Here is a 112895-nt window from a genome sequence, read left to right as displayed (position 1 = left end):
GGCGGCGTTCAGGTGCAGGGATGGTGCTGATGCACGGAGCCGAGCACGGCGACTTCGGCGGGGGTGTGCTGCAGCGCGTCGTCCGGCACCTGGGCGGCATCGGCGAGGAAGTCGTCGACGATCGACGACACCGCCACGTCGCGCAGGCATAGCGACACGCGCTGCGTTTCGTTGGCGGGGAGGGTTGCTCGTTGCGAGAGGAACAGCACGCCGTATTGATAACCGTGGATGATGCCGCGGATCGCGCCGACGCATTGCCCTTGCGCGACGTTGTCGTGGCGCTGTTTGCAGCTCTGGACGAGCGAGTAGGCGGAGAAGCTCGGGTCGACCGGTGGTGCCGCTTGCGACAAGGTTTGCGCCATTGGCTGCGCGGGTGTTTGCGCATTGGCGAGCGATGCGAGGCCCAGGGCGGCAGCGGTCAGCACGGCGGCTGCCGTGCGGGTCGCGGCGGGGGGGACGCTTCTATGCATGTTGTGGGCCCTCATATCGAACGATGAATTTGATATGAGGCGGTCGTCTCGGATTGGTTCCATAACACTCGCACGCAATGGAGGTTGTGTTCCCGCCGCTCGCGGTGCGGTTCGCGCGATGGCGCGAGGCGTAGCTCGCGCACTCTCCGAGCCATTCCGTCAGCGCGCGCCGAAAGCGGGCGGGCCGCTCCGACCGGCCTCCGGCGGTGACGCCCGACCGGGGGATCGGGACATCACCGCCGTTGCCAGCGGATAGCGGACAGTATGCCGGGACATGTCGCCGGCGGGTAGGGCGCGGGGGCTCCCTACCCGGGGCAACGGGCGACGCCTAGTGCCCGTTCCCGCCACCGTTGCCACTGCCGCCGCTGCCGCCACCCTTGCCTCCGTGACCGCCGCCGAAGCCTCCGCCAAAGCCTCCGCCGAACCCGCCACCGAAGCCACCACCATTCGCACCGCCGAAACCACCGCTAGGGCCACCGCTGGAGCCGCCACCTGGGCCACCGCTGGAAGCCTCCGCAACCGCAGCCGCCGCTCCCGCTGCCGCCGCTGCTTCCGCCTCCGCCGCTGCCTCCTCCGCCGCTGCCTCCACCGCCGCTGCCTCCACCGCCGCCACCGCCGCCACCGCCGCCACCGCCTCCACCGCCTCCACCGCCTCCACCGCCTCCACCGCCTCCACCGCCGCCACCGCCGCCACCGCCGCCGCCTCCGCCGCCTCCGCCTCCGCCTCCGCCTCCGCCTCCGCCTCCGCCTCCGCCTCCGCCTCCGCCTCCGCTTCCACCGCCACCACCACTACCGCTATTTCCCTTACCGCCCGTGCCCGCACCGCCACTCCCACTTCCGCTCCCTGAACCCGCCGCCCCGGCGCCGCTGTTGCCGCTTGCGCCAGCACCGCTATTGCTCGAACCCGCCGCGCCGCCATTACCGCTGCCGTTGCCACTGCCGCCGCCGAGCCGGCCGCAGCCCGGACCGCCGAGCCCGCCGCAGCCGGTCGGCGCGAACACCGAGGCGGCATCGTCGTCGGCCGTGGCCGTGCCAGCCTCGGCGCCGGTTGCCGCGCCGTCGTTCTGCGCGAGCAGCAGCGGCGTTGAATCGCCGGGTTGCACCCGCAACGCGTCGGCCAGCACAATCCAGCGAGGGATCACGTCCGTCGACGCCCCGTACGCGGTCCCGCCCGCCAACACCGCGACCCTCGCGAGGACCACCGCGCCGCGCATCATTGCACAGTAGTACTGATCTGATTTTCCGTTCTTCGTCGCGCGTCTCCAGAGCGAAGGACGGTACCTCGCTGCCGCCTTCGCGAGCTGCCCCAGCGCCGGCCAACCTGTCTGCACGCGGGTCTTGTCGAACCCCCGGTCCGTTGTGTCGAAGTTGTCCGTGCGTCGCTGCCGTGCTGATCGCGCGAGGTCGCGCCATCGCGTGGTGACGCTCGTCGTGCGGATATGCGCGGCGTTGCGCGCCCGGTTTGGCTTCGAATCTCTGGCCGCTAATTTAGCGATATCCATGCCACGCGTCGCAAAGCCTTGAAGCGACACGGGCGATATCGGGATGTGCGATGCGCACGCTGGAAAAACGCCTCAAAACGTTGCGACGATGAAACGCGCGGACGCAAAAGCGTGTTCCGACGCGGGATTCGTTAAGAGGGGCGGTGTGCGTCGATGAGGTTCGAGTCGACGCTAGCTGGCGTTTTCCGACGCATCGTCGGAGGTGCCGCCATTCGTTGGGTCGCTCGCGTTGTCGTCGCGCGGCTCGCTTTGTAGCTCGCGAAGTGTGGCGATCGGAATATGGCAGCGAATCCGGTGCGCGCAAGACGAATCGGCGGCGTCGTCCGCTTCGAGAAACGGCGGGTCCTGCTGCTCGCAGATCGCGCCGAGCTTGCGCGGACAGCGCGTGTGAAACACGCAGCCCGACGGCATCGCGCCGGGCCCGGGCAACTCGCCGGTGAGACGGATACGCGTACGTTGATGCACCTCGCCGCACGCGCCGTCGCCCGGCAGCGTCGGCACGGCGGACAGCAGCGCCTCGGTATAGGGATGCTGCGGTCCATCGAACACGGCCGCCGCCGGGCCGATTTCGAGCAGCCGGCCGAGGTAGAGCACCGCGATGCGATCCGACACATAGCGGACCACGTGCAGATCGTGCGAGATGAATACGTAGCTGACGCCGCGCTCGCGCTGCAGATCGGCGAGCAGGTTCAGAATCGCGGCCTGCACCGACACGTCGAGCGATGAAGTCGGCTCATCGCACACGACGACGCGCGGTTCGCCGGCGAACGCGCGCGCAATCGCGACGCGCTGCTTGAGTCCGCCCGAAAGCTGGCGTGAACGTGCGTCCAGATAGCGCTCGGGCAGCCGCACGGCGTCCGTCAGCGTGGCGAGCCGTGCGTCGATCTCGGGCCCGCGCAGCGCGGTGAAGCGCGCGAGCGCACGGCCGATCAGCCGCTTGACGGAATGCGCGCGATTGAGCGCCGAGTCCGGATTCTGGAACACGATCTGCAGCGATTTCAGCTGCTCGTCGCTGCGTCGCGTGACGCGCGCGGCGAGCGGGGCGCCGTCGAGTTCGAGCACGCTGCCGGCATCGGGTGCGAGCAGGCCGAGCAGCAGCCGCGCGAGCGTTGTCTTGCCGCTGCCCGATTCGCCGACGAGGCCGAGCGTCTCGCCGCTCGCGAGTTCGAGCGACACGTCGTCGACCGCGCGCAGCGGGACGCCCGATACGTGGAATGTTTTCGACAGGTTCCGGGCGCGCAAGACCGGCCCAGAGGGCGCGCGCGGCGCCGCGTTGGATGATGCGGCCGCCACCGGCGCCGCGCTCGATGTCGCACGCGGCAGTTCGATCGCACGCTCGTGATAGTGGCAGCGCGCCATCTGATCGCCATGCCGGGCGCCGAGGCGATAGGGCGGCGGCGCGTCGCGGCGGCAGCGCTCGTCGGCGAGACGGCAGCGCTCCGCATAGATGCAGCCCTGCGTGACCGAGCCCGGCAGAGGCAGGCCGCCCGCGATCGTATCGAGCCGCTCGCTGTCCTTGCTGCGTCCGGCCGTCGGCAGGCAGCGCAGCAACCCGACCGTGTACGGATGACGCGGCCGCGCGAACACGTCCTGGGTCGCGCCTTCCTCGACCAGCTTGCCCGCGTACAGCACGCCGACGCGTTCGCACATGCGGCCGATCACCGCGAGGTTGTGGCTGATGAACAGCACCGCGGTGCCGAGTTCCTCGCGCAACCGTGCGACGAGGTCGAGCACTTCCGCTTCGACGGTCGCATCGAGGCCGGTAGTCGGTTCGTCGAGAATCAGCAGCGCGGGGTTCGACGCGAGCGCCATCGCGATCACGACGCGCTGCTGCATGCCGCCCGACAATTGATGCGGATAGCTGTTCATCACGCGTTCGGGCGCCGCGATGCGGACGCGTTTGAGTATCTCGAGCGTGCGTTGCAGCGCCTCGTCGCGCGCGACGCCGGCCGCCTCGAATGCTTCGGAAACCTGACGGGCGATCGTCAGCGATGGATTCAGTGCGCGCCCCGGGTCCTGGTAGACCATCGAGACGGTCGTCGCACGCATGCTGCGCAGCGCGTCGGCACCCAGCTTCTGCACGTCCTCACCGGCGATTACGATCTTGCCGGCCTTCACCTTGCCATTGCGTGGCAGATAGCGCAGCGTCGCCATTGCCACGGTCGACTTGCCGCAACCGGATTCGCCGACGAGCCCGTACGCCTCGCCGCGTCGCACGCGAAACGATACGTCCTGCAGCACTTCGCGATCGCGTCCGCGGATCCGGTAGGTGACCGTCAGGCCGACCACGGTCAGCGCATCGGTGCGATCGCTTTTCGACACGTCGAACGCCGCGAACGAGGAGGGCGGTGGGCCGTTCATTGGTCGAGCACTCCCTGCACGCCGTCGGCGATCAGATTGACGCCGACCACCAGTGACGCGATCGCGCCCGCCGCAAACACGACGGTCCACCACGCGCCGCCCGCCATCAACGTGTACGACTCGGACAGCGCAAGCCCCCAGTCGGCCGACGGCGGCTGGATGCCGAAGCCGAGGAACGACAGCGTCGCGACCGCGAAGATCGCATAGCCGAGCCGCACCGTTGCTTCGACGACGATCGGCGGCAGCACGTTCGGCAGGATCTCCGCGAACATGATGTACGGCGCGCGTTCGCCGCGCAGCTGCGCGGCGGCCACATAGTCGAGATGCCGCTCTGCGAACACGGCGGCGCGCACGGTGCGGGCTGTTATCGGCGTGAAGGTGGTGCCGATCACGAGAATCACCGTGAAGTTCGACGCACCGACCGCGGCGAGCGCGAGCAGCGCGACGATCACGAGCGGCAGCGCGAGCACCGCGTCGATCATGCGGCCGATGACATCGTCGACCCAGCCGTCGAAGTAGCCGACCACCAGGCCGAGCGCGGTGCCCGCCGCGGTGCCGAGCAGTGTCGCGAGCGGCGCGATCGTCAGGATGTCGCGCGCGCCGACGATCACGCGCGAGAATACGTCGCGGCCGAGCTGATCGGTGCCGAACCAGTGCGTGCGATCGGGCGGCGTCAGCGAATTGAGCGGATCGGACGCGTACGGATCGAGATGCACGAACCACGGCCCGGCGATCGCGCAGACGATCCACCACGCGACGATCAGCGCGCCCACGATGAAGGTCGGCGAACCGAGCAGCAGGAGGAGGCGCGGGAAACGCGGCTCGGAGCCCGGTGCGCCTGGCGCGGGCGAGCCTGGTGGCGTCGATGAAGCCGGCGGCACGGTCGTATTCATTCGGCGGTCCTCACCCGCAGTCGCGGATTGAGCAGCACGTGCAGCGCATCGGCGACCAGATTCGCGAGCGTATAGACGACGCCGATCGTCAGTACGCCCGCTTCGAGCATTGGAAAATCCTTCGCCTTGGCGGCGTTGTAGATCAGCGAGCCGATGCCCTGGTAGCGGAACAGCGTCTCGACCACCACGAGTCCGCCGATCATGTAGCCGAGTTGGGTGGCGGCGACGGTGATCGTCGGCAGCAGTGCATTGCGCAGCACGTGCCGCCAGATCACGACGTGGCGCGGCAGGCCCTTGAGGATCGCGGTGCGCGTGTAGTCGGCGTCGAGCGCTTCGACGGTGCCCGCGCGTGCCATTCGCGCGATGTAGCCGAAGAACACGAGGACGAGCGGCAGCACCGGCAGCACCAGATGGCGCAGCTGTTCGAGCACGCTCGCGTCGGGCGGAGATGAGGCCTCGATGGGCAGCCAGCGCAGCCACACGCCGAACACGAGAATCAGCACGATCGACGACACGAACTCCGGCACCACGGTCGCCGACAAACCGGCGATGCTGATCGTGCGATCGAGCCAGCGCCCCGCATGCATCGCCGACCACACGCCGCCCGCGATGCCGAGCGGCACGACGACGATGAACGCGAGCAGGCCGAGCTTCGCCGAATGCCCGAGCGCATCGGCGATGAACGGCCTGACCGGTTCGCGATACGCGTACGACAGCCCCATGTTGCCGCGCACGAAATGCGTGATCCAGTCGATGTATTGCGTGAGCAGCGGCCGGTCGGCGCCGAGCTGATGATCGAGCGCGGCGACCGCGCGCGCATCGGCGAGCGGCCCGAGCACCGCGCGGCCGATATCGCCGGGCAGCAGCTGGCCGCCCGCGAACACGATCACCGACAGCAGCCACAGCGTGATCAGCGAAAGACCCGCGCGCGTCGCGAGAAAACGCGCGACGCGGCCCGCGTTGCCGTTCGTCGCGCGCGGCGGACGCGATGTATTCGAGGCGGGAGAGGGCGCCGGAGCCGACATCGTGAGTTCTCCTGCGAAAAGCGAGGCGGACAGCGCGCTGCTTACGCGCTGAGCGTCGCGCGATCGAAATACAGTTGCGCGAGCGCAGTGAAGCGCACGCCGTTCACGCCCTTGCGCATCGCGATCAGCTGATCGTAGAAGAACGGGATGATCAGCGGCGTTTCGTCGAGCAATAGCGTCTGGATCTGCCCGGAGATTTTCCTTTGCGTGGCGAGATCGATCGCCGCGACGAACTGCGCGACCAGTTGATCGTATTGCGGATTCTTGAAGTGCGCGGCGTTCCATGTGCCGTTGCTCGTCAGCGTCGCGGTGAGGAACACGTTCGGCACGCCGCGATGGCCGTAATCGGTGATGCCGAGCGGCGAGTCGAGCCAGTCGGATTTGCCCGGCGTGCCCGCGCCGTAGTAGAGCGATTGGCTCTCGACCTTCAGATTGATGCGCACGCCGATCGCCTTCGCGGCGTTCTGCACGACGACCGCGAGGTCGGGGATCTCCATGTATTTTTCGGTGGTCAGCGTGACGTCGAAACCGTTCGGCACGCCAGCCTGCGCGAGCAGCTGCTTCGCCTTCGCGACGTCGATCTTGCGTTGCGGCACGCCCGCATCCGACGATGGAAACACCGGCGCGAACGGGCTGTCGTTGCCGAGTTGTGCGCGACCCTTGAAGAGACCGCGCACGATCACGTCGCGATCGAGCGACAACGCGAGTGCCTGACGCACGCGCTTGTCCTTGAAGAGCGGGCTGTCGTTGCGCATGTGAATCTGGCGGTGCGCGCTCGACTTGACGCCGACCGCCTTGTAGTCCGGATTGTTCAGGATGGCCGCGCCGCCCTGCACGGTGAACGTGCCCATCACGTCGGCCTGATGGCCTTGCAACGCGAGCAGTTGAGCCTGCTCGTCGGCGTAGAACGAAAACTGTACGCGTTGCGGTAACGCTTTTTCGCCCCAGTAGTCGGGATTGCGCACGAACGACGCGCCAACCTTCGGCTGATACTTTTCGAATTTGAACGGACCCGTGCCGATGAAACTCTTTTCGTAGTTGCCCGCGAAGTTCGCGGGCAGGATCACCGCGTTGTAATTATCCGAGGAAACGTAGTACGGGAAATTGCCGGTCGGCGCGTCGAGATGAAACTCCACCGTGTGTTCGTCGACGACCTTCGCGCCACCTTTCGACAGCACGCCCTTTAGTACCGATAGCGCGGCCGAGCCGCTCGCGGGATCGGCGAGACGGTCGAAGGTCGCGACTACATCTTTCGCGCCGAAGCTCTGGCCGTCGTGGAATTTCACGTTGGGGCGCAACTTGAAGGTCCACACGTCGCCCTTGTCGTTCGGCTTCCACGACAGCGCGAGCGCGGGCTTCAGCATCAGCTTCTCGCCGTCGTCGTCGATCAGGAATTCGCCGGTCTGGTTCAGCAGCGCGAGACTCGCGGCGTCAGTCACCGTCAGCGGATCGACGGCGCCCGCCGGCGTCAGATGCGCGACGCGGATCGTCTGGTTCGACGTGGGCGGTGCACCTTGCGCCCGCGCTCGCGGCGCGCCGAGCAGGCCGCCACCCGCGAGCGAGAGACCGATCACGCTCGCATGTCGTAGCAGCTCGCGGCGCGTGATGCGGCCGGCGACAAACTCGTCGAGGGCGTGGTTGCCGTAGGCGTCGGCTGTGAGGCGGGCTGCGTCCAATGCGTCAGGTGCGAGAAATCGGTCCGCTGGCGTTTTCATCGATGGCGTGTCCAACCCGTTCTGTTGCTGGTTCGGAGGCGTCGCGCGAGCCGCGCGACGGCGCGAGGGGCAGCGCGCCTTCCGATGGGCGATGGGATGTGGTGGGGCCGCTATCGCGAAAGGGCAACGCTGTGCAGAGCGGTCTCAGTGTAAGCGATTGCTCGCGGCTCTGGCGCACCGGGGGCGCGCCGCGCTAGTCGATCGGCCGATAAATGACGCGCGGTGTGTCGTCGTCACAACGGTTACCGGACGCGTGCTCGCGAGGGGCGGCCGCGATTGTGGACGGATTGGCGGAGCAACACGGTGCGAAATGCGGTTTCGAACTCCACAAGGTGGAACTCTCAAAGAAACCTACGGTGTAGATCGGTTTCTCGGTAGGCCAGGCCACTTATCGTGCCGCCGTATCCGGCCGTCTCCAGCGATGAAACAGCACCGAGCCGATCCAGCACGCCATGAAGGCCGCGACGATCGCATAGCCGAGCGCGCCGAAATGATCGTTGATTCCGACGATCGCATCCGACACCCCGCCGCTCCAGCCGAAGCGATCCGACAGCAGCCCCAGCGCCTCGACGCCGCCAATCACGATCGCGACCATCGCCGACACGAACGTGATGCTCGCGTTGTAGTAAAGCTTGCGCTTCGGGTCGTCCATCGCCCAGCCGTACGCGTGCACCATCAGCACGTTGTCGGTCGAATCGACAAGCGTCATGCCGGCCGTGAAGAGCGCCGGGAACACGAGGATCGAATAGAGCGGCAGGCCAGTGCTGGCCTGCGACGCAGCGATCGCGAGCAGGCCGACCTCGGTCGCGGTGTCGAAGCCGAGCCCGAACAGCACGCCGACCGGATACATGTGCCAGCTTTTCGTGACCAGCCGAAACAGCGGCCGCAATGCGCGCGACAGCAGCCCGGCTGGGGCGAGCGCATCGGCTGACGCTGTGCTCGCAACGTCGCCGCGTTGCGTGTGCCGGTAGCGGCGCCACACGTCGCGCAGGACCACGAGATTGACCGCCGCGAGCACCAGCAGGAACGACGCGGAAACCAGTGTCCCGAGCGTGCCGCCTACTTCCTTGAAGCTCTCGAAGCGCCCATTCAGCGAATGCGTGGTCCAGGCGATGCCGATCGTCGCCGCGATCACGATCGTCGAATGGCCGAGCGAAAACGCGAGCCCGATCCCGACCGGTCGCATGCCGGTTTGCATCAGCTTGCGCGTAACGGCGTCGATCGCCGCGATGTGGTCGGCGTCGACCGCATGACGCAGACCGAAGCCATACGCGAGCAGCGCGGTGCCGAGCAGCAGCGGGTAGTGGCGAAACGCGATTAGCGCCCACAGCCATGCGCCGAGGTTGGCGGCGAGCAGCACCGCGTAGAGCGCGACGAGGCGAGGGCGCAGCGAGGCGTTAGGCGTCATGTGGCACGAGCGGATGAATGGATAGGTTGATGAGCGGCTAAGTGATCGTGCGGATGCTTGTGGATCGGATCGACCCAGTAGACGGTTTCCGGCTGCTCGACCGCGTCGATGTTCAAATTGACGACGACCGCTTCATTGTCGCTGCGCACGAGCACGCATTCGAGCGGCTCGTCGGTGCTCGCGTTGATCTCCTGATGCGGCACATAGGGCGGCACGAAGATGAAGTCGCCGGGACCGGCCTCGGCGGTGAATTCCAGATGCTCGCCCCAGCGCATGCGCGCCTGGCCGCGCACAACATAGATCACGCTTTCGAGCGCGCCATGATGATGCGCGCCGGTCTTCGCATTCGGATGGATCGTCACGGTGCCGGCCCAGATTTTCTGCGCGCCGACGCGCGCCGCGTTGATCGCGGCCGCGCGGTTCATGCCCGGCGTTTGCGCGGTGTTGGTGTCGAGCTGATCGCCGCGGATGACCTTCACGCCGTGTTCGCGCCAGTCGATCTGCTGGCTGGCTTCGGCGGCGTCGTGCTCGGCCCGGTAATGCGGATGTTCGTGATCGTGGCTCATCGTGTCTCCTCCTCGGCTGGCGTGCCGCGTTCGAGTCGTTCGCTTCGGTCTTACGATTCAGGGGCGTGCCGCATGGCTGATCAACATTCTGGCACGTTCAAAAAACGGGTGCGTGGCTCGACGATGCAAACGGCGCCGTAAAAAAAAGCCCGCTCACAGGGAGCGGGCTTCGGCTTGTCGCGCTCAACGCCGCCGCGTCAGCGTCATTGCTTCTTCGCGTTGATCACGGCCTCGGCGACATTGCTCGGCGTCTCGGCGTAATGCTTGAACTCCATCGTGTAGGTCGCGCGGCCCTGGGTGGCCGAGCGCAGCGACGTCGAATAGCCGAACATCTCGGCGAGCGGCACCTCCGCGCGCACCAGCTTGCCGCCGCCGCCCGCGATGTCTTCCATGCCCTGCACCATGCCGCGTCGGCTCGACAGGTCGCCCATCACGTTGCCCATGAAGTCCTCGGGCGTTTCCACCTCGACGGCCATCATCGGTTCGAGCAGGATGGGCTTCGCCTTGCGCATCGCTTCCTTGAACGCTATCGAGCCGGCCATGCGGAACGCGTTTTCGTTCGAGTCGACGTCGTGGTACGAACCGAACGTCAGCGTGACCTTCACGTCGACGACCGGATAGCCCGCGAGCACGCCGGCTTTCAGCGTTTCCACGATGCCCTTGTCGACTGCGGGGATGAATTCGCGCGGAATCACGCCGCCCTTGATCGCGTCTACGAATTCGTAGCCCTTGCCCTGCTCGGACGGCTCCAGCGTAATCACCGCGTGGCCATACTGACCGCGGCCGCCCGACTGCTTGACGAACTTGCCTTCGACGTCCTCGACCTTGTTGCGCACGGTTTCGCGATACGCGACCTGCGGCTTGCCGACGGTCGCTTCCACGCCGAACTCGCGCTTCATCCGGTCGACCAGAATTTCGAGGTGCAGCTCGCCCATGCCGGAGATGATCGTCTGTCCGGATTCCTCATCGGTCTGCACGCGGAACGACGGGTCTTCCTGCGCGAGACGGTTCAGCGCGATGCCCATCTTTTCCTGGTCGGCCTTGGTCTTCGGTTCGACGGCCTGCGAGATCACCGGGTCCGGGAAGATCATCTTTTCGAGGATGATTACATGGTTAGGATCGCAGAGCGTGTCGCCGGTGGTCGCTTCCTTCAGGCCGACGGCCGCGGCGATGTCGCCCGCGTAGACCTCCTTGATTTCCTTGCGCTCGTTCGCGTGCATCTGCAGGATCCGGCCGAGGCGTTCCTTCTTTTCCTTGACCGCGTTGTAGACCGTGTCGCCCGAGTTGACGACGCCCGAGTACACGCGGAAGAAGATCAGCTGACCGACGAACGGGTCGGTCATGATCTTGAAGGCGAGCGCCGAGAACGGATCGTCGTCGTTGGGATGACGCTCGATTTCCTTGTCGTGCTCGTCGTGACCGGTGATCGCGGGCACGTCGACCGGCGACGGCAGATAGTCGATCACCGCGTCGAGCATCGCCTGCACGCCCTTGTTCTTGAACGCGCTGCCGCACAACATCGGCACGATCTGGTTGGCGATCGTGCGCGCGCGGATGCCGTGCTTGATTTCGGCTTCGCTCAGCGGTTCGCCGCCGAGGTACTTCTCGAGCAGTTCCTCGTTCGCCTCGGCCGCGGCCTCGACCATCTTGTCGTGCCATTCCTTCGCGGTGGCCGCGAGTTCAGCCGGGATGTCGCGGTACTCGAACTTGATGCCCTGGCTGTCGTCGTCCCAGTAGATCGCCCTCATCTTCACGAGGTCGACCACGCCCTGGAAGTGCTCTTCCGCGCCGATCGGAATCTGGATCGGCACGGCGACCCCCTTCAGACGATCGCCGATCTGCCGCTGCACGCGGAAGAAGTCCGCGCCGACGCGGTCCATCTTGTTGACGAATGCGATGCGCGGCACCTTGTACTTGTTCGCCTGGCGCCACACGGTTTCCGATTGCGGCTGCACGCCGCCGACCGAGTCGTACACCATGCAGGCGCCGTCGAGCACGCGCATCGAGCGCTCGACTTCGATCGTGAAGTCGACGTGCCCGGGGGTGTCGATGATGTTGATCCGATGCTCGGGATAGTTGCCGGCCATGCCCTTCCAGAACGCGGTCGTGGCCGCCGACGTGATCGTGATGCCGCGCTCCTGCTCCTGTTCCATCCAGTCCATCGTCGCCGCACCGTCGTGAACCTCGCCGATCTTGTGGGTCACGCCGGTGTAGAACAGGATCCGTTCGGTGGTGGTGGTTTTGCCGGCATCGATGTGAGCGCTGATGCCGATATTCCGGTAGCGCTCGATGGGAGTCTTGCGGGGCACGTGAATCTCCTTGTAATGGCGCGCCTGAAACGCATGCCGGGCGACCGCGTGGGCCGCCCGGGGAGTCTGAGTGGTGCTTTATCTGGCGTTACCTTATCGAGATTACAAGGATAGCGCGTCGATTGGTCTTTTGCATGAATCCTGCCAGCCGGCGCGAAGGCTGGTGGCGCGGGGCTGAGCGGGCGAAAAAAAGCCGGCGCCTCGGGTCGAGACGCCGGCTTTTCGCGGGATAGCGTGGCGGGACGGTGCCCCCGCTCAGAGGCCGCTCCGGGGCCATTTACGGGGCTGCACGGACACGCGGACCGGCGGTGAGAGGGTCTTACTGCGTGATACCCGGCACCGGCGGTAAGCCCTGGATCTGCATGCCCGGCTTGATGCCCTTCGCCGAGAACCAGCCCTTGGGCATTTCCAGCGCGAACACGCCGTTGTGCGTCGGGCAGTGGTTGTTGGTGGTCTCGGCCTGCATCTCGTCGATGTCGGTGATCGTGCCGTCGGCGCGCATGAATGCGATCGACAGCGGGATCAGCGTGTTCTTCATCCAGAAGCAGTGGCCCGCGTTCTCGTTGAACACGAACAGCATCCCTTCGTTCGGCGCGAGCTTCGTGCGATACATCAAGCCCTGTTCGCGGTCCGCGTCGTTGGCGGCGACGGCCGCGTCGATCACGAACATGCCAGCGGTCAGCTTGACGCGCGGAAACTCGCTCGGCTGCTTGGCGCCCGGCGGCATCTGCTGCGCCTGGGCGGGAGCCGTGGTGACGACGAACGACAGCGCCGCGAGCGGCAGTGCTACGGCAATGGCGAAACGCGCCATCGACGAGCGCATGGAAAATCGCACGGCAAGACTCCTTGCTGAAATTGACTCGCGCATGTTACGCGAGCGCGTCAAAAACAAAAAGGCAGATCGCCTTGCGGTGATCTGCCTTACAACGCCGTAAGAACGGCAATGAAGCTGGTTCTTTACTGCGTTTTTACAAGCAACTTACTCCGAAGCTGCCGAAGCTGCAGCTGCTGCCTTCTTGTGCGACTTCTTGTGAGCGTGCTTGGTGGTCTTCTTTGCCGACGAAGCTGCTGCTGCCGGAGCTGCGGGAGCTGCTTCCGGTGCCGAAGCTTGTGCGAATGCTGCCGTTGCGAAGAGGCCAGCGACCAGAGCGGCGATCAGTTTGTTCATTTTGTGAATCCTCAGCTTGAGTTAATTAACCAAATGACCCGGCATATGTAGAGTCATGTCGGTAAACGTGCCATCCACCTTTCGGTTGACAGCCGCATCGAACAAATTTTTCGACGCGTCTGCTAGCGTTCGGACTTTCGTACTCGCCGCGAAAACGGCGTATGCAAATGTCTTTAAGGCTGAATGCCGGATAGCTTCGGCGGCATCTGCGTCGGATAACGCGTGGAGTTGTACGGCGGTTGACGCGAATTGCGCGGAAATTTTGATCGTGATGACACCGCTCAAACCGCGTGGCGCAGGCTCGCGGCGAGCCCACTTGTTTCACGCATTTCGGGCCTGCGTTTCACGCATTATTTTGCGTGCTGCTACAACGAGTTAGCTTGATTGTCACAGCCGTGAAACGGGTTTGGAGTGAGCACGTCCAGGCTGATTCGCGCGTGCGTGAGTTCGGCACGCGGTGTTGCGGCGATAAACGAACAATCGTCAAATAATGTTCAGGCGACGCCATCCCATGGCGCGTTCGCTCGCAACTCCGTGCTCTGTCCAGGTTGCAGTCCGAGTGAAAAAATGTCAAGCGCACCGATGCCGACCCGCACGAGACGCAGCGTCGGAAAACCCACCGCCGCCGTCATGCGACGCACCTGACGGTTCTTGCCTTCGGTGATCGACAGCTCGATCCATGTGGTCGGGATCGCGGCGCGATAGCGGATCGGCGGCGTGCGCGCCCACAGCGAGCTGGACGGTTCAACATAGGTCGCCTGACATGGGCGTGTCACGTAGTCGCCGAGATCGACGCCGCGCGCGAGCTTTTTCAACGCGGCGTCGTCGAGCGCGCCTTCGACTTGCGCCCAATAGCGTTTGACGAGCTTGTGACGCGGCTCGGCGATGCGCGCCTGCAGCGCGCCGTCATCGGTGAGCAGCAGCAGGCCTTCGCTATCGGAGTCGAGCCGGCCAGCCGGATAGACGCCGGGTAGCCTGACCCAGTCGGCAAGCGACGTCCGCGTCTCGTGTGGCGAAAATTGACAGATGGTGCCGAACGGCTTGTTGAGGGCGAGAAGGCGCATAGGAGAGCGATACGGCAGAGCGATACGGCGCGATGATAATGCATAAACCGGGACGCAGATTCTTCTATCTTATAGAGGAGCGTGGCGCGTTCGAGAGGCCGTCTATGTTGGAAAACCCGGAGCTAGGGGCGGCCGCGTCGCGCGTGGGACGTGGGCTAGAATAGCGGCCAGGCCGCTCGCGGCGGTTCGGCATTGCGCGGCGAGGGCGTCTCTTTCGCAGTCTCCCATCAGCTTTTGCACAGCTTTCACTGGAGTCCGATCATGCCGTATCAGCACATCAAGATTCCGACAGGTGGCGATAAGATCACCGTCAACGCCGACTTCTCGCTCAACGTTTCCGACGAGCCGATCATCCCGTACATCGAAGGCGACGGCACTGGTCTGGACATCACACCGGTCATGCTCAAGGTCGTGGATGCGGCGGTCGAAAAGGCGTACGGCGGCAAGAAGAAAATCCACTGGATGGAAATCTACGCGGGCGAGAAGGCGACCCGGGTGTACGGCCCGGACGTATGGCTGCCGGACGAAACGATGCAGGCGGTCAAGGAATACATCGTGTCGATCAAGGGGCCGCTCACCACGCCAGTCGGGGGCGGCATCCGCTCGCTGAACGTCGCGTTGCGCCAGGAACTGGACCTCTATGTGTGCCTGCGCCCGGTGCGATATTTGAAGGGCGTGCCGTCGCCGGTGCGCGAGCCCGAGAAGACCAACATGGTGATCTTCCGCGAGAACTCGGAAGACATCTACGCGGGCATCGAATGGCCAGCTGAATCCGAGCAGGCGAAGAAGATCATCAAGTTCTTGCGCGAAGAAATGGGCGTGAAGAAGATCCGCTTTCCGGATTCGTCGGGTATCGGCATCAAGCCGGTGTCGCGCGAAGGTACCGAGCGTCTGGTGCGCAAGGCGATCCAGTACGCGATCGACAATGAACGCCGCTCGGTCACGCTGGTGCACAAGGGCAACATCATGAAGTACACCGAAGGCGCGTTTCGCGACTACGGCTACGCGCTCGCGCAGAAGGAGTTCAACGCGGAACTGATCGACGGCGGTCCCTGGATGAAAGTCAGGAATCCGAAGACCGGCGGCGATGTCGTCGTGAAGGACGTGATTGCCGACGCGTTCCTGCAGCAGATCCTGCTGCGCCCGGCCGAATACGACGTGATCGCCACGCTGAACCTGAACGGCGACTACATCTCGGACGCGCTCGCCGCGCAGGTCGGCGGAATCGGAATCGCGCCGGGCGCGAACCTGTCGGATTCGGTTGCGATGTTCGAAGCGACGCACGGCACGGCGCCGAAATACGCGGGCAAGGATTACGTGAATCCCGGCTCGGAAATCCTGTCAGCGGAAATGATGCTGCGCCACCTGGGCTGGTTCGAGGCGGCGGATCTGATAATCAGCTCGATGGAAAAATCGATCCTGCAAAAGCGCGTGACTTACGATTTCGCCCGCCTGATGGAAGGCGCGACCCAGGTGTCGTGCTCGGCATTTGGGCAAGTGATGATCGAAAATATGTAATTGACGCGCCGGGATTATCCGGTTCGCATAAAATCCCCGGCGCCAGCAAACGGCCGGGGTATTTTTTTACCAGGAATTTTCGCGCGGCTTTCCGGCCGGAAAATCCGTTGCAATAGAAAGCTGCCACAAAAAAGAAACCCGGCGCGGAGCCGGGTTTCAAAAAGGACGGGTATCGAAACGTTTCAGGCTGGCGCCTGAATGTTCGATGCCTGCTTGCCTTTCGGGCCTTGCACGACTTCGAAGGTGACCTTCTGGCCTTCCTTCAGCGTCTTGAAGCCATTCATCTGGATGGCCGAGAAGTGTGCAAACAGATCCTCGCCGCCCTCGTCAGGCGTGATGAATCCGAAACCCTTTGCGTCGTTAAACCATTTGACCGTACCAGTTGCCATTCCAACTTCCCCTGTAACTCATGTCACTACCACGAGCCCTCGAAAAGCCACGACCACGCGAGGCAGTCGTTCCCTCCTCACAAGCTCACCATCGGCATTTTTTCGAGATTATGGCTTGGTGAAAAAAGTGCCAGCTTGATTGTTGGGGCTCTTTATTCGAGTGTCAAGAAAATTTTGAGACGTCGTTGTCGCGTTGCAAACAGGCCGCTTTCCAGGGTTTTTACCGCTTCCGTATGTGCGGTGGCGCAAGCGGCGTGGCTTGAAAAGTCGCATAATCCACTCACATGCTGACTGTGCCCGCGGCGCCGACGCCCAGCGCGGCGAGCGCTCGCAGCCAGTACCGGCAGGTTGTGCGATACTCGATCCGACCGCGGTGCAGCACGCGCCGCGCATGACAGGATTGGGGCCGACACCGCAATCGGCCCGTCGAAAACGCGCAGGCCTGGCCGAACATGACAGCGTCGTGACCGCCGGGTGGCAGCGAACGGGCTCATCGGCCGGGCGGCCGGGTTCTGACAGGATTGCGGGCCTGTCCTAGTTGTTTAGAATGGGTGTATGGCGATTATCCCGGACAAGCAGGACGGCACCGTACTGGAGCGGCAGGAGCAGAAACTCAAGCCGCCATCCATGTACAAGGTGGTGCTGCTGAATGACGACTTCACGCCGATGGAATTTGTCGTGATGATCGTGCAGGAATATTTCAATAAGGATCGTGAAACCGCAACGCAGGTCATGTTGAAGGTGCATCGCGAGGGCAGGGGAGTTTGTGGGGTCTATACGCGGGACATCGCGTCGACCAAAGTCGAGCAAGTCGTTACCCACGCACGGCAGGCCGGGCATCCGCTGCAGTGTGTGATGGAGGAAGCATGATTGCCCAGGAACTGGAAGTCAGCCTGCATATGGCGTTCATGGAAGCGCGCCAGGCAAGGCACGAGTTCATAACGGTCGAGCATCTTTTGCTCGCGCTGTTGGATAACCCGACGGCGGCAGAGGTACTGCGCGCTTGCGCGGCCAATATCGAGGATCTGCGCCAGAACCTGCGCAACTTCATTCATGACAACACGCCGACCGTGCCGGGCACGGACGACGTCGACACGCAGCCCACGCTCGGTTTCCAGCGTGTGATCCAGCGCGCGATCATGCATGTGCAGTCCACCTCGAACGGCAAGAAGGAAGTGACCGGCGCGAACGTGCTGGTCGCGATCTTCGGCGAGAAGGACTCGCATGCGGTGTACTACCTGCAGCAGCAGGGCGTCACGCGTCTGGACGTAGTCAATTTCATCTCGCACGGCATCGCCAAGACGAGCAGTTCGGACGCCGCGAAGGCGAGCGATGCGAATGCCGAGTCCGACGAAGCCGCCGCGCAGAAGGAAACGCCGCTCGCCCAGTTCACGCAGAACCTGAACCAGATGGCGAAGGACGGCCGCATCGATCCACTGATCGGACGTGAGTCGGAAGTCGAGCGTGTGGTGCAGGTGCTGTGTCGCCGCCGCAAGAACAATCCGCTGCTGGTCGGCGAGGCCGGTGTCGGCAAGACCGCGATCGCCGAAGGGCTCGCATGGCGCATCACGCGCGGCGAAGTGCCGGACATCCTGGCCGATGCCCAGGTGTATTCGCTCGACATGGGCGCGCTGCTCGCGGGCACCAAGTATCGCGGCGATTTCGAGCAGCGTCTGAAGACGGTGCTGAAGGAACTGAAGGAGCGTCCGCACGCCATTCTCTTCATCGACGAAATCCATACGCTGATCGGCGCGGGTGCCGCGTCGGGCGGCACGCTGGACGCGTCGAACCTGCTGAAACCGGCGCTCTCGTCGGGCACGCTGAAGTGCATCGGCGCAACCACCTTCACCGAATATCGCGGCATCTTCGAAAAGGACGCGGCGCTGTCGCGTCGTTTCCAGAAGATCGACGTGACCGAGCCGACCGTCGAGCAGACGGTCGCGATCCTGCGCGGGCTGAAGTCGCGCTTCGAAGAGCACCACGGCGTCAAGTATTCGTCGGGTGCACTGTCGGCGGCGGCTGAGTTGTCGGCGCGCTTCATCACCGATCGTCATTTGCCGGACAAGGCGATCGATGTGATCGACGAAGCGGGCGCGGCGCAGCGCATTCTGCCGAAATCGAAGCAGAAGAAGACGATCGGCAAGAACGAGATCGAGGAAATCATCTCGAAGATCGCGCGCGTGCCGGCGCAAAGCGTGTCGCAGGACGATCGCAGCAAGCTGCAGACGCTCGACCGCGATCTGAAGAGCGTCGTGTTCGGTCAAGATCCGGCTATCGATGCGCTGTCGGCCGCGATCAAGATGGCGCGCGCGGGCCTCGGCAAGCTCGACAAGCCGATCGGCGCATTCCTGTTCTCGGGTCCGACCGGCGTCGGCAAGACCGAGGTCGCGAAGCAGCTCGCGTTCACGCTCGGCATCGAGCTGATCCGCTTCGACATGTCGGAGTACATGGAGCGTCACGCGGTGAGCCGGCTGATTGGCGCGCCGCCGGGCTACGTCGGTTTCGACCAGGGTGGCCTGCTGACCGAGGCGATCACGAAGAAGCCGCACTGCGTGCTGCTGCTCGACGAAATCGAAAAGGCGCATCCGGATATCTTCAACGTGCTGCTGCAGGTGATGGACCACGGCACGCTGACGGACAACAACGGGCGTAAGGCGGACTTCCGCAACGTCATCATCATCATGACGACGAACGCGGGCGCCGAGGCAATGGGCAAGTCGGTGATCGGCTTCACGAACCGCCGCGAGGCGGGCGACGAGATGGTCGACATCAAGCGCATGTTCACGCCGGAGTTCCGCAACCGTCTGGACGCGACGATCAGCTTCCGTTCGCTCGATGAGGAAATCATCATGCGCGTGGTCGACAAATTCCTGATGCAGCTGGAAGATCAGCTTCACGAGAAGAAGGTCGATGCGCTCTTCACCGATGCGCTGCGCAAGCATCTGGCGAAGCACGGTTTCGATCCGCTGATGGGCGCGCGGCCAATGCAGCGCCTGATCCAGGACACGATCCGTCGCGCGCTCGCCGACGAGCTGCTGTTCGGCAAGCTGATGAACGGCGGCCGCGTGACGGTCGACGTCGATGCCGACGACAAGGTGCAGTTGACCTTCGACGAGCATCCGGCGCCGCGCAATCCGAATCCGGAGGCGGTGGAAGTCGAGTGATGTCAGTCAGGCCGACGTTGGGTTGAGCTGGCCGGACACCAAAGGCAGAACGGCGCGGGTTTTATCCCGCGCCGTTTTTTTATGCCCGACGTTGGGTTGAGCTGGCCGGACACCAAAGGCAGAACGGCGCGGGTTTTATCCCGCGCCGTTTTTTTATGCTCTGGTTTTTTCTCACGGCGCTCGCTGAAGGCGCCAGCCGCCGCGTCGCAGCAATCGATCAATGCTTGCCGGTGCTACCAAACCCGCCCGCGCCGCGCACGCTTTCCTCGAAGTCATCGACGATATTGAACCCGGCCTGCACGACGGGCACGATCACCAGTTGAGCGAGGCGTTCCATCGGATTCAGCACGAATGTCGTCTCGCCGCGATTCCACGTCGAGATCATCAGTTGGCCCTGGTAATCGGAATCGATCAGGCCGACCAGATTGCCGAGCACGATCCCATGCTTATGGCCGAGACCCGAGCGCGGCAGAATCAACGCCGCATAACCGGGGTCGCCGACGTGGATCGCGAGTCCGGTCGGCACCAGCGCGGTTTCGCCGGGTTTCAGCGTCAGCGGTTCGTCGAGGCAGGCGCGCAGATCGAGGCCGGCGCTACCGGTCGTCGCGTAAGCGGGGAGCTGTTCGCGCATGCGCTGATCGAGAATCTTCAGGTCGAGTTTCATTCAGGTTCGATAGTTGGGGGTGAGATTGGTGAAGGGGCACGCGGCTGACTGGCAACGCCTTTGCGATCAAGCCGCCTGGTTCGAGCCGAGCTGAAATGCGTCGGCGAGCAGTTCGTAGGAGCGCAAGCGCGCACGATAGCTGCCGGCGACGGTCAGCACCATCAGCTCGTCGGCCTGGAACTGCTGCTGTAAATCCGTGAGCCGTTCGGTCACGCGCTCAGGCGTGCCGATGATGCTGCGCGGCTTTTCGCGGTCGATCACGAGCTGTTCGCGCTCGCCATATTCCTGCGCGATGCCTTGGTCGATCGAGGGTATCGGTTCGTTCAGACCATACGCCATCTGCACGCGACGCAGATCGACGGCTTTTTCGAGGTCCGCGGCTTCCTGCTCGGTATCCGCGCAGATCACGAAGACCGCGGCCGCCAGATACGGCCGCGACGCGTCTTTGCCAGGCTGGAAGCGCTCGCGATACGCCAGCGCGACCTGTTTGCCGAAATGCGCGTTGATGAAATGCGCGAACGAAAAGCGGATGCCGAGCTGCGCCGCGAGCAAACCGCCGAAGTCGCTCGAGCCGAGCATCCACAGCTGCGGGCGCGTATCGATCTGCGGCTGCAGCAGCACGCCCTGCGCGAGATGATCGTCGGGCAGCGCGCCGTGCATGAGGCCGAGCAGCTCGGCGACCTGCTGCGGAAAATGCTCGCCGCGATTGTAAGCGCCGGCGGCGACCGCCTGCGCGGTGCGCATGTCGCCGCCCGGCGCACGTCCGACGCCGAGATCGACGCGATTCGGAAACAGCGCCTCGAGCATCATGAACTGCTCGGCGACCTTGAACGGGCTGTAGTACGGCAGCATGATGCCGCCCGAGCCGATGCGAATGCGTTTGGTCACGCTGCCAAGGCGCGCCAGCATCACTTCAGGGCAGGGATTCGACACGCCGCGCAGGCCGTGGTGCTCGGCGCACCAGTAGCGCGTGTAGCCGAGGTCGTCGGCGAGTTGCGCGAGTTCGACGGTCGCGGCGATCGCGTCCGCCACCGAATGGCCGGCGATCACCGGTGTTTGATCGAGCACGGAGAGTAGCGTCATGGCAGTAGTGCTCCAGGTGATTCCGGTCGGCTAACCGGGCAAAGATGGCAGGGCCACACGGGCCCACTGCCGCTCGCTCGTTCAGCCAACCGGACTGATGCCGGGCGGCAGACGCTTCGCGATTTCCGCGATCAGCGCGCGCGCCAGCGTCTGCTTGTCGGCGCGTGGCAGCTTCGTCGCGCGGCCTGCTTCGAACAGAATCACTTCGTTGTCGTCGAGCCCGAACGTTTGCGGCCCCCAGATTGCCGATCAGCAGCGGCACGTTCTTGCGGGCGCGCTTTTCCTCGCCGTGGACTTCGAGGTTGTCGCTTTCGGCGGCGAAGCCGACCGCGAACGGCGGCTTCGGCCGCCCGGCGACCGCGGCGAGGATGTCTGGATTCTCGACGAATGAAAAGCTCGGCAGCGCGTGCTCGGCGGTCTTCTTGATCTTCTGATCGCTGACGTGGTCGACGCGCCAGTCGGCCACCGCCGCGACGCCGATGAAAATGTCCGCCTCCGCGACCGCGCGCATCACCGCGTCGTGCATCTGCTGCGCGGTCCGCACGTCCTCGCGCAAGACGCCCCACGGCGTGTCCAGCGCGACCGGACCGGCCACCAGATGCACGTCGGCGCCGGCCTGCTGCGCGGCGCGCGCGAGCGCGAAGCCCATCTTGCCGCTCGAACGATTGGTGATGCCGCGCACCGGGTCGAGCGGTTCGAAGGTCGGCCCGGCGGTCAGCAGCACGCGCCGGCCGGACAGGATTTTCGGCGCGAAGAACGACGCGACCGCCTCGTAGGTCGCGGCCGCTTCGAGCATGCGCCCATCGCCGATTTCGCCGCAGGCCTGCGGGCCCGAATCCGGGCCGAGCACCTCGACGCCGTCCGCGCGCAGTTGCGCGACGTTGCGTTGCGTGGCCGGGTTCTGCCACATCTGCCGGTTCATCGCCGGCACGACGAGCAGCGGGCAGTCGCGTGCGATGCACAGTGTCGAAAGCAGATCGTCGGCCATGCCGTGCGCGAGCTTGGCGAGGAAGTCGGTCGACGCCGGCGCGATCACGATCACATCGGCTTCGCGCGATAGATCGATGTGCGCCATGTTGTTCGGCACGCGACCGTCCCACTGGCTCGTGAAGACCGGCCGCCCCGACAGCGCCTGCATCGTGACGGGGGTGATGAACTGGGTGGCCGCTTCGGTCATGACGACCTGCACGGTCGCGCCTGCCTTGGTCAGCAGACGCGTGAGTTCGGCGATCTTGTAGCAGGCGATGCCGCCCGTCATGCCGAGGACGAGGTGTTTGCCTGCGAGTTCTGCGGTTGCCAACGAAAGCCTCCGACAAAGCGTGATCGCGCGGCGGCGCGAGGGCGTTGCCCGTCGTCGCCGCGCGCTTCAAACCGGACCTGAGGCACGGCTCGCGCAGCCGCGACCGTGCCTCACGTCGGCGACGTTAGCGTGTGCCGCGTACCCGCCGCAGCTCGTCGATCACGAGCAGGATCGCGCCGATCGTGATCGCGCTGTCGGCGAGATTGAACGCCGGCCAGTGCCAGCCGCCCACGTGGAAATCGAGGAAGTCGATCACGTGGCCGTACGCGAGCCGGTCGATCACATTGCCGAGCGCGCCGCCGAGAATCAGCGCGAGCGCCGTGCAGAACATTTTCTGCCCGCTATGGCGCTTGAGCAGATAGCAGATCACGAGCGCCGCGACCACGCCGAGCGCGGTGAACGCCCAGCGCTGCCAGCCGCCCGCCATCGCGAGGAAGCTGAACGCGGCGCCGCGGTTGAACACGAGAATCAGGTTGAAGAACGGCGTGACCTCGTGCGGCACACCGTAGGCGAACACCTTGCGCACGGCGATTTTCGTCAGCTGGTCGAACAGGATGACGATCAGCGCGATGCCGAGCCAGGGTGCGAGCGAACTGCTTCCGGTGCGCGTTTTCGACATGGTTCTCGCCATTATGCCGCGCTCCTCGATTCGCCACTGCCGAACAGGTTGCTGAAGCAGCGGCCGCACAGCGACGGATGCCCGGCGTTCGCGCCGACGTCCGCGCGATAGTGCCAGCAGCGCTCGCACTTCAGGTACTTCGACGCGATCACTTCGACGCCTTCGTCGGCTTCGCTGTCGACCTTGACGACGTTCGCCGCCGACGTGATCAGCACGAACTTCAGGTCGTCGCCGAGGCTCGCGAGTGCGTCGTAACGCGCGCCGCTCGCGCGGATTTCGACTTCCGCCTGCAGCGACGAGCCGATCAGGTTCGCGACCCGCGCCTCTTCGAGCGCCTTGGTCACGTCGCCGCGCACCGCGCGCAGCAGCGTCCACTTGTCGAGCAGCGCGCCCGCGTCCGGCACGGCCGGGTACGCGTGGTACGTCTCGGTGAAGATCGTCTCGCTATTGGGCTGGAACACCTTCCACGCTTCTTCCGCGGTGAACGACAGGAACGGCGCCATCACGCGCAGGAGGCCGTGCGCGATGTGGTAGAGCGCGGTCTGCGCCGAGCGGCGGGCGACCGAATCCGCCGCGCTCGTGTAGAGGCGGTCCTTCAGCACGTCGAGGTAGAAGCCGCCCAGGTCTTCCGAGCAGAACGTCTGCAACTTGGCGACGACAGGGTGGAACTCGTACTTCTCGTAGTGCGCGAGGATGTCGTTCTGCAGATTCGCCGACAGCGTCACCGCGTAACGGTCGATTTCGAGCCAGTCTTCGACCGGACGCGCGTGCTGCGCGAAGTCGAAGTCCGACAGGTTCGCGAGCAGGAAGCGCAGCGTATTGCGGATGCGGCGATAGCCTTCCGTCACGCGCTTCAGGATTTCCTCGGAGATCGCGAGCTCGCCCGAGTAGTCGGTCGACGCGATCCACAGGCGGATGATTTCCGCGCCGAGGCGGTTTGCGACTTCATGCGGATCGATGCCGTTGCCGAGCGACTTGCTCATCTTGCGGCCTTCGCCGTCGACGGTGAAGCCGTGCGTGAGCAGCGCGTTGTAGGGCGGGCGGCCGTCGAGCATCGACGCGGTCAACAGCGACGAATGGAACCAGCCGCGATGCTGGTCCGAGCCTTCGAGGTACAGGTCGGCCGGAAACTGCAGCTCGTCCTTGTGCGAGCCGCGCAGCACGTGCCAGTGCGTGGTGCCCGAATCGAACCACACGTCGAGCGTGTCGCGGTTCTTTTCGTACAGGTTGGCGTCCTCGCCGATCAGCTCTCGCGGATCGACCGTCTGCCATGCCTCGATGCCTTCCTTCTCGATGCGCTGCGCGACCTGTTCGAGCAACTCCAGCGTGCGCGGGTGCAGCTCGCCGGTTTCCTTGTGCACGAAGAACGCCATCGGCACGCCCCACTGGCGCTGCCGCGACAGCGTCCAGTCCGGGCGGTTCGCGATCATGCTGAAGAGGCGCTGCTTGCCCCACGACGGATAGAACGCCGTGTTCTCGATGCCTTCGAGTGCGGTCTCGCGCAGCGTCCTGTCGCCGTCGTTCGGCTTCACGTCCATGCCGGCGAACCACTGCGAAGTGGCGCGGTAGATGATCGGCGTCTTGTGGCGCCAGCAGTGCATGTAGCTGTGCGTGTACTTCTCGGTGCGCAGCAGCGAGCCGGCGCCTTGCAGCGCCTCGACGATCTGCGGATTGGCAGCCCAGATCGACAGGCCGCCGAACAGCGCGAGCGATTCGATGTAGCGGCCGTCGCCCATCACCGGGTTGATGATGTCCGAGTCGGCCATGCCGTGCGCCTTGCATGACACGAAGTCTTCCACGCCGTACGCCGGCGACGAGTGCACGATGCCGGTGCCGGTTTCGGTCGTGACGTAGTCGCCGAGGTAGACCGGCGCGGTGCGCTTGTAGCCCGGATGCGCGGACGCGAGCGGGTGGTTGAAGCGCAGGTTCACGAGCTTTTCGCCCGGCGTCGTCGCGACGACCGTGCCTTCGAGGCCGTACAGCTTCAGGCACGCCTCGACGCGTTCCTCAGCGAGGATCAGCAGGCCGCGCGGCGTGTCGACGAGCGCGTAGACGAGTTCCGGATGCAGGTTCAGCGCCTGGTTGGCGGGGATGGTCCACGGCGTAGTGGTCCAGATCACGATGCCGCCTTCGTTGCGCGGCAGCGCGGCGAGGCCGAACGCCTGCGCGGTCTTCTCTGGTTCGGCGAAGCTGAACAGCACGTCGATGGTCGGATCGGTCTTGTCCTTGTACTCGACTTCGGCTTCGGCGAGCGCCGAGCCGCAGTCGAAACACCAGTTGACCGGCTTCAGGCCGCGGAATACGTAGCCTTTTTCCATGATTTTCGCGAGCGCGCGGATTTCGCCGGCTTCATTCGCGAAGTTCATCGTCTTGTACGGATTGTCCCAGTCGCCGAGCACGCCCAGACGGCGGAAGCCGGCCTTCTGCTTCTCGATCTGCTCGGTCGCGTAGGCGCGCGCCTTCTGCATCACTTCGGCGGCCGGCAGCGACTTGCCGAACTGCTTTTCGATCTGGATTTCGATCGGCATGCCGTGACAGTCCCAGCCCGGCACGTAGACCGCGTCGAAGCCCGCCAGATTGCGCGCCTTGACGATCATGTCCTTCAGGATTTTGTTCACCGCGTGACCGAGGTGGATGTCGCCGTTCGCATACGGCGGGCCGTCGTGCAGGATGAACTTCGTGCGGCCCCTGGAGGCGGCGCGGATCTTCTCGTACACCTTGCGTTCCTGCCAGTCCTTGACCCATTGCGGCTCGCGCTTGGGCAGGTCGCCGCGCATCGGGAACGGTGTGTCGAGCAGGTTGACCGGGTAGCGGGACTGCGGTTTCGAATCAGCTTTCTTGTTGCTCATGATGTGGGTGGCGGTGAATTCGTTTCTATGCGTAGCGGCGCGCGGATTGCGCGCTGCGCGAGGAGCGTGGGACGCGCCCGGCAGGCGGCTCCGCGTGAAGCACGGACGCCCTTCGATGCGCGCGGCGACGGTTCGTGCGGCGCGGCGCGCCGGCCCGAACCGCGGTGGTTATCTAATTCGGTCGGTGGCCGAGGTGGCGAAACCGGTGGTACGGCTGCCCGGCGTGCCGGCGCCGACCGCGGCGAACCATGCGCGCGCATTGGCGACGTCGCGCGCGATCGCGGCGGTCAGCGTTTCGAGATCGACGAACTTCTCCTCGTCGCGCAGCTTCTTCAGAAATTCGACGCGCACGAGTTTGCCATACGCGTCGCCGTGCCAATCGAGCAGGTGCACTTCGAGCAGCACACGGCCGGAATCGTCGACGGTGGGGCGCAGGCCGAGGCTCGCGACGCCCGGCAGCGGTTGCTCGGCGATGCCGTGCACCTGTACGACGAAGATGCCGGCCAGTGCCGGACGCTTGTGCGCGATCGGCAGATTGAGCGTCGGAAAGCCGAGATCGCGGCCGAGCTTCATGCCATGGGTGACGTGGCCGCTGATCAGATAGTCGCGGCCGAGCGCTGCGCGCGCCGAGTCGAGGTCGCCCGCGACCAGCGCCGCGCGCACGCCCGAGCTCGAGATGCGCGCGCCCGTCGGATCGGCGACCGTCGCCATCTGTTCGACTTCGAAACCGTACTGCTTGCCGGCCGTGCGCAGCGACGCGAAATCGCCGGCGCGCTTCGCGCCGTAGCGGAAGTCGTCGCCGATCATGATCCAGCGCGCGTGCAAGCCGTTGACGATGATCCGCTCGACGAACGCATCTGGCGACTGGCTCGCGAACGTGTGATTGAAGTGCTCGACGACGACCCGGTCGACCCCGTTGGTGCGCAGCGCCTCGAGCTTGTCGCGCAGCATTGCGATGCGCGGCGGCGCGCCGGCCGGGTTGAAGAACTCGCGCGGGTGCGGCTCGAAGGTCATCACGCAGACGGGCAGGCCACGCGCGTTCGCGGCCGCGCGCACGTGGGCGAGCAGAGCCTGGTGGCCGCGGTGGACACCGTCGAAGTTGCCGATGGTCAGCGCGCACGGCGCGCGGCTCTCGGCATTGGGAAGGCCGCGGAAGACTCTCACGATAGTGGGTTGCAGGCGTTGCTGCGATTGCAATAGGGGCGCGGGCGGGGTGCCACAAAACAATCGATTATAAACGCTTGGCGCAACAGACGGCTGCGCGGTCGCGGTCCGGCGATTGCCGAATGATAAAATCCGCGCATGAAAAAACTCGTCATCCTGATTTCCGGGCGGGGTAGCAACATGGAAGCCATCGTGCGCGCCTGCGCGAGCGAGGGCTGGCCGGCGCGGGTCGCCGCCGTGATTGCTAACCGTCCCGATGCCGCGGGGCTCGCGTTCGCGGCGTCGCATGGCATCGCCACGGCGGTGGTCGACCACCGCCAGTTTCCGGATCGCGACAGCTTCGACGCGGCACTCGCCGAGCAGATCGACGCCATCGCGCCGGACCTCGTCGTGCTCGCGGGCTTCATGCGCGTGCTGACCGAGCGCTTCGTCGATCACTACGCAGCGCGCATGCTGAACGTGCACCCGTCATTGCTGCCGAGCTTTCCGGGTCTGAAGACCCATCAGCAGGCGCTCGACGCCGGCGTGCGGTTCCACGGCGCGTCGGTGCATTTTGTCACATCAAAGCTGGATCACGGGCCGATCGTCTTGCAGTCGGCGGTGCCTGTCGAGGCGGGCGATACCGCACAGACGCTCGCCGCACGCGTGCTCGCCACCGAGCACATCATTTATCCACGCGCGGTGCGCTGGTTCGTCGAAGGGCGTCTCGCTCTGGACGGCTCGCGCGTCACGCTTACGCCGTCGGAGCCGCAATGGCTCTTTGCCGGTCACACCGCCGGAGAGGGCGCATGAGATTGCATGGTTTCCTGATTGGACAAACTGAAACGCTGCTGGCCGAAGTGCTGCGGCTGAACGGCCCCGCCGACGCCACCACGAGCCGCTTCTTCCGCGCGCATCCGAAGCTCGGGCACGCCGAGCGTGGCGTGATCGCCGAGGCGGTGTTCGCCGTGCTGCGCCGCCGGATGGAGTTCGCGCATCTGGCCGAAAGCGGCACTGGCAGCCCCGCGCGCCGCATGGCGCTGCTGGGCCTGATGCAGACGGCCGGACGCTCGGCGCTCAAGCCGTTCGTCACCGAGGCCGAGGCGACGTGGCTCGAACACGTGGCGAAGATCGACCCGGAAAGCCTGCCGCTGCGGATTCGCCTGAACCTGCCCGACTGGATCAGCCAGGCGCTCAGCTCGCGCTTCGAGGCCGCCGAGCTCGCGCAGCTGGCCGCCGCGCTGAACTACCCGGCGCCGCTCGATCTGCGCGCGAACCCGATCAAGGCGAGCCGCGACGACGTGCTGGGTGCGCTGTCGAAGGCGGGCATCGAGGCGGGCGCGACGCCATTCGCGCCGCTCGGGGTGCGCGTGGTCGGCAAGCCGGCGCTCACCAAGCTCGACGCGTTCCAGCAGGGCTGGCTCGAAGTGCAGGACGAGGGCAGCCAGCTGCTGTGCTCGCTGGTCGCACCTCGGCGCGGCGAGATGATCGTCGATTTCTGTGCGGGCGCGGGCGGCAAGACGCTGGCGCTCGGCGCGGCAATGCGTTCGACCGGCCGGCTCTACGCGTTCGATATCTCCGAGCGGCGTCTCGCGAAGCTGAAGCCGCGTCTCGCGCGCAGCGGCCTGTCGAACGTGAACCCGGTGCTGATCGACAGCGAACACGACGCGAAGATCAAGCGTCTGGCTGGCAAGATCGACCGCGTGCTCGTCGATGCACCGTGCAGCGGCCTCGGCACGCTGCGCCGCAACCCGGATCTGAAGTGGCGCCAGTCGCCGGAGTCGATCGCCGAGCTGGCGCCGAAGCAGGCGTCGATTCTCACGAGCGCGGCGCGTCTCGTGAAGAAGGGCGGCCGGCTCGTCTATGCTACGTGCTCGATTCTCGAAGCCGAAAACGAGGCGGTCGTGCAGCAGTTCCTCGCCGATCACCCTGATTTCGCGCTGGTGCCGGCGCGCGACGTCCTTGCCGAGCAGCGTATCGAGCTGGAGATGGGCGACTACCTGTCGCTGTGGCCGCACCGCCACGCGACCGACGGCTTTTTCGCCGCCGTGCTCGAGCGCCAGAGCTAGGCAACCGGCTGCAGGCCGGCGCGCGGATTGGCGGATGAATCCGCGCGCGCCGGCCATTCCGGCGACATCGATGCCGGCGCGGCACTGGTGTGGCTCGCGCGGGCGATCGCCGGCCAGTTCATGGACACCGCGCTGCTCGATCTGGCGCTGGTGCCGCTCGCCGGCATCGGCTGATCTGCATCGTGTTCTTCTTCGCGCGGCGGGTGTTCAACCGCGAAGGTGGCGAGCATCCGTGGCTGTTTCTCGTCGAGAAGATCGTGTCGGTAGTCGTTTGGATCGGCATGGTACTCACGCTGTTGGGCATTCAGAACGCCGTGATCGCGTGGATGGACAGCGTGAGCTTTGGCGTCGGTAATGCGCATATGACGTTGCTGTCGCTGATCACGGGGCTGTTGTCGGTCGCCGTCACGTTGATCGTCGCGATGTGGCTCGGCTCGTCGGTCGAAGATCGCTTGATGCGCTCGAAGACGCTCGACGCGAATCTGAAGGTCGTGGTCGCGCGCGTCGGCCGAGCGGCCTTCGTGCTGGCGGGGCCGGGACGGCATCAATCTCGAGTTGGGTTTCTGGATCGAAGATGCGGCGAGCGGCACGCGTGGCGTGCTCTCAACCGTCAACTGCAATATCTGGCGTCTCTTTTCCGAGCACGGCGTCACTATTGCGTTCCCGCAACGCGAGGTGCGCATCGTCGGTCAGGCAAGCGGCGCAATGCCGCACCCGGTGGCGATGACCGATCCGGTTTCCGACACGACGTCCGATCCCGCGCTCAGGCCCGCCAACCGTGCCGCCAACGACGGCCGTTAAGCCCCATTTCGCGCCGCGGCAAGGCATGCGCCAGTGCCCAGTCAGTCGCTATCGACTTGATTGCGCACAAAAAATCCCTATTTGTTACAAACACTTGGAACCCTTCAAGTAGAATATCGTCCTATCCCGCTGTATGCTTTCACTTTCATGACACGCGTGCCGCGTGTGCTTCGTATCTCTCGTTCTGCAGGTAACTTACCTTGTTGAATTCTTTGCTCGATTTCCTTGCCCACGGGCTGCTGCATTTATCGTGGTGGCAACTCGTCGTGTACACGCTGATCGCGACGCACATCACGATTATCGGCGTGACCGTCTATCTGCATCGCTGCCAGGCGCATCGCGCGCTGGATCTGCACCCGATCGCCAGTCATTTTTTCCGTTTCTGGCTGTGGATGACCACCGGCATGCTGACCGGCCAGTGGGCCGCAATTCACCGCAAGCACCACGCGAAATGCGAGACTGAAGAGGATCCGCACAGCCCGCAGACGCGCGGCATCTGGAAGGTGCTGCTCGAAGGCGCCGAGCTCTATCGCACCGAAGCGAAAAACGAAGAAACGATGCGCAAGTTCAGTCACGGTACGCCGAACGACTGGATGGAGCGCAACGTCTACACGAAGTACCCGATTCTTGGCGTGAGCCTCATGATGGTGATCAACGTCGCTCTGTTCGGCGTCGTCGGCCTGACCATCTGGGCCGTGCAGATGGTATGGATCCCTTTCTGGGCCGCGGGCGTGGTCAACGGCCTCGCGCACTTCTGGGGCTATCGCAACTTCAATTCGTCGGATGCGAGCACCAACATTTTCCCGTGGGGCATCATCATCGGTGGCGAAGAGCTGCATAACAATCACCACACGTATGCGACGTCGGCGAAGCTGTCGAACAAGTGGTACGAGTTCGACATTGGCTGGATGTACATCCGCATCATGCAGGCGTTTCGTCTGGCCAAAGTGAAGAAGGTCGCACCGACGCCGCGCCTGACCACCGGCAAGCTCGTGCTCGATCAGGACACGCTGCAGGCCGTGCTCGCGAACCGCTACGAAGTGATGGCGCGTTACGCGAAAGCGATCAAGCGCGCATACCGCCAGGAGCTCGCGCATCTGAAGGAAGTCGGCGCGCGCGAAAAGTATCAGGTGATGCGTGGTGCGCGCAGCTGGTTCCACAAGGAAGAGGCGGGCCTGAACGAGCCGCAGAAGCTCCAGCTGCCGCAGATTTTCGCGAACAGCCAGAAGCTGAAGACCTACATCGACATGCGCAACGAACTGGCGGCAATGTGGGAGCGCTCCAACGCGTCGCGCGAGCAATTGCTGGTGCAATTGCAGGACTGGTGCCATCGCGCAGAGCAGAGCGGTATCAAGGCGCTGCAAGACTTCGCGATGCGACTGCGTCGCTATGCCTGAAATCCATTAAAATTTCAGTACGTCACAAAACCCCGCGTTGGCGGGGTTTTGCGTTTTTGGGCCGTGGAAATGCATTGCGCGTGTAGCGCGATCGGCAAGCCGCGGCGGCCAGGTGAGGGCAGAGGACATGATGGAGCAGCAGGCGATCAGGACCGTCGAATTCGATCGGCCTCAGGCGCAGGGCACGACCTGCGGGATCGGGCAGGCGTGGGCGAAGGTGCCCGAGACGCCGTCGGCGGAAGAAAAGCGGGCGCTGAAGGCGCGCATTCGCGAATTACTCAAGCGCGAGAAAGCGGTGCTGGTCGCGCATTATTATGTCGACGCCGAATTGCAGGAGCTCGCCGACGAAACCGGCGGTTGCGTGGCCGATTCGCTGGAAATGGCGCGCTTCGGCCGCGATCACGAGGCGCAGACGCTGGTGGTCGCGGGCGTGCGCTTTATGGGCGAGACCGCAAAAATCCTCAGTCCAGACAAGCGCATTCTGATGCCGGATCTGGATGCGACCTGTTCGCTCGACCTCGGTTGTCCGGTCGACGAGTTCTCGGCGTTCTGCGACGCACACCCGGACCGCACGGTGGTCGTGTACGCGAACACGAGCGCGGCCGTGAAGGCGCGCGCGGACTGGATGGTGACGTCGTCGATCGGGTTGGAGATCGTCGCCGATCTGCATGCGCGCGGCGAGAAGATCATCTGGGCGCCGGACCGTCATCTCGGCAGCTACATCCAGGGCAAGACCGGCGCGGACATGCTGATGTGGCAGGGCTCGTGCCTCGTGCACGACGAATTCAAGGGCATCGAACTCGATCTGCTGCGCGCCGATTATCCGCACGCGAAGGTGCTCGTGCATCCGGAGTCGCCGGCCAACGTGGTCGCACAGGCGGACGTGGTCGGCTCGACCACGCAGTTGATCGACGCCGCGCAGAAGCTCGATGCGACGCACCTCATCGTCGCGACCGACCTCGGCATCCTGCACAAGATGCAACTCGCCGCGCCCGGCAAAACGCTGATTGCCGCGCCGACGGCCGGCAACAGCGCGACCTGCAAGAGCTGCGCGCATTGCCCGTGGATGGCGATGAACGGACTCGCCAATCTGGCCGATGTGCTCGAACGCGGCCACAACGAAATCTTCGTCGAGCGTGGGATCGGCGAGCGTGCGCGTCTGCCTATCGATCGCATGCTCGATTTCGCGGCGCGTCACAAGAAGCGCGTGCAGGCGAGCGGCGATCTCGCGCGCGACGCGCAACTGTATTCGAATGTGGGGGCAGCGTAATGAAGGTGGTGGAGAAGGCGCCTGAGCAGGTAGTGGCGCGCGAAGGGGCCGACGCAGTGTCGCCGCTTTTCGCGGCGATTCACGCGCAATATGGCGTGGCGTTCGACGCGGCGCTCGCACGCAATGTCGCCGATGCACTCGCCGAAGATATCGGCACCGGCGATCAGACCGGCCGCCTCGTGCCTGCCGATGACGTTCGCGATGCGCGCATCATCGTGCGCGAGGAAGCGGTACTGTGCGGCGTGCCGTGGTTCGACGCGGTGATGCGCGCGGTCGATCCTCGCATCGTAGTTCAATGGCGTTATCGCGAGGGCGACCGCATGAGCGCCGACACGACGGTCTGCGATCTTCGCGGGCCGGTGCGCGCGCTGCTGACCGCCGAGCGCAACGCGATGAATTTCCTGCAACTGCTGTCGGGCGTGGCGAGCGCGACGCGCCGCTATGTCGACGCGATTGCTCACACGCACGCGCGCGTTCTCGATACGCGCAAGACGCTCCCGGGCTTGCGGCTCGCGCAGAAGTACGCGGTGCGCATCGGCGGCGGTGCGAACCAGCGGCTCGCGCTGTACGACGGCATTCTGATCAAGGAAAACCATATCGCCGCGGCCGGCGGCGTGGGCGCGGCGATGGACGCGGCGCTCGCGTTGAATGCGGGCGTGCCGATCCAGATCGAAGTCGAAACGCTCGAACAACTGGAAACTGCGCTCGCGCATGGCGCGCAGTCGATCCTGCTCGACAACTTCTCGTTCGACATGATGCGCGACGCGGTTCGCATCACGGCCGGGCGCGCGGTGCTCGAAGTGTCCGGCGGCGTGAATTTCGAGACCGTGCGCACGATCGCGGAGACTGGCGTGGACCGCGTGTCGATTGGCGCACTGACCAAAGACGTGCGCGCGACCGACTACTCGATGCGGATCGTTTGAGCGCCGCGCGTTTTAGCGCGACAGTCGACGCTCGTGACGACTTAACAAGGCCATTGCCGGAGCTTACCGGCAATGGCCTTGTCGTTTGTGGCGTCGTTTCAGCGTGTATTTCGGCCCAAGGCTGTCAGGTATTCGGCCTGCGTACATACTTCGGCGTGAGCACCGTCGGTAGCGCCTTGGGTAATGTGGACGGCCAGTCGCGGCTGAAATGCAGGCCGCGGCTTTCGCGCCGCGAGCGCGCGCTGTCCACGATCAGCGACGCCACATCGACCAGATTGCGCAGTTCCAGCAGATCGCGGCTCACCTTGAAGTTCGCGTAGTACTCGTGGATCTCGTCGCGCAGCAACGCGAGCCGATGCTTCGCGCGCTCGAGCCGCTTGTCGGTGCGCACGATACCGACGTAGTTCCACATCAGCCGGCGCAGTTCGTCCCAGTTGTGCGCGACCACGACCTCCTCGTCCGGATCGGACACGCGGCTTTCGTCCCAGGCCGGCAGCGGCGCGTGAACGGCGGCAGCGAAGCCTTCCGCTTCGATCGCCTTGGCGGCGGAGCGGCCGATCACGAGGCATTCGAGCAGCGAATTGCTGGCAAGTCGGTTCGCGCCGTGCAGGCCGGTGCAGGACGTTTCGCCGACCGCGTAGAGACCCGCGAGATCGGTGCGGCCCGCCAGATCGGTGACGACGCCGCCGCACGTGTAATGCGCGGCCGGTACCACTGGAATCGGCTCCTTCGTGATGTCGATGCCGAACTCGAGGCAGCGCGCCAGGATCGTCGGGAAATGCTCGTGCAGGAACGCGGCCGGCTGGTGGCTGATGTCGAGGTACACGCAATCGATGCCGCGTTTCTTGATCTCGAAGTCGATCGCCCGCGCGACGATGTCGCGCGGCGCAAGCTCCGCGCGCTCGTCGTGATTGGGCATGAAGCGCGTGCCATCCGGCAGTTTCAGAATGCCGCCTTCGCCGCGCACTGCTTCCGAAATCAGGAACGACTTCGCGTACGGGTGAAACAGGCACGTCGGGTGGAACTGGATGAATTCCATGTTCGACACGCGGCAGCCGGCGCGCCATGCCATCGCGATGCCGTCGCCGGTCGCGGTGTCGGGGTTGGTCGTGTACAGGTAGACCTTGCCGGCGCCGCCGGTCGCGAGCACCGTATGCGGCGCTTCGATCGTAACGGTGCGGCCGCTTTGCAGATCGAGCGCATACAGACCATGGCAGCGGCGGCCGGGCAGGCCGAGGCGTTCGGACGTGATCAGGTCGATTGCGTGATGGTCTTCGAACAGCGTGATGTTCGGATGCTGGCGCACCTGCTCGCTGAGCGTGGCGACGACCGCATGGCCGGTCGCGTCGGCCGCGTGAATGATCCGGCGATGGCTATGGCCGCCTTCGCGCGTCAAATGAAAGCCCAGTTCGGCGGCCTCGTCTTTCGTGAACGGCACGCCCTGTCCGATCAGCCATTCGATCGCGGCGCGCCCATGCTCGACGATAAAGCGTGTCGCCGCCTCGTCGCACAGGCCGCCGCCTGCGGTCAGCGTATCGCGCACGTGATTCTCGACGCTGTCCGCCGAATCGAGCACCGCGGCGATGCCGCCTTGCGCCCAGTCGCTAGCGCCTTCGGTCAGCGATCGCTTGGCGATCACAGCAACGCGCCGTGTCTGCGCGAGATTGAGCGCGACGCTCAAACCAGCCAGACCGCTACCGACAATCGCCACATCGAATTCCATTGCCCACATCTCCGTCTTTCGTTTTGCGATGACGGCGCGCGAACCGCACGCCGCGAAAACGACAAAGGATACGCGCCGCATCGCCCTGGCGAAAGCTGGCCAAACGGAATAGGGCGATTCGCACGCGCCTTGCGGAGCTATCGCGAGGTCCGCGCAAAAACAAAAAAGCCTCGCACGAATGCGAGGCTTTTCATGTTTTTGCCTTCGTCAGGCTGGAGAGCCAAGATTACTTGATCTTGGTTTCCTTGTAGTCAACGTGCTTGCGGATGACCGGATCAAATTTCTTGATCAGCATCTTTTCCGGCATGTTGCGTTTGTTCTTCGTGGTCGTGTAGAAGTGACCCGTGCCTGCGGTCGATTCCAGCTTGATCTTGTCGCGTGCGCCTTTCGCCATGATTTACTCCTTAGGCTTCACCGCGTGCGCGCAAATCTGCGAGCACAGCGTCGATACCGTTCTTGTCGATCAGGCGCAGGCCGGCGTTCGAAACGCGCAGACGCACCCAACGGTTTTCGCTTTCCACCCAGATACGGCGGTTTTGCAGGTTCGGCAGGAACCGGCGCTTGGTCTTGTTGTTCGCGTGGGAAACGTTGTTGCCGCTCATCGGCGCTTTCCCAGTTACTTGGCATACGCGTGCCATGAGAGCACTCCTAATACGCTAATTCTGAGTTCGAACGCCGTGAAAGTTTCCCGAAAAGAGCCGCGCTGAAAGTGTGCGAAGTTGCGCCGAATTTGCATCGAGACACTTCGCTACCACAGCTGCCTGACCTTTGCGGAACGCCTTGATGGCTTCGGAACAGGGGGTTGGAAATAGGCAAACCGGAATTCTAGCAGAAAAAAAGCCGCAAAATCAAACCTTATTTGCGATGCGGGACGCTGCGCCGTACGGCGGCCATTCCGCTTCCCGCGCTCGAGCGGGCTTGCGCGCGAGCCCCGGCCAGCCGGCGCGGGCGAACGAATATACGGTGTCCGCGCCGATCACCAGATGATCGATCAACTGCACATCGACGAGCGCGAGCGCGTCGCGCAGGGTCTGCGTGAGGCGGCAGTCGCTGGCACTCGGCTCGACGGCGCCGGACGGATGATTATGCGCGACGATCAGGCTGGCCGCGTTCGCGGCGAGCGCCCGCCGCACGATCTCGCGCGGATACACGGCCATGCGCGTGAGCGAGCCGCGCGCGCTTTCCTCGCAGCGGATCAGCCGATGCCGGGCGTCGAGAAACAGCGACACGAACACCTCCTGCGGCTGTCCGCCGATCAGAAGGCGCAGATAACTTTCGACCGCTTCGGGCGAATTCATTAGCGGGCGCTTGCGCATCTTGTCGACCAGCGAGCGACGCGCCATTTCCATGATCGCGAGTAATTGCGCTTTTTTCGCGGGGCCGATGCCGCGAATGCCGTCGAAGTCCGCATAGGTCGCGTCGAGCATCGCGCGCAGGGAGCCGAAGCGATCCAGCAGCGCCCGCGCGACGCTGAACACGTCGTGACCGGGCAGGCCGGAGCCGAGCACGAGCGCGATCATTTCGGTGTCCGACAGCACGTCGGGGCCCTGCTCGATCAGTCGCTCGCGCGGCATGTCGCGCCGGAGCCATTTACCCCGAAATAGTTGCCGCCGGCAGCGGGCGGTGGAGTCGGCGGCTTTTGACGGGGCCTCGGCCGACCGATTTGCGGCGGCTTTCACGCCGCCTCCGGCGCGTGCCAGCGCCTTCGGTCGCAGCGTTGCCGCAGGTGTTTCGTCGATTGTGCTGGCGAAATCAGCCATATATATAGAGTCCTCCGCGTAAGGTTGACGGCGCACGCGGCGCAATGCGCCGCCGGGCCGTGCCGCCCTCGCGCGCGACGGACTCAAGCCGGCGCCCGCTAGGTGGCTTACAATAGACACTTTGCGCACGGCACGCCGACGGTTTGCCACACGCGTCGACTGCCCCGCGGCGCACGCGTGCAGCGCTTCGACTGAGCGAGCATTGCATGAGCATCATCGATATTTCCGAGGTGAAACCCGGTTCACACGTCACGCTGCATTACCGGCTTTCCCTTGCCGATGGCGCCGAAGTGATCAACACGTTCAACGACAAGCCGGCCACGCTGCTGCTCGGCGCCGGTCAACTGGCGCCGCCGCTGGAAGATATTTTGCTGGGTTTGAAGGTGGGCCGCCATTCGACCTTTCAGCTAGCGCCGGGCCAGGCGTTCGGCCCGCGCAATCCGGATCTGATCCAGCGCGTGTCCCTCGCCACGCTGCGGGAGAACAGCATGATCGGCGAGGATTTTTCCCCGGGTGACCTGGTCGAATTCAACGCGCCGGGCGGCGGGCGCTATGCCGGCGTACTGAAGGAAGTTGGCGAAACGTCGGCCCTATTCGATTTCAATCACCCGCTTGCCGGCCAGGCGCTGGCGTTTGAAGTGAAAATCATCGGGATTCTGTAAACATGAGCATCACGGATACGACTCTTGCCGAAGCGGAGATCCTGCTGGCCCAGCCACGCGGGTTCTGCGCCGGCGTCGACCGGGCGATCGAGATCGTCGAGCGGGCCATCAAGCTGTATGGCTCGCCGATCTACGTGCGTCACGAAATCGTCCATAACGCCTATGTGGTCGAAGACCTGCGCAAGAAGGGAGCGATCTTCATCGAGAACCTGGACGAAGTGCCGGCGGGCAACACGGTGATCTTCAGCGCGCATGGCGTGTCGAAGGCCGTGCGCTCGGAGGCGGAGTCGCGCGGGCTGCGGGTGTACGACGCCACTTGTCCGCTCGTGACCAAGGTGCATATCGAAGTCGCGAAGATGCGCCAGGACGGTTTCGACATCGTGATGATCGGCCACAAGGGCCACCCGGAAGTCGAAGGCACGATGGGCCAGGCGGCCGAGGGCATGCATCTGGTCGAGGACATCGAGGATGTGCAGGCATTGCAGCTCGCCGATCCGGAGCGGATCGCCTTCGTCACGCAAACCACGCTGTCGGTCGACGACGCCGCCGAAATCATCGGCGCGCTGAAGGCCAAGTACCCGTCCATCCGTGAGCCGAAGAAGCAGGACATCTGTTACGCCACGCAGAATCGCCAGGACGCAGTGAAGTTCATGGCGCCGCAGTGCGACGTCGTGATCGTCGTCGGCAGTCCGAACAGCTCGAATTCGAACCGCTTGCGCGAGCTCGCCGAGAAGCTCGGCGTGCCAGCCTATATGGTCGATTCGCCCGATCAGATCGATCCGGTTTGGGTCGAGGGCAAGCGCCGCATTGGCGTGACCGCCGGTGCGTCGGCGCCGGAGGTGCTGGCGCAGGCGGTGATCGCGCGTTTGCGCGAACTGGGTGTGCGCAACGTGCGCGCGCTCGAGGGCATTGAGGAAAACATCGCGTTTCCGCTGCCACGCGGGCTCGGTCTGCCAGCCTGACAATCCGTTAGCTACACTGAAAGGAAAGCGCGCCCGTGGGCGCGCTTTTTTTATGCCCGTGCCCGACGAACCTCTGATTAAATTAAGTGCCACATCGAATGACCGGTCAACTTTCGGGGGTCTCGCGCACAAATTATTTTGAATTGTGATCGGGGCTTTTATCGATTTTGGCGCGATGCGTCCCCGTTTTAAGCTCCCCAAAGCCTTAAGACAGATTGATCATGCACTGAATTGGTGCAATTTACCGAGCGCGCACTAAATGGTCATACCCGACGCAAAGCCCGGCCTATCCGGGATTCGCGCAGATCGCCCGCAACACTTGATGCCAGCGGGTTCGGCGCCGGTGCAACTGGTGCACGAAAACGGATCGCAACCAGGTTGCGCCTTTTAACGGATTTTGCTCTCAAAATCAGGTTGCAATGCAGGAAAACCCCACCGGTTCAACAATATTGCCACCCGCATAATTGGAGTTACAATGCGCGCGTTCTCAAGGCCTTGAGGTCCTGGACAGTGGATTTCGCAAGGCGCAGGAGACCTTACTTGATGCGAGTCAAATTTGCTTACGCCGTGTCCATCGCGGCCACGGTTGCGATGCTGACCGCGTGCGGCAAGAAACAGGATGGCGAAGCGGGAACGGGCGCATCGGCGGCCTCGGCCGCGGCGGTTGCCGCCGCGAGCGAAGCGACTATCGTGAAGATCGGTCATGCGGCTCCGTTGACGGGCGGCATCGCGCACCTGGGCAAGGACAACGAAAATGGGGCGCGCCTCGCGGTCGAAGAAATCAATGCGCAGGGTTTGACGATCGACGGTCGCAAGATCCAGCTGCAACTCGACGCGCAGGACGATGCGGCGGACCCGAAAACCGGCACCGCCGTCGCGCAGAAGCTGGTCGACGATCACGTGGTCGCGGTGATCGGACACCTGAACTCCGGGGTCTCGATTCCGGCGTCGAAGATCTATAGCGACGCGAGCATCGTCGAGATCTCGCCGTCGTCGACGAATCCGGCCTATACGCAGCAAGGGTTCAAGACGACCTATCGGGTGGTCGCGACCGACGCGCAGCAGGGTCCGGCGCTCGCCAATTACGCGACGAAGGCGCTGGGCGCCAAACGCATCGCGGTCGTGGACGATGCGACCGCCTACGGCAAAGGTCTCGCGGACGAGTTCACGAAGACCGCCGAGGCGAGCGGCGCGAAGATCGTCGCGCGGGAGGCGACGAGCGACAAGGCCACGGACTTCCGGGCCATTCTCACGAAGATCAAGAGTGTTCAGCCGGACGCCATCATGTTCGGCGGCATGGACGCGACGGGCGGGCCGTTTACGAAGCAGGCGGCGGCGCTCGGTATCAGGGCAAAAATCCTTGGCGGCGACGGTGTGTGTACCGACAAGGTAGGTGAGCTGGCGGGTACCGCCGTGCAAAACCTGGTCTGTTCGGAAGCAGGACTCGCGCTTTCGAAAATGACCAATGGAGCGGACTTCGAAAAGAAGTACGAGGACCGCTTCCACACGCCGGTGCAGATTTACGCGCCGTTCACGTATGACGCTGTGTACGTGATCGTCGATGCAATGAAGCGCGCTAATTCTATCGAGGCGCCCAAGGTGCTGGCTGCGATGCCTTCGACCGATTACAACGGGGTAATCGGCCACATCGCGTTCGACGACAAGGGTGATTTGAAAGAGGGCGCCATTACGCTTTACGACTTCAAGGACGGCAAGAAAGCAGTGCTCGACGTCGTAAAGATGTGATGACGGGAAGTTCGGCCTGACGGCACCGACACCATCCAACGGTGCCGTTTTTGCATCCGCCCAAGGTGAGCTCGCGACCGCATCACGGTCGTCAGGGCCAGCCGGCAGCGGATAACCCTTACCGGTCTTTTACATCAGTACCCGCAGTGCCGTTGAGATTCGTAGCGCATCACCGCCCACCGGCAGATGAAAAACGCGAATCCAGTCGCACGGGCTAAGGAGCATTAAATGGATATCTTCATCCAGCAGATCATCAATGGACTGGTACTTGGCAGTGTCTACGCCATCATCGCACTGGGCTATACGATGGTTTACGGCATTCTGGGCATCATCAACTTCGCCCACGGCGACGTGTTGATGGTGGGCGCGATGGTTGCGCTCTCCGCCATAGGTGTGCTGCAGAACCACTTCCCGGGCCTCGGCAATGTGCTGACGCTCGTGATCGCGTTGATCATCGCGGCGGCGGTCTGCGCGGTGGTCGGCTACACGATCGAGCGGGTCGCCTACCGGCCGTTGCGGCGTGCGCCGCGTCTCGCGCCGCTGATCACCGCGATCGGTGTATCGATTCTGCTGCAGACGCTCGCGATGATGATCTGGTCGCGCAATCCGCTGCCGTTCCCGCAGTTGTTGCCCACCGACCCGCTCAACGTGATCAAGGCCACCGACACGACGCCCGGCGCCGTGATCTCGATGACTGAAATCGTGATCATCGTGGCGGCGTTCCTCGTGATGGGCGGCCTCCTGCTGCTCGTGCACAAGACCAGGCTCGGCCGTGCGATGCGCGCGATCGCCGAGAACCCGAACGTCGCGAGTCTGATGGGTGTGAACCCGAACTTCGTGATTTCGGCGACCTTCATGATCGGCTCGGCGCTGGCTGCGCTCGCCGGCGTGATGATCGCGTCCGAATACGGCAACGCGCACTTCTACATGGGCTTCATCCCTGGCCTGAAGGCCTTTACCGCGGCGGTGCTCGGCGGTATCGGCAATCTCGGCGGCGCGATGGTCGGCGGCGTGCTCCTCGGCCTGATCGAGCAGTTGGGTGCCGGCTATATCGGCGACCTCACGGGCGGCGTGTTCGGCAGTAACTACCAGGACGTGTTCGCGTTCATCGTGCTGATCGTCGTGCTGGTGTTCCGTCCGTCGGGTCTGCTCGGCGAACGTGTCGCGGATCGCGCCTGATCCCGGGCCACAAGGAGTCAACAATCATGACCTCAATTCAACCGATCGAGCCGTCCACGACGCTCATCCCCGAAAAGAACCGCACGAAGACGCTGACTATCGGTATTCTCACGGCGATCTTCGTGATCGCCGCGCCGATGGTCATCGGCGCCGCGGGCGGCAACTACTGGGTCCGCGTGCTCGACTTCGCGATGCTGTACGTGATGCTCGCGCTGGGCCTGAACGTGGTGGTCGGCTTTGCCGGCCTGCTGGACCTGGGCTACATCGCGTTCTACGCGATCGGCGCCTACACGGCCGCGCTGCTGAGCTCACCGCACCTCGCGACGCAATTCGAGTGGATCGCGCATCTCGCGCCGAACGGCATCCACGTGCCGATCTGGATCATCGCGCCGATCGCGATGGCGCTCGCCGCGATGTTCGGGATTCTGCTCGGTGCGCCGACACTGCGTCTGCGTGGCGACTACCTCGCGATCGTGACCCTCGGCTTCGGGGAAATCGTGCGGATCTTCATGAACAACCTCGACCGTCCGGTGAACATCACCAACGGCCCGAAGGGGATCACCGGGATCGATCCGGTGTCCGTCGGCGGCTTCAGCCTCGCGCAGACACACTCGCTGTTCGGCATGCAGTTTCCGTCGGTGTACCTGTACTACTACCTGTTCGTGCTGTGCGCGCTGTTCGTGATCTGGACCTGTACACGTCTGCAGCATTCGCGGATCGGCCGCGCGTGGGCCGCGATCCGCGAAGACGAAATCGCCGCCAAGGCGATGGGCATCAATACCCGTAACGTGAAGCTGCTTGCGTTCGCGATGGGCGCGTCGTTCGGCGGCCTGTCGGGCGCCATGTTCGGCTCGTTCCAGGGTTTCGTGTCGCCGGAATCGTTCACGTTCTGGGAATCGGTCGTGGTGCTCGCCTGCGTGGTGCTCGGCGGCATGGGCCACATTCCGGGCGTGATCCTCGGCGCGGTGCTGCTCGCGGTGTTCCCCGAGTTCCTGCGCTCGACGATGGGTCCGCTGCAGAACATGATCTTCGGCCATGAAATCGTCGATACCGAAGTGATCCGTCAGTTGCTGTACGGCCTCGCGATGGTCGTGATCATGCTGTACCGCTCGGAAGGCCTGTGGCCCGCGCCGAAGCACGAAGACAGGATTGCGAAGCTGGCGAAGCGTGGCGGCAAGAAGCCGGTGCGCGCATAAGGTCCGGTGGAGAAAAAGACATGAGCGATAACGTAAGCAACAACGCGACGACCCGGCTGTCGGTGAAGGGCGTCAACAAGCGCTTCGGCGGCCTTCAGGCGCTTTCCGAGGTCGGCCTGCAGATCCGCGCGGGCGAGATCTACGGCCTGATCGGCCCGAACGGCGCCGGCAAGACCACCTTCTTCAATGTGATCACGGGTCTGTACACGCCGGATTCAGGCGAGTTCAAGCTCGACGGCGAGAGCTACACGCCGACCGCGGTCTATCAGGTCGCGAAGGCGGGCATTGCGCGCACGTTCCAGAACATCCGTCTGTTCGGCGGCATGACCGCGCTCGAAAACGTGATGGTCGGCCGTCATGTGCGCACGAAGCACGGTCTGCTCGGCGCGGTGTTCCAGACGCCGGCCGAACGCCAGGAAGAGCGCGAGATCAAGGAGCGCGCGCTCGAACTGCTCGACTACGTCGGCATTACGCAGTACGCGGACTATACGTCGCGCAACCTGTCGTATGGCCACCAGCGGCGGCTCGAAATCGCGCGTGCGCTGGCGACCGATCCGAAGCTGCTCGCGCTCGACGAACCGGCGGCCGGCATGAACGCCACCGAGAAGGTCGAGCTGACCAGGCTGCTCGACAAGATCCGTGCGGACGGCAAGACGATTCTGCTGATCGAACACGACGTGAAGCTCGTGATGGGTCTGTGCAATCAGATGACGGTGCTCGACTACGGCAAGGTGATTGCGCAAGGTCTGCCGCAGGACGTGCAGAAGGATGCGAAGGTGATCGAAGCTTATCTGGGTGCGGGGGTCCACTGATGTCCACGACGCAAGCAATGTTGAAAATCAAGGGCCTGCAGGTCAACTACGGTGGCATCCAGGCGGTCAAGGGTGTCGACCTCGAGGTCGGGCAGGGCGAACTCGTCACGCTGATCGGCGCGAACGGCGCGGGCAAAACCACGACGATGAAGGCGATCACCGGCCTGAAGGCGTATGCGGCCGGCGACATCGAGTACATGGGGCAGTCGATCAAGGGGTTGCCGGCGCACGAGCTTCTGAAGCGCGGTCTCGCGATGGTGCCGGAAGGGCGCGGCATTTTCGCGCGCATGTCGATCGTCGAGAACATGCAGATGGGTGCGTATCTGCGCAACGATACCGACGCCATCAAGTCGGACGTCGAGCGCATGTTCGGCTTCTTTCCGCGTCTGAAGGAGCGTGCATCGCAATACGCGGGCACGCTGTCGGGCGGCGAGCAGCAGATGCTCGCGATGGCACGCGCGATCATCTCGCGGCCCAAACTGCTGCTGCTCGACGAACCGTCGATGGGTCTGTCGCCGATCATGGTCGAGAAGATCTTCGAAGTGGTGCGCCTGATTTCCTCTGAAGGCATGACCGTGCTGCTCGTCGAGCAGAACGCGCGGCTCGCGCTGCAGGCGGCGAATCGCGGCTACGTGATGGACTCCGGTTTGATCACGATGTCGGGCGATGCGAAGCAGATGCTCGACGATCCGAAGGTTCGGGCCGCGTATTTGGGCGAATGAGTGGGCGAATGAGTGGGCGAATAGTTGGACGTATGCCCTTTGCGCATACGTCCGGCTTGCAACGCGCCCCGCGATGCAATGTCGCGGGGCGCGTTTTATTTTTCTGGTTGGGACGTGAATTAAGGGAGTCGCCCGATAACCGAACTGATTTCGTCTTTTGTGAACGCACGCAGCGTTTGCGAGCGGACATTGCCGGCCGAGCCGAGTGCGAAGCCGAAGGCGAGGAAGCTCTGCTCGTCTGCCGCTTCGACGACCGAGACAACGTCGTATGCCCCTAACGTCCAGTAGATCTGCTTCATCTCGCAGCCAAAAGATTTCGCCATTTCCGCCGCCTGCCCGGCTCGCTCTGCACTGTTCTTGATCGTGCGGATACCCTGATCCGTAAATTGCAGGAGCACCACATAAGTCGCCATGAAGATTCCCCTTAGGATTCCAACGCGTTGGGACTCAGACGCATGAGCCGCCCCCGGGGGGGAAGGGTCGCGATTCGCCGCAAACCTGTCTTTCCAGCGCCGGCGTCGTCTCGTGCGTAAACGATTTTAGGCAATCCGACTGCTCGCCATCTGCTATTTGTCCGAATCCGCCGATATGTGCGCTGCTTGCGGGAGAACCATTGAAAAAGCCGCATGCGTCAAGCAACGCATGCGGCTTTCTTTAATCAGGCGTACGACGCGAATCAACTGGCCGGGGCCGCGTCGGCGTATTGGCCGAGCCGCTTGCCGAGGCTGATCACCGCATCGGCGCGATACCCGAGCGCATCGTAGAACGCCCGTATTTCAGCCGTTGCCGACGACAGTACCTGCAGGTTCAGCTTCGGACAACCAAGCTTCGTCAACTCGCTCTCGACGTGCGCGACGAGCCGCGTGCCGATGCCATGACGTCGCAGCGATGCGTCGACCGCGAGCGAATACAACCAGCCGCGGTGTCCATCATAGCCGCCCATTACGGTGCCGACGATGCGTCCATCGAGCACCGCGACGAAGAACAGCTCCGGTTGCGTCGCGAGCTTGTTGGCGATCGACAGACGCGGGTTGCGCTGCGGTCGCGTCACGTCGCGATGCTCGGGAAACACGTCCTGCCATAGCGCAATCACGGCTTCGGTATCGGTCGCGTCGAAGCGGCGGATCGACAGCGTCGTGTTCGTCGTCATTGGTGCGCTCCGTGGTTGATTACAGCGAGTCGAGAACCGAGCGCAGCATCGCCAGCATCTGGTCGATTTCTGCGGTCGTCACGTTAAGCGCCGGCATGAAGCGCAGCAGGTTCGGACGCGCGGCGTTCAGCAGCACGCCGTCGGGTTGCATGTCGCGCGCCTTCTCGACAATCTGGTTGCCGATGTCCTTGCCGAGCAGCAGCGCGCGCAGCAGACCCTCGCCGCGCTCGCCCTTGAAGCCGCGCTCCTCGGACAGCTCGAGCAGCTTCGTGCGCAGATATTCGCCGCGCGAGCGCACGCCTTCGAGGAAGCCCGGCGCCGTCAGCTGCGAGATCACCGAGTAGCCGACCGCGGTCATCAGCGGATTGCCGTTGTAGGTGCCGCCCTGATCGCCCGCTTCGAACACGGCGATTTGCGCCTTCGACAGCAGCGCCGCGAGCGGCACGCCGCCGCCGATGCCTTTGCCGAGCGTCATGATGTCCGGCTCGATGCCCGACAGCTGATACGCGAACAGCGTGCCGGCGCGACCACAGCCGCTTTGCACTTCGTCGACGATCAGCAAGATGTTGTGTTTTTTCGTCAGCTCGCGCAGTTGCTGCATGAACTCGCGGGTTGCGGGGATCACGCCGCCTTCGCCCTGGATCGGCTCGAGCATCACCGCGACGGTCTTCGCGTTGATCAGCTTTTCCACCGACGCGATGTCGTTCAGGTCCGCCTTCGGGAAGCCCGGCACCTGCGGCGCGTAGATCGTGTCCCAGCCCGGCTTGCCGCTGGCCGACATCGTCGCGAGCGTGCGGCCGTGGAAGCTGTGGTCGAACGTGATGATCTCGAACGCGCCGTCCTTGAACTTCCTGCCCCACTTGCGCGCGAGCTTGATCGCGCCTTCGTTCGCCTCGGCGCCGCTGTTCGCGAAGAACACCTTGTCGAAGCAGCTGTGCTGCGTGAGCAGGCCCGCGAGCTTCGCCATCGGCTCGTTGTAGAACGCCGGCGACGGGTTGATCAGCAGCTTGGCCTGCTGGTTCAGCGCTTCGATCATGCCGTCGTTGCAGTGGCCGAGGCTATTGACCGCCCAGCCCTGAATGAAATCCAGGTAGCGCTTGCCGTTGTTGTCGTAAATCCACGAGCCTTTGCCGTGCGTGAAAACGATTTCAGGTCGGTTCGTGATGTACATCAGCGAATCGATTGGATACTCATTGAAATTCATGACGGCAGGCTCCAGGCAAAAGGGTAAGAGCAGGGTGAAGAAACGGTGACGGTTTGGCCAATAAGAACGGCGGCCGGAAAAACAGAAAAGCCACGGCATGCCGTGGCTTTCATGATTCGAACAGCTTGCGCCCAGGTTTTGTGTGGCGCGAGTCCGTGACGAAGCCAGCGGCGTCCCTAAGGGAGCGGCGAGCGGCGACGTCGGAATTCGGACTGGATACGGTTCATGCGCGAAAGAATACGATAAGAAAAGCGCTGGTGTAAACCATGAATTTGCACTGGCGCTGCATCGGGGGGAATTTGCCGCCGTGCAATCAGACCGCGTTCGCGAGATCGGCCGCGCTGGTGAACGAGTCCGCGTAGAACTCGTCTTCCGGCAACTGGTGATGCTGCGTGAAGTCGCGCAGCGCCGATTCGACCATCACCGGCGCGCCGCATGCATACACCTGGTAGGCCGACAGATCGGGCAGATCCTCGATCACCGCCCGATGCACGAAGCCCGTGCGGCCCGTCCATGCGTCGCCCGCATCGGGCTCGGAGAGCACCGGCACGAACTTGAAGTTCGGAATCTCGCGCGCCCATTGCTCGGCGAGTTCGAGCAGATACAGGTCTTTCTTGCGGCGCGCGCCCCAGTAGAGCGTCATGGGGCGCGTCATGCTCTTGAACACCGCATGCTCGACGATCGCCTTCAGCGGCGCGAAGCCGGTGCCCGACGCGAGCAGCACGATCGGCTTGTCCGAGTCTTCGCGCAGGAAGAACGTGCCGAGCGGCGCTTCGAAGCGCAGGATGTCGCGCTCCTTCATCGTGTTGAACACATGGTCGGTGAACGCACCGCCGGGCATGTGGCGGATGTGCAGCTCGACCGGGCCTTCGACGTGCGGCGCGCTCGCCATCGAATAGCTGCGGCGCTTGCCGTCCTTCAGGATGAATTCGAGGTACTGGCCGGCCAGATATTGCAGACGTTCGTTGGCGGGCAGTTGCAGCTTCACGACGATCACGTCGTCGGCCTTGCGCTCGATCGCGTTCACGCGGCACGGCAGCTTCTTGACCTGCACATCGCCGACGCCGGCCACTTCGCGGATGTCGACTTCGAGATCGGAGCACGCGCTCGCGCAGCACAGGAGCGCCATGCCGCGCGTCTTTTCGTCGTTCGACAGCGCCGACGACGAGTGCGCGCGCTGTTCGACCTCGCCGCTCACGACCGTGCCTTTGCACGAACCGCACGCGCCGTTCTTGCAGCCGTACGGCAGGCCGATGCCTTGACGCAGCGCTGCGGAGAGCACCGGTTCGTCCTGTTCTACCTGAAACTGCCGGCCGGTTTGCCGGAGCGTGACGTTAAATGCCATAAAGTGTTCGGAATCGAAAATTCGGAATCGTAATCGGACCCGCCGGATCAACCGCGCGGTACCTGTTGAGTGTGACCGCTACAATGCGCCCACCATGAAAGCGACACGAAACTTCCGCCGGCCGCGCGTGCTGATCGTAGGATGCGGCGACGTCGGCATGCGCTGCGTGCCCCTGTTGCGGCCGCGCGCGCGTATCTTCGCGTTGACGAGCCATGCCGCGCGCTGCGATGAGTTGCGCGCCGCGGGCGCGACGCCGCTCGTCGGCGATCTCGACGAGCGCGGCAGCCTCAAACGGCTCGCGCGCCTCGCGCCGACGGTGCTGCATCTCGCGCCGCCGCAGAAGTCCGGCGACGACGATCGACGCACTCGCGCGCTGCTTGCGACGTTAGGTGCCGCGGGCCGCATGAACGCTTGCGCGGCGAGGTCGTCCGTCGCGCCGATCGCGCGGTTGCGCCGGGCGCGCGCTTCAGGTCTGGACGCTGAAACACCCGATATTGTACCCGACGGGGTGCGCCGGACCGGCGCTTCGCGCGCACCGGTGCGCATCGTTTACGCGAGCACGACGGGCGTCTATGGCGATTGCGGCGGCGCGTGGATCGACGAAACGCGCGCGCCGCGGCCCGCGAATGCGCGCGCCAAACGTCGCGTGTCGGCCGAGCGGCAGTTGCGGCGCGCGACGGCGCGCGGCAGCGTCGCCACGAGCATCGCGCGGATCCCGGGCATCTATGCGCGCAACCGTCTGCCGCTCGCGCGGCTCGAAAGAGGCACGCCGGCGCTCGTCGATGCCGACGACGTCTACACGAATCACATCCACGCCGACGACCTCGCCGCGATCCTCGTGCGTCTCGCCACGCATGGCCGGCCCGCGCGCGCACTGCACGCGTCCGACGATTCGTCGCTGAAAATGGGGGAGTATTTCGATGCGGTCGCCGATGCGTTCGGGCTCGCGCGCCCGCCGCGCATCACGAGAGAGCAGGCGGAGCAGCAGATCGATCCGCTGCTGCTGTCGTTCATGCGCGAGTCGCGCCGGCTCGTGAACCGGCGTCTGAAGGAGGAATTGCGGGTACGTCTGCGCTATCCGAGCGTCGAGGATTTTTTGCGCGAGGCGAACGGGAAACGCGGCTAGGCCGGCAGCAGAAACAAAATATCGCCTCGCGAGGGCGGAGTTGCCCCGCAAAGCGTATCCGCCGCACCGCATCAATGCGCCGCGCAACACGAGCTGCGCGGTCCAACCGGCATCAGGTCAGCGCAGGCAGCACTTCCAGCAACAGGAAGCACAGCATGCCGCCGATCAATGCGCCGATCAGATTCGGATGGTACTTGTGCCGCAGCCGCATGATGACCAGCAATCCGCCGACCAGCAGCAGCGCAAGGCAGATAAACGAGATCATCGCGTGCGAAAACGCCATCGTGCCGTCGATTTGCATGGCGCCCCTCCTTGAAACCTTTGTAGTCGTTTGTTTAGACGAGTATAGGGCGACATGTAAGCAACGGCATGCTGCAACGCAACGGCCCATGTTCGGTGCACCGCAATGCGCGCGGGCTTTCTCCGGCACATCAAGGGCTTAGGCGGGCCCTCATTGCGGCTAGTCGTTTACCCGGCCCGCAGCGCGGCAAGACCCGCTGCGTCGAGCCATTGCCATACGCCGGGCGCGAGCGCCGCGGGAAGCGCGAGCCCACCGATCCGTTCGCGATGCAGCGCCTCGCAGCGGTTGCCCGAGGCCGCGATCATCCGCTTGACCTGGTGGTATTTGCCTTCGAGCACGGTGAGCTCGAGTGTGTGAGTGTCGCGCGCCTGGGCGTCGAGCGCGGCGCTGGGTTTCGTTTCGCCGTGCAGCAGCACGCCGTCGCGCAGCGCGGCGAGCTGCGCGTCGTCGAGCGGATGGCGCGTGGTCGCGACGTAGAGCTTCGGCACCTTGCGTTTCGGCGACGTGAACTGATGCACGAACTTGCCGTCGTCGGAGAGCAGCAGGAGGCCCGTGGTGTCCTGATCGAGACGGCCGACACACTGCACGCCGCGCTCGGCGAACTGCGGCGGCAGCAGGCTGAACACGCTCAGATGATGCTGCGGATCGCGCGAGCATTCGTAGCCGATGGGCTTGTTCAGCAGCAGATACGCATGCTCGCGATACGGCCATTCGACGCCGTCGACGCTAAAACGCAACGCGCCGCCATCAACAGCGAAATCGGCGTCGGCATCGGTGCAAATCGCACCGTCGACGCTGACGCGGCCCTCGCCGATCAGCGCACGGCATTGGCGGCGCGAACCGAAACCTTGAGTAAAGAGAATGCTTTCGAGATTCATGGCGAGCGAAGAATAACACCGCAAGAAGCGGAGCGCCCCGCAAGTCCCAAGCGCCGACGATGAATGCCTCACGTCAAACCTCGGGAGTGCATCGATGTCCGCCACGTCTTCCCCTTCGTCGTCTTCGCCGTCCGATGCGCAACGTCTGCCCCGCCCATTCCAGCGCCTCGCCTGGTCGAACCTGTGCGCGCAATCGGCGGAGCAGATCAGCCTCGCCGCCGCACCGCTCGTCGCGGTGTTCGCGCTCGGCGCCGACGCGCGCGATACCGGTCTGCTGCAAACCGCGCAGACGCTGCCGTTCCTGTTGCTGTCGATGCCGCTCGGCGTCTGGGCCGACCGCCGCTCGCGCCGCGTGCTGATGACGCTCGCCGAGAGCGTGCGGGTCTGCGCGATGCTGTGCGTGCTGCTGCTGGTGCTCACGCATGCGCTGAACCTGCCGCTGCTCGCCGCGCTCGGCTTCGTCGCCGCGACGGGTACGGTCGCCTACAACGTTGCGGCGCCGTCGCTGGTGCCGTCTATCGTGCCGCGCGACGCCTATGCGAGCGCGAACGGCCGGCTCGAACTCGCACGCAGCGTCGCGTATTCGGCGGGGCCGGCGCTGGGCGGCGTGCTGGTCGGCTGGATCGGCGCGGGCTGGGCGTATGGCGGCGCGGCGATGTTGTCGGCGTTCGCGGTCGCGTTGCTGGCGGGATTGCGCGAGCCGCCGCGCGCGGCCGCGCCGCGGCGGCACTTCATGCTGGAGCTGCGCGACGGCACGCGCTTCGTGCTGCGCGATCCGTTGCTGCTGCCGATGCTGCTGACCGCCGTGTTCTTCAATCTCGGCTTCTTCATCCTGCAGGCGGTCTATGTGCCTTACGCGGTGCATCGGCTGGGGCTCAATGCCTCGGCGGTCGGCGTGACGCTCGGCGCGTACGGGGTCGGCATGGTCTGCGGCGCGCTCGCCGCGCCCGCGGTCGCGCGGCGTCTCGCATTCGGCCGTCTGCTGATCGTCGGACCGTCGTGCGGGCTGCTCGCGTCGCTCGTGATGGTGGCGACGCTGATCGTCCCATCGTTCTGGCTCGCGCTCGCGAGCTTCTTCCTGCTCGGCGCGGGACCAATCCTGTGGGTCGTCGGCTCGACCACGCTGCGTCAGGCGATCACGCCCGAACGGATGATCGGCCGCGTGTCCGCGCTGATCAGCACCGCCACCTACGGCGCGCGGCCGGTGGGCGCGCTGCTCGGCGCCGCGCTCAGCGCGCGCTGGAGCATCGACGTGTGTCTGGTCGCGGCGTCGCTCGCGTTCGTCGTGCAGGCGTTGATCATCGTGATGTCGCCGGCGGCGCGGCTGCTGGGCCTTCCCGAACAGAGCGCGGCGGCGTGCTGAGCGGCGGAGCGCGGCACGCGATGAAGCCAGCCATCGCCCCGATGAAAATGGATTTTCATCGGGGTGCGGCATGGCGTGGATGCTGAACTCCATTGTCTGAAGACCTTCGGTCGGTGAAAACCCTCGAAATAATGAAAATGAATTTTTTTCGGCGCGTGTTTCATGTAAATATAATTTCATCCCATTCGCATAGAACAACCGCGCCTGTCCGTTCGCATGATCCATCACCCGTCCGCTGTGTCGAACCCCGCCGAGCAGGCCATTGCCGCGCGCATCACCGCCGCGATGCCGACGCTCACGCCGATCCACCAGCGCATGGGCGAGTACGTGCTGGCCCATCTGTTCCGCGCGGCGACGATGCGTATCGACGAGCTCGCGAGCGTGGTCGGCGCGTCGGTCGCGAGCGCGAATCGCTTTGCGCGCGCGCTCGGCTTCGACGGTTATCCGCAGTTTCGCGAGGCGCTCGTGCGTGGCTTCGAGGCGACGCTCGCGCCGGTCGAGCGGCTGCGCAGCGCGCAGGAAACGCTCGCGGCCGGTGACGATCTGATCGACGCGTCGCTCGAGCAGGCCGCCAACAATCTGCACGCAACGCGTACGTCGATCGATCGCGCGACCGCCGACGCCGCCGTCGACGCGATCATCGCCGCGCGTCGCGTATTCGTGATCGGCTTCGGCGCCAGCGCGTTTCTCGCGAGCCTGATGGAGCACGGACTGCTGCCGTATCACGACAACGTGCATTCGCTGGCGCTGAGCGGCGGGCCGTCGCATGCGGCGCGGCACCTCGTGGGTTCGGGCCCGGGCGATCTCGTGATCGGCATCGCGTTTCCGCGCTATGTCGAGGACACGATCGAGCTCGCGCGCCGCGCCTCCGAACGCGGCGCACGCGTGCTCGCGCTCACCGACGGTCCGCGCTCGCCGCTCGTGCGGTTCGCGGACCTGTCGCTGTATGTCCGCACCGACCGGCGTCTCGCGTCGAATGCCGATTCGGCCGTGCTCGCGGTCATCGAGGCGTTGTGCGACGCGGTCGCGTATCGCGCGCAACGCTCGGTCAAGGCGGCCGCCGAGGTCAGCGAGTTCGTGCTGCCGTGGCTGTTCGATCCGCAGTCGGGCGCGGCCGGCGCCGCGCAGGAGCCGGCGCGCGCCCTGAGCAAAGCCGCGCGCGCGAGGGCTGCAACGCTAAGACACAGCGACGGCGCAAAGGCCGACAGTATCCAAGCCAGAAGCACGAAAGCCAGGGATGCCGAAGCAAAAGCCATCACAGCACCCCGCACTCCCCGAACCACCCGCACTCCACGATCCAAACGATGAACTCCAACGCAGTCATTGCCATTCACGGCGGGGCAGGGACGATCCTGCGCACGTCGATGTCGGCCAGCGCCGAAACCGGATATCACGCGGCGCTCAACGCGGTGCTGAGCGCTGGCCAGCGCGTGCTCGCCGACGGCGGCAGCGCACTCGACGCGGTCAGCGAAGCGGTGCGGCTGCTCGAAGACTGCGCGCTCTTCAATGCGGGCCACGGCGCGGTCTACACGGCGGCCGGCACGCACGAGCTCGACGCCGCGATCATGGACGGCCGCACGCTCGACGCGGGCGCGATCTGTTGCGTGACGCGCGTGCGCAATCCGATTCTTGGCGCGCGCCGCGTGCTCGAGCGCAGCGACCACGTGCTATTCACCGGTGAAGGCGCGGAAGCGTTCGCGGCCGCGCAGGGGCTCGAGTTCGTCGACAACAGCTACTTCGATACCGACGCGCGCTATCGCCAATGGCAACTGGCCCGTGAGCAGCAGCGTCCGATGCTCGATCACGACGCCGCGACGCTCGCGTCCACGGCTTCGAGCAGCGACGACCCGACGCCGCACGAGCCGATCGATCCGAATCGCAAGTTCGGCACCGTCGGCGCAGTCGCGCTCGACCGCCACGGGCATCTCGCCGCGGCGACCTCGACGGGCGGCGTGACCAACAAGCAGGCGGGCCGCGTCGGCGATACGCCGCTGATCGGCGCGGGCTGCTACGCGGACGACGCGACCTGCGCGGTATCGACCACCGGCGCGGGCGAAATGTTCATGCGCATGGTCGCCGCCTACGACGTCGCCGCGCAGATGGCCTATCGCCAGGTCTCGCTCGAAGAAGCCGCGCACGACGTCGTGATGAACCGCTTGCCGAAGATCGACGGACGCGGCGGCCTCGTCGCCGTCGACGCGCGGGGCAACGTCACGCTGCCGTTCAATACCGAGGGTATGTACCGCGGTTTCGCGCGGCTCGGCGAAGCGCCGGTGACGGCGATCTATCGCTAGCCGCTGGCGCGTGTCGCCACCTGCCTGAGACCCCGTTAGCCGTGTTCGAATTCAAAGCAAAGGAACCACCGTGCCGACTTCCTCGCACACCGCCAGCCCGCTTATCGAGACCCTGCCGCCGCAGCGCGTGCTCGCGGTCGACGATCTGACGGTCGCGTTCCGCCGCGGCGACTCGACCTTCAACGCGGTGCGCAATCTGTCGTTCACGGTCGAGCGCGGCGAGACGCTCGCGATCGTCGGCGAATCGGGCTCCGGCAAGTCGGTCACGTCGCTGGCGCTGATGCGGCTGATCGAGCATGGCGGCGGCCGTCTTGCCGGCGGCAGCATCGCATTCCGGGGGCGCGACGGCAGCGTGCTCGATCTCGCGAAGGCGTCGTCCGGCACGATGCGCACGGTGCGCGGCGCCGACATCGCGATGATCTTCCAGGAGCCGATGACCTCGCTCAATCCGGTCTTCACGGTCGGCGATCAGATCAGCGAGGCGATCGCGCTGCACCAGGGCAAGAGCCGCGAGGCCGCGCGCGCCGAAACCTTGCGTCTGCTCGAGATCGTGCGGATTCCCGAGGCAAGGCGCGTCGCGGCGCGTTACCCGCATCAGCTGTCGGGCGGCATGCGCCAGCGCGTGATGATCGCGATGGCGTTGTCGTGCAAGCCTGCGCTGCTGATCGCCGATGAACCGACCACCGCGCTCGACGTGACGATCCAGGCGCAGATCCTGCAACTGATTCGCGGCTTGCAGGACGAGATGAACATGGGCGTGATCTTCATCACGCACGACATGGGCGTGGTCGCCGAAGTGGCCGACCGCGTGCTCGTCATGTATCGCGGCGAGAAGGTCGAGGAGGGCGCGTCGGACGCGCTGTTCGCCGCGCCGTCGCATCCGTACACGAAGGCGCTGCTCGCGGCGGTGCCGCGGCTCGGCTCGATGCACGGCACCGATCAGCCCGCGCGCTTTCCGATCCTGAGCGTCGAGCAGGCCGGTGCGAACGGCACCGATGCGGCGGTGCAGCCGGCGGCGGCTGTCGCCGAAGAAATGCAGCCGCTGGTGCGCGACGACACGCCGCCGATCCTGCGCGTGCGCGATCTGGTCACGCGCTTTCCGGTCCGTAGCGGCCTGTTCGGCCGTATGACGGGCCGTGTGCATGCGGTCGAAAAAGTCAGCTTCGATCTGCGGCCCGGCGAAACGCTCGCGCTGGTCGGCGAGTCGGGCTGCGGCAAGTCGACCACGGGCCGCTCGCTGCTGAGGCTCGTCGAAAGTCAGAGTGGCTCGATCGAATTCGCTGGCAAGGAAATCAGCTCGCTGACCGGGCCCGCGTTGCAGGCGCTGCGCCGCGATATCCAGTTTATTTTCCAGGACCCGTTCGCGTCGTTGAATCCGCGCTTGACCGTCGGCTTCTCGATCATGGAGCCGCTGCTCGTGCATGGCGTCGCGCAGGGTGGACAAGCGCAGGCGCGCGTCGCATGGCTGCTCGAGAAAGTCGGTTTGCCGGCCGAGGCCGCGCGCCGCTATCCGCATGAGTTTTCGGGCGGGCAGCGTCAGCGTATCGCGATTGCTCGCGCGCTCGCGCTGAATCCGAAGGTCGTGATCGCCGACGAATCGGTGTCCGCGCTCGACGTCTCCGTGCAGGCGCAGATCGTCAATCTGATGCTCGACCTGCAGCGCGAGCTCGGCGTCGCGTATCTGTTCATTTCGCACGACATGGCGGTGGTCGAGCGGGTCAGCCATCGCGTCGCGGTGATGTATCTCGGCCAGATCGTCGAGATCGGTCCGCGTCGCGCGGTGTTCGAGGCGCCCCAGCATCCGTACACGAAGAAGCTGATGAGCGCGGTGCCGGTCGCCGATCCCGCGCGCCGTCACGCGCAACGCATGCTCGCCGCCGACGATATTCCGAGCCCGATCCGCGCGCTGCACGACGAGCCGGTCGTCGCGCCGCTCGTCGCGGTGGGTCCGGATCATTTCGTCGCGCAGCATCGCGTCGGCGGCGCTTATTGAGCGAAGCGCCGCATCGCATTGAAGCGGAAGACCTGCAGCGCGAGACCCGAGGCATCAGCAATCGAAGCAACAGCAAGAGAAACATCAGCAATTGAAGCCACGCCAACCATAACGGCCCTGTCACATCCTTAACTCGCAGCCTGGAGCAATCTCATGAACCTGCTGTTCCCGTCCTCTCCGTTTCGTTTGCGCGCGCTCGTCAGCGGCGGCGCGGTGGTGTTCGCGACGCTCGCGGGCAATCTGGCGCACGCCGAAACGACGGCCGTGATGGCCGTCGCGTCGACCTTCACGTCGCTCGATCCGTACGACGCGAACGACACGCTGTCGCAGGCGGTCGCGAAATCGTTCTATCAGGGGCTGTTCGGCTTCGACAAGGACATGAAGCTCGTCAACGTGCTCGCCGACAGCTATGAGGCGAGCCCCGACGCGCGCGTCTATACGATCAAGCTGCGCCATGGCGTGAAGTTCCAGGACGGCACCGACTTCAATGCGGCCGCCGTGAAGGCGAACTTCGACCGCGTGACCGATCCGGCCAACAAGCTGAAGCGCTACAACATGTTCAGCCGCATCGAGAAAACGGAAGTGGTCGATCCGTACACGGTGCGCGTCACGCTGAAAACGCCGTTCTCGGCGTTCATCAACGTGCTCGCGCATCCGTCTGCGGTGATGATCTCGCCGGACGCGCTGAAGAAGTACGGCAAGGACATCGCGTTTCATCCGGTTGGCACAGGCCCGTTCGAACTCGTGAAGTGGGACCCGGCCGGCGACCTGACCGTGAAGAAGTTCGCCGGCTACTGGAAGAAGGGTTATCCGAAGATCGATGCGATCGACTGGAAGCCGGTCGTCGACAACAACACGCGTGCCGCGCTGATCCGCACCGGCGAAGCGGACTTCGCGTTCCAGGTGCCGTTCGAGCAGGCCGCGCAACTGCAGTCGAGCCCGAAGGTCGATCTGATCGCGGCGCCGTCGATCATCGAGCGCTACATCAGCATGAACATGAACCAGAAGCCGTTCGACAACCCGAAGGTGCGTGAGGCGCTGAATTACGCGGTCAACAAGGAAGCGCTGACGAAGGTCGCGTTCGCCGGTTACGCGACGCCGGCCGACGGCGTCGTGCCGCAGGGCGTCGACTATGCGGTCAAGCTCGGACCCTGGCCGTACGATCCCGCGAAGGCGCGCGAACTGCTGAAGGAAGCGGGCTATCCGAACGGCTTCGAAACGACGCTGTGGTCCGCGTATAACTACTCGACCGCGCAGAAGGTGATCCAGTTCGTGCAGCAGCAGCTCGCGCAGGTCGGCATCAAGGCGAGCGTCGAGGCGCTCGAAGCGGGTCAGCGCGTCGCCAAGGTCGAAAGCGCGCAGGACCCGGCGACCGCGCCGGTGCGGATGTACTACGCGGGCTGGTCGTCGTCGACCGGCGAGGCGGACTGGGCGATCAGCCCGCTGCTCGCGGGCTACTCGATTCCGCCGAAGATGGTCAACACGTCGTACTACAAGAACGACGCGGTCGACAACGATCTGAAGCAGGCGCTCGAAACGACCGACCGCACGCAGAAGGCCGCGCTCTACACCGATGCGCAGAAGCGCATCTGGGCCGACGCGCCGTGGATCTTCCTCGTCAAGGAGAAGGTCGTGTATGCGCGCAGCAAGCGTCTGTCGGGCGCTTACGTCGCGCCGGACGGCTCGTTCAACTTCGACGAGATCGCGATCAAGTGATGAGCTGACGAGGCGGCATGCGCAGGCGGCGGTTCACCCAGCCCGCCGCCGCACACGAGTCCTCGTTGCCCGCCTGATTTGCCGCTCAATTGCCGCTCATTTGCCGGACTGGTTTCATGCTGAACTTCCTCGTCAAACGTCTGCTAGGCCTGCTGCCGACGCTCTTCATCGTCGCCGTGCTGGTGTTCCTGTTCGTGCATCTGCTGCCGGGCGATCCGGCGCGGCTCGCCGCCGGTCCCGAAGCGGACGAGGCGACCGTGGCCCTCGTGCGCTCCGACCTCGGGCTCGACAAGCCGCTGCCGCAGCAGTTCGTCCGTTTCTTCTGGCGGATGGCGCATGGCGACTTCGGCGTTTCGACGCGCAGCAAGCGGCCGGTGAGCCAGGAGATTGCGGAACGCTTCTTCCCGACGTTGTGGCTGACGATCGCGAGCATGGTGTGGGCGGTCGTGATCGGCATGGCAATCGGCATCGCCTCGGCGGTGTGGCGCAACCGCTGGCCGGACCGCCTGGGCATGACGCTCGCGGTGTCGGGCATTTCGTTTCCGGCGTTCGCGCTCGGCATGCTGCTGATGCAGATTTTCTCGGTGCAACTCGGCTGGCTGCCGATCGTCGGCGACGGTTCGTGGCGCAGCTACGTGCTGCCGTCGCTGACGCTCGGCGCGGCGGTCGCGGCCGTGATGGCGCGCTTCACGCGGGCCTCGTTCGTCGAGGTGCTGCACGAGGACTTCGTGCGCACCGCGCGCGCGAAGGGCGTGCCCGAGCGGCTCGTGATCATCAAGCACTGCCTGCGCAACGCGCTGATTCCCGTCGTCACGATGATGGGGTTGCAGTTCGGCTTTCTGCTCGGCGGCTCGATCGTCGTCGAAGTGGTGTTCAACTGGCCGGGCCTCGGCCGTTTGCTCGTCGATGCGGTGTCGATGCGCGACTATCCGATCATTCAGGCCGAGGTGCTGTTGTTCTCGCTCGAATTCATCATCATCAACCTGATCGTCGACGTGCTGTACGCGGTGATCAACCCGACCATCCGTTTCAAGTGAGGTCCGCATGAGCACCACTGCCACCGGGCCGAATGCGGCCACTCCCGCTGCCGTCGAACGCGCGATCCGCACACCGTGGAGCGAGTTCTGGCGCAAGTTTCGCAAGCAGCATGTCGCGCTGGCCGCCGGCGTGTTCGTGCTGCTGCTGATCGTGGTCGCGATCATCGCGCCGCATATCGTGCCGTACGACCCCGAGAACTTCTTCGACTACGACGCGCTGAACGCGGGGCCGTCGGCCGCGCACTGGTTCGGCGTCGATTCGCTGGGCCGCGATATCTTCAGCCGCATCCTCGTCGGCTCGCGCATTTCGCTCGAGGCAGGCTTTCTGTCCGTTGCGATCGGCGCGGTGATCGGCACGTTCTTCGGTCTGCTTGCCGGTTACTACGAGGGCTGGTGGGATCGCATCACGATGCGCGTGGCCGACGTGCTGTTCGCGTTCCCCGGCATTCTGCTCGCGATCGGCGTGGTCGCAATTCTCGGCAACGGCATGATCAACGTGATCTGCGCCGTGGCGATCTTCAGCATTCCGGCGTTCGCGCGGCTCGTGCGCGGCAATACGCTGATGCTCAAGCAGCTCACCTATGTCGAGGCGGCGCGCAGCATCGGCGCGTCGGACTGGACGATCATGGCGCGGCACATTCTGCCGGGCACGATTTCGTCGGTCGTCGTGTATCTGACGATGCGCATCGGCACGTCGATCATCACGGCGGCGAGCCTGTCGTTTCTCGGCTTGGGCGCGCAGCCGCCGACGCCCGAGTGGGGCGCGATGCTCAACGAAGCTCGCGCCGATATGGTGACCGCGCCGCATATCGCGCTGTTTCCGAGCCTCGCTATCTTCCTGACCGTGCTCGCGTTCAATCTGCTCGGCGACGGTCTGCGCGATGCGCTCGATCCGAAGCTGGATCGGCCATGAGCATGAGCAACCATCATTCGGCTGAGCGCGCGCCGCATCTCGGCACGTTGCCGGCCGGAGCGCTCGGCACGATCGCCGACGTGGACGGCGTCAGCGTCGGTCATTGCACGCTTGCCGAAGGCGCGCTGCAAACCGGCGTGACCGTGATCCGGCCGCATCGCGGCGATCCGTTCGTCGACAAGGTGCCGGCCGCCGCGTCGGTGATCAACGGCTTCGGCAAGAGCGTCGGGCTCGTGCAGCTCGACGAACTCGGCACGCTGGAGACGCCGATCGCGCTGACCAACACCTTCGGCGTCGGTACGGTCGCGCAGGCGCAGATCCGCGCGGCGATTCGCGCGAATCCGCGCATCGGCCGCGAATGGTCGACGCTCAATCCGCTCGTGTTCGAATGCAACGACGGCTACCTGAACGACATTCAGGCGCTTGCCGTGACCGAACAGCATTTCAACGAAGCATTCGACGCGGCAAGCGCCGATGTCGCGAGCGGTGCGCTCGGCGCGGGGCGCGGCATGTCGTGTTTCGATCTGAAGGGCGGCATCGGCACTGCGTCGCGCGTGTTCAGTGCGGCGGGCCGCGACTACACCGTTGGCGCGCTCGTGCTTGCCAACTTCGGCCGTCTGCCGATGCTGACGATCGACGGCACGCCGCTCGGCCGCATGCTGGCCGAACGCGCGGTCGTCGCTGAGGCGGCGAATGCTGCCAGTGCCGCTGCTAATGCGACCCCCGACCAACCCGAGCAAGGCTCGATCATCATGATCGTCGCGACCGATGCGCCGCTCGACGCGCGCCAGCTGAAACGCCTGTCGTTGCGCGCGGCGGCCGGTCTCGCGCGCACCGGCTCGGTGTACGGCCACGGCAGCGGCGATATCGCGCTGGCGTTTTCGACCGCGTACACGGTGCCGCACGGCGCGGACTTCGTCGCGCTGCCGCCGCTGGTCGCGGATCACTGTATGGACCCGCTGTTTCGCGCCTGCGCCGATAGCGTCGAGCAGGCGATCGTCGATGCATTGTGGAGTGCCGAGTCGGTCACCGGTCGCGACGGTCATCGGCGGCTGTCGCTGCGCGACAGCGTGCCGGACCTTGCCCACCTGCTGAGGAATTCCGCGCGATGAAAGTCCTGATCTCCACCGACATCGAAGGCATCGCCGGCGTGTTCCATGCCGAGCAGACCCGCGCGGGCAACGGCGAATACGAAGCCGCGCGACGCTGGATGACGCTCGAAGCCAACGCGGCCGTCGAAGGCGCGTTCGCGGGCGGCGCGACCGACGTGTGGGTCAATGATTCGCACGGCGGCTTTCGCAACCTGCTGCCCGATCTGCTCGATCCGCGTGCCCAGCTCGTGCTCGGCAAGCCGCGCACGCTCGGCATGATGGCCGGGCTCGAATACGGTGCGGCGCTGGTCTTCATGCTCGGCTATCACGCGAAGGCGCAAGCGCGCGGCATCCTCGCGCACACGATCAACAGCTTCGCGTTCGCGCGCGTGGCGTTCAACGGCGTGGAGCTGGGCGAAGCGGGGCTGTACGGTGCGCTCGCCGAAGAATATGGCGCGCGTGTGGTGCTTTTATCGGGTGACGACGTGTTCGCCGAGGAAACCGCGCCGCGTTTTCCCGGCGCGCGTTTCGTCGTCACGAAGACCGCGACCGGGCAAGCAAGCGGCGTCACGCAGTCGCCCGCGAGCGTGCGCGAGGCGCTGCGGGCCGCCGCGCGCGACGTGCTCCGTCAGCATGTCGAAGCGGGCCGCGCGCCTGCCGCGACGCGCGCGGAGCCGCGAACGATCGACTGCGAACTGCGCGTGCAAACGAGCGGGCTCGCCGATCTGTTCTGCCAATGGCCGACGCTTACGCGCGTCGATGGCGTGACGTTGCGCTTCAGTGCGGCGTCGGCCGAGCATGCGGTGCGGATGCTGAACTGTCTGTCGGCGATGTCGTTCATGTTGCGCTGAGCCGCGCGGCGTCGAGCCGCCGGCCTACTGCTGCTGCCGGTTCAACTCGCGCGCCGCGTGATCGATCGCCTCCGCCACCGCCCCGGCGTGCGACACCGGCGCGAGATGGCTCGACGCGACCGGCACCACCTTCGCGCCGATGCGCGCGGCGATCATTCTCTGCAGATCGGGCGACACCGCGTGGTCTTTCGTCGTCAGCACGTACCACGACGGTTTGTCCTTCCAGCCGACCTGATCGACCGGTTCGTCGAATGCGCTCGCGGCGATCGGCACCTGCGCGGCGGCGAGCACGCGTGCGACGATCTCGGGCACGTCGGCGGCGAGATCGGCGTGATAGCGCGCGCGGTCGATCCACAAAAACCCGTTCGCGTCCTTGCTGATGCTCTGGCCGGCCGGCATCGGCCCGCCGGCCTTCATCACGTCCATCGCCGATTCGTGCAGTTGCGGCGCAAGCGCGGCGACATACACGAGCCCGGCGACGTTCGGCGCGTTCGCGGCGACCTCGGTGATCACGACGCCGCCCCACGAGTGCCCGACCAGCAGCACCGGACCGTTCTCGCGATCGAGCACGCGGCGGGTCGCGGCGACGTCGTCGGCGAGCGAGGTCAGCGGGTTCTGCACCGAGCTCACGTGATAACCCTTTTGCTGCAGCTTCGCGACCACGCCGTTCCAGCTCGATCCGTCGACGAACGCGCCATGCACGAGCACGATGTTGCGCACCGGGCCGCCGAGCGCGGCGGCAGGCGGCTTGCTGGCAGTAGCGGGGGCAGGCGCTGGCGCTGGCTGGCCGCTTGCCTGCGACGCGGCGGCGTCATCGGCCGTTTGCTGGGCGGCGGGCACCGTCTGCGCGAGCGCGGACGTACTGACGCCCGCGAAACAGAGGCACAACACGGCGGCGCAAAGCAGACGTTTGGGCAACATATTGAAGCTCCGCGGCGTGAAGAGTGGACTTCGGCAACATACCCGGGCGCCATCCCCGTGACAATCACAATCCGCGCGCTTGAGTGCGGCGCAGAACGAAGCGGGCGGCTCCGAATGTCAGAGGAATATCGGTCGGGGTAAAATTAGCGGTTTTGCCAGACCGGACCGTACGGTCCAGCCGTGCAATCTGCCACAGCGCTGCCTTCGACAGCGTTCCACGCCCAGCGGCGACACGCGGCGAACACAGGGGCGCTGACGCCGGGCTGGTCGGTCTCGGTGTGGCTGGTGCCGGCATGGCTCGTACTGATGTGGGGCGGCTACATGATCAAGCGACGCCGCGAGGTTGCGCGCGCTGGCATGGGGGCCGCGAGCCGATAAGCGCCGATCGGCGCGACGCGTGGCATTCCGCCGCGAACGCCGCGATTCGCCGCCAACGAACGATCTTCGCGCGCCGAAGTTCCCGACATAGGTCGGTCTCGTGTGGGCGAGCGCACAGATCGATTTTTGCGAATCGGTAATCTCTGTCCGGTCGTCCGGCACGAAGCCGGGATGGCTGGCCATGCCGGCCATCCCCGGACCGTACCGGCGACATGGTCTGCTGGTACGCCCCCGCTAGCGCGGGTCTCAAGGGCGCAGCAACTCCCACGTTGATTGACGTACCGCGGAGAGACACCATGTTCAACGCAGGCGCCGTACGGACCAGGTCGAACTTCGGCGCGGGTGCCGCGCTCCTTTTGCTGATTGCGGCAGCCTGCCTCGCGCTGCGTATCCTTCACGTCGTCGCCAAGTTTCGTGGCAACGTCCCTGACGCCTTCGGCGATTTCAATTTCTACCTGTACGCCTTCAACGTCGTGCTGCATGACCCGGCGCGCCTGTACGACCACGACGCGCTCATCGCGTTTTTGCAGGGCATCGGCGCGCGCTCGACGGGCGACGACATCTTCTACGCCTACCCGCCGCAGTTCGCGCTGGTGTTTGCGCCGCTCGCGCTGCTGACGCCGCTCGCCGCGAAAATCGTCTGGGTGAGTGCGTCGATCGTGTTGTTCTCGGTGGCTTTGTATCTCGTCGTCACGATGGCGTACCGCGGCACGGAGCGCAGCGTGAATCTGCTGCTGGTGGCGGTCGCGCTGCTGAGCTTTCCGCTCGTCGAAGATACCTACGACGGCCAATCGAACGAACTGCTGTTTTTCCTGTTGATTGCGACTTTCGCGCTGATCGAGCGTGGCAAAGGTTATGCCGCTGGACTCTTTCTTGGCTTTGCGATCACGATCAAGCTCACGCCCCTGGCCGTCGCCGGCCTGCTGTTGCTGCGTCGCGAATGGCGGACGTTCGTGATGGCGAGCGTCGTTGCGATTGCGTTGACGTTGATCACCGGAGCGCGCCTCGGCTTCGACGTTTTGTGGCACTACTTCGTGTCGGACATGCCGCGCCTGAACGGCATGGCACTGGCGATGAGCGGTGGCGGCGCGCCGATGAACAATGCCGTGAGGGGCGCGCTGCAGACGCTATCGGCGACGATCGGCATGCCGGTGTCCGGTACGTTGCTGTCGATTGCTTCGCATGCGTTGGTGCTGGCTGCTTGCCTGCTGTCCGCGTATCTGGTGTTTCGCCGCCATCGGGACAGCCGCATCGACTACGCGCTCGCTTCGATGACGATGCTCTTGGCTTATCCGATCCTCGAGCCGATCCACATGGTGCTCGCGTTGATCCCGTTGCTGATTTTGCTGGGGACCGCCTTCGAAGCGCGCGGCGGGCAGTTGTCGGCACTCGGTCCGAGACTGGAGATGCTGCTGGCCGCGATCGTCGTAGTCTTGCTGTTCTTTGCGGCGCGATTCGTGTCGTACACAGTCGCGGCGCTGATCGTTTACGGGCTCTGTGTCGCAAGGTACTTTCCACCGTCGGGAGTGAGGCGGCGAGGGCGTGCTTACCAGCCTGGATGAATGATCCCGGTGTGGCTAAAGGGTTTTTGATGGGAGATGCGACTGGCGATGTCTTCCGGACGATTGGGAATCGGGAAGATTGTTTGAGCAGGGCCGGAATGAAAAACCCCCTGCTATCGCTTTGCTTGAGCGGGTTTGAGGAATTTTGCCGGTACGGATACCACCAAAAATACCACCGGGCGTGCGTATTTGCCGGAATGAGCGAGCGAAAACTTGTCGGCGAACCGGGCATATTGCAGTCGGCCGAGTTCGACCCACAACCGACGTTCGCCGGTACAGCGCGCCGGCGGCAGCTTTAAAAACTGTATCGGCCATTCGGTCGTTCCTTCGGGATCTGCAAAGGCGCGTATCCGCAGATCCGCTTTGTGGCGCTGGCCGAATGTGCGACGCACGCGCTGTGTGAGGTCCAGATGGGCGGGGTGCGCGAGAACAGCGAACAGGCGCTCACGCGGCAGCTGTTTCCGGCGTTCTCGAGCGAGATGCTGGTGCTGGCCGATCGCCTGTTCTATGGGTATGACATGTGGCGCGACGCGGTGGCCACGGGAGCGAAGCTGCTGTGGCGGGTGAAGTCGAATGTGCGACTGCGGTGCGAGGTGCCGCTGGTAGACGGTTCGTACCTGAGTACCGTATATGCCAGCGACACCGACCGGCGACACCAGCGCAACGGCATGCAGGTGCGGGTCATCGAGTACCGCCTGGAAGGTGTGCCTGACGCCGAGCCGCAGTATTGTCTGGTCACCAATCTGCTGGACCCGGTAGTAGGACCTGCCGTCGAACTGGCGGCGCTGTATCACCGGCGCTGGAAAATAGAAGAAATGTTCGATGAGATCAAGACGCATCTGTGTGATGGGAAGAAGGTGCTGCGCAGCAAGACGCCTGATCTGGTACGTCAGGAGTTCTATGCGTTAATGCTCGCGCATGCGGCGATCCGCCGCCTGATGTACGAGGCTGCCCAGGACAGCGGGCAGCGACCTGAAGACCTGTCGTTTGTCCATGCCCTGCGTGTGCTAAACCGACGCCTGCCTGAGGCGGCGGCAATTTCCCCCTGAGCAGTGGCAAAGCTGGAAACAGAGTCTGCTGCGCGAACTCGCCAGCGGGCCCGTGGTGCAAAGCCGCGGCAAACGTAATCCCCGCGGTGTGAAGCGAAAGATGTCGAATTTCCGGATACGCAGACGATCGGAGCCGCTGAATCAGCGAATTTCACCGAAGGTGATCATCAAGTGAACAGTATTGGGCCTTGAGCGCGAACCGGCCGTGCGCCGATTCGGTGGACTCCGTGTGTTCGCTGGGGTAGCGGCGATTGCGGCAAGGACAGTCGCGAATGCACCGGCCCGCAAAGTGGTCATTCTGGAATCAACCATCCGGTTTCTTCAGTTGAATAGGCGAGAGTGAACGGCCTTACGCGAATGGGTCTGCGATCGCGGCGTCCGCTGCGGCGCCAATGACTCTCGCGGGCACGGTGGCCGATGCGTGAATGGGCGCACAGGCGGGTGGTTTCTCATGGAGCCCTGCGCAGCATGCACATCGATTGTCGATCGTTGTTGACCTTGTCAATCGCGGCGGCAGGACATACGCTTATCGCTAGTATGAAGAAGAGACGAATGAGAACGTCTTACGAGCGATGGCAGCAGGGAAAGGTTGACGTCTGACGCGGCATCCTGCGCAATTCCAGGTGCGCCGAAAAACAAAAATAAATGTAGAGAATCCCGTTCTCTCCTCGCGCAATGGCGCGACAAAGTACCAACCGAAAGAAAAATAATAATCTGCTCAGCTCGGCATCCCGTATCGAAAGCGCAATCGCGTGAGGGCACGATGAGTAAAAACTCATTTGAGAATCGGAACGAGACTTCACGCTAAGAGCCGAGGAAGCGGACGGAACCTTGATCGGCTGATTCAACACTCTACTATTTCCCGCACCATGAGCGTACCTGACTATTGGCAACACCTGAAATGGACGAACGGCTGGGACAAGCAACAACCCACGGTCGTTGCGATCTCGGAACGCAAGGATGACAGCGGATCGCGAAAGATCAAGAACGGCACCAAGCACCGTCGTGCGAAGCCCCTGTCAGAAGTGGAATTGATAGCGGCGGTCGCTGATCGAGGGTCGTATGACACGGCGTTCCTCGATCCCGGCAGCGACCTGTTCCGCCGGATCGCTGAGTATCTGTGCGCCAACGCCGCTGCGCGGACCCTCGCACCGCCACAGGGGGAGCGCACACGCATGGTTCGGGCCCAGAACAAGATCGACGAGCTGATCCAAAAACCCGCTCTGTCGGACAATGAAAAGCTTGTGCTCAAAACCAACCTGAATACGCTGCGAGAAGACCCCTCATTCATCAAGGCCAACTATGGCACGTATTACACGAAGTACGGCATCCCGCAGAGTAAGCAGGCGCCACCAAAATCCGGCAACGTCGAGATTACCAAAATCCGGGTGATCCGCCATCAGGCACTGTGGGATCAATACGAGGCGGCGGCGGCGCGCATCAGGGACGACATCGCCAAAACACAGGATATCTACGACAAGGTCAACGCCGAAGCGGTAGAACTCAGGATGGGCACCTACATAACCCCGCCTCGGGCGCTCTCGACCGGCGGCAAGGTATTCGGACGTAGCGCGGTCAAATTTACCACGCAGTCAGACGAAGGGATCAGCGCTTCATCGACCGAACGGCTGCCCGTGCTGGACCGCAGCATCGGAGAGGTGCTGTTGATGCACGGAACGCTGCCCAACGTCATCAAGATCATTGTCGATAAAGGATTCGATCCTAACTTCAACAAGGGAGCACCATCGGGGAACGTCACGAAGTACGGCGCGCTGGGGCAGGGTACCTATTTCGGCGACTCGTTTGCGAAGGTGCAGACCTATACCGGCTGCCCAATCTGCAATGCGTTGAAATGCGATTGCACCGACCAGGACGATAAACCGGTGGACCGGATGCTGATTCTCGCGCGATGTCTACTGGGAATTCCTACGAAGGCCCGCACGCATGACAGCCACCGCACACAAGACACCTCCACGGTCAAGGCGGGCAAACATTCGGTGATCGGGCAGGAAAGGGGCTTCACCAAGAGCTGGACCTTCTTTGGCAGCAATGAGTTCATGCTGAAACAGGCCGATCAGATGTACCCGGAATTCGTGGTTTACTGGCATCGGGTTTAGATCGGCCTAGACCCCTCAAGCCGTGCACGCTTACGTAGTTCAGTACGCACAGTTAGACTGGGTGGGCCTGCTGGCTTTGTAGCCTTAGGCGAGGTCGTTATTAAAACGGTGGCTCCAGCGTCGAACCCTGCGGTATTGATAACGGTCGCAGGGACAGGGGTAATGGTTCCGTCAATGTCGCATAAGGCCGGGTGCTCAAGGAGCGGGACCGCGACGCGAGGGTCCGTTGTCTGATGTGGTTCGGTCATCCGAATGTCCGCGCGAGTATGTTGGTCAGCGGCCGCTTGTGGCCGAACCTTGCCAATCGTTGTGCGATCGACAAGTGTCGTGTCATGACCGGCAGCACGCGACCCGTAAGCGACAGAGGTAAATCGCGAGAGTAGCCGCACAAAGGCTGTGCTGCCACGCGGTTCGACGCGTGCGGTTGTTGGCTCTCGGCCCACATGTTCTAATTGGGCCATCTATTTCTGGTGCCCCGGCCCCGTCATGCCATTATTCGAGCCCGTCACGCTGACTACCCCACGCCTCGTTCTGCGGCCGCTTCGTCATGAAGACGCGCAACCACTGTTCGCGATCTGGTCGGACGCGGATGCGATGCGCTATTTTTCGTTTCCGGCGATGACTTCCCTGGATCAGGCAACGGATCGAGTCGCACGTAAATTGAAGACGTCAGCTGGCGGCCAGGACTTCATCTGTGCAGTCGAGTTGCAGACAACCGGCGAAGTGCTCGGTGATTGCGCTCTCTTTCATGCAGACGAGCAATGCCGACGCGCGGAGATAGGCTTTGGTCTGCAACGCAAGCATTGGGGAAACGGATATATGAGTGAGGCGGTTTCCGCGCTGATCGAGCACGCGTTCGGCACGCTGAATTTACGCCGGATTGAGGCGGATATCGACCCACGAAATGTAGCCTCGGCGCTTCTTCTCGAACGGCTCGGATTTGTCCGCGAAGGGTTGTTGCGTGATCGCTGGATAGTTGGCGATGAGGTGTCGGATAGCGCGCTGTACGGGCTGCTCGAAAGTGATCGTCGGGCGTAGATGGCCACTCGCTGACGCCAGGATGTGAACTTGACGCTGCGTCGTGAGCGACCGGAATTCTCTCTGATTGTCGCGAATTTACGCGGCGGCGTCGACTGACCGGAGTTGGCTAAAACCGGCGAAACTGGTCCCGACCGTCATTGATGAAAGATTCTGCCGCACGGCTCAGGTTTGCCGCTACCGGATTTCCTCGTAACCTGCGTGCTCGAACGATAAACGCACCCCAGACTACAGCGTGGTCCCTTGATGAAGAATTACTTCGACAGCCCCTTCAATGGAAAGCCGCTTTCAGGGCAGGTCACCAATCCCAACATCATCGTGGGGCGTTACAGCTACTACTCTGGCTACTATCACGGACACTCCTTTGATGACTGTGCACGCTACCTGTTGCCAGACCGCACAGGTGTCGACCGGCTGATCATCGGTAGCTTCTGCTCTATCGGAAGTGGTGCGACGTTCATGATGGCGGGCAACCAGGGGCACCGGAACGATTGGGTAACCACATTTCCCTTCTTCTACATGACGGAAGAACCGGCGTTTGCTGACGCCTGCGATGCATTCGAACCCGCCGGCGATACGGTTGTCGGGAATGACGTCTGGATCGGTTCCGAAGCGATGATCATGCCAGGTGTTCACATCGGTCACGGTGCCGTGATCGGGAGTTGCGCCGTTGTCACGAAGGACGTTGAACCCTATACGATCATCGGTGGGAATCCGGCAAAGCCGATCCGAAAGCGCTTTTCGGACGATGAGATCGGGATGCTCCTTGAGATGAACTGGTGGGACTGGCCGCTGGACGAGATCGGCAAGTCGATGAAGTTGCTCTGTGCCACGGATATCGCAGCATTGTATGAACGCTGGAGCAGCTCATCGTTATCGGGTCGCTAATACTCGCGTCGACCGACACGCACGCAGTTGACGATCTGCGCGTTGACCTTGACTGACCGATCTTGGCCGACGGAAGCCAGTCCACAGGCAGAATCGCCTATACCTCGCTTGTGACTGGCTGGCGAGGAATTCTGTAAACCACAGACTTGTACTTTGGCGTCGCGCGGCTTTCCACAATGACGCCGCCTAGCGATTCGGCGATGCGCCGGCTGGGACGGTTCTCTTCGGCAACCGGATAGGTAAAGCTTTCACAACCAATGGTTCGCGTTGCCCAGTGTGCAACAAGGGTCACAGCCTCACAACCAAACCCATTTCGATGACGATCTTCACGAATCCAGATACCGAGTTCCGGGCTCTCGGTGCGTACGCGGTGAAGCCCGGCTAACCCAAGGAAACTCCCGTCGGCGCGTTGACGTATCGCGAACACATAGTCTGACCCATCGTCAATCGACGGTACCCAGGACCGCCAAACACCATCAAAATCCTGCCGGGATGCTGGCGGCTCCCACGCCATGTGACGGGTGAGCGAAGGGGTGATGAACGAGAACGCAGCATCCGCGTCGTTGGCCGAGAACGGTTTGATCAAGAGCCGGGTTGATTCAATTTGGATTTCTGTCGGCCGCAGCATCATCTCAAGTCTTCCGTCGAGGTTTGTCTATATTCACCGATTGTCGACGAATCAGAAACGTGTGTCGAATGTCTCATCCTGACCGGACAGCGTCCGATTGCTGTCCGGCGATCACCACTCAGTCTTCCGTCTGTTCGGCCATCTCAAGCGCGTCGTCAACCTCGATGCCAAGATATCTGAGGGTACTTTCAAGCTTCGTATGACCAAGCAAAAGCTGTACGGCTCTGAGATTCTTCGTACGGCGATAGATCAACGAGACCTTCGTCCGACGCATCGTGTGCGTGCCATAGGCGGAATCGTCGAGCCCGATCGATTTTATCCAGCGATGGACGATCCGTGCGTACTGACGGGTCGAAAGATGGGGCGACGCGTGTATTCGCCCCGGGACCAGGAAATCTGAAGGACACAGAGCTGCTGCCTTGATCCAGCTTTCCACGCTATCTCGCGTTTGCTCGGTGATCTCGAATTGCACCGGCCGCTGCGTTTTCTGTTGCATAACGGTCGCCCGGGGCGCTACGTGTGCCCAGACAGACATCGCGGACTCGAAGTTTTGTCAGGTCGCACGCTCGAAGTTTGCTGTCGATCGCCAGATTGAACATCGCCAGATCACGGGTTTTCGCCCCCAATTGCAGGCGAATCCGAATGGCCCAAATCTCCTTGAGCTTCAGCGGCGACTTCTGCCCGGTTAGCTTGTCATTGTTTCACGGGACGCGCGGCACGTTGCCGATGATAATAATCGCGTCCATTTCGACTCTTCTTTCAAGTGAAGAGAAAATCAGTCTGCGCCAACCTCGATGAGCGATACCCGACCCGCAAGGGTCGTTCAATTTTCTCCATAACGGTTATCAGTTCGCGCTCAGTTCCTGCTGTCGCCGAACTCGCGCGTCTTCGTCAAGACGTGTCTCTTCGAGTTCCTGCAGCACGCTATCGAGGTCGACAGGTCGCGTGTCGAGCTCGATGCGGCCGGTCAGTTTGACCTCGACATGCAGCTCGCCTGCTTCGAACAGCGCCCAGATCTCCGTTCCGTAATCCGCGCCGAGAATTTGCGGTGCAAACCGTCCGAAGTACGCAGCGAGGTTGTCGACGTCACGCTTGAGCATCGAGGCGGCTTCGTTGTTGGCGGCGGCGTCGATGGCCTGAGGCAGATCGATGATCACCGGTCCATCAGCCGCCAGCAGGATGTTGTATTCGGACAGGTCGCCGTGAATCACACCCGCGCAGAGCATGCGGACAACCTGGTTGAGCAGCAGGGCGTGCAGTTCAAGGGCGCGCGCTTCAGTCAGATGGACGTCGTTGAGGCGTGGCGCGACGTCACCCGTTGCGTCGACCACCAGTTCCATCAGTAACACCCCATCGGTACAGATATAGGGTTGCGGCACTCGCACGCCCCCGTCGGCAAGTCGGAACAGTGCGTCGACTTCGGCGTTTTGCCACAACTCCTCCTGCATCTGGCGCCCATAGCGAGTACCTTTTTCCATCGCACGCGCCTGCCGGCTGTTCTTGACCTTGCGGCCGTCCCGATACGATGCGGCTTGCCGGAAACTGCGCTGCTTCGCGTCCTTGTAGACCTTTGCACACCGCATCGAGTCGCCGCTGCGTACGACGTAGACGGTTGCTTCCTTGCCGCTCATCAACTGGCCGATCACTTCGTCGATGAGTCCTTCGTCAAGAAGCGGTGCAAGCCGTTTGGGTATTTTCATACGACCGACCAGTGCGGCTCGTGGCGCGTGCGTTCGAAATGCGTGGAAGGCGAATGGGTCGCTGAGGTGTGCGGAATCGGCGAACCGATGAATCGCGTGGGCGGTTCCGCTCGTCGGGTTGCTGCATGGGGAGTGGAGGGAGTCATGCCGGATTATAAAGGGAGCGAGGGGGAGGCGACTCAAATCAAATTTCCTGGCGACTGCGCAGATGCATTGTCGCCGCTCCTGGCCGCTGGCTACTTGCCACGACGGGCAGCGCCCGACCCACAACGCGCATTCGACTTTCTCCAAAGCGACAACGGTTGCGCAGGTGTCGATTTTTGGTCTCGTCGAGGATGCGCTCGCGGACGTACGCGCCGTATTGGCGCGAACAGCGGCTTCGGGCGAATAGATCTGCTGCGCGAGTCCCGCCAACGGCTGGAAAGGTCATAGACCAGCGGTACGGTCGCTGCCCGCGAGCGTCCGCGCTACGGGCGCGAAAAACCGCAATGTTCCTGCGGGCGCGTTTTTCCGTTTCATCGAGAGCCGTGGAGATTTTGGGCTGTCGCCCATGTACGGACTGCCTGTCGCACGGTAATTATCTGACTGCTGTCAACCCCGGCAGCGACTTCAGATAGACCATCGACACACCTATGTCCCTGTCCGTATTTGAAATGCACTCCGTGGAGCTGTTCTGCCAGCGGCCACCGGGTGCCTGTTATGTCATCTGCGACGAATGGCACTATAAAGCGTGCCTCGGCAAGGCCGCAGACCTTCAGAGGGCCAGTGCGGAGACGCGGGAATTTCTTGCTATCGCCGCACTGAATCGCAGGAAGTGGGAGGAGGACCGGAAGCTGGTCAGGAATCTCATTGGCCGCAGCTGGCTGTTTTTTCATAGGGTCCGGGACCGCGATCCTGACGCCGATGGCTGGTGGGTCATCGTTGCGCTTCTCGAAGAGGTTCGCCGGGGCAAACTGCTTGCCGTTAAGGTCCGCGTCACGGCCTGTTTCCGTCACCGTACAGCAGCACGCCGTTAATGAATCCCGTAGCGAAGGCCGGCAGTCAGCCGAACGGCGAACCCATTCTGTCTGTGCAGTACGATCCGGCCACCTGGCAAACCCAACTGAACGCTGCCCGCGCAGCCAGAGCTAGCGATAGAGGCGCATCAACGCTGCTCGGCGACGCGCAGCCGTTTGAGTATGTGCCTGACGCGTTGAGCGGCGATGTCGTTGAACTCGCCGCGAGCACGAACAACCCAAACTACGCGGCGAAGATGCTGGGGTATGACCGCAAGACGTTTGGGGCTATCTTGCACAGGTTCAAGCCAGGCAATGGCTTGGGGCCAGCCGATAACGTCATCTGGCATGACAACGGCGACGTGTACTTTAATGGTAACCACATCGGAAATTTTCATGACTGGGCAAACTGAGGCCGCTCCAATGGCAGATCACCAACTTGCGCACGCGACCTTTTACATATCCGGCGACTCATTGGAGCCAGCCTTTTGGACGGCGTATTTCGACATCAAGCCGGATACAGCGATTACCAAGGGACAGCCGTTCACCACACCGTCTGGGCGACCGAGCAGCGCGCCGGGCCGCGTTGGCCTTTGGGGCGTGCGCAGTGAGGGCGCAGTTCGTAGCGATTCACTTGAGCCGCATTTGCGTTACCTGATTGGGCGCCTGAATCTGCCGAGAGCGGAACTTGGCCAACTGCTCGCAGACAAGGGACTTCGGATGCGCTTCTTCTGTTACTGGTACAACGAGAGCGGCGACCGCGTGCCTGATGTGCCCGACGATATTCGCACCATGATGGAAGCCATGGGCGGCACGGTTGAGATTGATGAATATCGATAGAGCCTCGCTCGAATGCACAAGCCGATCCTCGCGAGTCGGCTTTTTTGTGCGAGCTTGTAAGGCACAGCGCGAGTGTTATGGGCCGCACTTCTGAATTAATCCTCTATGCCGCAAACATACACGGCCCACGCTTCCATCATCGGGCGGCGCTGTTCCAAATGGTTGTCCCGCTGAGGTAGTAAGGCGACCGTCCCGCCTTTGATCGGAATGACTTCGGCCCCGGCCTTGATCCGGTCAAGGTAATCGGCCCAGCGATATCGACCCGCTTTCAACGGACTGACCGCGCTCTTCCATCCAGGCGAGCGCAACGGCTTCGAATGAATTGGCAGCAGCAAGGCGGGCGGCGCGTTTCCCGGCCTTTTTAGCTTCCTCCGGATCAATGTTTGCTGCCAGTTTTTCGCGGGCGTAGTCCCGACGCTTGCGGGCATCGGCAAGCGGCACGTCTGGATAGACGCCAAGTGCGAGGCTCTTTTCCTTTCCGGCGAAACGGTACTTGAAAATCCATCGCTTGCTGCCCGTTGGCGTGACAAGCAGCAGCAGGCCGCCACCGTCGTACAGCTTCTGCTGTTTTTCACCCGGCTTCGTGTTACGGATCGTGGCATCCGTCAGCGCCATGTTTGCGTCTCCGGTTGTCGCGCCGCTGCTGGGGGCGTTTTCCATCCGACGGGCGCTTGAATCGTGGCAACCCCCCAAATGACCCCTTGGTGGGGGTTGTAATCGCTGGTGAACCCTTGGAGACTGCAGCAAACAAAAGCCCCGCTCAGCGCTAGCTGTCGGGGCTTCGTGGTGAACCGTTGAAACCGGTTGATGAGTGTTTGGTGCCCAGGGCCGGAATCGAACCGGCACGCCTTGCGGCGGGGGATTTTGAGTCCCCTGCGTCTACCAATTTCACCACCTGGGCAGATACTGCAGCGCGCGCATCGGGAGTTCAGCGCGCGAGGAAGACGCAGATTATGGCCGAAAATCGGTAGACGGGCAAGTCGATTGCCTTCACCCGCCACAGCGCGTTCGCGGCGAGCAGTGCTCAGACCGTGCGCGAGAATCGTGTGAGCGTCTGCTCGCCCAGATAGCGGTCAAATACCATCGCGAGATTGCGCACGAGCATGCGGCCGGCCATTCGCACTTCGAGCTTGCGTGCGCCGAGCGAGATCAGCCCGTCGTCCTCGAATGAACGCAGACGCGCGAGTTCCGGCGCGAACGTGTCGGCGAAGTGGATGCCGTACGCCGCTTCGAATTCGTCGAAGCGCAGTTCGAGGTTGCACATCAGCTGCGTGATCACGTCGCGCCGCAGACGGTCGTCGGCGGACAGGCGGATGCCGCGCGCGATCGCGAGCCGGCCCGCATCGATCGAGTCGGTGTAAGCGGGCAGCTCTCGCGCGTTCTGCGCGTACACGTCGCCGACCTTGCCGATCGACGAGGCGCCAAAACCGATCAGATCGCACTCGGCCCGCGTGCTATAGCCCTGGAAATTGCGATGCAGCGTGCGCTGCGCCTGCGCGCGAGCGAGCTCGTCAGTGGGCAGCGCGAAGTGATCCATGCCGATGTACACATAGCCCGCTTCAGTCAGCCGTTCGACGACCCGTTGCAGCAGAGCCAGCCGCTCCTCGCTCGACGGCAGCGTCGCGGGATCCATCTGGCGCTGCATCTTGAAGAGCTGCGGCATGTGCGCATACGCGAACACCGACAGCCGGTCCGGCGCCAGTTCGAGCATCGTGTCGAGCGTGCGGCTGAAGCTCACGACGGTTTGATGCGGCAGCCCGTAAATCAGATCGACGCCGATCGAATGAAAACCGTACGCGCGCGCCGCCTGCATCACCGATGCGGTCATCTCGAACGGCTGGATGCGATTGATCGCCTGCTGCACGCGCGGATCGAAGTCCTGCACGCCGAGGCTCAGCCGGTTGAAGCCGAGGCGGCGCAGAAGCGCGACCGTGTCGGGCGACGCCTCGCGCGGATCGACCTCGATCGAATATTCGGCTCGATCGTCGGGCAGAAGTTTGAAGTGCTCGCGCGTCGCGGCCATCAGCTCGGCCATCTCGTCATGCGACAAAAACGTCGGCGTGCCGCCGCCCCAATGCAATTGCGACACGGGCCGCTGTGTATCGAAACACGCCGCCTGCAAGCCGATTTCGCGTTTGAGCCGCTCAAGGTACGGCCGCGCATGCGCGCGATTTCTCGTCACGACCTTGTTGCAGCCGCAGTAGAAGCACACGGTGTCGCAAAATGGAATGTGGAAGTACAGAGACAGATCGGTCGACGCGGCACCCGGGTCGGCGGCGGCGCGGTGATAGTCGGCGGTGTCGAACGATTCGCGGAACTGCGGCGCGGTCGGATAGGACGTATACCGGGGACCGTTCGCGCTGTAGCGCGCGAGCAGGTCGGGGCGGAACAGGGTGTCGGTTTGGGACATGAGCAGTGTCGGACGGTGGGCGGCTCTCGCCGCGTGCCGCGTGTCATGGTCAGTCAGCAGCTTCGAGTTTACGTGCGTGCCCATGGGACCCGATTGTGTAAAGAGGTCGCACAGACAGGCAGTGGCACAATGCGGGTCTGGCAACACGTTGCCAAGGTGTGAGTTCAGGAAAGATGACGTGGATCAAAGGTTGAACAGTGCACGGGTGGACGCTCACGCGTGCCGTCCCGTTTGCGGCGCGTGCTGTATCGCGCCGTCGATTTCGAGCCCGATTCCGGGCATGCCGAACGGCAAGCCGGCGGGCGTGCGCTGCGTGCAACTCGGCGACGATCTGCGCTGCGCGATCTTCGGCCGGCCGGAGCGGCCCGCATGCTGCTCGGGTCTGCAGCCGCAACTCGAGATGTGCGGCGCGAATCGCGGCGAAGCGCTCGCGTGGCTCACGCTACTCGAGGCGCAAACACAACCGGCATCCCATCCATGACGCGCGGCATGCGGTAAACGCCGTCGCTGACCACACCCGTCAACGCAAGCCGATGTCCGCAAGGGCTTCCACAGGAGATTTCGCATGACTCGACCCGCAGCGCCGGCCCGGCGCCGCTTTCTGCGCGCTGCGCTGACCGGCTGCAGCGCGCTTGGCATCACTGTGTCGCTCGCGGCTTGCGCGAGCCCGACGTTTCCGTTCATGCCGTCGCACTACACGTTCTCGCAGAAGCAGGTGCAGGAGGCCGTGCAGCGCAAGTTCCCGTATCAGCGCACGGTGTCGCAGGTGTTCGATGTCGCGCTGAGCAATCCGGTGGTGGGCATGCTGCCCGATGCGAACCGCGTGCAGGTGAAGCTCGACGCGCGTTTCGCGAGTCCGTTCCTGCAGCAGCCGGTCGATGGCGTGTTCACGCTGTCGAGTGAACTTGCATACGACGCGGCGAGCCGTTCGGTGATCCTCAAGTCGCCGAGTGTCGACAACGTCAGCGTGAGCGGCGAGGCGCAGATGTACACGCAGCAGATCAACGCGGCCGCGGCGCTGCTCGCGACCCAATTGCTGACCAACTATCCGATCTACACGTTCAAGCCCGAGCAACTGCAATTTGCCGGCGTCAACTACGAACCCGGTACAATCACGATCCTTACAAACGGCATACGCGTGCAGATCGTCGAAAGATGACCGGCACGCGCGGCCACGTGGGCCGCGCATGCCAGTCATGACCGTGCGGGCCCATTTCGTTGCGACAACCTACCGCGATAAGGGGCACGGATGGACTGGTTACTGGCTTGCAAGGCGCTGATTCTCGGCGTGGTCGAGGGTTTGACGGAGTTCTTGCCGGTGTCGAGCACCGGGCATCTGATTGTCGTCGGCAGTCTGCTGGATTTCTCCGACGAGCACGCGAAGACCTTCGATGTCGTGATCCAGCTCGGCGCGATTCTCGCCGTGTGCTGGGAGTTTCGCCGCCGCATCGGCAACGTGATCGTGGGGCTGCCGAGCCGGCCCGAGGCGCGCCGCTTCGCGCTGAACGTGATCATTGCGACGATTCCGGCAGTCGTGCTCGGCCTGCTGTTCGAGAAGTCGATCAAGGAGGCGCTGTTTTCACCGGTGCCGGTCGCGTTTGCGCTGGTCGCGGGCGGCGTCGTGATCCTGTGGGCGGAGGCGCGTCAGCGCGCGCGCGGCGACGCGGCGGTGCGGGTGCGCAGCATCGACGATCTGAGCCCGCTCGATGCGTTGAAAGTCGGCCTCGCACAGTGCTTCGCGCTGATTCCGGGGACCTCGCGCTCGGGCTCGACGATCATCGGCGGCATGCTGTTCGGCATCGAGCGCCGCGCCGCGACCGAGTTTTCATTCTTTCTCGCGATTCCGATCATCTTCGGCGCGACGGCCTACGAGCTGTACAAGGACTGGCACCTGCTCACCACCGATGCGCTCGGCAGCTTCGCGCTCGGCTTCGCGGCCGCGTTCGTCAGTGCGTTCGTCTGCATCCGCTGGCTGCTGCGCTATGTCGCGTCGCACGACTTCACGGTGTTCGCGTGGTATCGGATCGGCTTTGGCCTGCTGATCCTGCTGATCGGTTATAGCGGCGGGTTGAGCTGGGCCGATTGAGATTTGCCGTGCAATGAAAAAAGGTCCGCGTATGTGCGGACCTTTTTTCGTTGGCTTGCCGTCTCGTCGCGTTACGCGGCGCCGCGCTTGCGGAACACGAGGTCCCACACGCCGTGGCCGAGCCGCAGGCCACGCCGTTCGAACTTCGTCACCGGACGATAGTCGGGCCGCGGCGCGTAGGTGTCGGCGGTGTTTTCGAGCAGCGGATCGGCGCCGAGCACTTCGAGCATCTGTTCGGCGTAGTTCTGCCAGTCGGTCGCGCAATGCAGATACGCATCCGGCTTCAGACGCGACACGAGCAGCGCGACGAACTTCGGCTGGATCAGCCGGCGCTTGTGATGGCGCGCCTTGTGCCACGGGTCGGGGAAAAAGATGTGCACGCCGTCGAGGCTGTCGGGCGCGATCATGTGCTCGAGCACTTCGACCGCGTCGTGCTGGATGATGCGGATGTTCGTCAGCGACTGCTCGCCGATCAGCTTCAGCAACGCGCCGACGCCGGGCTCGTGGACTTCGACGCCCAGGAAGTCGTCGGAGGGACGGTGCGCGGCGATCTCCGCGGTGGTGGCGCCCATGCCGAAGCCGATCTCCAGCACGCGCGGTGCTTCGCGGCCGAACACGCCGGTCCAGTCGGGTGGTTGTGGTGCATAGGGCACGACGAAGCGCGGGCCGAACTCATCGAGCGCGCGGCGCTGGCCGGTCGACACGCGACCCGCGCGCGTGACGAAGCTGCGGATGCGGCGGTGATGAAGCGTGTCTACCGGCGTTGCACCCGGCGTGCCGTCGACGTCGTTCGTCTCGTTGCCGGCGGACTGGTCGGTTGCGCTCGTGGGGGGCGGGGCGTCGTCCGGGAGACCGGAGTCGTTTGGATCGTGGATCATCGTCGATGCTGCTGCAAGGGTGAGGGCTGCGCGGCTTGCGCGCTGTGCCGGGCCGTTGCCACTACAAAAAAGCCGCCTTCAGGGAGGCGGCTCTTGCTGGATTCCGCTGAACACTCAGCGGGAAAGTGGAGCGGGCGATGGGAATCGAACCCACGGCTCTAGCTTGGGAAGCTAGGGTATTACCATTATACGACGCCCGCAAAACTCGCGATTTTACAGGCTTTTGGGCCGTTTGGGCAGGGGTATGGCTCGCGCGCACGAGCAGCCGACCCGTCTTTTCGCTTCTGCGGTTCGAACGGCGCGAGCCTTCAGACTTTGTCTGCGCCTGCCGTTAATCCGAATACTGCCCAACACCGTGCGCTTGCGCACCCACAAGCCGGCACGAACCCGGCGCTTCCCATCCCGATCAAGAGATTTTCCCAAGATGCAGTGGCTTTCCAATCTGAAACTGAGCCAGAAGCTTGTCGGCTCGTTGATGCTGTGCGCGTTCGTGACGGCCATCGTCGGCACGGTCGGTGTGCTGAAGGTGCGCGAAGTCGCGACGATGCAAACCGAAATGTACGACCGCGAATTCGTGCCTGTGCGCGACGACGGCACCGCCGCGTGGCAGGCCGCTTCGCACTTCCGGCGCCTCTATTCGTACATCCTGAATCCGGAGCCGGCAGGCCGCGCCGATACGGTGCGCCTGAATCACGGCGGTGAAGCGGCGATCCTGTCGGCATTCGACTACGAGCGCAAGCACGCGACCACCGACGCGCAGAAGCAATTGCTGAGCGACTTCGACGCCGCCTATCCGGCCTATATGAGTTCGGTCGCGAAGGTGATGGCGCTGGCCGATCAGGGCGATCAGAGCGGCGCGCTCGCCGAGCTCAAATCGACCACCGACCCGCTGCACGTCCAGCTGCGCACGCTGATGATCAAGCTGTCCGACGTGCGGGATGAGTTGGCCAGGCAGCGTGTCGCGAACGGCGTCGAGATGGTTCGCTCGGTGACGTGGTGGATCGCGAGCTGCGCGGTCGTCGGCGTCGCGGTTGCGATCGGCCTGGGGCTGCTGGTGACGCGCGCGGTCGTGCGGCAGATCGGCGGCGAACCGGCCGAAGTCGCGAAGGTGGTCGAGCAGATCGCGGGCGGCGACTTGAGCCGGCGACTGCACACCGGCGCCGCCGACGACGGCAGCATCTTGCGCGCGGTCGCGCACATGCAGGAGCGTCTCGCGGCGACGATCGGTTCGATTCGCGAAAGCGCCGAGTCGGTCAGCATCGCTTCGCAGCAGATCGCGAGCGGCAACATCGATCTGTCCGCTCGCACCGAAGAGCAGGCCGCTTCGCTCGAACAGACCGCGGCGAGCATGTCGGAATTGACGCAGACCGTCACTCGCAACAGTGACAACGCGCGCAACGCGAGCGCGCTCGCGACTGAGGCTGCACAGGTCGCCAACACCGGCAACACTGCCGTCGAGGGCATGGTGCGCACCATCGGTGATATCAGCGGCAGTTCGACGAAAATCTCGGAGATCACCGGCGTGATCGAGGGCATCGCGTTCCAAACCAATATTCTCGCGTTGAACGCGGCGGTCGAGGCCGCGCGCGCGGGCGAGCAGGGGCGCGGTTTCGCGGTGGTCGCGAGCGAGGTGCGCAACCTCGCGCAGCGCTCGGCGAGCGCGGCCAAGGAGATCAAGGAGATGATCACGACGTCGGTCGCGATCATCGAAGGCGGCACGCAGCAGGCAGCCGAAGTCAGCACGACGATGGCGGATATCAAGGCCGCGATTCATCGCGTGTCGGATATCGTCAGCGAGATCGCAACGGCCTCCGAAGAGCAGAACCGCAGCATTCACCAGGTCGGCCAGGCCGTCACGCAGATGGACGAGACCACGCAGCGGAACGCGGCGCTCGTCGAACAGGCCGCGGCGGCCGCGCAATCGCTCGAGACGCAGGCGCGCAAGATGAAGCAGACGGTGTCGGTGTTCCGGACGGGGGAGAGCCGCGGTTTCGCGGCACCCGTGTAGAAGCCGCGCCGACTCAAGCGGCCGCCGCGCGTCAGCCCAACTTTCCCGCGCAACCAGCTCAGATCACAAAATAAGTCAGCTGAACCGCCGCGCGCGTGACGACCATCTGCAGCACCTGCACGATCACGAACAGCAGGATCGGCGACAGATCGATACCGCCGAATTTCGGCAGCACGCGACGCAACGGATTCAGAAACGGCGCGGTCAGCTGATACAGAATCGGCATCGCGGGCGAACGCGGATTGAGCCACGACAGCAGCGCCATCAGGATCGTCATCCAGATGATCAGATTGAGCGCCCACTTGATCGCGGTGAGCACCGCGACGATCAGCATTGTCGGCACGAGCGTCAGCGGATCCGCGCCCGTCAGCACGATCATCAGGACGACGTAGATGATCGCGGCGATCAGCGTCGCGACCACGCTCGCCCAGTCGATGTTGCGCGTGCTCGGCAGGATGTGCCGTAGCGGCAGCACGATCCAGTTGGTCGCCTGCAGCACGGCGTTCGAGACCGGGTTGTACGGCGGCAGGCGCACAACCTGCAGCCACGCGCGCAACAGCAGCGCGGCGCCAAACAGCGTGAAAACGGTATTGAGCAGAAAACGGGCGATATCGCCAAACATCTCGTGTCCTTATGCTTCTGATGACGGCCGCCGACCGGCCGCGGGCTGCCGGCGTCGCCCGATCGGTGCGTGCCGGCGGTTTTCTGGATTTACCCGGTTAGCCAACCGGAGGTTCGACGTCATTGCGCGCCGCCTCCCGATGGCTGTCTGTCCGGCATCACACGGAAATCCGGACCTCGCTGATCAGGATTGTGCCGTTGCCGCCGTCGGTGTAGTTCGGGATATCCGCTAATAGTTGCTCGGACGCGGGCTTGAACACTTTATAGAAGTCGTCCGCGCTATCGAACAGGAAGTGTCCCGCGGCCACGTAAGGCGGTGGCGTGCCGGGCGGCCCGGCGTTCAGGCCCGCGTCGACCGACCAGCCTTTCAGCGCCGGCCCGAACAGCTTCGCCGCGAGCGGCATATGGGTCGCGCAGTAGTAGTCCATGTCGAAGCGGCCGTTTTCCCGGTACGGGTAGAGGATGCTGACCTTGATCATTGTGCGTTCTCGTCTGTTGGTCCCGAAGCGCGGCGCGGGTCGTCGCGTGGTTCGCCCGGCGTGCCGGACGTCACATTATCACGGCTTACTTGACGCTTGCACCTGCCGCGGCCTGATTCAGCGAGCGGCCCAGCGATTCTTCCACAGCTTCGGAGATCGCTTCAATCGTCGCGGCCGGCGTTGCGCGACGTCGGGCGAGGTTGACCGCGCGGCGCGTCAGCAGACCATACAGCGCGGCATGGTCGCCGCCGAGGCCTTCGAGCAGCGCTAGCTGCTTCTCGACGACACCCGTGTCGCCGCGCGATACCGGCCCCGCGAGCGCGTTCGGCAGGCCCTTGTCGCGCGCGGTTTCGATCGTGCCCGCGAGCATCGGCAGCAGCGCGCGCAGCGCGTCGTCTTCGGCGAAGCCGAGCGTGCGCCACAACGCCACGCATTCGGCGAGGCTGCAGAGCGCGAAGCTCGCCGCGTAGTGCGCGGCGGCGTGATACAGCATGCGGCCGCCCGGCGGAATCGACAGCGGATGGCAGCGCAGCGCGAGCGCGAGCGCGGTCAGCGTCTCCTTCAGTTCGCCGTCGGCTTCGATCGTCACCGAGCAGCCCACGATACGCTCGAGATCGGCGAGTTCGCCGCTAAATAGATACAACGGATGAAAGCCGCCGATCGCCGCGCCCTGATCGCGCGCTGGCGCGAGCAGTTCGACCGGCGAGGCGCCGCTGCAGTGCACGAGCGCTTTGCCGGGGTGGCTTGCCGCATTGCCTCCAAAGCGGAGTGTGTGCGCTGTCGTACCGATGCTGTCGTCAGGAACGGCTAAAAAAACGATATCGGCGGCGTCGACGGCCTGTTGCGGGTCGTCAGTGGCCGCGCAGTGTGCGATCTGGGCGGCGAGCCAGCGCGCGGAATCGGCCGAGCGGCTCGCCACTGCGGTGACCGGATAGCCGGCGCGCGCAAACGCGAGCGCGAGACAACGCGCGAGCCGCCCCGCGCCGATGAAGCCGACGCGCGGCAAGGAAGACTGGGACATGGTCACTGCTCCAGACGGATCGTGTGAACGGGAAAGCAGCAGTATCTCGCATCCGGCGAAGCGCGGCCGCGATCCGGCCCCTTCCACGGTTCGACAGCGGTCGTCGGATAAGTTTGCGGGCGATATGGCGCCAACGGTCGGTCATCGGGTGGCGTGACGCCCACGGTTGTGAAAACTGCTCACAATCGTACGTGACAGGAACAGTGGTCGATCAGCCGGTTTGGCGGTCGTATTTTCCGTACTTCGTTCGCAGTCAGAAATTCGGGAGGGTCGAGATGAGTATTTTTTCTTACCGAAAGCACTTGCGGTTCCTGACGCGCGCCCAGCGCCGTCGCTGGTGGGATCAGAAAAAGCGCCTTACGCCGCGCGTGCGGATCAGCGGCGCATACGTGCCGCCCAACGTGTCCCGCGAATTCGTGTACGTGAAGGTCGGCTAGTCGCGCGGTCTTCGCAGGTGACAAAATGCCCGGCCTCGAGCAATTGAGCCGGGCATTTTTTGTTGGGAATTTTCTTCCGGCTGTCAGGATTGAAGCGAATTTGTAATTAAAGATTACCGATGCGCGAACTCAAACCCCCGCGCTCGATCAGACCTGTGACGCGCGGCCCGTCGCCCGCGTGCAACCCCTTGATTCCCGGCTGATTTCGCTCAGGTCGCGGCGGCGCGTAGGCGCGCTCGCGCTGCGCTCGGCAAAACGCTTCGGCTCGCCCTTGCAATTTGCAACAAATGCGAACATTTCGGCTGGGGCTTTTTAGATACATTGATTTCACAGCATGCGAGGCATGCGCAGTCGGCGACCTTGGCAGGCCGCGCTAGGAGAATAGAAGTGAAAAAGATCGTTCCGTTTGTCGTTGCAGCCGCACTCGGCTTGGGACTTGCCGGGACCGCTGAGGCAGGTGTTTCCGTCGGTATCGGCCTTGGGGTGCCGATCGCGCCGGCCTATCCGGTCTATGCGGCGCCGCCGCCTGTCTATTACGCCCCGCCGCCTGCGCCGGTGTACGCGCCGCCGGTTGTGTTCGCACCGGCTCCGGTGGTGGTCGGAGGCTATTACGGCTATGGCCGCCCTTACTATCGTGGCTACTACCACGGCTACCGTGGCTACTATCGCGGCTATGGGCACTCGTACTATCGTCATTAAGAAGTGCGGGCGCGCTTGACGCGCGTGGGAACGTCGACGGCGTAACGCCGGCTTGTGCCGGGTTACGTCGTTTCTTTTTGTGTCGCTGGTTTTTGCTTTCCGCAGCGTTCCTGGCTGGTGTCGCGCGCTCGCGCGAGCGCCGTTCCAAAGCATCGAGGAAGCTGGGAGAATGGCTGCTTCGCCACCGCTCCAGGAGAGTTTCCCCGATGCAAGCGCTTCCCGCTCCCACCTTCGATGACGTCCTCGACGCCGCCGCGCGTCTCGAAGGCGTCGCGCACCGCACCCCCGTTCTGACATCGAGCACGTTCGACGAGCGCACTGGCGCGTCGGTGTTCTTCAAGTGCGAAAACTTCCAGCGCATGGGCGCGTTCAAGTTCCGCGGCGCGTACAACGCGATTTCGCATTTCGACGCGGAGCAGCGCAAGGCGGGCGTGCTGACCTATTCGTCGGGCAATCACGCGCAGGCGATCGCGCTGTCGGCGCGCCTCGCCGGTATTCACGCGACGATCGTGATGCCGCACGACGCACCCGAGGCCAAGGTCGCCGCGACCAAAGGCTACGGCGGCGAAGTGATCAGCTACGACCGCTACAAGGAAAATCGCGAGGAAATCGGCCGCCGGCTCGCCGAAGAGCGCGGCATGACGCTGATCCCGCCGTACGATCATCCGCACGTGATCGCCGGCCAGGGCACCGCGGTCAAAGAACTGATCGACGAAACCGGCCCGCTCGACATGTTGTTCGTGTGCCTTGGCGGTGGCGGGTTGATCAGCGGCAGCGCATTGTCGGCGGCCGCGCTGAGCCCGGCCTGCACGGTGATCGGCATCGAGCCCGAGGCGGGCAACGACGGCCAGCAGTCGCTCGCACGCGGCGAGATCGTTCATATCGACGCGCCGCGCACGATTGCCGATGGCGCCGCCTCGACGCATCTGGGCCACTACACGTTCGCGGTCATCCGCCGGCTGGTCGCGCGAATCGAAACGGTCAGCGATGCGCAACTGATCGAGACGATGCGCTTTTTCGCGCAGCGCATGAAGATCGTCGTCGAACCGACTGGTTGTCTCGCGGCGGCGGCGGTGCTGAACGGCGTCGTGCCGGTGAACGGCAAGCGCGTCGGCGTGGTGGTGAGCGGTGGCAATGTCGATCTGCCGAAGCTCGCGCAGTACCTCGCATGAGCGGCTCACGTCGAGTCGCATGAAGAAAAACGGCTCGCCGATGCGAGCCGTTTTTTTTGTTCGCGAGCCGCTTCAGCTTGCCACCTGCGCGGTGCTCTGCACGATCAGATCGCGATACCCGTTGACGATCACGCTGTACGAGAAATAGGCGAACAGCAGTGCCGACAGAACGTGACACGCGCGCAGCAGACCGGCGCCCGCGCGCTTGCGTCCGTGGCTGCCGAGCCCGCAGATGAAAAGCGTCCAGCACAGGCCGCCCAGAAAGAATCCGCCGAGGAAGATCAGCGCGGTTGTCGGGCTCGTTGCGCCGGCCTTCGCGATCAGCGCGCCGCCGACCGCCGCGAACCACAGGATCGCCGACGGCGACGACACCGCGAGCAGCACGCCGCGCACAAACCCGCGCCATGCCGACTGATGCGGCGCAGCCGCGTCGCCTTCGCCGGCAACAGCTTGCGCCGTGGCCGGGAACATCGCTTCACACGCCATCTTCCAGGTGAGAAACAGGAGGATCGCCGCGCCGCCGATCCATACGACCCAGCGCACCGATTCGAACTGCAGCAGCGCGGCCATGCCCGCGAGCGCGAGCGTCGCGTAAATGAGATCGCCGACGCACGAGCCGAGGCCGAGCCAGAAGCCCGGCCGGAAGCCGTGCGACAGCGTCAGCGAAATGATCGCGACGTTGACGAGACCGATATCGAGGCACAGCGACAAGGACAGAAAAAAGCCGTCCGACATCATTGAAAAAGCGTGCATCCGCGCGAGCGCTCCATCCGTTATTGATTGTGTTGTCCCGCGCGCGTTACAGGCCGAGGCCCAACTCGTTCCACAAGCTATCGATGCGCTGTTTGACCGCGTCGTCCATCACGATCGGGCGGCCCCATTCGCGGTTGGTTTCGCCCGGCCACTTGTTGGTTGCGTCGAGCCCCATCTTCGAGCCGAGGCCGGCTACCGGCGACGCGAAATCGAGATAGTCGATCGGCGTGCGGTCGACGAGCACCGTGTCGCGCGTCGGGTCCACTCGCGTGGTGATGGCCCAGATCACTTCCTTCCAGTCCCGGATATTGACGTCCTCATCGACGACGACGATGAACTTCGTATACATGAACTGCCGCAGGAAGCTCCACACGCCGAACATCACGCGTTTCGCGTGGCCGGGGTAGCTCTTCTTCATTTGCACGATCGCCATGCGGTAACTGCAGCCTTCGGGCGGCAGATAGAAGTCCGTGATCTCGGTGAACTGCTTCTGCAGCAGCGGTACGAACACTTCGTTCAGCGCGACGCCGAGCACCGCCGGCTCGTCGGGCGGTCTGCCGGTGTAGGTGGAGTGATAGATCGCGTCGCGGCGCATCGTGATGCGCTCGACCGTGAAGACCGGGAACCACTCCTGTTCGTTGTAGTAGCCGGTGTGATCGCCATACGGGCCTTCGAGCGCGTGTTCGTACGTGGCCGACGCACCCTTCGACGGACGCGGCGGTGCGCCGGCCGGGGCGGGCGAGGGTGCGCCTTCCTGCGGATAGATGAAGCCCTCGAGCACGATCTCGGCGCGCGCGGGGACCTGCAGACCGTCGACGCCCGGTGTGACGCATTTCGCGAGCTCGGTGCGCCCGCCGCGCAGCAGGCCGGCGAACTGGTATTCGGACAGCGTGTCGGGCACCGGCGTGACCGCGCCGAGAATCGTCGCCGGGTCCGCACCGAGCACGACGGCCACCGGATACGGCTTGCCGGGATTTTTAAGCGCGAACTCACGAAAATCGAGCGCGCCGCCGCGATGCGCCAGCCAGCGCATGATCAGCTTGTTACGTCCGATCAGTTGCTGGCGATAAATACCCAGGTTTTGTCGACTCTTGTTCGGCCCTTTCGTGACGGTCAGACCCCAGGTGATCAACGGCCCGGCATCGCCGGGCCAGCAGGTCTGAATGGGTAATTTGGCAAGGTCGACGTCATTGCCTTCCCAGACGATTTCCTGGCAGGGCGGTGCGTTGACCGTCTTCGGCGCCATGTCCCACACGGCCTTCGCTAGCGACAGCAGCTTGCCGGCGTCCTTGAGCCCTTTCGGCGGCTCGGGTTCCTTCAACGCGGAGAGTAGCCGACCGACATCGCGCAGCGATTCGAGCGCCGCCTGGTCGCCCGCGCCCGCTTCGGCATCGATGCCCATGCCAAGCGCGACGCGGCGCGGCGTGCCGAACAGATTGCCGAGCACCGGGAACGGGTGCCGCTCGGTGTTCTCGAACAACAGAGCCGGGCCGCCCGCGCGGAGCACACGGTCGCAAAGTTCGGTCATTTCGAGATTCGGCGACACTTTTTGCGAAATTCGGCGCAATTCACCGATCGCCTCGAGGCGGCCGATGAAATCGCGTAAGTCTTTGTATTTCATCTGTGACGGTTCAGGGCCGCATGCACGGCGCGTAGGACGGGGAGGCAGGAGGAACGGCGTTGGTACCTATCTGACGCAAAAAACGATTGTCGATTTTACCTGCGTTAGCCACCGCACGTAGATCAACCAAATGGCCTAGTCCAAACAGCCAGGGTCGGATCGCCCGAAACGCGCATTGAGCGCGGTTCTCGGGTGACTGAACACTGTTCATAATTACGAAAAGTTATCATTCTTGAATTCTATAGTGTTGACGATCTATAAAACCGTGCATAGAATCCGTCCACATTGGTTGCAGGGCGTTAACCTTTTTACCGTCGCCCCGGTCCTCAGACGCAACGCGTCACCGTTTTGCTTCCCTGCAGGGTAGAACGGCATTATTGAAGTCCCTCACCAGCGTCCACCAACGCTGGTTTTTCGCGTGGGAGCCAAGCCCGATACACATCGAGTATGTGTGGGCTGTTTTTGAGATGGCTCCCAAAACGGTATATGTTGCCGTTTTCCCGACGTCGCTGCTGCCCAACCAGAGAGCACGCGATGTCTTGACTCTGCGAGCGCGCCGTACCGCCTGATTTGTCCCGGCGGAGTTCGCGGATCATGCAAGATGGGAGATCTGAATGAACGCCTGGTTATCGTGGCGTCCCGATGAGCGTATTGCGCAGATTGTGCGCGGTGCGCTGCGCAGCGGGACGCGACTGAGTCATCACCTATTCAGCATTGTCGGCGGGATCGCCGTGGTGCTGGCTCTCGCACTGTGGCTGATGCCGACCTGGCGCGGCGCGCTCGCCGCGCGTCTGATGCCGGTCATTTCCGCCGCCGTGCAAGCGGGCCCCGCCCGCCTGCTGCAAGGCAATCCGCTGCCCGCCATCGGACCGACCAGAAACGCCGACGCATCCTCCGACGAATCGCTGTCGGCCAATTCGCCGAACACGCTGACCACGCCGAGTCCCACCGATGGCTCGAACGACGGCAGCATGACCCTCACCGCGGCCACCACCGGCTTCGACGGCGCGTTCGACGGCGCCGGCACGTCGGGCACGAGCGCCGCCGCGCTCAACGGCCTCGATCCGCGCACGATGCAGGGCGTCAGCGCGCTCGCACGTCTGATTCCGCAGCAGCGCGTGTCCGCCGATGCACGCGATGACCGCGTGCTCGTGTCGAGCCACGAGCAGGACCTGGTCGCGTCGTACCTCGCGCGGCGTTATCGCGTCGCTCAGGAGCCCGTCGGCGAGCTCGTCAAAGCCGCGTTCGACACCGGCCGCGAAGTCGGCCTCGATCCGCTGCTGCTGCTGTCAGTGATGGCGATCGAATCGGGCTTCAATCCGTACGCCGAGAGCGGCGTCGGCGCGCAGGGCCTGATGCAGGTGATGTCGAAGGTGCATTCGGACAAATTCCAGTATTTCGGCGGCCAACGCGCGGCGCTCGAACCGCTCGCGAACATCAAGGTCGGCGCGCTCGTGCTGAAGGATTGCATCGCGCGTGGCGGCTCGCTGCCGGGCGGCCTGCGTCTGTACGTCGGCTCGACCACGCCGGATGACGGCGGGTACGGCGCGAAGGTGATGGCCGAGCGCGGTCGTCTGCGCGACGTCGCGCGCGGCCGTAAGGTGCCGATCAATGCGCCGCAAGCTCCGGTGCTGACCGCGTCGGCCACGCCGGCGCCAGCCGCGGCGACGAGTGGTGGCAACGGCAAGCGCGTTCAGGTGACGCTGCAAGGCGGTCACGCGCTGAGCCCGGCGACGTCGGCGGTGCACACGCAGCCGGCCGATCAGGACGACGCGAACGCCAATTCGACGACGCGCCACGTGGCGTCGGCGTCGGAGCTTGGGGCTTGAGTTAGACGTTGCCGTGCCGCATGAAAACAAGGACACCCTCGGGTGTCCTTTTTTGCGTCTGGCAGGCCGGTTGCTGCCGAATCAATCCCGATGCGTCAATGCCGCCCGAACAGCTTTGCCAGCCGCTCGACCGCCTCTTCGAGCTTTGGATACGCGGTCGCATACGACAGCCGGATGTAGTCCTTCGGCGCGTGCGTGCCGAAGTCCATGCCCGGCACCAGCACGACCCCGGCATCGTGCAGCATCGCCTTCGTGAGCGCCGCGCTGTCGCCGGCCGCCGGATGCGCGACGCCACGGCAGTCCGCGTACACGTAGAACGCGCCGTCCGGCATCACCGGCACGGAGAAGCCGAGCGATTCGAGCGCCGGCGCGATGAAGTCGCGGCGTCGCTTGAATTCGAGGCGCCGCGCTTCGTAGATCGCGATCGTCGCCGGCTCGAAACAGGCGAGCGCCGCGTGCTGCGCGAGCGCCGACGCGCAGATGAACAGGTTCTGCGCGAGCTTTTCGAACGCGCTGACCATCGCGGGCGGCACAACGAGCCAGCCGAGGCGCCAGCCGGTCATGTTGAAGTACTTCGAGAAGCTGTTGACGGTGACCACGTCGTCGCCGAACGACAGCGCCGACACCGGCTTGGCGTCGTAGCTGAGGCCCTGGTAGATTTCGTCGACGATCGTGAAGCCGCCGCGCGCGCGCACGGCCTTGACGATGCGCTCGAGTTCGGCCGGCTCGATCGACGTGCCGGTCGGATTCGACGGCGACGCGAGCAGCACGCCGCGGGTGCGCTCGCCCCACAGGCGTTCGACGTCGGCGGCGGTCAGCTGGAAGCGCTCGGCCGGCCCGCTCGGCACCATCACCGGCTTGCCTTCGGCGGCGATCACGAAATGGCGGTTGCACGGATAGCACGGGTCGGGCATCAATACTTCGTCGTCGCGATCGACGAGCGCCGCGCACGCGAGCAAGAGCGCGGCCGATGCGCCCGCGGTCACCACGATCCGCGCCGGATCGACGTCGATGCCGTAGAACTCGGCGTAATGCGCGGAAATCGCATCGCGCAGCGCGTGCACGCCGAGCGCGCTGGTGTACTGCGTGACGCCGCGGCGCAGCGCGCTCGCGGCCGCCTCGATGACCGGCTCGGGCGCCGTGAAATCCGGCTCGCCGATGCCCATGTGAATGATGTCGCGCCCCGCGCGTTCGAGCAGCACGGCCTCCTTGGCCAGTTCCATCACGTAGAAAGGCTGGATGGCATCGACGCGCGCGGCGAGCCGCACGAGAGGTTCGGTCACGGAGTTCATACGGTCAGTCCAGTTCAGAAGCAGGACGGCGCCTACCCATCAAATGATGCGTTCATCGATGCGCGCAGCGCCGTCCTTGCGGGCGATCGAGGTGCTTCGCCCTGTGCAGTGCGACGTGGCAGGGAGCCGATGCGCGGCATGGCCCCACCGGCGCCGCGCTCAGCTCTTGCGAGCCGCCTGCGTCTCGGTGGCGCGCAGTTGCGCCGAGAGCTTGTCGAGCACGCCGTTCACGTACTTGTAGCCGTCCGAGCCGCCGAACGTCTTGGTCAGCTCGACCGCTTCGTTGATGACCACGCGATACGGAATGTCGACGTGATTCTTCAGTTCGAACGCGGCGACCAGCAGCACCGCGCGTTCGACCGGCGACAGTTGATCGATCGGACGGTCGAGGCACGGCGCGATCGCGGCGGAAAGTGCTTCGGAATCGCGCATCACGCCATGCAGGATCGCGTCCAGGTGCTCGTGATCGGCCTTGTCGTAACCTTGCGCGCCGCGTAGTTGCGCGTCGATCTCATCGCCGGGCGAGCCCGACAGCAGCCACTGGTAAAGCCCCTGCGTGGCCAGTTCGCGGGAGCGTCGGCGTGCGCTCTTCATGCCTCTTCCTCGTCGTCTTCGTCTTCATCTTCGTCGTCATCGCCGCCGAGCTGCTCGAGCGCGACCGCGAGGTTCGCCATTTCGACAGCCACGCGCGCGGCGTCGCGACCCTTCTCTGTCATGCGCGCGACGGCTTGCTCGTCGTTCTCGGTGGTCAGCACCGCGTTCGCGACCGGAATGCCGAAGTCGAGGCCGATGCGCGTGATGCCCGCGCCGCTTTCGTTCGAAACCAGCTCGAAGTGGTAGGTCTCGCCGCGGATCACCGCGCCGAGCGCGATCAGCGCGTCGAATTGCGCGCTTTCCGCGAGCTTTTGCAGCGCGAGCGGGATTTCCAGCGCGCCCGGCACCGTGACGAGCAGCACGTCCTGGCCGGTCACGCCGAGGCGTTCGAGTTCTTCGATGCAGGAGTCGGCGAGGCCGTTGCAGACAGGTTCGTTAAAGCGCGCCTGGACGATGCCGATGCGCAGTCCGTCGCCGTCGAGATTCGGTTGGTATTGTCCGATTTCCATATGAATTCCGTAGTGTTTGAGTGGGCGCGAGGCGCGTGAGTGGCCGGATCAGAGTTGCGGGGCTTGCGTTTTGCTGCCGGGCATCGGAATGAAGCCCGTGACTTCGAGACCATAACCCGACATGCTGCCGAGCTTGCGTGGGTTCGACAGCACCTGCATCTTGCCGACGCCGAGTTCGCGCAGAATCTGCGCGCCGATGCCGTAGGTCTTGAAGTCGACCGGCCGGCGCTTCAGCGCGTCCGCTTTTTCCTTCGAGTCGAACGCCTTGAAGACGTCGATCAGATGGTCTTTCGAGTCGCCGCAGTTCAGCAGTACGACCACGCCGAGATCGCGTTCTGCGATTTCCTGGATGGCCGCGTCCAGCGTCCACGAATGGGTGGATTCGCCGACTTCGAGCAGATCCAGCACCGACAGCGGCTCGTGCACGCGCACCGGCGTGTCGCGATCGGGCATCGGCGTGCCGCGCACCAGCGCGATGTGCGGCTGGCCGCTCGGCTGATCGAGATACATGACCGCGCGGAACGCGCCGTGCGCGGTTTGCATCGTACGTTCGCAAACACGCTCGACGATCGACTCGGTGCGGCTGCGATAGTGAATCAGATCGGCGATCGTGCCGGTCTTCAGGCCGTGCTCCTTGCCGAACTCGAGCAGGTCCGGCAGACGCGCCATCGTGCCGTCGTCCTTGATCACTTCGCAGATCACCGCGGCAGGCGTGAGGCCCGCGAGCCTCGTGAAGTCGCAGCCGGCCTCGGTATGGCCGGCACGCACCAGCACGCCGCCCGGCTGCGCCATGATCGGGAAGATATGGCCCGGCTGCACGATGTGCTCGGCCTTGGCGTCCGGCGCGACCGCGGCCGCGATCGTGCGGGCCCGGTCGGCCGCCGAGATGCCGGTCGTCACGCCTTCGGCCGCTTCGATGCTGACCGTGAACGCGGTGCCGTACTGCGTGCCGTTGCGGTAGGTCATCAGCGGCAGGTTCAGCTGCTGGCAGCGATCCTGGGTCAGCGTCAGGCAGATCAGGCCGCGGCCGTAGCGAGCCATGAAATTGATCGCTTCCGGAGTGACAAACTCGGCGGCGATCACGAGGTCGCCCTCGTTCTCGCGGTCTTCTTCGTCGACGAGGATCACCATCCGGCCGGCTTTCAGTTCGGCAATGATCTCTTGGGTGGAGGCGAGCGTCATGTTGGCGAGTTTTTCGGGAAAGCGCGTATTTTACGCCACGCGCGAGCCCAAGTCGCCTCCGCCAGACGACATAGACCGTTTGGCCGACTGTGACGAGCCGGGCGGGGTTGCCATGCTCGTCGAAACGGTGGGCGAGCGCGCGAGTGGCGTTGGCGGCAACGCGAAGTGTGCTCCTGCGCGGCCCGCTTTACGGATTGCAATAGTGCGGAACGGTACTTGCGACGCAGCAGGCAGCTTTCGTCTCACTACCACCTGGAGACCGGAATGTCGGGGACCGTCGGCTGTTGCATCAATGAAGGGCGTCACGCGCGCGCGCAAGGAGCGCGTCGATGAAGCGCGGCGCCACGAGCGGGGGCTCGTCGCAAGCGCCCGTGAGCGCGCTGCGTGCGAGCGCGTACCGCATTCCGACCGACGCGCCGGAGGCCGACGGCACGTTCGCGTGGGACGCGACCACGCTGGTCGTCGTCGAGGTCGACGCGGGCGGCGACACCGGCATCGGCTACACGTACAGCGATGCCTGCATCGTCGCGCTGATCCAGGGCGCGCTCGCCGCCTGCGTGCTGAATCACGACGGATTGGACGTCGGCGCGCATTGGCAACGGTTGCAACGCCAGGTGCGCAATCTCGGCCGCGCGGGACTGGCCGCGACAGCCATTTCGGCAATCGACTGCGCGCTGTGGGACCTGAAGGCGAAGCTGCTCGGCGTGCCGCTCGTCGGGCTACTCGGCGCGTTGCGCCCGGCCGTGCCGGCGTACGGCAGCGGCGGCTTCACCACGTATACGAACCAGCGCTTGCAGCAGCAGTTCGCCGGCTGGGTCGCGCAGGACGGCTGCCGGTGGGTAAAGATGAAAATCGGCAGCGAGCCGGACAAGGACCCGGCGCGCGTCGCGGCGGCGCGCGCGGCGATCGGCGGCGCGGGCCTGTTCGTCGACGCGAACGGCGCGTTCACGCCGCAACGGGCGCTGTACTACGCGCAACGTTTCGCCGAGCACGAGGTGAGCTGGTTCGAGGAGCCCGTGTCTTCGGACGACGAAGCGGGCCTGCGCGGCGTACGCGAGCGCGTGCCGGCCGGCATGGAGATCGCCGCCGGCGAATACGGCTACACGCTCGACGACTTCCGCCACCTGCTCGCGGCGGGGCGCCGTCGACGTACTGCAGGCCGACGCGAGCCGTTGCGGCGGCATCACCGGCTTTCTGCAGGCCGCCGCGCTGTGCGACGCGTATCACGTGCCGCTGTCCGCGCATTGCGCACCGGCGTTGCATCTGCACGTCGCGTGCGCGGCGCCGCGGTTGCGCCATCAGGAGTGGTTCCATGACCACGCCCGGATCGAAGCCATGCTGTTCGACGGTGCGCCGCGGTTGCGCGACGGCCAGATGGAGCCGGACCTGTCGCGGCCCGGTTGCGGGCTCGAGTTCAAGCATGGTGACGCCGAGCGCTACCTCATCAAATAAAGCAGGCCACGACAAGGAAGCGATATCGATGGGCTCTTCACGCGTACCCGGATTGCTGTACACGGCGGCGGCGGTGACGGCCGTCGCGGCGTTGGCCGCGCGCCGCGCGGGAAGACCTGAGTCGCATCGCGAACGGCGTGAGAGCGGCCCGCAACACCACGAGCGTCGGGCATCCGTGACGTTTCCGACGTGTGCCGCCCGCAGCCATCAGCGCGCGCCGGCGCGCGTGCACGCGAGCGAACCCACCGCCGAGGTGGAGGCACACGTCGAAGCGGCCCGCACCTTCAACCACAGCTCCGCGCTGCTCGCGCTGTCGGTGCTCGCCGACAGCGCGATGGAGCACTACCGCGGCTCGTTCGACAACCCCGCGATGTTCACGCCACTCGTCAGCGCGAGTCTGTCGCTCGCCGCGGGCCTGCATGGTGGCGCGGATCGTCGCGGCCAGACGCATCGCGCGCGCCATGCGATCTATCTGGCCGCGGCGGCGACGGGCATCGCCGGCACGGGCTTCCATTTCTACAACGTGATGAAGCGGCCGGGCGGCTGGAGCTGGAACAACCTGTTTCACGCGGCACCGCTCGGCGCGCCGAGCGCGTTGCTGCTGTCAGGCGCGCTCGGTGCCGTCGCCGAACGCTTGCGCGACGAGCCCGCAGACGACCCGCAACTGCTCGGCATGCCGGCCGGTCAGGCGCTCGGTCTGCTGGTCGCGGCGGGTCTCGTCGGCACGGTGGGGGAGGCCGCGCTGCTGCATTTTCGTGGCGCGTTTCAGCATCGCGCGATGTACGCGCCGGTCAGCATTGCGCCGATCACCGCCGCGCTGCTCGCGCATGCCGCGCTGTCCGCTCCGCGCGAGCGCTGGTACACGCGGCTCTGGTTACGCATCACGACCGTGCTCGGCTTTGTCGGCGCGGGTTTTCACGCGCGCGGGATCGCGCGTCGTCAGGGCGGCTGGCGCAACTGGAGCCAGAATCTGTTCGACGGGCCGCCGCTGCCCGCGCCGCCGAGCTTTTCCGCGCTGGCGCTCGCCGGGCTCGCCGCACTGCGTCTGCGGGAGACTGAAAAATGACCAACCGACCACGCTCGACCCGAGTTACCCGCTATCCCGGCTACGACGTGCTCGACAAACGCACGACGCCGTCGTGGGACGCGCACACCCGCGCGGTGATCGCCGAACGCCTCGCGACACCGCTCGAGCCGCGCTTTTTCAACGCGGTCGAATGGCTCGCGGTCACGTCGCTGTGCGCCCGCATCGTGCCGCAAGCGAATGCGCAACCGGTGGTGCCGCTCGCCGCCCTGCTCGACGCGCGGCTCGCCGGCAATGGCAACGACGGCTACCGCGACGCCCGTTTGCCGCCGATGCGCGACGCCTGGCGCATCGGCCTCGCCGCGCTCGATGCCGAGTGCCGCGAGCGCGGCGGCCTGCCGTTCGCGAGCGTCGCGGAGGACACGCAGATCGCGCTGCTCGGCGAGATGCAGCGCGGCGAACTGACGAACCCCGCGTGGCGCGGCATGCCGTCGAAGCTGTTCTTCGGCGAGCGCGTGCTGCACGACATTTGCGGGCTCTACTACTCGCACCCGCACGCGTGGAGCGAGATCGGCTTCGGCGGCCCGGCGAATCCGCGCGGCTATGTGCGCATGTACCTGAACCGGCGCGATCCGTGGGAGGCGGTCGAAGCGACGCCCGACACCCATGAGCAGGCCGCGAAGGAGAACCGCCGTGTCCGATGACGCGCAGCAACGGCCACGCGGCAAGGACGGCCGCGCACCCGACGTGTTCCAGCGCGGCGGCTGGGTGCCGATGCGCACGTACCTTGACGGCGAGGAGGTCGATTTCGCGATCGTCGGCACCGGCGCCGGCGGTGGCACGCTTGCGTGCCGGCTTGCGGAAAAAGGCTTCAAGGTCGTCGCGTTCGATGCCGGCGCGTGGTGGCGTCCGCTCGAAGAGTTCGCATCTGACGAAGCGCATCAGGAAAAACTGTTCTGGACCGACGAGCGCATCTGCGACGGCGACAATCCGCTGAAGCTCGGCAACAACAACAGCGGCAAGGCGGTGGGCGGCAGCACGGTCCATTTCGCGATGGTGTCGCTGCGCTTTCGGCCCGAATGGTTCAAGTCGCGCAGCGTGCTCGGCTATGGCGCCGACTGGCCGCTCGACTGGCGCGAGATGTGGCACTACTACGGCGAGGTCGAGGACGCGCTGAAAATCTCCGGACCGGTGAACTATCCGTGGGGGCCGAAGCGGCCGCGCTATCCGTATCGCGCGCATGAGCTGAACGCGGCGGCGCTGGTGCTCGCGCGCGGCGCCGAGGCGCTCGGCATCGGCTGGAGCCCGACGCCGCTCGCGACCCTCTCCGCGCCCCGTGGCCGCGCGCATCCGTGCGTGTACCGCGGCTTTTGCGTGTCCGGCTGCGCGACCAACGCGAAGCAAAGCGCGCTCGTCACGTGGATCCCGCGTGCGCTGCGAGCCGGCGCCGAGGTGCGCGATCTGGCGATGGTCGGCCGCGTCGTCACCAACGACGCGGGGCTCGCCACCGGCGTCGAATATCTGCGCGAAGGACGTTGGCGATTCCAGCGCGCGAAGCACGTGGTGGTGGCCGGCTACGCGATCGAAACGCCGCGCCTGTTGCTGATGTCGGCTAACAGCCGCTTTCCCGACGGACTCGCGAACAGTTCGGGACTCGTAGGTAAAAACCTGATGGCGCAGTCGAATCAGGCCGTCTACGGCACCTTCGATGAAGACATCCGCTGGTACAAGGGGCCGCCGTCGCTCGCGCTCACCGAGCACTGGAACTACGAAGACAAGGGCAAAGATTTTTTCGGCGGCTACTGCTACATGAGCCAGGGGCCGCTGCCGAACGGATGGGTCGCGGTGCAGAATGGCCGCGGCTTGTGGGGCGACGCGCTCGGCGCGGAGATGCTCAAGTACAACCACCAGGCGGGGCTGAAGATCGTCGGCGAGATGCTGCCGCAGCAGCGCAACCGCGTGACGCTTGCCGACGAGAAGGACCAGTACGGGCTGCCGATCGCGCGCGTCACCTATTCATGGTGCGACAACGACAAGCGGCTCATCGCGCATTCGCTCGACTTCATGGAGCAGGCGCTCGCGGCCGCCGGCGGCAAGGAGATCTGGCGCGAGACCGACGACACCTGCCACCTGAACGGCACCGCGCGCATGGGTGACGATCCGTCGACGAGCGTCGTCGACGCGGACTGCCGCAGTTGGGACATCCGCAACCTGTGGGTGTGCGACGGCTCGGTGTTTCCGACTGTGGGCGGCGTGAATCCGTCGCTGACGATTCAGGCGATCGCGTGTCGCACCGCCGAGCGCATCGCCGCGCTAGCCGCGCGCGGCGAGTTGTAGGGGGAGTGTTGCCCGCGCGCATGAACCGCAGTCCGAAACGATGGAGTACTCGCTGCGCGATCCGGGTGGTTACACAACATGCTCTCCATGCATCGAACATTGACCCAAGTCATGTTTGAGGCGCAAAAACGGGCCTCATTTTCGATGCCCCACCTGCATGGTGCAATGCCAAATCCATAGAAAGGCCGGGCTTGCTGGCGTCACCATACCCTGCAGGTATGAAAAAGGACAGGAAAAGTATTGGACGGGCCAAACGGGCGAAGGGTATAAAAACATCCAATGAACTCACTTCCCGCCGCAGCCGCCATGCCCCAAGCGACCATCAAACGTATCGAAACCCGCCTCGTCGATCTGCCGACGATCCGTCCTCACAAGCTGTCGGTCGCCACGATGCACGGGCAGACGCTGATGCTGGTCAAGGTGTACTGCAGCGACGGCATCGTCGGGATTGGCGAAGGCACCACGATCGCCGGCATGGCCTACGGCCCGGAAAGCCCCGAAGCAATGAAGCTCGCGATCGACGCCTACTTCGCCCCGGCGATGATCGGCAAGGACGCGACGCAGATCCAGGCGCTGATGGCGCACCTCGGCAAGCTGGTCAAGGTCAATCATTTCTCGAAGAGCGCGCTCGAAACCGCGCTGCTCGACGCGCAAGGCAAACGTCTCGGCGTGCCGGTGAGCGAACTGCTCGGCGGCCGTCGCCGTGAGCGCCTGCCGGTTGCGTGGACGCTCGCGTCGGGCGATACCGCGAAGGACATCGCCGAAGCCGAGCACATGCTCGACGTGCGCCGCCACAAGGTCTTCAAGCTGAAGATCGGCGCGAAGGAACTGAAGACCGACATCAAGCACGTCGCCGAGATCAAGAAAGCGGTCGGCGAGCGCGCCGCGGTGCGCGTCGACGTGAACATGGCGTGGAGCGAGACCCAGGCCGCCTGGGCGATTCCGGCGCTGGCCGACGCGGGCTGCGATCTGGTCGAGCAGCCGGTCGCGTCCGCCGCGGCGCTCGCGCGACTGATGCGCCGCTTCCCGGTCGCGCTGATGGCCGACGAAGTCCTGCAAGGCCCGGACAGCGCGTTCGAGATCGCGAAGAACGGCGGCGCCGATGTGTTCGCGATCAAGATCGAACAGAGCGGGGGCCTGTTCGCCGCGCAGCGCGTGGCCGCGATCGCAGATGCCGCCGGCATCGAGCTGTACGGCGGCACGATGCTCGAAGGCGCGTTCAGCACGGTGGCGTCGGCGCATCTGTTCGCGAGCTTCGCGAATCTGCAATGGGGCACTGAGCTGTTCGGGCCGTTGCTGATCACCGAAGAAATTCTGACCACGCCGCTCGACTACAGCGACTTCGAACTGACCGTGCCGAACGGCCCGGGTCTCGGCATCGAACTCGACGAGGCGAAGGTCGAACGATTCACGCGAGACGGGCTGATGAAGGTCACCCGCTAAACGGATTTTGATCAAGAGGATTCAACGATGCTTTTCCATGTGCGAATGGACGTGCACCTGCCGGTCGACATGCCGGCCGAAGTGGCGAACGAAATCAAGACCCGCGAGAAGGCTTACTCGCAGGAGCTCCAGCGTAGCGGCAAGTGGCGTCATATCTGGCGCCTCGTTGGCGAGTACGCGAATTACAGCATCTTCGATGTAGAGAGCAATGCCGAACTTCACGACATTCTGTCCGGCTTGCCTCTGTTCCCGTACATGAAGATTTCGGTGACGCCTCTGTGTCGTCACCCGTCGTCGATTCGGGACGGCGACATCTGAGCCCAGGGGCCAGGCGCTTTTGACGGCGAGCGCATCCAAAGCCATCTTTTCCCCCTATACCAACTGGAGACAGTCATCGTGAGCGTCAAAGTATTTGAAACCAAAGAAGTGCAGGATCTGCTGAAAGCCGCTTCCAACGTCGATGCCGGGAGTGGCAACGCGCGTTTCCAGCAGATCGTTTTCCGTCTGCTGGGCGACCTGTTCAAGGCAATCGATGACCTCGACATCACGCCCGACGAAGTCTGGGCCGGCGTCAACTATCTGAACAAGCTCGGTCAGGACGGCGAAGCGGCGCTGCTCGCGGCCGGCCTCGGTATCGAGAAGTATCTCGACATCCGCATGGACGCCGAGGACAAGAAGATCGGTCTCGAAGGCGGCACGCCGCGTACGATCGAAGGCCCGCTGTACGTCGCCGGCGCGACGGTGCGCGAGGGCGTCTCGAAGATCGACATCAACCCGGACGAAGACGCGGGCCCGCTCGTGATTCGCGGCACGGTCAAGGATCTGGACGGCAAGCCGGTCGCCGGCGCGGTCGTCGAGTGCTGGCACGCGAACTCGAAGGGCTTCTACTCGCACTTCGATCCGACCGGCGCGCAGAGCGACTTCAACCTGCGCGGCGCGGTGAAGACCGGCGCCGACGGCAAGTACGAGGTCCGCACGCTGATGCCGGTAGGCTACGGCTGCCCGCCGCACGGCTCGACGCAGCAGCTGCTGGACGTGCTGGGCCGTCACGGCAACCGTCCGGCGCACGTGCACTTCTTCGTCAGCAGCGACGGCCATCGCAAGCTGACCACGCAGTTCAACATCGAAGGCGATCCGCTGATCTGGGACGACTTCGCGTATGCAACGCGCGAAGAGCTGATTCCGCCGGTCGTCGAGAAAAGCGGTGGCGCGGCGCTGGGCCTGAAGGCCGATACGTACAAGGAGATCGAGTTCAACTTCACGATCACGCCGCTGGTCCAGGGTAAGGACAACCAGCTCGTCCATCGTCTGCGCGCTTCGGCCGAAGCGTAATCGCACGAGGCGGCGCCGTGGCGACACGGCCGCCGTCTTTCGTTGCCAACGGCCGGCGGTCCTGCCGGCCGAATTCCTGAAGCGTCGTGCTGCCGTTGCTTGGCGTTCTGGGCGAGTCGTCGCAAGGGGCGCTCGCAAGGCTCGAGCAACAGCGAAGAACCGGTCGCGCCCGCGGGAGAAGACGGCGGTCGTGTGGAGTCCGCGTTGCTCGCGGCCGCCGCGACGCCTGCGCCGGAGCGAGCCGTATCGCCGCTCGCGTGCGGTAGATTGAAAACGAAATTCGTTTCGACCGCCACAGGCTGATTGTCCATGCCCGTGAGAGCGCTGCACTGAGCACGCCGCGATGCCTGAAGGGCGAGGTTGTCGAACGCCGGATTGCCGGACGAGACTTCGACGACCGCGTCGCTGATCTGTCCACGTTCGTCGACCCATGCACGCACGATCGCATTGGGACGCGGCGCGTGCGCGACCGCAGCGCGGGAGCAGGTGCGGCTCTTTCATTGTGTTTGTCAGCTTCGGATCGTGCACGCGCGCTGGGTCACGGCCCCGGATTCGCCTCGCCCAAACCGGCTGGCTGCGCAGATCGATCGCTGTCCCGATACGCACCGAGCATGCGCTCCTGGTATCGCGTAACGGTCTCGAGGCAAGTGTCCAGGTTACGTCGAGGATGGATCGCCATCGCGCGGCGCATTGAGCATCCGCTCCACATACCGCGCAATCAGATCGATCTCCAGATTCACTTGTACCCCGTCGTGCAGATGCTTGAGCGCCGTCACCTGCACGGTATGCGGAATCAGATTGATCGAAAACTCGCAGCCGTCGTCGCAATCAACGATGGAGTTCACGGTCAGGCTCACGCCATTGACCGTAATCGATCCCTTGTACGCGAGATAACGACCGATGTCGCGCGGCGCGAGAATGCGCAGCTCGTGCGATTCCCCGACCGGGGCGAAACGCGTGACGACACCGAGCCCGTCGACGTGTCCGGACACGATATGTCCACCGAGCCGGTCATGCGCGCGCAGCGCTTTCTCGAGATTGACCTCGCCGGTTTCGCCGAGACCGGCCGTGCGGTTCAGGCTCTCGCGCGACACGTCGACCTCGAACGAATGAGCGGTCTTCGCGACCACCGTCATGCAGGCGCCCTGGATCGTGATGCTGTCGCCGAGCTGCACATCGGCGAGGTCGAGCCCGCCCGCCTCGACGTTCAGGCGCACGCCCGCGTCGCCGCCCGTGCCGAGCGGCTTGACTGATTCGATGCGGCCCACTGCCGCGACGATTCCTGTAAACATCGTGCTAGTCCTTGATCATTTCGAAACGGTGGGAGACACGGTGTCGGTCCCGGGTAAGGCTGTCGGCGCGAAACGCGCGAGGATCCGCAGATCGTCGCCGATCCGCTCGACCGTGTGGAAATTCAGCTTCACGCGGTCTTCGAGCTGGTCGGGCGCGTCCAGATTGAACATGCTCATCGAGTCCACGCCGAGCAGGCTCGGCGCGAGATAGACCAGCAGTTCATCGACGCAGCCTTCGCGCAACAGCGAACCGTTCAGCTTGTAGCCGGCTTCGACGTGCAGCTCGTTGACGTGACGCTCGCCGAGCACGCTCAGCATGCGCGGGAGATCCACCTTGCCGAACGCGTTCGGCAGCGGCACGATCTCGGCGCCGCGCTCGCGCAGCGCGCTCGCGCGTTCTTCGAGACGCGCGTCGAGCTCGCCGCAGAAGATCAGCGTCGGCGCGCCGGCCAGGATCAGCGCGTCGAGCGGCACGTCGAGCTGGCTGTCGATCAGCACGCGGTGCGGTTGGCGCGGTGTATCGACCGCGCGCACGGTCATGCGCGGATTGTCCTCGCGCACAGTGCCGATGCCGGTCAGGATCGCCGACGCGCGCGCACGCCACGCATGACCGTCGGCCCGCGCGGCCGCGCTCGTGATCCACTGGCTCTCACCCGACGGCAAGCCGGTGCGGCCATCGAGCGACGCCGCCACTTTCATGCGCACCCACGGACGGCCGCGCGTCATGCGCGACACGAAGCCGATGTTCAGCTCCCGCGCTTCGTTCGCGAGCAGCCCGCAGCGCACTTCGATACCGGCTTCGCGCAGCATCGCGAGACCGCGGCCGGAGACCTGCGGGTTGGGATCTTCCATCGCCGCGATCACGCGGCCGATCTGCGCTTCGATCAGCGCGTTCGCGCACGGCGGCGTGCGGCCGAAATGGCTGCACGGTTCGAGCGTCACGTAGGCGGTCGCGCCGCGCAGGTCGTGGCCGCGCGAGCGCGCGTCCTTCAGCGCGCGAATTTCGGCGTGATCCTGGCCGGCCGGCTGCGTGAAGCCTTCGCCGATCACCTCGCCGTTTCTGACGAGCACGCAACCGACCCGCGGATTCGGGTCGGCCGTGTACATGCCGCGCTTCGCGAGCGCGAGCGCGCGTTCCATGTGGACGAAATCGGTTTGCGAGAACATCGGTGTCCGTTGTGGTGCGGTGTCTGGGTCGTGCGAGTTGCGGCCTTTGTTTCGGGCCCGGCTTCAGCCTCTCAACGCTGCGAACGCGCCGCGCGCGGCGTCGATCGTCGCGTCGATCACCGCGTCGTCGTGCGCGCTCGACACGAAGCCGGCCTCATACGCGGACGGCGCGAAGTACACGCCCGCGTCGAGCATCTTGTGGAAGAACGCGTTGAAGCGCGGCACATCGCTCTTCGTGACGTCGGCGAAGCTCGTCGGGATCGATTCGCGAAAGTAGATGCCGAACATGCCGCCGAGCGCATCGGCCGCGAACGGCACGTCCGCTTCGCGTGCCGCCCGCGCGAGCCCTTGCGCGAGACGCGTGGTGCGCGCGGCGAGCGTGTCGTAGAAGCCGGGCGCCTGGATCAGCTGCAGCGTCTTCAGGCCGGCCGCGACCGCGATCGGATTGCCCGACAGCGTGCCCGCCTGATAGACGCCGCCGAGCGGCGCGAGGTGAGCCATGATGTCGCGCCGGCCGCCGAACGCCGCCGCCGGCATGCCGCCGCCGATTACCTTGCCGAGGCAGGTGAGGTCCGGCGTGATGCCGTAGAGTTGCTGCGCGCCGCCGAGCGCGACGCGGAAGCCGCACATCACTTCGTCGAAAATCAGCACCGCGCCGTACTCGGTGCACAGGCGCCGCAGCGCCTGCAGGAATTCAGGGGTCGCGCGCACGAGGTTCATGTTGCCAGCGACCGGCTCGACGATCACCGAGGCGATCTCGTTGCCGAACGCCTTGAACGCTTCTTCGAGCTCGGCGACGTTGTTGTATTCGAGCACGGTGGTGTGCTTCGCGATATCGACCGGCACGCCCGCCGAGGTCGGATTGCCAAAGGTCAGGAGGCCCGAGCCGGCCTTCACGAGCAGGCTGTCCGCGTGGCCGTGATAACAGCCTTCGAACTTGACGATGCGGCTGCGGTTCGTGAAGCCGCGCGCGAGACGCAGCGCGCTCATCGTCGCCTCGGTGCCGCTCGACACCATGCGCACCTGTTCGATCGACGGCACCAGCTTGCAGATTTCCTCGGCGATCTCGACTTCCGACTCGGTCGGCGCGCCGAACGAAAAGCCATTCACGAGCGCGCGCTGCACGGCTTCCAGCACTTCGGGATGAACGTGGCCGAGGATCATGGGGCCCCACGAGCCGATGTAGTCGGTATAGCGCTGGCCGTCCGCGTCCCAGAAGTACGGGCCTTGCGCGCGCTCGATGAAACGCGGTGTGCCGCCGACGGAACGGAAAGCGCGCACCGGCGAATTCACGCCGCCGGGGATCGTGCGTTGCGCGCGCTCGAAGAGGGTTTCGTTTCTGGACATGGCGATGGCTGGAATAGGGAGCAGGGGTTGCGCAGCGGCGCAAAGGGCCTCGGACGATTCCCGCGGACCCTTCGCGCGATGCTGGGGTGGATCGAGAAATTGTACCGGAGTCGGCGCCGGCGGGCTGTGCGGGCGGGCGGTCACGGCGGCGCGTGTTTCGCCTGGCTGCCCGGTGCGGGTATCGTCGGCGGCTTGCGCCTGCCGGTCAATTCGGCCCAGCGCTTCTCCAGCGCGCCTTCGGCGATCGGCTTGATGATCGTGCCCGAGCTTTGCGCATCCCACGTCTGCACCGAGAACGGATGCACACGCAGCTGATCGCGCGTGATGACCGGTGCGTGATGCGCATCGACGAGCCAGTCGTAGACGAAATCGATGCACAGCCGGTAGCCGCGTTTGGTCGACGCGTCGGGGACTTCGTAGGGCGCGCGCGTCACGTAGCCCGAACCGAAGATGCCCTTCGGCTCCTGCGCGACGCGATGCAGGAACACGCGATCGCCGGGCAGGATGCCGCGCGCAAAGCCGCAGCCCCACACGTCGGCCACCGCGTCGCCGGCCGCCACGCGTTTCGCGATGTCGGGCAACTCGGGCCACGGCCATTTTTTGGGGCTCCAGATGAGCAGGAAGGCGGTCATCGCGGGTTCGAACGGGATCAGGGGGAAGGCTGTTGCGCGACGTCGAGCTTTTATGTCGGGCCGTCAAGCTGCGCATACGGAAGCGCGTTGGGCATGCTGGCGGCAGCTTAACCGATCGAGGCTGATTGCGCCGCGCCGCGCCGCGAGGCGCTGTCGCGCAACGTCCACGCAGCGGGCCACGAGCGCCGTCAGCGGATTAACCGTCGCGTACAATCGAGCCGGTCAACTGATGGCCGTTCCCGCTTCACCCGTTCCGCTGCCGATGCCGGCGCGGCGTTCCATCCGGATTTCCCATGTCTCACGTCGTCAGACGCCGGCCCGATGGCCGGCTGATCCTGTTGCTCGGCGCGCTGGCCGCGTGCGGGCCGATTTCCATCGACATGTATCTGCCGAGCCTGCCGACCATCGCGCAGGCCTTCGCGGTCGGCACGGGCGCCGCGCAATCGACGCTCACGAGCTTCATGTTCGGCTTTTCGATCGGCATGCTGCTGTACGGTCCGCTGTCCGATACCTATGGCCGTCGGCCGATCCTGCTTGGCGGCATCATCATGTATGCGCTCGCGAGCATCGCCTGTTCGCTGTCGGTCTCGATCGGCTCGCTGGTTGGTTTCCGCTTCGTGCAGGCGTTGGGCGCGGGCGCGGCGTCGGTGCTGGCTCGCGCGATCGCGCGCGACGCGCACGAGCCGGGCGACGCGGCGCGCGTCCTGTCGATGATCGCGATCGTCACGGCGATCGGTCCACTGCTCGCGCCGCTGATCGGCGGACAGTTGCTGCTGCTGGGCGGCTGGCGCGCCGTGTTCGTCGCGCTGACGCTGTTCGGTTCCGTGTGCGCGGTGACCGCATTCCTGAAGGTGCCGGAGACGTGGCCGCGCGAGATGCGCGCGCAGTCGGCGCTGCTGAAGTCGTTCGGCGCGTATGGCACGCTGCTGCGCGATCCGGTCGCGTGGGGACACATGTTGTGCGGCGGCATGGCGTTCGCGTCGATGTTCGCCTACATCACGGCGACGCCGTTCGTATACATCGAGTATTTCCACGTGTCCGCGCAGCACTATGGATTCCTGTTCGCGCTGAACATCGTCGGCATCATCTTCGGCAATTACCTGAACACGCGGCTCGTCGGCCGGCTCGGGCCGGTGCCGATCATCTCGTTCGCGGCGACCGTGAGCTTCGTCGCGTCGCTGTTCGTGTCCGTCGTGTCGCTGACGGGGTGGGGCGGCTTATGGTCGATCGTGTTCGGGCTGTTCTTCGTCGTCAGCGTGGTGGGCGTGTTGTCCGCCAACTGCACGACCGATCTGATGCATCGCTATCCCGCCAACGCGGGCGCCGCGGCGGCCGTGTTCGGCGCGGTGCAGCTCGCGCTCGGCGCACTGTCGAGCCTCGCGGTCGGACTGTGGCAGGACGGCACGCCGAAGGGCATGGGTATCGTGGTCGGCGTGGCGGGCTGTCTGTGCTTTGTCGGACGCATGCTCGTGATGCGTTGGCACGGGACGAAGTCGCCGGTTGCGGCTGTGTGAGCGTGTTGTCCGGATATCGAGGGTGAGCGCTGCGCGAGCGCTGTGAAAACGGCGTGAAAACTGGATGACGATCGTGCTATTGCGGCTGTGGGCATCGGCCGACGCGTGGGTTCATCGGACGCGTCTCCGGAAAACACCTGGTGTTGCGCGCGCACCACCGTGCGTCGCGGTTTGCATTGCTATGATGAAGTCACTGTTCCTCGGAGCGGCACTCATGGCGATCAAAGACCTGATGAACGGCGAACGGCAATTTGCCGCATTCGCCGAAGCGCAACGGCTGGCCGACAGCGGCGCTTATTACGATTACACCGACATCGAATACGTGTTGCGCTTTGATCACGGTTTGACGGATGTATCGGCTCTGCTCGATAGCCAGTTGATGCATCGCGATCTGAATCGTCGTTGCGCGGATGCACGCGAAAAGCTCGAGATGGCGGACGCGTGATGCGTGTTGCGTCGTGCGCGGGTTCGTGCTGAATGAAGCACGGCGATGAATCGCTCCGAGATTTTCACTTCTGGAGTGGTTGATGACCGATAGCACGCACGCCTTACGTTTGCCCCATACCGACAATCCGGCCGCGCTGGCGAAACCTGGCGGCCACTACAGTCATGTCGCGGTCGCGAATGGCTTCGTCTTCGTGTCCGGGCAATTGCCGATCAACGCGCAAGGCGAAAAGCTCGCCGATGCGTCGTTCGACGCGCAGGCCGAACAGGTTCTGGCCAATGTGAAGGCGGCGCTCGAAAGCGTCGGCAGCAGCGTCGCGCAACTGGTGCAGGTGCGCGTGTATGTCGTCGATGTCGAACATTGGGCGAGCTTCAATCAGATCTATGCGGGCTGGGCCGGCGAGGCAAGGCCGGCGCGCGCGGTCGTGCCGGTGCCGCAGTTGCACTATGGGTTCAAGATTGAGGTTGAGGCGGTGGCGGTGGTTTAGGTCGTGATGGTGGGTACGGGGGCCGTGCCTGTTTGCAGCATAGAGGATTAATTCAGAAGTGCGGCCCATAACACTCGCGCTGTGCCTTGCAGGGTTGCAAAAAAAGCCAATTCCCGAGCATCGGCTTGTGCATTCGAGCGAGGCTCTATCGATATTCATCGATCTCGACCGTGCCGCCCATGGCTTCCATCATGGTGCGAATATCGTCGGGCACGTCAGGCACGCGGTCGCCGCTCTCGTTGTCCCAATAGCAGAAGAAGCGCATCTGCGCGCAAGTGCGCTCGATGAGTTCTCGCAAATCGGCACGGGGTAGCCCGAGGTGGCCCACCAGATAGCGAAGATGAGGCGTCAGATCGTCGCTCATTATTGCCTCCGCGCTCGAAACGATCCATGTGCCTTGCCGCCAAGGAATGCTGCTCATCATGCCGGACGGCATTAACCTGGGCTGCCCTTTGGCTCCCGCGCGAGATGGTGATACGCCAAAATAGTTCGTCCAGAATTCGGGCGGCTCGGTGTCCTGATAGATCGTGAACGCTGCGTGGGCGAGTTTGTGTTCGGGTGCCATCTCTGTTTCTCTCAGGGTGCCCAGCTATGCATGTTGTCGATGATCGCGCCTCTGAACTCGACATTCCCATCGTCGTGCCAAATAACGTTGTCGTCCCCGCGCATTCGATTGTCTTCTTTCATCATATGGATCATCCTGCCGAAGGTCTTGCGGTCATACCCCAGCATCTTCGCCGCGTAGTTTGGGTTGTTCGTGCTCTCGGCGAGTTCAACCACATCGCTGCTCAACGCATCAGGCACATACTCAAACGGCTGCGCGTCGCCGAGCAGCGTTGATGAGCCTCTATCGCCAGCCCTGGCTGCCCGCGCAGCGTTCAACCGGGTTTGCCAGGTGGCCGGATCATACTGGACGGACAAAATGGGTTCGCCGTCCGGGTGACTGCCTGTCCTCGCTATGGGATTCATTAACGGCGTGCTGCTGTACGGTGACGGAAACAGGCCATTACGCGGACCTTTAACGGCAAGCAGTTTGCCCCGGCGAATCTCTTCGAGAAGAGCAACGATCACCCACCAGCCATCGGTATCAGGGTTGCGGTCCCGTACATCATGAAAAAACAGCCAGTGACTGCCAATGAGATTCCTAATCAGTTTCCGGTCCTCCTCCCACTTCCTGCGATTCAGTGCGGCGATAGCAAGAAATTCCCGGGTCTCCGCCCTGGCCCTCTGAAGGTCTGCGGCCTTGCCGAGGCACGCCTTATAGTGCCATTCGTCGCAGATGACATAACAGGCACCCGGTGGCCGCTGGCAGAACAGCTCCACGGAGTGCATTTCAAATACGGACAGGGACATGGGTGTGTCGATGGTCTATCTGAAGTCGCTGCCGGAGTTGACAGCAGTCAGATAATTACTGTGCGACAGGCAGTCCGTACATGGGCGACCGCCCAAAATCTCGACGGCTCTCGACGAAACGGAAAAAAGCGCCCGCACGAACATTGCGGCTTTTCGCGCCCGTAGCGCGGATGTTCGCGGGCAGCGACCGTACCGCTGGTCTATCAGAGCGGAGAACTGCTCCACCTCGGGCCAGAAAAACAAAAACCCCGTAAGTCACTGAACTTACGGGGTTTTTCTTGAAAGCCTGGCGGAGGCGGTGAGATTCGAACTCACGGAAGGATTGCTCCTTCGCCGGTTTTCAAGACCGGTGCCTTAAACCACTCGGCCACACCTCCAAGCCGCAAATTGTAACCTGAAAAGACCTCGTTGCAAGTCCGGCCGACCCGCCATCACTGCGGATCTTTCAGAAACAGCGCCTGCAGGTCGTTCAGGAACGCCTGCCCAAGCGGCGTCGGCGCGATCCGTTCGTGGTCGCGTGTGATCAGTTTGCGCCGTTCCGCTTCCTGCAACGCCGGCTCGATCGTAGTGATCGACAGACCCGTGCGTTCGATGAACCGATGCACCGGGAATCCTTCCACCAGGCGCAGCGCATTCAGCATGAACTCGAACGGCAGATCGTGCGGCCCCACCCCATGCTCCTCCTGCACGCTTGCCCCGGCCTTGGCCTGCTCGATGAAAGTGGTCGGATGCTTATAGCGCGCCTGGCGCACGATGCGATTAGGAAACGACAGCTTCGTATGCGCGCCCGCGCCGATGCCGAGATAGTCGCCGAAGCGCCAGTAGTTCAGATTGTGTTTGCTCTGCCGATGCGGCTGCGCATACGCGGACACCTCGTAGCGCCCGTAGCCGGCCTCGGCGGTGCGTTGATGAATCCAGTCCTGCATGTCTGCGGACGCGTCGTCGTCGGGCAACGCGGGCGGAAACCTGGCGAATAGCGTGTTCGGTTCGAGCGTCAGGTGATACAGCGACAGATGCGGCGGGGCAAACGACAACGCCGTTTCCACGTCGGCCTGACATTCGGCGAGCGTTTGCCTGGGCAGTGCGAACATCAGGTCGAGGTTGAAGTTGTCGAACGTGGTCGCGGCGACTTCGACCGCGTGGCGTGCCTGCGCCGCGTCGTGAATGCGGCCGAGCGCCTTCAGATGCGTTTCGTTGAAACTCTGGATGCCCACCGACAGCCGGTTCACGCCGCTCGCGCGAAACTGCGCGAACTTGTCGGCTTCGAACGTGCCGGGGTTCGCTTCGAGCGTGATTTCCGCGTCGGCATCGAGCGGCAGCAGCGCGCGAATATCCGACAGCATGCGATCGAGCCCCGCCGCCGACAGCAAACTAGGCGTGCCGCCGCCGATGAACACCGTATGCACCTGGCGGCCCCAGATCAGTGGCAAGGCCATTTCCAGGTCGGCGCGCAACGCGTCGAGGTAGTCGTTCTCCGGGAACGTCTCGCCTTTCCACTCGTGCGAATTGAAGTCGCAGTAGGGGCACTTGCGCACGCACCACGGGAAATGCACGTACAGCGCAAGTGGCGGCAGCGACGTCAAACGGATGCTGCCCGGCGACGTGAACGCACTGACGACACCCTTGCCGATGTCCGCTGGCGTCGATCGGATCGGAATCACGCTTCCTCCGACAGACGCGCGAGCAGTTGCCGCAGCGCGATCGCGCGATGGCTGCTCGCGTTCTTGACCGCCGGCTCGAGTTCGGCGGCGCTCGCGTTCAGCGACGGCAGATAGAAGTACGGGTCGTAACCGAAGCCATGCTCGCCGCGCGGCGCGTCCAGGATTTCGCCATGCCAGCGGCCTTCGGCGATCAGCGGTTCGGGATCGTCCGCGTGACGCACGAGTGCGAGCACACAGTAGTAATAGCCGCGGCGGTCGCTCACGTCCCGCAGTTCGTCGACGAGGCGCGCGTTGTTCGCCGCGTCGCTTTTCTCGCCGCCGGCGAGTTGCGCGAAGCGGGCCGAGTAGACGCCCGGCGCGCCGCGCAGCGCGCGCACGCAAAGGCCCGAGTCGTCGGCGAGCGCGGGCAGGCCGGTGAGCCGCGCGGCGTGACGGGCCTTCGTCAGCGCGTTTTCGACGAAGGTGGGATGCGGTTCTTCCGCTTCCGGCACGTTGAGCTCGCCTTGCGCGATCAACTCGATGCCGGCCGCGCCGAGCAGCGCCGCAAATTCGCGCAGCTTGCCCGCGTTGTTCGACGCGAGCACGACCTTTTTCAGTGGCATTGCCGACGTTACGCCGTGAGCATTGTTCCCGCCACTGTCCTGACGAACCTCATTCACTGCTGCACTCCCAGCGCCTCTTTCTGCTTCGCGATCAGCGTGCTGATGCCGTCGCTCGCGAGATCGAGCAGCGCATTCATTTCTTCGCGCGAGAACGGCACGCCTTCCGCGGTGCCCTGAATTTCGACGAAGCCGCCCGCCCCCGTCATTACGACGTTCATGTCGGTGTCGCACTGCGAGTCTTCGTCGTAGTCGAGGTCGAGCACGGGCACGCCGTCGTACACGCCGACCGAAATCGCGGCGACGTAATCCAGGATCGGCGAGCTTTCGATGCGGCCCGTGGCAAGCAATCTGGCGACCGCATCATGCGCGGCGACGAACGCGCCGGTGATGCTCGCGGTGCGTGTGCCGCCATCGGCCTGGATCACGTCGCAGTCGAGATTGAGCGTGCGCGCGCCGAGCTTCTCGAGATCGAACACCGAGCGCAGCGCGCGGCCGATCAGCCGCTGGATTTCCTGGGTGCGGCCGGTTTGTTTGCCGCGCGCGGCTTCACGGTCGCTGCGGGTATGCGTGGCGCGCGGCAGCATGCCGTATTCGGCGGTGAGCCAGCCCTGGCCGCGATCGCGCAGAAACGGCGGTACGCTCTCGCTGACGCTCGCGGTGCAGATCACCTTGGTGTCGCCGAATTCGACCAGCACCGAGCCCTCCGCATGCTTCGTGTAGTGACGCGTGATGCGCACGTCGCGCAACTGGTGGGGCTGGCGGCCGCTGGGGCGTTGGGTGTCGTTGCTCATGTCGGAATGGGTCGGGATGGGTCGGGATGGGCTGGAGGAGGGCGGAGGAAAAACCCTAATTTTACCGCCGATCGGATAGGGCGGTTGCCCATACGGATGGCTGCAACAAAAATGGGATAATGCCGATTCCCCGCCCCGCGTCTCGTACACGCCGGGCGATCCGCTTCTCAGGCCATCGTCTACCGCATGGCCGCAATCGCGAGAAATACGATGATCTACAGCATGACTGGCTATGCGAGCGCCACGCGCGAACTCGTGGCAGCCTCGGGCACGGGTGGCGTCAGCGTGTCGGTCGAATTGCGCACGGTGAACTCGCGCTTTCTCGATCTGAACTTCCGCATGCCGGAAGACGTGCGCGTCGTCGAACCGACGCTGCGCGAGATGCTGATGAACAAGCTGTCGCGCGGCAAGGTCGACATTCGCGTGAATCTGCAGCGCAGCGAGCAGTCGGCGAACGCGGGCGCGATCAACCGCGACGCGCTCGCGCAACTCGCGCAACTGGAACGCACGGTGCTCGGCACGTTTCCTGAAGCCGGCCGTCTGCGCACCGGCGAAATTCTGCGCTGGCCGGGCGTGCTCGCCGAAAGCGGCATCGCGCCCGAGACGCTGCGCGAA

105 protein-coding genes, 3 tRNA genes and 6 pseudogenes (1 of these 114 cut by a window edge) are annotated in these 112895 nt (G+C 64.3%); 55 read left to right on the top strand and 59 right to left on the bottom strand.

Annotated elements, in window-relative coordinates; genetic code table 11:
* Positions 1-8: 8 nt before the first annotated feature.
* Together OKW37_RS19505 and OKW37_RS19500 are read right to left on the bottom strand one after the other, a co-directional pair.
* Entirely contained in the window at positions 9-470 is a 462-nt protein-coding gene (locus tag OKW37_RS19505; RefSeq protein WP_090801594.1) for a Rap1a/Tai family immunity protein, read from the bottom strand.
* Between the two features lie 328 nt (positions 471-798).
* Entirely contained in the window at positions 799-1260 is a 462-nt protein-coding gene (locus OKW37_RS19500; RefSeq protein ID WP_429404644.1) for a hypothetical protein, read from the bottom strand.
* A gap of 80 nt (positions 1261-1340) precedes the next feature.
* Here OKW37_RS19500 and OKW37_RS19495 point away from each other — a divergent pair, with 80 nt between their 5' ends.
* Positions 1341-1697, top strand: coding sequence for a hypothetical protein (locus tag OKW37_RS19495; RefSeq protein WP_429404646.1), 357 nt, complete (start codon positions 1341-1343; stop codon positions 1695-1697).
* 446 nt (positions 1698-2143) lie between these two features.
* Here OKW37_RS19495 and OKW37_RS19490 read toward each other — a convergent pair whose 3' ends face one another.
* From OKW37_RS19490 to OKW37_RS19445, 10 genes are all read right to left on the bottom strand, one after another.
* Positions 2144-4333, bottom strand: coding sequence for an ABC transporter ATP-binding protein (locus tag OKW37_RS19490; protein WP_429404648.1), 2190 nt, complete (start codon positions 4331-4333; stop codon positions 2144-2146).
* Entirely contained in the window at positions 4330-5226 is an 897-nt protein-coding gene (locus OKW37_RS19485; RefSeq protein WP_184051565.1) for an ABC transporter permease, read from the bottom strand. The genes OKW37_RS19490 and OKW37_RS19485 overlap by 4 nt, the downstream gene beginning before the upstream one ends.
* Complete coding sequence (locus OKW37_RS19480; protein WP_184058192.1) at positions 5223-6251, bottom strand: ABC transporter permease; 1029 nt, start codon at positions 6249-6251, stop codon at positions 5223-5225. Before OKW37_RS19480 ends, OKW37_RS19485 begins: the two co-directional genes overlap by 4 nt.
* Positions 6252-6292: 41 nt before the next feature.
* Complete coding sequence (locus OKW37_RS19475) at positions 6293-7966, bottom strand: ABC transporter substrate-binding protein (RefSeq protein ID WP_187613350.1); 1674 nt, start codon at positions 7964-7966, stop codon at positions 6293-6295.
* 388 nt (positions 7967-8354) lie between these two features.
* A complete protein-coding gene (locus tag OKW37_RS19470) occupies positions 8355-9374 on the bottom strand; it encodes a HoxN/HupN/NixA family nickel/cobalt transporter (protein ID WP_187620039.1) in 1020 nt (339 codons plus the stop codon).
* Complete coding sequence (locus tag OKW37_RS19465) at positions 9371-9940, bottom strand: cupin domain-containing protein (protein ID WP_429404652.1); 570 nt, start codon at positions 9938-9940, stop codon at positions 9371-9373. The genes OKW37_RS19470 and OKW37_RS19465 overlap by 4 nt, the downstream gene beginning before the upstream one ends.
* A gap of 203 nt (positions 9941-10143) precedes the next feature.
* Entirely contained in the window at positions 10144-12249 is a 2106-nt protein-coding gene (fusA, locus tag OKW37_RS19460; RefSeq protein ID WP_429404654.1) for an elongation factor G, read from the bottom strand.
* 319 nt (positions 12250-12568) lie between these two features.
* Entirely contained in the window at positions 12569-13084 is a 516-nt protein-coding gene (locus tag OKW37_RS19455) for a DUF192 domain-containing protein (RefSeq protein WP_184006379.1), read from the bottom strand.
* Between the two features lie 144 nt (positions 13085-13228).
* Positions 13229-13417, bottom strand: coding sequence for a hypothetical protein (locus OKW37_RS19450; RefSeq protein ID WP_184058182.1), 189 nt, complete (start codon positions 13415-13417; stop codon positions 13229-13231).
* Positions 13418-13911: 494 nt separating this feature from the next.
* Positions 13912-14481: a pseudouridine synthase gene (locus tag OKW37_RS19445; protein WP_429363122.1), complete on the bottom strand. Its 570-nt coding sequence runs from the start codon at positions 14479-14481 to the stop codon at positions 13912-13914.
* Positions 14482-14742: 261 nt separating this feature from the next.
* On the opposite strand from OKW37_RS19445, the gene icd reads away from it, so the two are divergent.
* The gene (icd, locus tag OKW37_RS19440; RefSeq protein ID WP_429404657.1) at positions 14743-15999 is read left to right on the top strand and encodes an NADP-dependent isocitrate dehydrogenase; all 1257 of its coding nucleotides are present in this window, start codon (positions 14743-14745) and stop codon (positions 15997-15999) included.
* A 182-nt stretch (positions 16000-16181) separates the two neighbouring features.
* Here icd and OKW37_RS19435 read toward each other — a convergent pair whose 3' ends face one another.
* Positions 16182-16388 (bottom strand): cold-shock protein, encoded by a 207-nt coding sequence (locus tag OKW37_RS19435; RefSeq protein WP_007180614.1) that lies wholly within the window; start codon positions 16386-16388, stop codon positions 16182-16184.
* A gap of 555 nt (positions 16389-16943) precedes the next feature.
* Between OKW37_RS19435 and clpS the strand changes: the two genes are divergently transcribed.
* Both clpS and clpA read left to right on the top strand, forming a co-directional pair.
* Positions 16944-17258, top strand: coding sequence for an ATP-dependent Clp protease adapter ClpS (clpS, locus tag OKW37_RS19430; RefSeq protein ID WP_008919570.1), 315 nt, complete (start codon positions 16944-16946; stop codon positions 17256-17258).
* Positions 17255-19552 carry an ATP-dependent Clp protease ATP-binding subunit ClpA gene (gene clpA / locus OKW37_RS19425; protein ID WP_090801577.1) on the top strand — a complete coding sequence of 766 codons (2298 nt, stop codon included), beginning with the start codon at positions 17255-17257 and terminating at the stop codon, positions 19550-19552. The genes clpS and clpA overlap by 4 nt, the downstream gene beginning before the upstream one ends.
* A gap of 217 nt (positions 19553-19769) precedes the next feature.
* Here the strand turns inward: clpA and dut are convergent, their stop codons facing one another.
* The 6 genes and pseudogenes from dut to OKW37_RS19395 all read right to left on the bottom strand — a co-directional run bounded on the left by dut (position 19770) and on the right by OKW37_RS19395 (position 27231).
* On the bottom strand, positions 19770-20216 hold the full coding sequence (gene dut / locus OKW37_RS19420; RefSeq protein WP_018421593.1) for a dUTP diphosphatase: 447 nt from the start codon (positions 20214-20216) through the stop codon (positions 19770-19772).
* 66 nt (positions 20217-20282) lie between these two features.
* Entirely contained in the window at positions 20283-21299 is a 1017-nt protein-coding gene (locus OKW37_RS19415) for an LLM class flavin-dependent oxidoreductase (protein ID WP_429356049.1), read from the bottom strand.
* 81 nt (positions 21300-21380) lie between these two features.
* Positions 21381-22599, bottom strand: a pseudogene (coaBC, locus tag OKW37_RS19410) (bifunctional phosphopantothenoylcysteine decarboxylase/phosphopantothenate--cysteine ligase CoaBC).
* A gap of 124 nt (positions 22600-22723) precedes the next feature.
* Positions 22724-23230: a signal peptidase II gene (gene lspA / locus OKW37_RS19405; protein WP_090801573.1), complete on the bottom strand. Its 507-nt coding sequence runs from the start codon at positions 23228-23230 to the stop codon at positions 22724-22726.
* Positions 23230-26067, bottom strand: coding sequence for an isoleucine--tRNA ligase (gene ileS, locus OKW37_RS19400; protein ID WP_429404662.1), 2838 nt, complete (start codon positions 26065-26067; stop codon positions 23230-23232). Before ileS ends, lspA begins: the two co-directional genes overlap by 1 nt.
* A 168-nt stretch (positions 26068-26235) precedes the next feature.
* Positions 26236-27231: a bifunctional riboflavin kinase/FAD synthetase gene (locus tag OKW37_RS19395; RefSeq protein WP_429404664.1), complete on the bottom strand. Its 996-nt coding sequence runs from the start codon at positions 27229-27231 to the stop codon at positions 26236-26238.
* 138 nt (positions 27232-27369) lie between these two features.
* Here OKW37_RS19395 and purN point away from each other — a divergent pair, with 138 nt between their 5' ends.
* The 6 genes and pseudogenes from purN (at position 27370) to nadC (ending at position 33670) form a co-directional block, all read left to right on the top strand.
* Positions 27370-28023, top strand: coding sequence for a phosphoribosylglycinamide formyltransferase (purN, locus tag OKW37_RS19390; RefSeq protein WP_090801571.1), 654 nt, complete (start codon positions 27370-27372; stop codon positions 28021-28023).
* Positions 28020-29279 carry an RsmB/NOP family class I SAM-dependent RNA methyltransferase gene (locus OKW37_RS19385; RefSeq protein WP_184058175.1) on the top strand — a complete coding sequence of 420 codons (1260 nt, stop codon included), beginning with the start codon at positions 28020-28022 and terminating at the stop codon, positions 29277-29279. The genes purN and OKW37_RS19385 overlap by 4 nt, the downstream gene beginning before the upstream one ends.
* Before the next feature lie 75 nt (positions 29280-29354).
* A pseudogene (locus tag OKW37_RS19380) lies at positions 29355-30080 on the top strand (hypothetical protein); the annotation flags it as partial.
* Positions 30081-30280: 200 nt separating this feature from the next.
* Positions 30281-31477, top strand: coding sequence for a DesA family fatty acid desaturase (locus tag OKW37_RS19375; RefSeq protein ID WP_184058173.1), 1197 nt, complete (start codon positions 30281-30283; stop codon positions 31475-31477).
* 130 nt (positions 31478-31607) lie between these two features.
* The gene (gene nadA, locus OKW37_RS19370) at positions 31608-32747 is read left to right on the top strand and encodes a quinolinate synthase NadA (RefSeq protein ID WP_429408365.1); all 1140 of its coding nucleotides are present in this window, start codon (positions 31608-31610) and stop codon (positions 32745-32747) included.
* Entirely contained in the window at positions 32747-33670 is a 924-nt protein-coding gene (gene nadC / locus OKW37_RS19365) for a carboxylating nicotinate-nucleotide diphosphorylase (RefSeq protein WP_429404666.1), read from the top strand. The genes nadA and nadC overlap by 1 nt, the downstream gene beginning before the upstream one ends.
* Positions 33671-33794: 124 nt before the next feature.
* Here nadC and nadB read toward each other — a convergent pair whose 3' ends face one another.
* From nadB to radC, 4 genes are all read right to left on the bottom strand, one after another.
* Positions 33795-35393, bottom strand: coding sequence for an L-aspartate oxidase (nadB, locus tag OKW37_RS19360; RefSeq protein ID WP_184051594.1), 1599 nt, complete (start codon positions 35391-35393; stop codon positions 33795-33797).
* A 226-nt stretch (positions 35394-35619) separates the two neighbouring features.
* Positions 35620-35787, bottom strand: coding sequence for a 50S ribosomal protein L33 (rpmG, locus tag OKW37_RS19355; protein ID WP_008919555.1), 168 nt, complete (start codon positions 35785-35787; stop codon positions 35620-35622).
* Between the two features lie 10 nt (positions 35788-35797).
* Positions 35798-36031, bottom strand: coding sequence for a 50S ribosomal protein L28 (gene rpmB, locus OKW37_RS19350; RefSeq protein WP_007180631.1), 234 nt, complete (start codon positions 36029-36031; stop codon positions 35798-35800).
* A 210-nt stretch (positions 36032-36241) separates the two neighbouring features.
* The gene (gene radC / locus OKW37_RS19345; RefSeq protein ID WP_429408367.1) at positions 36242-37153 is read right to left on the bottom strand and encodes a RadC family protein; all 912 of its coding nucleotides are present in this window, start codon (positions 37151-37153) and stop codon (positions 36242-36244) included.
* Positions 37154-37359: 206 nt separating this feature from the next.
* Here radC and OKW37_RS19340 point away from each other — a divergent pair, with 206 nt between their 5' ends.
* From OKW37_RS19340 to OKW37_RS19310, 7 genes are all read left to right on the top strand, one after another.
* On the top strand, positions 37360-37815 hold the full coding sequence (locus tag OKW37_RS19340; protein ID WP_090801560.1) for an FKBP-type peptidyl-prolyl cis-trans isomerase: 456 nt from the start codon (positions 37360-37362) through the stop codon (positions 37813-37815).
* 2 nt (positions 37816-37817) lie between these two features.
* Positions 37818-38777, top strand: coding sequence for a 4-hydroxy-3-methylbut-2-enyl diphosphate reductase (gene ispH, locus OKW37_RS19335; protein WP_184006365.1), 960 nt, complete (start codon positions 37818-37820; stop codon positions 38775-38777).
* Positions 38778-39320: 543 nt separating this feature from the next.
* Positions 39321-40523 carry a branched-chain amino acid ABC transporter substrate-binding protein gene (locus OKW37_RS19330; RefSeq protein ID WP_184058165.1) on the top strand — a complete coding sequence of 401 codons (1203 nt, stop codon included), beginning with the start codon at positions 39321-39323 and terminating at the stop codon, positions 40521-40523.
* 228 nt (positions 40524-40751) lie between these two features.
* Positions 40752-41702: a branched-chain amino acid ABC transporter permease gene (locus OKW37_RS19325; protein WP_184051600.1), complete on the top strand. Its 951-nt coding sequence runs from the start codon at positions 40752-40754 to the stop codon at positions 41700-41702.
* A gap of 26 nt (positions 41703-41728) precedes the next feature.
* On the top strand, positions 41729-42898 hold the full coding sequence (locus OKW37_RS19320) for an ABC transporter permease subunit (protein ID WP_429404670.1): 1170 nt from the start codon (positions 41729-41731) through the stop codon (positions 42896-42898).
* A 20-nt stretch (positions 42899-42918) separates the two neighbouring features.
* Positions 42919-43710 (top strand): ABC transporter ATP-binding protein, encoded by a 792-nt coding sequence (locus OKW37_RS19315; protein WP_184023151.1) that lies wholly within the window; start codon positions 42919-42921, stop codon positions 43708-43710.
* 17 nt (positions 43711-43727) lie between these two features.
* Positions 43728-44432 carry an ABC transporter ATP-binding protein gene (locus OKW37_RS19310; protein ID WP_409259243.1) on the top strand — a complete coding sequence of 235 codons (705 nt, stop codon included), beginning with the start codon at positions 43728-43730 and terminating at the stop codon, positions 44430-44432.
* A 119-nt stretch (positions 44433-44551) separates the two neighbouring features.
* Here the strand turns inward: OKW37_RS19310 and OKW37_RS19305 are convergent, their stop codons facing one another.
* The 4 genes from OKW37_RS19305 to OKW37_RS19290 form a co-directional block, all read right to left on the bottom strand.
* Positions 44552-44845 (bottom strand): GYD domain-containing protein, encoded by a 294-nt coding sequence (locus OKW37_RS19305; protein WP_018421572.1) that lies wholly within the window; start codon positions 44843-44845, stop codon positions 44552-44554.
* A 263-nt stretch (positions 44846-45108) separates the two neighbouring features.
* The gene (locus OKW37_RS19300; protein ID WP_429404672.1) at positions 45109-45582 is read right to left on the bottom strand and encodes a GNAT family acetyltransferase; all 474 of its coding nucleotides are present in this window, start codon (positions 45580-45582) and stop codon (positions 45109-45111) included.
* A gap of 19 nt (positions 45583-45601) precedes the next feature.
* Positions 45602-46786 carry an acetylornithine transaminase gene (locus tag OKW37_RS19295; protein ID WP_429404674.1) on the bottom strand — a complete coding sequence of 395 codons (1185 nt, stop codon included), beginning with the start codon at positions 46784-46786 and terminating at the stop codon, positions 45602-45604.
* A gap of 313 nt (positions 46787-47099) precedes the next feature.
* Positions 47100-48131, bottom strand: coding sequence for a CDP-6-deoxy-delta-3,4-glucoseen reductase (locus OKW37_RS19290; RefSeq protein ID WP_184058155.1), 1032 nt, complete (start codon positions 48129-48131; stop codon positions 47100-47102).
* Between the two features lie 94 nt (positions 48132-48225).
* Between OKW37_RS19290 and OKW37_RS19285 the strand changes: the two genes are divergently transcribed.
* Positions 48226-49257, top strand: coding sequence for an SDR family NAD(P)-dependent oxidoreductase (locus OKW37_RS19285; RefSeq protein WP_429404676.1), 1032 nt, complete (start codon positions 48226-48228; stop codon positions 49255-49257).
* A 112-nt stretch (positions 49258-49369) separates the two neighbouring features.
* On the opposite strand, the gene OKW37_RS19280 is transcribed toward OKW37_RS19285, so the two are convergent.
* Together OKW37_RS19280 and OKW37_RS19275 are read right to left on the bottom strand one after the other, a co-directional pair.
* On the bottom strand, positions 49370-49558 hold the full coding sequence (locus tag OKW37_RS19280; protein ID WP_090801547.1) for a hypothetical protein: 189 nt from the start codon (positions 49556-49558) through the stop codon (positions 49370-49372).
* Positions 49559-49725: 167 nt separating this feature from the next.
* The gene (locus tag OKW37_RS19275) at positions 49726-50436 is read right to left on the bottom strand and encodes a pseudouridine synthase (protein ID WP_429404678.1); all 711 of its coding nucleotides are present in this window, start codon (positions 50434-50436) and stop codon (positions 49726-49728) included.
* Between the two features lie 94 nt (positions 50437-50530).
* Here OKW37_RS19275 and OKW37_RS19270 point away from each other — a divergent pair, with 94 nt between their 5' ends.
* The 9 genes from OKW37_RS19270 (at position 50531) to OKW37_RS19230 (ending at position 61694) form a co-directional block, all read left to right on the top strand.
* On the top strand, positions 50531-51799 hold the full coding sequence (locus OKW37_RS19270; protein WP_429404680.1) for an MFS transporter: 1269 nt from the start codon (positions 50531-50533) through the stop codon (positions 51797-51799).
* A 216-nt stretch (positions 51800-52015) separates the two neighbouring features.
* Positions 52016-53107, top strand: a complete 1092-nt coding sequence (locus OKW37_RS19265; RefSeq protein WP_429404682.1) for a MurR/RpiR family transcriptional regulator — start codon at positions 52016-52018, stop codon at positions 53105-53107.
* Positions 53104-54093 carry an isoaspartyl peptidase/L-asparaginase family protein gene (locus tag OKW37_RS19260; protein WP_429404684.1) on the top strand — a complete coding sequence of 330 codons (990 nt, stop codon included), beginning with the start codon at positions 53104-53106 and terminating at the stop codon, positions 54091-54093. The genes OKW37_RS19265 and OKW37_RS19260 overlap by 4 nt, the downstream gene beginning before the upstream one ends.
* Before the next feature lie 70 nt (positions 54094-54163).
* The gene (locus tag OKW37_RS19255) at positions 54164-56086 is read left to right on the top strand and encodes a dipeptide ABC transporter ATP-binding protein (protein ID WP_429404686.1); all 1923 of its coding nucleotides are present in this window, start codon (positions 54164-54166) and stop codon (positions 56084-56086) included.
* A gap of 153 nt (positions 56087-56239) precedes the next feature.
* Positions 56240-57802: a glutathione ABC transporter substrate-binding protein GsiB gene (gene gsiB / locus OKW37_RS19250; RefSeq protein ID WP_090801538.1), complete on the top strand. Its 1563-nt coding sequence runs from the start codon at positions 56240-56242 to the stop codon at positions 57800-57802.
* A gap of 116 nt (positions 57803-57918) precedes the next feature.
* Positions 57919-58839: a glutathione ABC transporter permease GsiC gene (gsiC, locus tag OKW37_RS19245; RefSeq protein WP_090801536.1), complete on the top strand. Its 921-nt coding sequence runs from the start codon at positions 57919-57921 to the stop codon at positions 58837-58839.
* A 7-nt stretch (positions 58840-58846) separates the two neighbouring features.
* The gene (gsiD, locus tag OKW37_RS19240) at positions 58847-59752 is read left to right on the top strand and encodes a glutathione ABC transporter permease GsiD (protein WP_090801535.1); all 906 of its coding nucleotides are present in this window, start codon (positions 58847-58849) and stop codon (positions 59750-59752) included.
* Complete coding sequence (locus OKW37_RS19235) at positions 59749-60864, top strand: P1 family peptidase (RefSeq protein WP_429404688.1); 1116 nt, start codon at positions 59749-59751, stop codon at positions 60862-60864. The genes gsiD and OKW37_RS19235 overlap by 4 nt, the downstream gene beginning before the upstream one ends.
* Complete coding sequence (locus OKW37_RS19230; RefSeq protein ID WP_429404690.1) at positions 60861-61694, top strand: M55 family metallopeptidase; 834 nt, start codon at positions 60861-60863, stop codon at positions 61692-61694. Before OKW37_RS19235 ends, OKW37_RS19230 begins: the two co-directional genes overlap by 4 nt.
* 24 nt (positions 61695-61718) lie before the next feature.
* Here OKW37_RS19230 and OKW37_RS19225 read toward each other — a convergent pair whose 3' ends face one another.
* A complete protein-coding gene (locus OKW37_RS19225) occupies positions 61719-62615 on the bottom strand; it encodes an alpha/beta fold hydrolase (RefSeq protein WP_429404692.1) in 897 nt (298 codons plus the stop codon).
* Between the two features lie 180 nt (positions 62616-62795).
* On the opposite strand from OKW37_RS19225, the gene OKW37_RS19220 reads away from it, so the two are divergent.
* Both OKW37_RS19220 and OKW37_RS19215 read left to right on the top strand, forming a co-directional pair.
* The gene (locus OKW37_RS19220) at positions 62796-62993 is read left to right on the top strand and encodes a hypothetical protein (RefSeq protein ID WP_184058628.1); all 198 of its coding nucleotides are present in this window, start codon (positions 62796-62798) and stop codon (positions 62991-62993) included.
* Positions 62994-63289: 296 nt separating this feature from the next.
* Positions 63290-64555, top strand: coding sequence for a glycosyltransferase family 87 protein (locus OKW37_RS19215; RefSeq protein ID WP_429404694.1), 1266 nt, complete (start codon positions 63290-63292; stop codon positions 64553-64555).
* 113 nt (positions 64556-64668) lie between these two features.
* On the opposite strand, the gene OKW37_RS19210 is transcribed toward OKW37_RS19215, so the two are convergent.
* A complete protein-coding gene (locus tag OKW37_RS19210) occupies positions 64669-64947 on the bottom strand; it encodes a hypothetical protein (protein ID WP_429404696.1) in 279 nt (92 codons plus the stop codon).
* Here OKW37_RS19210 and OKW37_RS19205 point away from each other — a divergent pair.
* The 4 genes from OKW37_RS19205 to catB all read left to right on the top strand — a co-directional run bounded on the left by OKW37_RS19205 (position 64921) and on the right by catB (position 69647).
* Positions 64921-65604, top strand: coding sequence for an IS4 family transposase (locus OKW37_RS19205; RefSeq protein WP_429404698.1), 684 nt, complete (start codon positions 64921-64923; stop codon positions 65602-65604). The genes OKW37_RS19210 and OKW37_RS19205 overlap by 27 nt on opposite strands.
* Positions 65605-66473: 869 nt before the next feature.
* The gene (locus OKW37_RS19200; RefSeq protein WP_184058133.1) at positions 66474-67721 is read left to right on the top strand and encodes a hypothetical protein; all 1248 of its coding nucleotides are present in this window, start codon (positions 66474-66476) and stop codon (positions 67719-67721) included.
* A 486-nt stretch (positions 67722-68207) separates the two neighbouring features.
* Complete coding sequence (locus OKW37_RS19195) at positions 68208-68759, top strand: GNAT family N-acetyltransferase (RefSeq protein WP_090801523.1); 552 nt, start codon at positions 68208-68210, stop codon at positions 68757-68759.
* A gap of 246 nt (positions 68760-69005) precedes the next feature.
* The gene (gene catB / locus OKW37_RS19190; protein WP_429404701.1) at positions 69006-69647 is read left to right on the top strand and encodes a type B chloramphenicol O-acetyltransferase; all 642 of its coding nucleotides are present in this window, start codon (positions 69006-69008) and stop codon (positions 69645-69647) included.
* A gap of 97 nt (positions 69648-69744) precedes the next feature.
* Here catB and OKW37_RS19185 read toward each other — a convergent pair whose 3' ends face one another.
* The 3 genes and pseudogenes from OKW37_RS19185 to OKW37_RS19175 all read right to left on the bottom strand — a co-directional run bounded on the left by OKW37_RS19185 (position 69745) and on the right by OKW37_RS19175 (position 71975).
* Complete coding sequence (locus OKW37_RS19185) at positions 69745-70278, bottom strand: GNAT family N-acetyltransferase (protein ID WP_429404703.1); 534 nt, start codon at positions 70276-70278, stop codon at positions 69745-69747.
* Positions 70279-70393: 115 nt separating this feature from the next.
* A pseudogene (locus OKW37_RS19180) lies at positions 70394-70976 on the bottom strand (tyrosine-type recombinase/integrase); the annotation flags it as partial.
* A gap of 144 nt (positions 70977-71120) precedes the next feature.
* Positions 71121-71975, bottom strand: coding sequence for a PA4780 family RIO1-like protein kinase (locus tag OKW37_RS19175; protein ID WP_090801516.1), 855 nt, complete (start codon positions 71973-71975; stop codon positions 71121-71123).
* A gap of 632 nt (positions 71976-72607) precedes the next feature.
* Between OKW37_RS19175 and OKW37_RS19170 the strand changes: the two genes are divergently transcribed.
* From OKW37_RS19170 to OKW37_RS19160, 3 genes are read left to right on the top strand one after another with little or no spacing between them, the layout of a single operon-like run.
* Positions 72608-72991, top strand: coding sequence for a hypothetical protein (locus OKW37_RS19170; RefSeq protein ID WP_429404705.1), 384 nt, complete (start codon positions 72608-72610; stop codon positions 72989-72991).
* Complete coding sequence (locus OKW37_RS19165; RefSeq protein ID WP_260321044.1) at positions 72991-73383, top strand: hypothetical protein; 393 nt, start codon at positions 72991-72993, stop codon at positions 73381-73383. Before OKW37_RS19170 ends, OKW37_RS19165 begins: the two co-directional genes overlap by 1 nt.
* Positions 73384-73393: 10 nt before the next feature.
* A complete protein-coding gene (locus OKW37_RS19160) occupies positions 73394-73810 on the top strand; it encodes a DUF4279 domain-containing protein (RefSeq protein WP_090801512.1) in 417 nt (138 codons plus the stop codon).
* A gap of 294 nt (positions 73811-74104) precedes the next feature.
* Here the strand turns inward: OKW37_RS19160 and OKW37_RS19155 are convergent.
* From OKW37_RS19155 to hemN, 3 genes and pseudogenes are all read right to left on the bottom strand, one after another.
* Positions 74105-74425 (bottom strand): annotated as a pseudogene (locus OKW37_RS19155) (Arm DNA-binding domain-containing protein); the annotation flags it as partial.
* A gap of 201 nt (positions 74426-74626) precedes the next feature.
* Positions 74627-74711, bottom strand: a tRNA-Leu gene (locus tag OKW37_RS19150).
* 123 nt (positions 74712-74834) lie between these two features.
* Complete coding sequence (hemN, locus tag OKW37_RS19145; RefSeq protein ID WP_184058125.1) at positions 74835-76220, bottom strand: oxygen-independent coproporphyrinogen III oxidase; 1386 nt, start codon at positions 76218-76220, stop codon at positions 74835-74837.
* Between the two features lie 178 nt (positions 76221-76398).
* Here hemN and OKW37_RS19140 point away from each other — a divergent pair, with 178 nt between their 5' ends.
* From OKW37_RS19140 to OKW37_RS19130, 3 genes are all read left to right on the top strand, one after another.
* On the top strand, positions 76399-76701 hold the full coding sequence (locus tag OKW37_RS19140; RefSeq protein WP_429404707.1) for a YkgJ family cysteine cluster protein: 303 nt from the start codon (positions 76399-76401) through the stop codon (positions 76699-76701).
* An 84-nt stretch (positions 76702-76785) separates the two neighbouring features.
* Complete coding sequence (locus tag OKW37_RS19135) at positions 76786-77379, top strand: DUF1439 domain-containing protein (protein WP_184058121.1); 594 nt, start codon at positions 76786-76788, stop codon at positions 77377-77379.
* A 90-nt stretch (positions 77380-77469) separates the two neighbouring features.
* Entirely contained in the window at positions 77470-78306 is an 837-nt protein-coding gene (locus OKW37_RS19130) for an undecaprenyl-diphosphate phosphatase (RefSeq protein WP_184058119.1), read from the top strand.
* Positions 78307-78377: 71 nt separating this feature from the next.
* On the opposite strand, the gene trmB is transcribed toward OKW37_RS19130, so the two are convergent.
* Both trmB and OKW37_RS19120 read right to left on the bottom strand, forming a co-directional pair.
* Complete coding sequence (gene trmB, locus OKW37_RS19125) at positions 78378-79184, bottom strand: tRNA (guanosine(46)-N7)-methyltransferase TrmB (RefSeq protein ID WP_429404710.1); 807 nt, start codon at positions 79182-79184, stop codon at positions 78378-78380.
* A 126-nt stretch (positions 79185-79310) separates the two neighbouring features.
* Positions 79311-79384 (bottom strand) — tRNA-Gly (locus tag OKW37_RS19120).
* A gap of 224 nt (positions 79385-79608) precedes the next feature.
* On the opposite strand from OKW37_RS19120, the gene OKW37_RS19115 reads away from it, so the two are divergent.
* Positions 79609-81192, top strand: a complete 1584-nt coding sequence (locus OKW37_RS19115) for a methyl-accepting chemotaxis protein (RefSeq protein ID WP_429404712.1) — start codon at positions 79609-79611, stop codon at positions 81190-81192.
* Between the two features lie 58 nt (positions 81193-81250).
* On the opposite strand, the gene OKW37_RS19110 is transcribed toward OKW37_RS19115, so the two are convergent.
* The 3 genes from OKW37_RS19110 to OKW37_RS19100 form a co-directional block, all read right to left on the bottom strand.
* Positions 81251-81814, bottom strand: a complete 564-nt coding sequence (locus tag OKW37_RS19110) for a YggT family protein (RefSeq protein WP_429404714.1) — start codon at positions 81812-81814, stop codon at positions 81251-81253.
* Positions 81815-81971: 157 nt separating this feature from the next.
* Positions 81972-82292, bottom strand: a complete 321-nt coding sequence (locus OKW37_RS19105) for an EthD family reductase (RefSeq protein ID WP_090801500.1) — start codon at positions 82290-82292, stop codon at positions 81972-81974.
* 85 nt (positions 82293-82377) lie between these two features.
* Positions 82378-83313 (bottom strand): Rossmann-like and DUF2520 domain-containing protein, encoded by a 936-nt coding sequence (locus OKW37_RS19100; RefSeq protein ID WP_429404716.1) that lies wholly within the window; start codon positions 83311-83313, stop codon positions 82378-82380.
* Between the two features lie 275 nt (positions 83314-83588).
* Here OKW37_RS19100 and OKW37_RS19095 point away from each other — a divergent pair, with 275 nt between their 5' ends.
* The 3 genes from OKW37_RS19095 to OKW37_RS19085 all read left to right on the top strand — a co-directional run bounded on the left by OKW37_RS19095 (position 83589) and on the right by OKW37_RS19085 (position 85621).
* Positions 83589-83750 carry a hypothetical protein gene (locus OKW37_RS19095; protein ID WP_167368604.1) on the top strand — a complete coding sequence of 54 codons (162 nt, stop codon included), beginning with the start codon at positions 83589-83591 and terminating at the stop codon, positions 83748-83750.
* Between the two features lie 387 nt (positions 83751-84137).
* Positions 84138-84449, top strand: a complete 312-nt coding sequence (locus tag OKW37_RS19090; RefSeq protein ID WP_429404718.1) for a hypothetical protein — start codon at positions 84138-84140, stop codon at positions 84447-84449.
* Between the two features lie 206 nt (positions 84450-84655).
* Positions 84656-85621 carry a threo-3-hydroxy-L-aspartate ammonia-lyase gene (locus tag OKW37_RS19085; protein ID WP_184058104.1) on the top strand — a complete coding sequence of 322 codons (966 nt, stop codon included), beginning with the start codon at positions 84656-84658 and terminating at the stop codon, positions 85619-85621.
* A 72-nt stretch (positions 85622-85693) separates the two neighbouring features.
* Here OKW37_RS19085 and OKW37_RS19080 read toward each other — a convergent pair whose 3' ends face one another.
* Positions 85694-86374 carry a LysE family translocator gene (locus OKW37_RS19080; RefSeq protein WP_429404720.1) on the bottom strand — a complete coding sequence of 227 codons (681 nt, stop codon included), beginning with the start codon at positions 86372-86374 and terminating at the stop codon, positions 85694-85696.
* Between the two features lie 46 nt (positions 86375-86420).
* Positions 86421-87995, bottom strand: coding sequence for a UbiD family decarboxylase (locus OKW37_RS19075; RefSeq protein WP_429404723.1), 1575 nt, complete (start codon positions 87993-87995; stop codon positions 86421-86423).
* Between the two features lie 614 nt (positions 87996-88609).
* On the opposite strand from OKW37_RS19075, the gene OKW37_RS19070 reads away from it, so the two are divergent.
* Entirely contained in the window at positions 88610-89824 is a 1215-nt protein-coding gene (locus tag OKW37_RS19070; protein WP_429404725.1) for a transglycosylase SLT domain-containing protein, read from the top strand.
* 95 nt (positions 89825-89919) lie between these two features.
* Here OKW37_RS19070 and OKW37_RS19065 read toward each other — a convergent pair whose 3' ends face one another.
* The 4 genes from OKW37_RS19065 to ribBA all read right to left on the bottom strand — a co-directional run bounded on the left by OKW37_RS19065 (position 89920) and on the right by ribBA (position 93401).
* Positions 89920-91116, bottom strand: a complete 1197-nt coding sequence (locus tag OKW37_RS19065) for a pyridoxal phosphate-dependent aminotransferase (protein ID WP_429404727.1) — start codon at positions 91114-91116, stop codon at positions 89920-89922.
* A gap of 159 nt (positions 91117-91275) precedes the next feature.
* Entirely contained in the window at positions 91276-91710 is a 435-nt protein-coding gene (gene nusB / locus OKW37_RS19060) for a transcription antitermination factor NusB (RefSeq protein ID WP_187614105.1), read from the bottom strand.
* Positions 91707-92219 (bottom strand): 6,7-dimethyl-8-ribityllumazine synthase, encoded by a 513-nt coding sequence (gene ribH / locus OKW37_RS19055; RefSeq protein ID WP_184058095.1) that lies wholly within the window; start codon positions 92217-92219, stop codon positions 91707-91709. The genes nusB and ribH overlap by 4 nt, the downstream gene beginning before the upstream one ends.
* Positions 92220-92267: 48 nt before the next feature.
* Complete coding sequence (gene ribBA, locus OKW37_RS19050) at positions 92268-93401, bottom strand: bifunctional 3,4-dihydroxy-2-butanone-4-phosphate synthase/GTP cyclohydrolase II (protein ID WP_184023248.1); 1134 nt, start codon at positions 93399-93401, stop codon at positions 92268-92270.
* A gap of 329 nt (positions 93402-93730) precedes the next feature.
* Here ribBA and OKW37_RS19045 point away from each other — a divergent pair.
* The 7 genes and pseudogenes from OKW37_RS19045 (at position 93731) to catA (ending at position 100989) form a co-directional block, all read left to right on the top strand.
* Positions 93731-94853, top strand: a pseudogene (locus OKW37_RS19045) (enolase C-terminal domain-like protein).
* Between the two features lie 28 nt (positions 94854-94881).
* Positions 94882-95919 (top strand): hypothetical protein, encoded by a 1038-nt coding sequence (locus OKW37_RS19040; RefSeq protein ID WP_429404733.1) that lies wholly within the window; start codon positions 94882-94884, stop codon positions 95917-95919.
* Positions 95916-96581, top strand: a complete 666-nt coding sequence (locus OKW37_RS19035; protein WP_429404735.1) for a gluconate 2-dehydrogenase subunit 3 family protein — start codon at positions 95916-95918, stop codon at positions 96579-96581. Before OKW37_RS19040 ends, OKW37_RS19035 begins: the two co-directional genes overlap by 4 nt.
* Positions 96571-98214 carry a GMC family oxidoreductase gene (locus tag OKW37_RS19030; RefSeq protein ID WP_429404737.1) on the top strand — a complete coding sequence of 548 codons (1644 nt, stop codon included), beginning with the start codon at positions 96571-96573 and terminating at the stop codon, positions 98212-98214. Before OKW37_RS19035 ends, OKW37_RS19030 begins: the two co-directional genes overlap by 11 nt.
* A gap of 306 nt (positions 98215-98520) precedes the next feature.
* Complete coding sequence (locus OKW37_RS19025; protein ID WP_429404739.1) at positions 98521-99657, top strand: muconate/chloromuconate family cycloisomerase; 1137 nt, start codon at positions 98521-98523, stop codon at positions 99655-99657.
* A gap of 27 nt (positions 99658-99684) precedes the next feature.
* A complete protein-coding gene (catC, locus tag OKW37_RS19020; RefSeq protein WP_090801477.1) occupies positions 99685-99975 on the top strand; it encodes a muconolactone Delta-isomerase in 291 nt (96 codons plus the stop codon).
* Between the two features lie 78 nt (positions 99976-100053).
* Positions 100054-100989 (top strand): catechol 1,2-dioxygenase, encoded by a 936-nt coding sequence (gene catA / locus OKW37_RS19015; RefSeq protein WP_429404741.1) that lies wholly within the window; start codon positions 100054-100056, stop codon positions 100987-100989.
* A gap of 323 nt (positions 100990-101312) precedes the next feature.
* Here catA and OKW37_RS19010 read toward each other — a convergent pair.
* From OKW37_RS19010 to OKW37_RS18990, 5 genes and pseudogenes are all read right to left on the bottom strand, one after another.
* A pseudogene (locus OKW37_RS19010) lies at positions 101313-101429 on the bottom strand (energy transducer TonB family protein); the annotation flags it as partial.
* A 216-nt stretch (positions 101430-101645) separates the two neighbouring features.
* Positions 101646-102281 (bottom strand): riboflavin synthase, encoded by a 636-nt coding sequence (locus tag OKW37_RS19005; RefSeq protein WP_429404743.1) that lies wholly within the window; start codon positions 102279-102281, stop codon positions 101646-101648.
* 15 nt (positions 102282-102296) lie between these two features.
* A complete protein-coding gene (gene ribD / locus OKW37_RS19000) occupies positions 102297-103448 on the bottom strand; it encodes a bifunctional diaminohydroxyphosphoribosylaminopyrimidine deaminase/5-amino-6-(5-phosphoribosylamino)uracil reductase RibD (protein WP_090801471.1) in 1152 nt (383 codons plus the stop codon).
* Between the two features lie 63 nt (positions 103449-103511).
* A complete protein-coding gene (gene hemL, locus OKW37_RS18995; protein WP_429404745.1) occupies positions 103512-104795 on the bottom strand; it encodes a glutamate-1-semialdehyde 2,1-aminomutase in 1284 nt (427 codons plus the stop codon).
* A gap of 140 nt (positions 104796-104935) precedes the next feature.
* Positions 104936-105427: a hypothetical protein gene (locus OKW37_RS18990; RefSeq protein WP_184058075.1), complete on the bottom strand. Its 492-nt coding sequence runs from the start codon at positions 105425-105427 to the stop codon at positions 104936-104938.
* Between the two features lie 293 nt (positions 105428-105720).
* Between OKW37_RS18990 and OKW37_RS18985 the strand changes: the two genes are divergently transcribed.
* The 3 genes from OKW37_RS18985 (at position 105721) to OKW37_RS18975 (ending at position 107873) form a co-directional block, all read left to right on the top strand.
* Positions 105721-106941 (top strand): Bcr/CflA family multidrug efflux MFS transporter, encoded by a 1221-nt coding sequence (locus OKW37_RS18985; protein ID WP_184058073.1) that lies wholly within the window; start codon positions 105721-105723, stop codon positions 106939-106941.
* 214 nt (positions 106942-107155) lie between these two features.
* Entirely contained in the window at positions 107156-107386 is a 231-nt protein-coding gene (locus OKW37_RS18980; RefSeq protein WP_090805429.1) for a hypothetical protein, read from the top strand.
* Between the two features lie 82 nt (positions 107387-107468).
* Complete coding sequence (locus tag OKW37_RS18975; RefSeq protein WP_429356002.1) at positions 107469-107873, top strand: RidA family protein; 405 nt, start codon at positions 107469-107471, stop codon at positions 107871-107873.
* A 145-nt stretch (positions 107874-108018) separates the two neighbouring features.
* Here OKW37_RS18975 and OKW37_RS18970 read toward each other — a convergent pair whose 3' ends face one another.
* The 6 genes from OKW37_RS18970 to rph form a co-directional block, all read right to left on the bottom strand.
* Positions 108019-108438, bottom strand: coding sequence for a DUF4279 domain-containing protein (locus OKW37_RS18970; RefSeq protein WP_090801462.1), 420 nt, complete (start codon positions 108436-108438; stop codon positions 108019-108021).
* A gap of 11 nt (positions 108439-108449) precedes the next feature.
* Complete coding sequence (locus tag OKW37_RS18965) at positions 108450-109226, bottom strand: hypothetical protein (protein WP_429404748.1); 777 nt, start codon at positions 109224-109226, stop codon at positions 108450-108452.
* Positions 109227-109513: 287 nt separating this feature from the next.
* Positions 109514-109603: transfer RNA gene (locus OKW37_RS18960), tRNA-Ser, on the bottom strand.
* Between the two features lie 54 nt (positions 109604-109657).
* Positions 109658-110887, bottom strand: a complete 1230-nt coding sequence (gene hemW / locus OKW37_RS18955; RefSeq protein ID WP_429404750.1) for a radical SAM family heme chaperone HemW — start codon at positions 110885-110887, stop codon at positions 109658-109660.
* Positions 110884-111546, bottom strand: coding sequence for an RdgB/HAM1 family non-canonical purine NTP pyrophosphatase (rdgB, locus tag OKW37_RS18950; RefSeq protein WP_184058066.1), 663 nt, complete (start codon positions 111544-111546; stop codon positions 110884-110886). The genes hemW and rdgB overlap by 4 nt, the downstream gene beginning before the upstream one ends.
* The gene (gene rph, locus OKW37_RS18945) at positions 111543-112280 is read right to left on the bottom strand and encodes a ribonuclease PH (RefSeq protein WP_090801456.1); all 738 of its coding nucleotides are present in this window, start codon (positions 112278-112280) and stop codon (positions 111543-111545) included. Before rph ends, rdgB begins: the two co-directional genes overlap by 4 nt.
* A gap of 210 nt (positions 112281-112490) precedes the next feature.
* On the opposite strand from rph, the gene OKW37_RS18940 reads away from it, so the two are divergent.
* Positions 112491-112895, top strand: partial view of a YicC/YloC family endoribonuclease gene (locus OKW37_RS18940; RefSeq protein WP_090801455.1) — the beginning only. It continues 519 nt past the right edge of the window; only the first 405 of its 924 coding nucleotides appear in the window; the start codon lies at positions 112491-112493; the stop codon falls past the right edge of the window.

Source organism: Paraburkholderia sp. MM5482-R2, from assembly GCF_050436125.1.
Classification (GTDB): Bacteria; Pseudomonadota; Gammaproteobacteria; order Burkholderiales; family Burkholderiaceae; genus Paraburkholderia; species Paraburkholderia tuberum.
The sequence above is the reverse complement of the archived record's forward strand: the minus strand, read 5'-3'. Positions and strand labels throughout refer to the sequence as shown.

Excerpts from the sequence above, each read along its gene's own strand:
- radC (WP_429408367.1), bottom strand. The coding sequence starts at position 37,153 with ATGGCTGATTTCGCCAGCACAATCGACGAAACACCTGCGGCAACGCTG.
- OKW37_RS19165 (WP_260321044.1), top strand. The coding sequence starts at position 72,991 with ATGAATCCCGTAGCGAAGGCCGGCAGTCAGCCGAACGGCGAACCCATT.
- OKW37_RS18975 (WP_429356002.1), top strand. The coding sequence starts at position 107,469 with ATGACCGATAGCACGCACGCCTTACGTTTGCCCCATACCGACAATCCG.
- rpmB (WP_007180631.1), bottom strand. The coding sequence starts at position 36,031 with ATGGCACGCGTATGCCAAGTAACTGGGAAAGCGCCGATGAGCGGCAAC.
- OKW37_RS19200 (WP_184058133.1), top strand. The coding sequence starts at position 66,474 with ATGAGCGTACCTGACTATTGGCAACACCTGAAATGGACGAACGGCTGG.
- OKW37_RS19035 (WP_429404735.1), top strand. The coding sequence starts at position 95,916 with ATGACCAACCGACCACGCTCGACCCGAGTTACCCGCTATCCCGGCTAC.
- catC (WP_090801477.1), top strand. The coding sequence starts at position 99,685 with ATGCTTTTCCATGTGCGAATGGACGTGCACCTGCCGGTCGACATGCCG.
- OKW37_RS19005 (WP_429404743.1), bottom strand. The coding sequence starts at position 102,281 with ATGTTTACAGGAATCGTCGCGGCAGTGGGCCGCATCGAATCAGTCAAG.
- OKW37_RS19095 (WP_167368604.1), top strand. The coding sequence starts at position 83,589 with ATGAGTATTTTTTCTTACCGAAAGCACTTGCGGTTCCTGACGCGCGCC.
- OKW37_RS19085 (WP_184058104.1), top strand. The coding sequence starts at position 84,656 with ATGCAAGCGCTTCCCGCTCCCACCTTCGATGACGTCCTCGACGCCGCC.
- nusB (WP_187614105.1), bottom strand. The coding sequence starts at position 91,710 with ATGAAGAGCGCACGCCGACGCTCCCGCGAACTGGCCACGCAGGGGCTT.
- OKW37_RS19445 (WP_429363122.1), bottom strand. The coding sequence starts at position 14,481 with ATGCGCCTTCTCGCCCTCAACAAGCCGTTCGGCACCATCTGTCAATTT.
- OKW37_RS19185 (WP_429404703.1), bottom strand. The coding sequence starts at position 70,278 with ATGATGCTGCGGCCGACAGAAATCCAAATTGAATCAACCCGGCTCTTG.
- OKW37_RS19310 (WP_409259243.1), top strand. The coding sequence starts at position 43,728 with ATGTTGAAAATCAAGGGCCTGCAGGTCAACTACGGTGGCATCCAGGCG.
- nadB (WP_184051594.1), bottom strand. The coding sequence starts at position 35,393 with ATGGAATTCGATGTGGCGATTGTCGGTAGCGGTCTGGCTGGTTTGAGC.
- OKW37_RS19170 (WP_429404705.1), top strand. The coding sequence starts at position 72,608 with ATGTCCCTGTCCGTATTTGAAATGCACTCCGTGGAGCTGTTCTGCCAG.
- OKW37_RS19330 (WP_184058165.1), top strand. The coding sequence starts at position 39,321 with ATGCGAGTCAAATTTGCTTACGCCGTGTCCATCGCGGCCACGGTTGCG.
- OKW37_RS18980 (WP_090805429.1), top strand. The coding sequence starts at position 107,156 with ATGGCGATCAAAGACCTGATGAACGGCGAACGGCAATTTGCCGCATTC.
- OKW37_RS19340 (WP_090801560.1), top strand. The coding sequence starts at position 37,360 with ATGAGCATCATCGATATTTCCGAGGTGAAACCCGGTTCACACGTCACG.
- OKW37_RS19160 (WP_090801512.1), top strand. The coding sequence starts at position 73,394 with ATGGCAGATCACCAACTTGCGCACGCGACCTTTTACATATCCGGCGAC.
- catB (WP_429404701.1), top strand. The coding sequence starts at position 69,006 with ATGAAGAATTACTTCGACAGCCCCTTCAATGGAAAGCCGCTTTCAGGG.
- OKW37_RS19275 (WP_429404678.1), bottom strand. The coding sequence starts at position 50,436 with ATGAATCTCGAAAGCATTCTCTTTACTCAAGGTTTCGGTTCGCGCCGC.
- OKW37_RS19480 (WP_184058192.1), bottom strand. The coding sequence starts at position 6,251 with ATGTCGGCTCCGGCGCCCTCTCCCGCCTCGAATACATCGCGTCCGCCG.
- OKW37_RS19025 (WP_429404739.1), top strand. The coding sequence starts at position 98,521 with ATGCCCCAAGCGACCATCAAACGTATCGAAACCCGCCTCGTCGATCTG.
- gsiD (WP_090801535.1), top strand. The coding sequence starts at position 58,847 with ATGAGCACCACTGCCACCGGGCCGAATGCGGCCACTCCCGCTGCCGTC.
- OKW37_RS19305 (WP_018421572.1), bottom strand. The coding sequence starts at position 44,845 with ATGGCGACTTATGTGGTGCTCCTGCAATTTACGGATCAGGGTATCCGC.
- dut (WP_018421593.1), bottom strand. The coding sequence starts at position 20,216 with ATGAAACTCGACCTGAAGATTCTCGATCAGCGCATGCGCGAACAGCTC.
- OKW37_RS18985 (WP_184058073.1), top strand. The coding sequence starts at position 105,721 with ATGTCTCACGTCGTCAGACGCCGGCCCGATGGCCGGCTGATCCTGTTG.
- OKW37_RS18970 (WP_090801462.1), bottom strand. The coding sequence starts at position 108,438 with ATGGCACCCGAACACAAACTCGCCCACGCAGCGTTCACGATCTATCAG.
- OKW37_RS19290 (WP_184058155.1), bottom strand. The coding sequence starts at position 48,131 with ATGGCATTTAACGTCACGCTCCGGCAAACCGGCCGGCAGTTTCAGGTA.
- OKW37_RS19100 (WP_429404716.1), bottom strand. The coding sequence starts at position 83,313 with ATGTCCCAGTCTTCCTTGCCGCGCGTCGGCTTCATCGGCGCGGGGCGG.
- OKW37_RS19270 (WP_429404680.1), top strand. The coding sequence starts at position 50,531 with ATGTCCGCCACGTCTTCCCCTTCGTCGTCTTCGCCGTCCGATGCGCAA.
- nadA (WP_429408365.1), top strand. The coding sequence starts at position 31,608 with ATGGAGCAGCAGGCGATCAGGACCGTCGAATTCGATCGGCCTCAGGCG.
- OKW37_RS19485 (WP_184051565.1), bottom strand. The coding sequence starts at position 5,226 with ATGAATACGACCGTGCCGCCGGCTTCATCGACGCCACCAGGCTCGCCC.
- OKW37_RS19295 (WP_429404674.1), bottom strand. The coding sequence starts at position 46,786 with ATGAATTTCAATGAGTATCCAATCGATTCGCTGATGTACATCACGAAC.
- OKW37_RS19075 (WP_429404723.1), bottom strand. The coding sequence starts at position 87,995 with ATGAAATACAAAGACTTACGCGATTTCATCGGCCGCCTCGAGGCGATC.
- OKW37_RS19195 (WP_090801523.1), top strand. The coding sequence starts at position 68,208 with ATGCCATTATTCGAGCCCGTCACGCTGACTACCCCACGCCTCGTTCTG.
- OKW37_RS19450 (WP_184058182.1), bottom strand. The coding sequence starts at position 13,417 with ATGAACAAACTGATCGCCGCTCTGGTCGCTGGCCTCTTCGCAACGGCA.
- OKW37_RS19315 (WP_184023151.1), top strand. The coding sequence starts at position 42,919 with ATGAGCGATAACGTAAGCAACAACGCGACGACCCGGCTGTCGGTGAAG.
- ribH (WP_184058095.1), bottom strand. The coding sequence starts at position 92,219 with ATGGAAATCGGACAATACCAACCGAATCTCGACGGCGACGGACTGCGC.
- gsiC (WP_090801536.1), top strand. The coding sequence starts at position 57,919 with ATGCTGAACTTCCTCGTCAAACGTCTGCTAGGCCTGCTGCCGACGCTC.
- ispH (WP_184006365.1), top strand. The coding sequence starts at position 37,818 with ATGAGCATCACGGATACGACTCTTGCCGAAGCGGAGATCCTGCTGGCC.
- OKW37_RS19230 (WP_429404690.1), top strand. The coding sequence starts at position 60,861 with ATGAAAGTCCTGATCTCCACCGACATCGAAGGCATCGCCGGCGTGTTC.
- OKW37_RS19215 (WP_429404694.1), top strand. The coding sequence starts at position 63,290 with ATGTTCAACGCAGGCGCCGTACGGACCAGGTCGAACTTCGGCGCGGGT.
- OKW37_RS18990 (WP_184058075.1), bottom strand. The coding sequence starts at position 105,427 with ATGACCGCCTTCCTGCTCATCTGGAGCCCCAAAAAATGGCCGTGGCCC.
- ribBA (WP_184023248.1), bottom strand. The coding sequence starts at position 93,401 with ATGACGCTCGCCTCCACCCAAGAGATCATTGCCGAACTGAAAGCCGGC.
- OKW37_RS19175 (WP_090801516.1), bottom strand. The coding sequence starts at position 71,975 with ATGAAAATACCCAAACGGCTTGCACCGCTTCTTGACGAAGGACTCATC.
- purN (WP_090801571.1), top strand. The coding sequence starts at position 27,370 with ATGAAAAAACTCGTCATCCTGATTTCCGGGCGGGGTAGCAACATGGAA.
- OKW37_RS19470 (WP_187620039.1), bottom strand. The coding sequence starts at position 9,374 with ATGACGCCTAACGCCTCGCTGCGCCCTCGCCTCGTCGCGCTCTACGCG.
- OKW37_RS19505 (WP_090801594.1), bottom strand. The coding sequence starts at position 470 with ATGCATAGAAGCGTCCCCCCCGCCGCGACCCGCACGGCAGCCGCCGTG.
- clpS (WP_008919570.1), top strand. The coding sequence starts at position 16,944 with ATGGCGATTATCCCGGACAAGCAGGACGGCACCGTACTGGAGCGGCAG.
- OKW37_RS19415 (WP_429356049.1), bottom strand. The coding sequence starts at position 21,299 with ATGACGCTACTCTCCGTGCTCGATCAAACACCGGTGATCGCCGGCCAT.
- lspA (WP_090801573.1), bottom strand. The coding sequence starts at position 23,230 with ATGGCGAGAACCATGTCGAAAACGCGCACCGGAAGCAGTTCGCTCGCA.
- ileS (WP_429404662.1), bottom strand. The coding sequence starts at position 26,067 with ATGAGCAACAAGAAAGCTGATTCGAAACCGCAGTCCCGCTACCCGGTC.
- OKW37_RS19040 (WP_429404733.1), top strand. The coding sequence starts at position 94,882 with ATGGGCTCTTCACGCGTACCCGGATTGCTGTACACGGCGGCGGCGGTG.
- OKW37_RS19300 (WP_429404672.1), bottom strand. The coding sequence starts at position 45,582 with ATGACGACGAACACGACGCTGTCGATCCGCCGCTTCGACGCGACCGAT.
- OKW37_RS19235 (WP_429404688.1), top strand. The coding sequence starts at position 59,749 with ATGAGCATGAGCAACCATCATTCGGCTGAGCGCGCGCCGCATCTCGGC.
- OKW37_RS19130 (WP_184058119.1), top strand. The coding sequence starts at position 77,470 with ATGGACTGGTTACTGGCTTGCAAGGCGCTGATTCTCGGCGTGGTCGAG.
- clpA (WP_090801577.1), top strand. The coding sequence starts at position 17,255 with ATGATTGCCCAGGAACTGGAAGTCAGCCTGCATATGGCGTTCATGGAA.
- OKW37_RS19135 (WP_184058121.1), top strand. The coding sequence starts at position 76,786 with ATGACTCGACCCGCAGCGCCGGCCCGGCGCCGCTTTCTGCGCGCTGCG.
- OKW37_RS19265 (WP_429404682.1), top strand. The coding sequence starts at position 52,016 with ATGATCCATCACCCGTCCGCTGTGTCGAACCCCGCCGAGCAGGCCATT.
- OKW37_RS19260 (WP_429404684.1), top strand. The coding sequence starts at position 53,104 with ATGAACTCCAACGCAGTCATTGCCATTCACGGCGGGGCAGGGACGATC.
- rpmG (WP_008919555.1), bottom strand. The coding sequence starts at position 35,787 with ATGGCGAAAGGCGCACGCGACAAGATCAAGCTGGAATCGACCGCAGGC.
- ribD (WP_090801471.1), bottom strand. The coding sequence starts at position 103,448 with ATGTTCTCGCAAACCGATTTCGTCCACATGGAACGCGCGCTCGCGCTC.
- OKW37_RS19115 (WP_429404712.1), top strand. The coding sequence starts at position 79,609 with ATGCAGTGGCTTTCCAATCTGAAACTGAGCCAGAAGCTTGTCGGCTCG.
- OKW37_RS19080 (WP_429404720.1), bottom strand. The coding sequence starts at position 86,374 with ATGCACGCTTTTTCAATGATGTCGGACGGCTTTTTTCTGTCCTTGTCG.
- nadC (WP_429404666.1), top strand. The coding sequence starts at position 32,747 with ATGAAGGTGGTGGAGAAGGCGCCTGAGCAGGTAGTGGCGCGCGAAGGG.
- OKW37_RS19225 (WP_429404692.1), bottom strand. The coding sequence starts at position 62,615 with ATGTTGCCCAAACGTCTGCTTTGCGCCGCCGTGTTGTGCCTCTGTTTC.
- OKW37_RS19490 (WP_429404648.1), bottom strand. The coding sequence starts at position 4,333 with ATGAACGGCCCACCGCCCTCCTCGTTCGCGGCGTTCGACGTGTCGAAA.
- OKW37_RS19465 (WP_429404652.1), bottom strand. The coding sequence starts at position 9,940 with ATGAGCCACGATCACGAACATCCGCATTACCGGGCCGAGCACGACGCC.
- OKW37_RS19285 (WP_429404676.1), top strand. The coding sequence starts at position 48,226 with ATGAAAGCGACACGAAACTTCCGCCGGCCGCGCGTGCTGATCGTAGGA.
- OKW37_RS19325 (WP_184051600.1), top strand. The coding sequence starts at position 40,752 with ATGGATATCTTCATCCAGCAGATCATCAATGGACTGGTACTTGGCAGT.
- OKW37_RS19070 (WP_429404725.1), top strand. The coding sequence starts at position 88,610 with ATGAACGCCTGGTTATCGTGGCGTCCCGATGAGCGTATTGCGCAGATT.
- OKW37_RS19105 (WP_090801500.1), bottom strand. The coding sequence starts at position 82,292 with ATGATCAAGGTCAGCATCCTCTACCCGTACCGGGAAAACGGCCGCTTC.
- OKW37_RS19435 (WP_007180614.1), bottom strand. The coding sequence starts at position 16,388 with ATGGCAACTGGTACGGTCAAATGGTTTAACGACGCAAAGGGTTTCGGA.
- rph (WP_090801456.1), bottom strand. The coding sequence starts at position 112,280 with ATGAGCAACGACACCCAACGCCCCAGCGGCCGCCAGCCCCACCAGTTG.
- hemL (WP_429404745.1), bottom strand. The coding sequence starts at position 104,795 with ATGTCCAGAAACGAAACCCTCTTCGAGCGCGCGCAACGCACGATCCCC.
- trmB (WP_429404710.1), bottom strand. The coding sequence starts at position 79,184 with ATGATCCACGATCCAAACGACTCCGGTCTCCCGGACGACGCCCCGCCC.
- OKW37_RS19475 (WP_187613350.1), bottom strand. The coding sequence starts at position 7,966 with ATGAAAACGCCAGCGGACCGATTTCTCGCACCTGACGCATTGGACGCA.
- OKW37_RS18965 (WP_429404748.1), bottom strand. The coding sequence starts at position 109,226 with ATGTCCCTGTCCGTATTTGAAATGCACTCCGTGGAGCTGTTCTGCCAG.
- icd (WP_429404657.1), top strand. The coding sequence starts at position 14,743 with ATGCCGTATCAGCACATCAAGATTCCGACAGGTGGCGATAAGATCACC.
- gsiB (WP_090801538.1), top strand. The coding sequence starts at position 56,240 with ATGAACCTGCTGTTCCCGTCCTCTCCGTTTCGTTTGCGCGCGCTCGTC.
- OKW37_RS19320 (WP_429404670.1), top strand. The coding sequence starts at position 41,729 with ATGACCTCAATTCAACCGATCGAGCCGTCCACGACGCTCATCCCCGAA.
- hemN (WP_184058125.1), bottom strand. The coding sequence starts at position 76,220 with ATGTCCCAAACCGACACCCTGTTCCGCCCCGACCTGCTCGCGCGCTAC.
- OKW37_RS19065 (WP_429404727.1), bottom strand. The coding sequence starts at position 91,116 with ATGAACTCCGTGACCGAACCTCTCGTGCGGCTCGCCGCGCGCGTCGAT.
- OKW37_RS19385 (WP_184058175.1), top strand. The coding sequence starts at position 28,020 with ATGAGATTGCATGGTTTCCTGATTGGACAAACTGAAACGCTGCTGGCC.
- OKW37_RS19110 (WP_429404714.1), bottom strand. The coding sequence starts at position 81,814 with ATGTTTGGCGATATCGCCCGTTTTCTGCTCAATACCGTTTTCACGCTG.
- OKW37_RS19280 (WP_090801547.1), bottom strand. The coding sequence starts at position 49,558 with ATGCAAATCGACGGCACGATGGCGTTTTCGCACGCGATGATCTCGTTT.